The 110,660-nt window shown below is 64.4% G+C and carries 109 protein-coding genes, 2 tRNA genes and 1 riboswitch (2 of these 112 only partly in view); of the genes, 57 read left to right on the top strand and 54 right to left on the bottom strand.

The window, feature by feature from the left end; translation table 11 throughout:
* A protein-coding gene (locus tag ACSBOB_RS16635) for a low temperature requirement protein A (protein ID WP_442583487.1) crosses the window boundary here: on the bottom strand, window positions 1–16 show its start. The gene continues 1,151 nt to the left of window position 1, outside the view; 16 of the gene's 1,167 nt are visible here — the first part of the coding sequence; its start codon is at window positions 14–16; the stop codon falls past the left edge of the window.
* Between the two features lie 637 nt (window positions 17–653).
* Here ACSBOB_RS16635 and ACSBOB_RS16630 point away from each other — a divergent pair.
* Window positions 654–2,153: a calcium-binding protein gene (locus ACSBOB_RS16630; protein ID WP_442583486.1), complete on the top strand. Its 1,500-nt coding sequence runs from the start codon at window positions 654–656 to the stop codon at window positions 2,151–2,153.
* A gap of 124 nt (window positions 2,154–2,277) precedes the next feature.
* Here the strand turns inward: ACSBOB_RS16630 and ACSBOB_RS16625 are convergent, their stop codons facing one another.
* Genes ACSBOB_RS16625 through ACSBOB_RS16615 form a run of 3 tightly spaced genes read right to left on the bottom strand, consistent with a single transcriptional unit; the run spans window position 2,278 to window position 3,607 of the window.
* Window positions 2,278–2,886, bottom strand: a complete 609-nt coding sequence (locus ACSBOB_RS16625; protein ID WP_442583485.1) for an ATP-dependent Clp protease proteolytic subunit — start codon at window positions 2,884–2,886, stop codon at window positions 2,278–2,280.
* A 38-nt stretch (window positions 2,887–2,924) separates the two neighbouring features.
* Window positions 2,925–3,296, bottom strand: a complete 372-nt coding sequence (locus ACSBOB_RS16620) for an SRPBCC family protein (RefSeq protein WP_442583484.1) — start codon at window positions 3,294–3,296, stop codon at window positions 2,925–2,927.
* A complete protein-coding gene (locus ACSBOB_RS16615; RefSeq protein ID WP_442583483.1) occupies window positions 3,293–3,607 on the bottom strand; it encodes an ArsR/SmtB family transcription factor in 315 nt (104 codons plus the stop codon). Before ACSBOB_RS16615 ends, ACSBOB_RS16620 begins: the two co-directional genes overlap by 4 nt.
* Before the next feature lie 137 nt (window positions 3,608–3,744).
* Between ACSBOB_RS16615 and ACSBOB_RS16610 the strand changes: the two genes are divergently transcribed.
* On the top strand, window positions 3,745–4,962 hold the full coding sequence (locus tag ACSBOB_RS16610) for an MFS transporter (protein ID WP_442583482.1): 1,218 nt from the start codon (window positions 3,745–3,747) through the stop codon (window positions 4,960–4,962).
* A gap of 9 nt (window positions 4,963–4,971) precedes the next feature.
* Here the strand turns inward: ACSBOB_RS16610 and ACSBOB_RS16605 are convergent, their stop codons facing one another.
* The gene (locus ACSBOB_RS16605; RefSeq protein WP_442583481.1) at window positions 4,972–5,685 is read right to left on the bottom strand and encodes a DNA-3-methyladenine glycosylase I; all 714 of its coding nucleotides are present in this window, start codon (window positions 5,683–5,685) and stop codon (window positions 4,972–4,974) included.
* A gap of 91 nt (window positions 5,686–5,776) precedes the next feature.
* Here ACSBOB_RS16605 and ACSBOB_RS16600 point away from each other — a divergent pair, with 91 nt between their 5' ends.
* Complete coding sequence (locus ACSBOB_RS16600; RefSeq protein ID WP_442583480.1) at window positions 5,777–6,340, top strand: DUF1003 domain-containing protein; 564 nt, start codon at window positions 5,777–5,779, stop codon at window positions 6,338–6,340.
* Window positions 6,337–6,924 carry a DedA family protein gene (locus ACSBOB_RS16595; RefSeq protein WP_442583479.1) on the top strand — a complete coding sequence of 196 codons (588 nt, stop codon included), beginning with the start codon at window positions 6,337–6,339 and terminating at the stop codon, window positions 6,922–6,924. The genes ACSBOB_RS16600 and ACSBOB_RS16595 overlap by 4 nt, the downstream gene beginning before the upstream one ends.
* Before the next feature lie 69 nt (window positions 6,925–6,993).
* Here ACSBOB_RS16595 and ACSBOB_RS16590 read toward each other — a convergent pair whose 3' ends face one another.
* The 3 genes from ACSBOB_RS16590 to ACSBOB_RS16580 form a co-directional block, all read right to left on the bottom strand.
* The gene (locus ACSBOB_RS16590; protein WP_442583478.1) at window positions 6,994–7,353 is read right to left on the bottom strand and encodes a diacylglycerol kinase; all 360 of its coding nucleotides are present in this window, start codon (window positions 7,351–7,353) and stop codon (window positions 6,994–6,996) included.
* 57 nt (window positions 7,354–7,410) lie between these two features.
* Entirely contained in the window at window positions 7,411–8,208 is a 798-nt protein-coding gene (locus tag ACSBOB_RS16585) for a DODA-type extradiol aromatic ring-opening family dioxygenase (RefSeq protein WP_442583477.1), read from the bottom strand.
* Window positions 8,209–8,302: 94 nt separating this feature from the next.
* Entirely contained in the window at window positions 8,303–8,737 is a 435-nt protein-coding gene (locus ACSBOB_RS16580) for a GFA family protein (protein WP_442583751.1), read from the bottom strand.
* A gap of 345 nt (window positions 8,738–9,082) precedes the next feature.
* Between ACSBOB_RS16580 and ACSBOB_RS16575 the strand changes: the two genes are divergently transcribed.
* Window positions 9,083–10,150: a diguanylate cyclase domain-containing protein gene (locus ACSBOB_RS16575; RefSeq protein ID WP_442583476.1), complete on the top strand. Its 1,068-nt coding sequence runs from the start codon at window positions 9,083–9,085 to the stop codon at window positions 10,148–10,150.
* Window positions 10,151–10,449: 299 nt separating this feature from the next.
* On the opposite strand, the gene ACSBOB_RS16570 is transcribed toward ACSBOB_RS16575, so the two are convergent.
* From ACSBOB_RS16570 to ACSBOB_RS16560, 3 genes are all read right to left on the bottom strand, one after another.
* A complete protein-coding gene (locus ACSBOB_RS16570) occupies window positions 10,450–11,823 on the bottom strand; it encodes a class II 3-deoxy-7-phosphoheptulonate synthase (RefSeq protein ID WP_442583475.1) in 1,374 nt (457 codons plus the stop codon).
* Window positions 11,824–11,959: 136 nt separating this feature from the next.
* A complete protein-coding gene (locus ACSBOB_RS16565) occupies window positions 11,960–13,972 on the bottom strand; it encodes an acetyl-CoA carboxylase biotin carboxylase subunit (protein ID WP_442583474.1) in 2,013 nt (670 codons plus the stop codon).
* A 175-nt stretch (window positions 13,973–14,147) separates the two neighbouring features.
* Window positions 14,148–15,314: a porin gene (locus ACSBOB_RS16560; RefSeq protein WP_442583473.1), complete on the bottom strand. Its 1,167-nt coding sequence runs from the start codon at window positions 15,312–15,314 to the stop codon at window positions 14,148–14,150.
* A 354-nt stretch (window positions 15,315–15,668) separates the two neighbouring features.
* Here ACSBOB_RS16560 and ACSBOB_RS16555 point away from each other — a divergent pair, with 354 nt between their 5' ends.
* The 7 genes from ACSBOB_RS16555 (at window position 15,669) to ACSBOB_RS16525 (ending at window position 20,964) form a co-directional block, all read left to right on the top strand.
* Window positions 15,669–16,796 (top strand): S-(hydroxymethyl)glutathione dehydrogenase/class III alcohol dehydrogenase, encoded by a 1,128-nt coding sequence (locus tag ACSBOB_RS16555; protein ID WP_442583472.1) that lies wholly within the window; start codon window positions 15,669–15,671, stop codon window positions 16,794–16,796.
* 150 nt (window positions 16,797–16,946) lie between these two features.
* Window positions 16,947–17,687 (top strand): hypothetical protein, encoded by a 741-nt coding sequence (locus tag ACSBOB_RS16550; protein ID WP_442583471.1) that lies wholly within the window; start codon window positions 16,947–16,949, stop codon window positions 17,685–17,687.
* A 15-nt stretch (window positions 17,688–17,702) separates the two neighbouring features.
* On the top strand, window positions 17,703–18,173 hold the full coding sequence (locus tag ACSBOB_RS16545; RefSeq protein WP_442583470.1) for a YaiI/YqxD family protein: 471 nt from the start codon (window positions 17,703–17,705) through the stop codon (window positions 18,171–18,173).
* A complete protein-coding gene (locus ACSBOB_RS16540; RefSeq protein WP_442583469.1) occupies window positions 18,170–18,817 on the top strand; it encodes a DUF1345 domain-containing protein in 648 nt (215 codons plus the stop codon). Before ACSBOB_RS16545 ends, ACSBOB_RS16540 begins: the two co-directional genes overlap by 4 nt.
* Before the next feature lie 215 nt (window positions 18,818–19,032).
* Entirely contained in the window at window positions 19,033–19,920 is an 888-nt protein-coding gene (locus tag ACSBOB_RS16535) for a cytochrome b/b6 domain-containing protein (protein ID WP_442583468.1), read from the top strand.
* 2 nt (window positions 19,921–19,922) lie between these two features.
* Window positions 19,923–20,708: a molybdopterin-binding protein gene (locus ACSBOB_RS16530; protein WP_442583467.1), complete on the top strand. Its 786-nt coding sequence runs from the start codon at window positions 19,923–19,925 to the stop codon at window positions 20,706–20,708.
* 34 nt (window positions 20,709–20,742) lie between these two features.
* Window positions 20,743–20,964: a hypothetical protein gene (locus ACSBOB_RS16525; RefSeq protein WP_442583466.1), complete on the top strand. Its 222-nt coding sequence runs from the start codon at window positions 20,743–20,745 to the stop codon at window positions 20,962–20,964.
* 21 nt (window positions 20,965–20,985) lie between these two features.
* On the opposite strand, the gene ACSBOB_RS16520 is transcribed toward ACSBOB_RS16525, so the two are convergent.
* Window positions 20,986–21,987 (bottom strand): hypothetical protein, encoded by a 1,002-nt coding sequence (locus ACSBOB_RS16520; protein WP_442583465.1) that lies wholly within the window; start codon window positions 21,985–21,987, stop codon window positions 20,986–20,988.
* A 191-nt stretch (window positions 21,988–22,178) separates the two neighbouring features.
* Window positions 22,179–22,265: riboswitch (glycine riboswitch) on the top strand.
* A 150-nt stretch (window positions 22,266–22,415) separates the two neighbouring features.
* Between ACSBOB_RS16520 and gcvT the strand changes: the two genes are divergently transcribed.
* The 5 genes from gcvT to dhaL all read left to right on the top strand — a co-directional run bounded on the left by gcvT (window position 22,416) and on the right by dhaL (window position 28,691).
* A complete protein-coding gene (gene gcvT / locus ACSBOB_RS16515) occupies window positions 22,416–23,516 on the top strand; it encodes a glycine cleavage system aminomethyltransferase GcvT (protein ID WP_442583464.1) in 1,101 nt (366 codons plus the stop codon).
* A 5-nt stretch (window positions 23,517–23,521) separates the two neighbouring features.
* On the top strand, window positions 23,522–23,890 hold the full coding sequence (gene gcvH, locus ACSBOB_RS16510) for a glycine cleavage system protein GcvH (protein ID WP_442583463.1): 369 nt from the start codon (window positions 23,522–23,524) through the stop codon (window positions 23,888–23,890).
* A gap of 11 nt (window positions 23,891–23,901) precedes the next feature.
* Window positions 23,902–26,712 carry an aminomethyl-transferring glycine dehydrogenase gene (gene gcvP, locus ACSBOB_RS16505; RefSeq protein WP_442583462.1) on the top strand — a complete coding sequence of 937 codons (2,811 nt, stop codon included), beginning with the start codon at window positions 23,902–23,904 and terminating at the stop codon, window positions 26,710–26,712.
* A gap of 286 nt (window positions 26,713–26,998) precedes the next feature.
* Window positions 26,999–27,997 carry a dihydroxyacetone kinase subunit DhaK gene (locus ACSBOB_RS16500; protein ID WP_442583461.1) on the top strand — a complete coding sequence of 333 codons (999 nt, stop codon included), beginning with the start codon at window positions 26,999–27,001 and terminating at the stop codon, window positions 27,995–27,997.
* A 55-nt stretch (window positions 27,998–28,052) separates the two neighbouring features.
* The gene (dhaL, locus tag ACSBOB_RS16495; RefSeq protein WP_442583460.1) at window positions 28,053–28,691 is read left to right on the top strand and encodes a dihydroxyacetone kinase subunit DhaL; all 639 of its coding nucleotides are present in this window, start codon (window positions 28,053–28,055) and stop codon (window positions 28,689–28,691) included.
* A 176-nt stretch (window positions 28,692–28,867) separates the two neighbouring features.
* Here dhaL and ACSBOB_RS16490 read toward each other — a convergent pair whose 3' ends face one another.
* Entirely contained in the window at window positions 28,868–29,632 is a 765-nt protein-coding gene (locus ACSBOB_RS16490) for a triose-phosphate isomerase (protein ID WP_442583459.1), read from the bottom strand.
* Window positions 29,633–29,795: 163 nt separating this feature from the next.
* On the opposite strand from ACSBOB_RS16490, the gene fba reads away from it, so the two are divergent.
* Window positions 29,796–30,860: a class II fructose-bisphosphate aldolase gene (fba, locus tag ACSBOB_RS16485; protein WP_442583458.1), complete on the top strand. Its 1,065-nt coding sequence runs from the start codon at window positions 29,796–29,798 to the stop codon at window positions 30,858–30,860.
* 87 nt (window positions 30,861–30,947) lie between these two features.
* Here fba and ACSBOB_RS16480 read toward each other — a convergent pair whose 3' ends face one another.
* From ACSBOB_RS16480 to ACSBOB_RS16470, 3 genes are all read right to left on the bottom strand, one after another.
* Window positions 30,948–31,745: an FAD binding domain-containing protein gene (locus ACSBOB_RS16480; protein ID WP_442583457.1), complete on the bottom strand. Its 798-nt coding sequence runs from the start codon at window positions 31,743–31,745 to the stop codon at window positions 30,948–30,950.
* A 133-nt stretch (window positions 31,746–31,878) separates the two neighbouring features.
* Complete coding sequence (locus ACSBOB_RS16475; RefSeq protein ID WP_442583456.1) at window positions 31,879–34,230, bottom strand: xanthine dehydrogenase family protein molybdopterin-binding subunit; 2,352 nt, start codon at window positions 34,228–34,230, stop codon at window positions 31,879–31,881.
* Between the two features lie 123 nt (window positions 34,231–34,353).
* Window positions 34,354–34,851 (bottom strand): (2Fe-2S)-binding protein, encoded by a 498-nt coding sequence (locus ACSBOB_RS16470; RefSeq protein WP_442583455.1) that lies wholly within the window; start codon window positions 34,849–34,851, stop codon window positions 34,354–34,356.
* Between the two features lie 265 nt (window positions 34,852–35,116).
* Between ACSBOB_RS16470 and ACSBOB_RS16465 the strand changes: the two genes are divergently transcribed.
* Both ACSBOB_RS16465 and ACSBOB_RS16460 read left to right on the top strand, forming a co-directional pair.
* Window positions 35,117–36,292 (top strand): FIST N-terminal domain-containing protein, encoded by a 1,176-nt coding sequence (locus tag ACSBOB_RS16465; protein WP_442583454.1) that lies wholly within the window; start codon window positions 35,117–35,119, stop codon window positions 36,290–36,292.
* A gap of 13 nt (window positions 36,293–36,305) precedes the next feature.
* Window positions 36,306–37,646 carry an ATP-binding protein gene (locus tag ACSBOB_RS16460; protein WP_442583453.1) on the top strand — a complete coding sequence of 447 codons (1,341 nt, stop codon included), beginning with the start codon at window positions 36,306–36,308 and terminating at the stop codon, window positions 37,644–37,646.
* Window positions 37,647–37,783: 137 nt separating this feature from the next.
* Here ACSBOB_RS16460 and ACSBOB_RS16455 read toward each other — a convergent pair whose 3' ends face one another.
* From ACSBOB_RS16455 to ACSBOB_RS16440, 4 genes are all read right to left on the bottom strand, one after another.
* Window positions 37,784–38,464: a response regulator gene (locus tag ACSBOB_RS16455; RefSeq protein ID WP_442583452.1), complete on the bottom strand. Its 681-nt coding sequence runs from the start codon at window positions 38,462–38,464 to the stop codon at window positions 37,784–37,786.
* An 88-nt stretch (window positions 38,465–38,552) separates the two neighbouring features.
* Window positions 38,553–39,038, bottom strand: coding sequence for a MaoC family dehydratase (locus ACSBOB_RS16450; RefSeq protein ID WP_442583451.1), 486 nt, complete (start codon window positions 39,036–39,038; stop codon window positions 38,553–38,555).
* Window positions 39,039–39,160: 122 nt separating this feature from the next.
* Window positions 39,161–40,453, bottom strand: a complete 1,293-nt coding sequence (locus tag ACSBOB_RS16445; protein ID WP_442583450.1) for a DUF445 domain-containing protein — start codon at window positions 40,451–40,453, stop codon at window positions 39,161–39,163.
* Window positions 40,454–40,976: 523 nt separating this feature from the next.
* Complete coding sequence (locus tag ACSBOB_RS16440) at window positions 40,977–41,105, bottom strand: hypothetical protein (protein WP_442583449.1); 129 nt, start codon at window positions 41,103–41,105, stop codon at window positions 40,977–40,979.
* A 66-nt stretch (window positions 41,106–41,171) separates the two neighbouring features.
* On the opposite strand from ACSBOB_RS16440, the gene ACSBOB_RS16435 reads away from it, so the two are divergent.
* Genes ACSBOB_RS16435 through rirA form a run of 3 tightly spaced genes read left to right on the top strand, consistent with a single transcriptional unit; the run spans window position 41,172 to window position 42,743 of the window.
* Complete coding sequence (locus tag ACSBOB_RS16435) at window positions 41,172–42,038, top strand: hypothetical protein (protein WP_442583448.1); 867 nt, start codon at window positions 41,172–41,174, stop codon at window positions 42,036–42,038.
* Window positions 41,995–42,237, top strand: a complete 243-nt coding sequence (locus ACSBOB_RS16430) for a hypothetical protein (RefSeq protein WP_442583447.1) — start codon at window positions 41,995–41,997, stop codon at window positions 42,235–42,237. Before ACSBOB_RS16435 ends, ACSBOB_RS16430 begins: the two co-directional genes overlap by 44 nt.
* A gap of 41 nt (window positions 42,238–42,278) precedes the next feature.
* Complete coding sequence (gene rirA / locus ACSBOB_RS16425; protein WP_442583446.1) at window positions 42,279–42,743, top strand: iron-responsive transcriptional regulator RirA; 465 nt, start codon at window positions 42,279–42,281, stop codon at window positions 42,741–42,743.
* A 6-nt stretch (window positions 42,744–42,749) separates the two neighbouring features.
* On the opposite strand, the gene ACSBOB_RS16420 is transcribed toward rirA, so the two are convergent.
* From ACSBOB_RS16420 to hemP, 5 genes are read right to left on the bottom strand one after another with little or no spacing between them, the layout of a single operon-like run.
* Window positions 42,750–43,541: a heme ABC transporter ATP-binding protein gene (locus tag ACSBOB_RS16420; RefSeq protein ID WP_442583445.1), complete on the bottom strand. Its 792-nt coding sequence runs from the start codon at window positions 43,539–43,541 to the stop codon at window positions 42,750–42,752.
* Between the two features lie 11 nt (window positions 43,542–43,552).
* A complete protein-coding gene (locus ACSBOB_RS16415; RefSeq protein ID WP_442583444.1) occupies window positions 43,553–44,656 on the bottom strand; it encodes a FecCD family ABC transporter permease in 1,104 nt (367 codons plus the stop codon).
* 10 nt (window positions 44,657–44,666) lie between these two features.
* Window positions 44,667–45,575: a heme/hemin ABC transporter substrate-binding protein gene (locus tag ACSBOB_RS16410; RefSeq protein WP_442583443.1), complete on the bottom strand. Its 909-nt coding sequence runs from the start codon at window positions 45,573–45,575 to the stop codon at window positions 44,667–44,669.
* 10 nt (window positions 45,576–45,585) lie between these two features.
* Window positions 45,586–46,641 (bottom strand): hemin-degrading factor, encoded by a 1,056-nt coding sequence (locus tag ACSBOB_RS16405; protein ID WP_442583442.1) that lies wholly within the window; start codon window positions 46,639–46,641, stop codon window positions 45,586–45,588.
* Between the two features lie 7 nt (window positions 46,642–46,648).
* Window positions 46,649–46,858, bottom strand: a complete 210-nt coding sequence (hemP, locus tag ACSBOB_RS16400; RefSeq protein WP_442583441.1) for a hemin uptake protein HemP — start codon at window positions 46,856–46,858, stop codon at window positions 46,649–46,651.
* Window positions 46,859–47,125: 267 nt separating this feature from the next.
* On the opposite strand from hemP, the gene ACSBOB_RS16395 reads away from it, so the two are divergent.
* The 5 genes from ACSBOB_RS16395 (at window position 47,126) to ACSBOB_RS16375 (ending at window position 50,827) form a co-directional block, all read left to right on the top strand.
* Window positions 47,126–49,294 (top strand): TonB-dependent hemoglobin/transferrin/lactoferrin family receptor, encoded by a 2,169-nt coding sequence (locus ACSBOB_RS16395; RefSeq protein WP_442583440.1) that lies wholly within the window; start codon window positions 47,126–47,128, stop codon window positions 49,292–49,294.
* Between the two features lie 2 nt (window positions 49,295–49,296).
* Window positions 49,297–49,737 (top strand): hypothetical protein, encoded by a 441-nt coding sequence (locus ACSBOB_RS16390; protein WP_442583439.1) that lies wholly within the window; start codon window positions 49,297–49,299, stop codon window positions 49,735–49,737.
* Between the two features lie 121 nt (window positions 49,738–49,858).
* Window positions 49,859–50,119: a hypothetical protein gene (locus ACSBOB_RS16385; protein WP_442583438.1), complete on the top strand. Its 261-nt coding sequence runs from the start codon at window positions 49,859–49,861 to the stop codon at window positions 50,117–50,119.
* A gap of 22 nt (window positions 50,120–50,141) precedes the next feature.
* Window positions 50,142–50,456 (top strand): antibiotic biosynthesis monooxygenase family protein, encoded by a 315-nt coding sequence (locus tag ACSBOB_RS16380; RefSeq protein WP_442583437.1) that lies wholly within the window; start codon window positions 50,142–50,144, stop codon window positions 50,454–50,456.
* A 2-nt stretch (window positions 50,457–50,458) separates the two neighbouring features.
* Window positions 50,459–50,827: a bleomycin resistance protein gene (locus ACSBOB_RS16375; protein WP_442583436.1), complete on the top strand. Its 369-nt coding sequence runs from the start codon at window positions 50,459–50,461 to the stop codon at window positions 50,825–50,827.
* A 62-nt stretch (window positions 50,828–50,889) separates the two neighbouring features.
* Here the strand turns inward: ACSBOB_RS16375 and ACSBOB_RS16370 are convergent, their stop codons facing one another.
* The 4 genes from ACSBOB_RS16370 to putA all read right to left on the bottom strand — a co-directional run bounded on the left by ACSBOB_RS16370 (window position 50,890) and on the right by putA (window position 56,150).
* Window positions 50,890–51,258 carry a DUF5615 family PIN-like protein gene (locus ACSBOB_RS16370; protein ID WP_442583435.1) on the bottom strand — a complete coding sequence of 123 codons (369 nt, stop codon included), beginning with the start codon at window positions 51,256–51,258 and terminating at the stop codon, window positions 50,890–50,892.
* Complete coding sequence (locus ACSBOB_RS16365) at window positions 51,255–51,485, bottom strand: DUF433 domain-containing protein (protein WP_442583434.1); 231 nt, start codon at window positions 51,483–51,485, stop codon at window positions 51,255–51,257. Before ACSBOB_RS16365 ends, ACSBOB_RS16370 begins: the two co-directional genes overlap by 4 nt.
* 115 nt (window positions 51,486–51,600) lie before the next feature.
* A complete protein-coding gene (locus ACSBOB_RS16360; protein WP_442583433.1) occupies window positions 51,601–52,455 on the bottom strand; it encodes an alpha/beta fold hydrolase in 855 nt (284 codons plus the stop codon).
* 74 nt (window positions 52,456–52,529) lie between these two features.
* Window positions 52,530–56,150: a bifunctional proline dehydrogenase/L-glutamate gamma-semialdehyde dehydrogenase PutA gene (gene putA / locus ACSBOB_RS16355; protein WP_442583432.1), complete on the bottom strand. Its 3,621-nt coding sequence runs from the start codon at window positions 56,148–56,150 to the stop codon at window positions 52,530–52,532.
* Between the two features lie 155 nt (window positions 56,151–56,305).
* Here putA and ACSBOB_RS16350 point away from each other — a divergent pair, with 155 nt between their 5' ends.
* Window positions 56,306–56,752, top strand: a complete 447-nt coding sequence (locus ACSBOB_RS16350) for an Lrp/AsnC family transcriptional regulator (protein WP_442583431.1) — start codon at window positions 56,306–56,308, stop codon at window positions 56,750–56,752.
* Between the two features lie 55 nt (window positions 56,753–56,807).
* On the opposite strand, the gene ACSBOB_RS16345 is transcribed toward ACSBOB_RS16350, so the two are convergent.
* Complete coding sequence (locus tag ACSBOB_RS16345) at window positions 56,808–58,007, bottom strand: cytochrome-c peroxidase (protein ID WP_442583430.1); 1,200 nt, start codon at window positions 58,005–58,007, stop codon at window positions 56,808–56,810.
* A gap of 13 nt (window positions 58,008–58,020) precedes the next feature.
* Window positions 58,021–58,464: a FixH family protein gene (locus tag ACSBOB_RS16340; RefSeq protein WP_442583429.1), complete on the bottom strand. Its 444-nt coding sequence runs from the start codon at window positions 58,462–58,464 to the stop codon at window positions 58,021–58,023.
* A gap of 137 nt (window positions 58,465–58,601) precedes the next feature.
* On the opposite strand from ACSBOB_RS16340, the gene ACSBOB_RS16335 reads away from it, so the two are divergent.
* Both ACSBOB_RS16335 and ACSBOB_RS16330 read left to right on the top strand, forming a co-directional pair.
* Window positions 58,602–59,525 carry a sugar kinase gene (locus ACSBOB_RS16335; protein WP_442583428.1) on the top strand — a complete coding sequence of 308 codons (924 nt, stop codon included), beginning with the start codon at window positions 58,602–58,604 and terminating at the stop codon, window positions 59,523–59,525.
* Window positions 59,526–59,913: 388 nt separating this feature from the next.
* Window positions 59,914–60,201 (top strand): hypothetical protein, encoded by a 288-nt coding sequence (locus ACSBOB_RS16330; RefSeq protein ID WP_442583427.1) that lies wholly within the window; start codon window positions 59,914–59,916, stop codon window positions 60,199–60,201.
* Between the two features lie 30 nt (window positions 60,202–60,231).
* Here ACSBOB_RS16330 and ACSBOB_RS16325 read toward each other — a convergent pair whose 3' ends face one another.
* A complete protein-coding gene (locus ACSBOB_RS16325) occupies window positions 60,232–61,251 on the bottom strand; it encodes an aldose epimerase family protein (RefSeq protein WP_442583426.1) in 1,020 nt (339 codons plus the stop codon).
* Between the two features lie 41 nt (window positions 61,252–61,292).
* Window positions 61,293–62,750, bottom strand: a complete 1,458-nt coding sequence (locus ACSBOB_RS16320) for an NAD-dependent succinate-semialdehyde dehydrogenase (protein ID WP_442583425.1) — start codon at window positions 62,748–62,750, stop codon at window positions 61,293–61,295.
* Between the two features lie 294 nt (window positions 62,751–63,044).
* Here ACSBOB_RS16320 and ACSBOB_RS16315 point away from each other — a divergent pair, with 294 nt between their 5' ends.
* Complete coding sequence (locus ACSBOB_RS16315) at window positions 63,045–63,320, top strand: hypothetical protein (RefSeq protein ID WP_442583424.1); 276 nt, start codon at window positions 63,045–63,047, stop codon at window positions 63,318–63,320.
* Between the two features lie 161 nt (window positions 63,321–63,481).
* On the opposite strand, the gene ACSBOB_RS16310 is transcribed toward ACSBOB_RS16315, so the two are convergent.
* Entirely contained in the window at window positions 63,482–64,237 is a 756-nt protein-coding gene (locus tag ACSBOB_RS16310; RefSeq protein WP_442583423.1) for a helix-turn-helix domain-containing protein, read from the bottom strand.
* Window positions 64,238–64,430: 193 nt separating this feature from the next.
* On the opposite strand from ACSBOB_RS16310, the gene ACSBOB_RS16305 reads away from it, so the two are divergent.
* Window positions 64,431–66,581: a marine proteobacterial sortase target protein gene (locus ACSBOB_RS16305; RefSeq protein ID WP_442583422.1), complete on the top strand. Its 2,151-nt coding sequence runs from the start codon at window positions 64,431–64,433 to the stop codon at window positions 66,579–66,581.
* Window positions 66,578–67,195: a class GN sortase gene (locus tag ACSBOB_RS16300; protein WP_442583421.1), complete on the top strand. Its 618-nt coding sequence runs from the start codon at window positions 66,578–66,580 to the stop codon at window positions 67,193–67,195. The genes ACSBOB_RS16305 and ACSBOB_RS16300 overlap by 4 nt, the downstream gene beginning before the upstream one ends.
* Before the next feature lie 19 nt (window positions 67,196–67,214).
* Here ACSBOB_RS16300 and ACSBOB_RS16295 read toward each other — a convergent pair whose 3' ends face one another.
* Both ACSBOB_RS16295 and ACSBOB_RS16290 read right to left on the bottom strand, forming a co-directional pair.
* On the bottom strand, window positions 67,215–67,541 hold the full coding sequence (locus tag ACSBOB_RS16295; RefSeq protein ID WP_442583420.1) for a hypothetical protein: 327 nt from the start codon (window positions 67,539–67,541) through the stop codon (window positions 67,215–67,217).
* Between the two features lie 267 nt (window positions 67,542–67,808).
* Window positions 67,809–68,759, bottom strand: a complete 951-nt coding sequence (locus ACSBOB_RS16290; protein ID WP_442583419.1) for an AEC family transporter — start codon at window positions 68,757–68,759, stop codon at window positions 67,809–67,811.
* Window positions 68,760–68,930: 171 nt separating this feature from the next.
* Between ACSBOB_RS16290 and ACSBOB_RS16285 the strand changes: the two genes are divergently transcribed.
* The 5 genes from ACSBOB_RS16285 to ACSBOB_RS16265 all read left to right on the top strand — a co-directional run bounded on the left by ACSBOB_RS16285 (window position 68,931) and on the right by ACSBOB_RS16265 (window position 74,517).
* Window positions 68,931–71,996, top strand: a complete 3,066-nt coding sequence (locus ACSBOB_RS16285) for a caspase family protein (protein WP_442583418.1) — start codon at window positions 68,931–68,933, stop codon at window positions 71,994–71,996.
* Between the two features lie 98 nt (window positions 71,997–72,094).
* Window positions 72,095–72,649 carry a histidine phosphatase family protein gene (locus tag ACSBOB_RS16280; protein ID WP_442583417.1) on the top strand — a complete coding sequence of 185 codons (555 nt, stop codon included), beginning with the start codon at window positions 72,095–72,097 and terminating at the stop codon, window positions 72,647–72,649.
* A 221-nt stretch (window positions 72,650–72,870) separates the two neighbouring features.
* A tRNA-OTHER gene (locus tag ACSBOB_RS16275) sits at window positions 72,871–72,944 on the top strand.
* Window positions 72,942–73,015 (top strand) — tRNA-Ile (locus ACSBOB_RS16270). Before ACSBOB_RS16275 ends, ACSBOB_RS16270 begins: the two co-directional genes overlap by 3 nt.
* Window positions 73,016–73,377: 362 nt before the next feature.
* Window positions 73,378–74,517, top strand: coding sequence for a slipin family protein (locus tag ACSBOB_RS16265; protein WP_442583750.1), 1,140 nt, complete (start codon window positions 73,378–73,380; stop codon window positions 74,515–74,517).
* Window positions 74,518–74,565: 48 nt separating this feature from the next.
* On the opposite strand, the gene ACSBOB_RS16260 is transcribed toward ACSBOB_RS16265, so the two are convergent.
* Window positions 74,566–75,552 (bottom strand): glycine-rich domain-containing protein, encoded by a 987-nt coding sequence (locus ACSBOB_RS16260; RefSeq protein ID WP_442583416.1) that lies wholly within the window; start codon window positions 75,550–75,552, stop codon window positions 74,566–74,568.
* 19 nt (window positions 75,553–75,571) lie between these two features.
* On the opposite strand from ACSBOB_RS16260, the gene ACSBOB_RS16255 reads away from it, so the two are divergent.
* The 6 genes from ACSBOB_RS16255 to ACSBOB_RS16230 all read left to right on the top strand — a co-directional run bounded on the left by ACSBOB_RS16255 (window position 75,572) and on the right by ACSBOB_RS16230 (window position 80,752).
* A complete protein-coding gene (locus tag ACSBOB_RS16255; protein ID WP_396650658.1) occupies window positions 75,572–75,856 on the top strand; it encodes an acyl carrier protein in 285 nt (94 codons plus the stop codon).
* Window positions 75,857–75,893: 37 nt separating this feature from the next.
* The gene (locus tag ACSBOB_RS16250) at window positions 75,894–77,078 is read left to right on the top strand and encodes a beta-ketoacyl-ACP synthase (RefSeq protein ID WP_442583415.1); all 1,185 of its coding nucleotides are present in this window, start codon (window positions 75,894–75,896) and stop codon (window positions 77,076–77,078) included.
* Window positions 77,079–77,092: 14 nt separating this feature from the next.
* Window positions 77,093–78,364, top strand: a complete 1,272-nt coding sequence (locus tag ACSBOB_RS16245; protein WP_442583414.1) for a beta-ketoacyl-ACP synthase — start codon at window positions 77,093–77,095, stop codon at window positions 78,362–78,364.
* 81 nt (window positions 78,365–78,445) lie between these two features.
* Window positions 78,446–79,474: a zinc-binding dehydrogenase gene (locus ACSBOB_RS16240; protein WP_442583413.1), complete on the top strand. Its 1,029-nt coding sequence runs from the start codon at window positions 78,446–78,448 to the stop codon at window positions 79,472–79,474.
* Window positions 79,471–80,448, top strand: coding sequence for a lipid A biosynthesis lauroyl acyltransferase (locus ACSBOB_RS16235; RefSeq protein WP_442583412.1), 978 nt, complete (start codon window positions 79,471–79,473; stop codon window positions 80,446–80,448). Before ACSBOB_RS16240 ends, ACSBOB_RS16235 begins: the two co-directional genes overlap by 4 nt.
* Before the next feature lie 115 nt (window positions 80,449–80,563).
* Window positions 80,564–80,752, top strand: a complete 189-nt coding sequence (locus ACSBOB_RS16230) for a hypothetical protein (RefSeq protein WP_442583411.1) — start codon at window positions 80,564–80,566, stop codon at window positions 80,750–80,752.
* Between the two features lie 3 nt (window positions 80,753–80,755).
* On the opposite strand, the gene ACSBOB_RS16225 is transcribed toward ACSBOB_RS16230, so the two are convergent.
* The 4 genes from ACSBOB_RS16225 to ACSBOB_RS16210 form a co-directional block, all read right to left on the bottom strand.
* Window positions 80,756–81,679 carry a dimethyl sulfoxide reductase anchor subunit family protein gene (locus ACSBOB_RS16225; RefSeq protein ID WP_442583410.1) on the bottom strand — a complete coding sequence of 308 codons (924 nt, stop codon included), beginning with the start codon at window positions 81,677–81,679 and terminating at the stop codon, window positions 80,756–80,758.
* Between the two features lie 107 nt (window positions 81,680–81,786).
* Window positions 81,787–82,551: a 4Fe-4S dicluster domain-containing protein gene (locus tag ACSBOB_RS16220; RefSeq protein WP_442583409.1), complete on the bottom strand. Its 765-nt coding sequence runs from the start codon at window positions 82,549–82,551 to the stop codon at window positions 81,787–81,789.
* Window positions 82,552–82,714: 163 nt separating this feature from the next.
* Window positions 82,715–85,564, bottom strand: a complete 2,850-nt coding sequence (locus ACSBOB_RS16215) for a molybdopterin oxidoreductase family protein (RefSeq protein WP_442583408.1) — start codon at window positions 85,562–85,564, stop codon at window positions 82,715–82,717.
* Between the two features lie 205 nt (window positions 85,565–85,769).
* On the bottom strand, window positions 85,770–86,201 hold the full coding sequence (locus ACSBOB_RS16210) for a L,D-transpeptidase (RefSeq protein WP_442583407.1): 432 nt from the start codon (window positions 86,199–86,201) through the stop codon (window positions 85,770–85,772).
* Between the two features lie 199 nt (window positions 86,202–86,400).
* On the opposite strand from ACSBOB_RS16210, the gene ACSBOB_RS16205 reads away from it, so the two are divergent.
* On the top strand, window positions 86,401–87,678 hold the full coding sequence (locus ACSBOB_RS16205; RefSeq protein WP_442583406.1) for an acetylornithine deacetylase/succinyl-diaminopimelate desuccinylase family protein: 1,278 nt from the start codon (window positions 86,401–86,403) through the stop codon (window positions 87,676–87,678).
* Here the strand turns inward: ACSBOB_RS16205 and ACSBOB_RS16200 are convergent.
* The gene (locus tag ACSBOB_RS16200) at window positions 87,675–88,184 is read right to left on the bottom strand and encodes an OsmC family protein (protein WP_442583405.1); all 510 of its coding nucleotides are present in this window, start codon (window positions 88,182–88,184) and stop codon (window positions 87,675–87,677) included. The genes ACSBOB_RS16205 and ACSBOB_RS16200 overlap by 4 nt on opposite strands.
* A gap of 213 nt (window positions 88,185–88,397) precedes the next feature.
* Here ACSBOB_RS16200 and ACSBOB_RS16195 point away from each other — a divergent pair, with 213 nt between their 5' ends.
* The 4 genes from ACSBOB_RS16195 to ACSBOB_RS16180 all read left to right on the top strand — a co-directional run bounded on the left by ACSBOB_RS16195 (window position 88,398) and on the right by ACSBOB_RS16180 (window position 93,912).
* Complete coding sequence (locus ACSBOB_RS16195) at window positions 88,398–89,879, top strand: ABC transporter substrate-binding protein (RefSeq protein WP_442583404.1); 1,482 nt, start codon at window positions 88,398–88,400, stop codon at window positions 89,877–89,879.
* A 175-nt stretch (window positions 89,880–90,054) separates the two neighbouring features.
* Window positions 90,055–90,999, top strand: a complete 945-nt coding sequence (locus tag ACSBOB_RS16190; RefSeq protein ID WP_442583403.1) for an ABC transporter permease — start codon at window positions 90,055–90,057, stop codon at window positions 90,997–90,999.
* Between the two features lie 250 nt (window positions 91,000–91,249).
* Entirely contained in the window at window positions 91,250–92,122 is an 873-nt protein-coding gene (locus ACSBOB_RS16185) for an ABC transporter permease (RefSeq protein WP_442583402.1), read from the top strand.
* The gene (locus ACSBOB_RS16180; protein WP_442583401.1) at window positions 92,119–93,912 is read left to right on the top strand and encodes an ABC transporter ATP-binding protein; all 1,794 of its coding nucleotides are present in this window, start codon (window positions 92,119–92,121) and stop codon (window positions 93,910–93,912) included. Before ACSBOB_RS16185 ends, ACSBOB_RS16180 begins: the two co-directional genes overlap by 4 nt.
* A gap of 16 nt (window positions 93,913–93,928) precedes the next feature.
* On the opposite strand, the gene ACSBOB_RS16175 is transcribed toward ACSBOB_RS16180, so the two are convergent.
* Both ACSBOB_RS16175 and ACSBOB_RS16170 read right to left on the bottom strand, forming a co-directional pair.
* The gene (locus ACSBOB_RS16175; protein ID WP_442583400.1) at window positions 93,929–94,408 is read right to left on the bottom strand and encodes an NUDIX domain-containing protein; all 480 of its coding nucleotides are present in this window, start codon (window positions 94,406–94,408) and stop codon (window positions 93,929–93,931) included.
* Between the two features lie 45 nt (window positions 94,409–94,453).
* On the bottom strand, window positions 94,454–94,885 hold the full coding sequence (locus ACSBOB_RS16170) for a TerB family tellurite resistance protein (protein ID WP_442583399.1): 432 nt from the start codon (window positions 94,883–94,885) through the stop codon (window positions 94,454–94,456).
* A 121-nt stretch (window positions 94,886–95,006) separates the two neighbouring features.
* Between ACSBOB_RS16170 and ACSBOB_RS16165 the strand changes: the two genes are divergently transcribed.
* Window positions 95,007–95,828 carry a TSUP family transporter gene (locus ACSBOB_RS16165; RefSeq protein ID WP_442583398.1) on the top strand — a complete coding sequence of 274 codons (822 nt, stop codon included), beginning with the start codon at window positions 95,007–95,009 and terminating at the stop codon, window positions 95,826–95,828.
* Window positions 95,829–95,916: 88 nt separating this feature from the next.
* Here ACSBOB_RS16165 and ACSBOB_RS16160 read toward each other — a convergent pair whose 3' ends face one another.
* Together ACSBOB_RS16160 and ACSBOB_RS16155 are read right to left on the bottom strand one after the other, a co-directional pair.
* Window positions 95,917–96,390: a VOC family protein gene (locus tag ACSBOB_RS16160; RefSeq protein WP_442583749.1), complete on the bottom strand. Its 474-nt coding sequence runs from the start codon at window positions 96,388–96,390 to the stop codon at window positions 95,917–95,919.
* A 127-nt stretch (window positions 96,391–96,517) separates the two neighbouring features.
* A complete protein-coding gene (locus ACSBOB_RS16155) occupies window positions 96,518–97,174 on the bottom strand; it encodes a glutathione S-transferase family protein (RefSeq protein ID WP_442583748.1) in 657 nt (218 codons plus the stop codon).
* A 272-nt stretch (window positions 97,175–97,446) separates the two neighbouring features.
* Here ACSBOB_RS16155 and ACSBOB_RS16150 point away from each other — a divergent pair, with 272 nt between their 5' ends.
* The 3 genes from ACSBOB_RS16150 to ACSBOB_RS16140 all read left to right on the top strand — a co-directional run bounded on the left by ACSBOB_RS16150 (window position 97,447) and on the right by ACSBOB_RS16140 (window position 99,197).
* Window positions 97,447–98,280: a helix-turn-helix domain-containing protein gene (locus tag ACSBOB_RS16150; protein WP_442583397.1), complete on the top strand. Its 834-nt coding sequence runs from the start codon at window positions 97,447–97,449 to the stop codon at window positions 98,278–98,280.
* A gap of 78 nt (window positions 98,281–98,358) precedes the next feature.
* Window positions 98,359–98,781, top strand: a complete 423-nt coding sequence (locus tag ACSBOB_RS16145) for a VOC family protein (protein ID WP_442583396.1) — start codon at window positions 98,359–98,361, stop codon at window positions 98,779–98,781.
* A 5-nt stretch (window positions 98,782–98,786) separates the two neighbouring features.
* The gene (locus ACSBOB_RS16140; RefSeq protein ID WP_442583395.1) at window positions 98,787–99,197 is read left to right on the top strand and encodes a cupin domain-containing protein; all 411 of its coding nucleotides are present in this window, start codon (window positions 98,787–98,789) and stop codon (window positions 99,195–99,197) included.
* 46 nt (window positions 99,198–99,243) lie between these two features.
* Here the strand turns inward: ACSBOB_RS16140 and ACSBOB_RS16135 are convergent, their stop codons facing one another.
* Together ACSBOB_RS16135 and ACSBOB_RS16130 are read right to left on the bottom strand one after the other, a co-directional pair.
* Window positions 99,244–100,713: a cobyric acid synthase gene (locus tag ACSBOB_RS16135; RefSeq protein WP_442583394.1), complete on the bottom strand. Its 1,470-nt coding sequence runs from the start codon at window positions 100,711–100,713 to the stop codon at window positions 99,244–99,246.
* Window positions 100,714–100,715: 2 nt separating this feature from the next.
* Complete coding sequence (locus ACSBOB_RS16130; protein WP_442583393.1) at window positions 100,716–101,315, bottom strand: dimethylsulfonioproprionate lyase family protein; 600 nt, start codon at window positions 101,313–101,315, stop codon at window positions 100,716–100,718.
* A gap of 114 nt (window positions 101,316–101,429) precedes the next feature.
* On the opposite strand from ACSBOB_RS16130, the gene ACSBOB_RS16125 reads away from it, so the two are divergent.
* The 3 genes from ACSBOB_RS16125 to ACSBOB_RS16115 all read left to right on the top strand — a co-directional run bounded on the left by ACSBOB_RS16125 (window position 101,430) and on the right by ACSBOB_RS16115 (window position 104,330).
* Entirely contained in the window at window positions 101,430–102,596 is a 1,167-nt protein-coding gene (locus ACSBOB_RS16125; RefSeq protein ID WP_442583392.1) for an isobutyryl-CoA dehydrogenase, read from the top strand.
* Window positions 102,597–102,770: 174 nt separating this feature from the next.
* On the top strand, window positions 102,771–103,655 hold the full coding sequence (gene mmsB, locus ACSBOB_RS16120; RefSeq protein WP_442583391.1) for a 3-hydroxyisobutyrate dehydrogenase: 885 nt from the start codon (window positions 102,771–102,773) through the stop codon (window positions 103,653–103,655).
* 378 nt (window positions 103,656–104,033) lie between these two features.
* Complete coding sequence (locus ACSBOB_RS16115) at window positions 104,034–104,330, top strand: HdeA/HdeB family chaperone (RefSeq protein WP_442583390.1); 297 nt, start codon at window positions 104,034–104,036, stop codon at window positions 104,328–104,330.
* A 48-nt stretch (window positions 104,331–104,378) separates the two neighbouring features.
* Here ACSBOB_RS16115 and ACSBOB_RS16110 read toward each other — a convergent pair whose 3' ends face one another.
* The 6 genes from ACSBOB_RS16110 to solA all read right to left on the bottom strand — a co-directional run.
* The gene (locus ACSBOB_RS16110; protein ID WP_442583389.1) at window positions 104,379–104,747 is read right to left on the bottom strand and encodes a hypothetical protein; all 369 of its coding nucleotides are present in this window, start codon (window positions 104,745–104,747) and stop codon (window positions 104,379–104,381) included.
* A gap of 75 nt (window positions 104,748–104,822) precedes the next feature.
* Window positions 104,823–105,233, bottom strand: coding sequence for a carboxymuconolactone decarboxylase family protein (locus ACSBOB_RS16105; RefSeq protein ID WP_442583388.1), 411 nt, complete (start codon window positions 105,231–105,233; stop codon window positions 104,823–104,825).
* Between the two features lie 76 nt (window positions 105,234–105,309).
* Window positions 105,310–106,692, bottom strand: a complete 1,383-nt coding sequence (locus ACSBOB_RS16100) for an aspartate aminotransferase family protein (protein ID WP_442583387.1) — start codon at window positions 106,690–106,692, stop codon at window positions 105,310–105,312.
* Between the two features lie 204 nt (window positions 106,693–106,896).
* A complete protein-coding gene (locus ACSBOB_RS16095) occupies window positions 106,897–108,075 on the bottom strand; it encodes an MFS transporter (RefSeq protein WP_442583386.1) in 1,179 nt (392 codons plus the stop codon).
* A complete protein-coding gene (locus tag ACSBOB_RS16090; RefSeq protein WP_442583385.1) occupies window positions 108,072–109,253 on the bottom strand; it encodes an MFS transporter in 1,182 nt (393 codons plus the stop codon). The genes ACSBOB_RS16095 and ACSBOB_RS16090 overlap by 4 nt, the downstream gene beginning before the upstream one ends.
* A gap of 385 nt (window positions 109,254–109,638) precedes the next feature.
* Window positions 109,639–110,660, bottom strand: the 3' portion of a protein-coding gene (gene solA / locus ACSBOB_RS16085) for an N-methyl-L-tryptophan oxidase (protein ID WP_442583384.1). Its footprint extends 124 nt past the window's final position; 1,022 of the gene's 1,146 nt are visible here — the last part of the coding sequence; its start codon lies off the right edge, out of view; its stop codon occupies window positions 109,639–109,641.

Genomic DNA, 110,660 nt, shown 5'->3' with positions numbered 1-110,660 from the left:
TATGCCCTGCCGTCATCGCGCCCTTCTCCGACCTGCCCAGTTAGTCGGATTGGTAGCGTCAAGGATGCGAGGCGGCAATGCGTCCAGCAAATCATCCCACCAGGCACGATGCCGAAGCTCGCAAATGGCATCAGGCGCACAAAGGCAGCAGTTCTGAAAATTGCGGAAACCGTCCCGACCCGACCTGCAATCCTAACTGACGCAGATCAAAGATTAAATCGTTACCGCCATCGGTCGCTTGGCAATCCTGCCCGGTAGGGTCAATTTATTCGTCCTTATCTTCCAACTACAAAAATATATAATAGACGCCTAAGATTTTTTATTTCCCAAAAGATCAATTCGACCTTATTGGTATTCCGCGCCTAAGAGACATTAAGTTGATAATATCCTGAAGGTTAATCCGATTTGATTTCTCCATTGACAGCTTTTATGGTAATGTCTCCGTAGGCAAGCGATTTTCAGGCTTGCGTGAGGGCACGCGTTTCTCGCGCATATCCCCTCTGATGTTGACCTCGTTTGGTCCCAAGAACCGGCAGTAGTCCGGTCGTGATACTCAAATGCACAGCGGCCACAGCGGGCCTGAAATTCCGCCGCGGCAACGATTCCGTTCGGCTGAGCCTCGCTGATGACTGCGTCAGCTCAAGGAGGTATTTATGGCTATTATCAATGGCGACAATCTCGCCAACGTTCTGTTCGGCACCAATTTGGCCGACACCATTAGTGGCCTGGGGGGCGACGACATCATCGTCGCGCTCAACGGCAATGACACCCTCGATGGTGGGCTCGGCGCCGACACCATGATCGGCGGCCTCGGCAACGATCTCTACGTCGTCGACAATGTCGGCGATAGAATCGCGGAGAATGTCAACGAGGGTATCGACACCATCCTGAGCTCGATCAGCATCAGCCTTAGCGTGGCAGGCAGATTCGATGTCGAAAACCTGACGCTGACCGGAACTGCGATCACCGGCATCGGCAACGCCCTTAACAATATCATCAGTGGCAACGCGTCGAACAATTCGCTGAGCGGTCTCGCTGGAAACGACAGCCTCTTCGGCCAGGCCGGCAACGACAATTTGTTCGGCGGCGACGGCAATGACTTCCTCAATGGTGGGCTCGGCGCCGACAAGATGACCGGCGGCACCGGAAACGACACCTATGTATTCGACAATGTCGGCGACGAACTCTCTGAACTGGCCGCCGGGGGTACTGATACCGTTCAGAGTTCCATAAGCCTGAGCCTGAGCGATCCGGATCGGCTGCAGGTCGAGAACCTTACCTTGACCGGCACCGCGATCACCGGCATCGGCAATGCCCTGAACAACATCATCAACGGCAACGCGTCGAACAACACGCTGAGCGGGCTCGCCGGAATCGACAGGCTGTTCGGCCAAGGCGGCAACGACAACCTGTTCGGCGGTGACGGCAACGATTTGCTCAACGGCGGAACTGGCACTGACACGATGACCGGCGGCGCTGGAAACGACACCTATGTCGTCGACAATGCCGGCGACGTCGTTACCGAAGCGGCAGCCGCCGGAACAGACACGATCCAAAGTTCGATCACCTTGAGCCTGAACGTCGCCGGACGTTTCGACGTTGAGAATCTTACATTGACCGGAGCGGCCGCCATCAGCGGCTTCGGAAATGCGCTCAATAATGTCATAATTGGCAACGCCGCCAACAACACGCTGAGCGGCGCGGATGGCAACGACAGCCTCTTCGGCCAGGGCGGCAACGACAGCCTTTTCGGCGGCGTCGGTAACGACCTACTCAGCGGCGGCACCGAAAACGACTTCCACAGCGGGAGTACTGGCAACGACACCATTGCGACCGGGACCGGCATCGACACGGTTCTCTTCGATACCGCGCTGGGGGCCGGTAACGTCGACACTATAACTGACTTCGCCCCGCTCACCGACACAATCCAGTTGGAGAACGCGGTCTTCACGGCCCTGCCCGCAGGCGTGCTCGCGGCCGCCGCCTTCCGGATTGGTGCGGCAGCCTTGGACGCCACGGACCGAGTGATCTACAACGCGGCAACCGGCGCGCTCTTCTACGATGCGGACGGCACCGGCGCGGCTGCGCAGGCGCAATTCGCGACGGTCGGTGTCGGTCTTGCGATGACCAATGCGGATTTCGTCGTCGTCTGACCGCAAAGCGATTTCGACAGAGCGCGAATGCTTTCGACGAGAGCATGCAGGGAGCCCCGAAACGGGCTCCCTTTGCATCTGGCAGCCCGGCCGGAACCTGGAGCGTCGAAGGCTTATGCCTGGATTAACCCTCCGCGGCCGGCCTGCTCCCCCTCACCTCGTCGACGATCCCCCACGCCTTCGCCTCTTCCGCCGTCATGAAGAAATCGCGATCGAGCGTGCGCTCCACTTCCTCGACGGTACGGCCGCAGTGTTTTGCGTAAAGGCTGGTCATGTGGCGCTTCACTTTCATGATGTCAGCCGCATGGCGCTCGATGTCGGAGGCCTGGCCCTGGAAGCCGCCTAGCGGCTGATGCACCAGGACGCTGGCGTTGGGCAGCGCGACGCGGCGGCCGGGCTCTCCGGCCATCAGCAGGAACGAGCCCATGGAGCGCGCGGTGCCCATGCACAGCGTCGCCACCGGGCATTTGATGAACTGCATCGTATCGTAGATGGCGAAGCCGCTGGTCACCACGCCGCCCGGCGAGTTGATGTAGAAGGAAATTTCCTTCTTCGGGTCCTCGGCCTCCAGGAACAGCATCTGCGCGCAGATCAGCGCCGACGAATTGTCGTCGACCACGCCGTTGAGAAAGATGATCCGCTCGCGCAGCAGCCGCGAAAAAATGTCGAACGACCGCTCGCCGCGCGGCGACTGTTCGACGACCATGGGGACGAGTTGCATCGTGGCGCTCATGGCGCGATCCTCCGTTGGGTATGGTTGGATGTCTGCTGCTAGGCGGCGAGCGCCATCGGCCTGTTGCCGTTGGCGGCGGCGGGCCGCATGGCCGGCGGGCGATGCGTCAGCCGGAACCAGGTGTTTTGCGGGCCGCGCGGCGCGATCTCGACGGTGACGAAACTGTCACCCGGCGAATCCGGCGAGCCGCCGCGCCAGCGATAGGTCAGCCGCGAAAAGGGTGTTGCGTCGACGATCTCGAAGCTGGTGGCCGAGTCATCTTCACTATTCCTGCTGCCGGCAGGCATGGCGCCCAGCCAGTCGGCGGCAAGTTCCGGGACGGACAGCGCCCGCCAGACCCGTTCGGCGGGCGCGTCGAGGCCGCATTCGACGACAATCTCGCCATCCTTGCCGACACTGCTTTCGCTCATTGGTCCATCTCCTTGAGCAGGTCCTTCAGCCGGTCGACGCGCGCCGGCCAGAAGGCGCGGTGGCGTTCGATCCAGCCCAGCAGCGGCTCCAGCCCCTGCGGCTCGACGCTGTAGTTCACATGCCGTCCTTCGCGCCGTTCGCGGATCAACCCGGCGCCGCGCAGCACGGCCAGATGCTGCGAGATCGCAGGTTGCGACACGCCAAAGCCTTCGCGCAGTTCGGTCGCGTTCTTCTCGCCCGCCGCCAGCCGCTCGAACACGGCGCGGCGGGTCGGATCGGAAAGCGCGCGAAACACATCCGTCTCGTTCATGGCGAACAGATAAGCAGATACTTATCTCAATGACAAGAGGCTGCCTGCGGGACTGTCGATTGGTCCAGACGAAATCGCTTCTATGATCCCGCGGGCGGGCAGCCTATCAGGGCAAGAGACCCTTCTCCGGCAAACTCATGGTTTTCCTCGCCTTCCTCCGCGACAATGCGCGCTGGCTTGCCGGCGGGTTCTTGCTCACCTTCTTCTCGACCGTAGGGCAGACCACCTTCATCTCGCTGTCGTCCGGCAACATCCGCGCCGAGTATGGCCTGTCGCATGGCGAGTTCGGCACGATCTACATGGTGGCGACGCTGGCCAGCGCGCTGACGCTCCCGCGGCTGGGGACCATCGTCGACCGCTACAGCGTAAGGCAGGTGACGCTGTTCGTCGTGCCGATGCTGGCGCTGGCGGCGGTCATGATGGCGTTTTCTCACCATGTGGCGGTGCTGCTAGCCGCCATCTACCTGCTGCGCCTGTTCGGCCAGGGCATGATGGTCCACAACGCCTATACGGCGATCGCCCGCTGGTTCGCCGCTCAGCGCGGCCGAGCGCTGTCCATCATCATCATCGGCCACAATGCCGGTGACGCTGGATTTCCCATGGCCTTCGTGGCGCTTGCCGCGGCGATCGGCTGGCGCAACGGCTGGCTGGTGGCCGCGGCACTGCTGCTGATCGTGGCGCTGCCGGCGGCGGTGACTCTGGTCTCTGTCAACCGGACGCCACGCAGCACCGACCCCGCGCCGCGCATCGTCGAAGCACGCGACTGGACGCGCGCTGAAGTGATCCGCGACCCGGTGTTCTACATGGCGCTGCTTGGCGTCGCCGCGCCGAGTTTCATCGTCACCACGGTGTTCTTCCACCAGGTCTATCTGGTCGAGCTGCGCGGCTGGTCGCTTGGCGTCTTCGCCTCGGCCTTCGTGCTGATGGCGGCCATCAACACCGGCTTCACGCTGGTTTCCGGCCAGTTGATCGACCGCTATTCCGGCGTAAGGCTGCTGCCCTTCGTACTCTTGCCGCTGGGTCTCGCCTGCTTCGTGCTCGGCGGCGTCGAGGCGCAATGGAGCGCCTTCGCCTTCATGGCGCTGATCGGCATGTCCAACGGCCTGTCGACCACCCTGTTCGGCGCGGTATGGCCGGAGATCTACGGTTTGAAACATCTAGGCTCGATCCGCTCGCTGATCGTCTCGGCCTCGGTGCTGGCTTCCGCCGCCGGACCGGGCTTGAGCGGCGCCCTGATCGACGCCGGCGTCAGCTATCCCGCGCAGATCGTGGCGATGGGCGTCTATTGCCTGGCGACGTCGCTGGTGCTGTGGCGGGCCTCGACAATCGCGCGCGGTCGAGCCTGCGCCGGCTGAGCGGTCCGGTCATTCGCCCGCATATTCGCCGAGTTGCTCCGGCGAGCGGTTTTCGCCGATCGACATGGCGAGAATGCGTGAAATGTGTTTTCGCGGCAGGCCGGTCTCGGAAACCCAGGCATTGACCTGGTCCTGAATCCTCTGGAGGTCCTTCTTCGATGTTGGGGTTTCGGCAATCTCGAGCCCAGCGTCGCGCAGCGCCGCCGTCATGTCCGAAGAGATGACGAAGGCGTCCCAGCCGATCCAGCGCAGGAGATATTGCCCGGTGTTGCCGCCCAGCCGGCTGCCATGCTTGCCGAAGAACGCCATCAGTCCGACCTGGTCGTCGGCCGGCCATTCCGCCACGAATTTTCCGAAGCCGCCATGCTCGCGCGACACGCGCTCGACGAAGGCCGCGTTCTCCTTGACCGAGCGGATCTTCTGCGGGTTGCGCACGATGCGGCTGTCTGAGGCCAGTTCGTGCCAGAAATCGTCCGGCTGGAAAAGCAACCGCTTCGGCTCGAAATGCAGGAAGGCCTCCTCGAACCCCGGCCATTTCTGCTCGATGACGCGCCAGACGAAACCGGCCGCGAAGACGCGCTCGGCGATCGCCGACAGGATGCGGTCGTCCGGCACCTTCGCCACGTCGCGATTGTCGGGTACGGCGCCCAAGAGCTTTTCGAGAACCGCCGCCCCGCCCTTGCGTTTTTCAGCCCTTGCGCGAATTGCCGCGAAATCCGCCATTCTGCTAATCCTCCATGACGACGCCGCGTCACAACCTATATACAAGCCCGCTTGTCCAGCCGAATACAGCCGCCGTCCGACGGAGTGTGCCATGCAGAAATCCCTCGCCGAGATCGCCAGGCGCTGGCTGACGCGCAAACCAGAAAGCCTGAGCGAGACGGAGAAGGGCGTGCTGCAGAGCGCCATCGACCGCCGCACGATATCGCGCGACATCAACGCCGTCCACGAGCACGGCATGTCGACCGGCGACAGGATCGCCGACTCGATCGCCCGCGTCGGCGGCTCGTGGAGCTTCATCATCACCTTCCTCGTTTTCCTGGCCATATGGACGATCGGCAACACCGTCCTGCTGTCGGTCGAGGCGTTTGATCCCTACCCTTTCATCTTCCTCAATCTGGTGCTGTCGATGATCGCGGCGCTGCAGGCACCGGTGATCATGATGTCGCAGAACCGGCAGAGCGAACGCGACCGCATCGACGCCGCGCATGACTATGAGGTGAATTTGAAGGCCGAAATCGAGATCATGGCGCTGCACGAAAAATTCGACGACATCAGGCACCAGGACATTCTGGTCATGCGCGAGGAGATGGCCACGCTGCGCGCCGTACTGGAACGGATCGAGAGCCGCCTCCCCGAGACTGGCCGCCCGGCATGAGCGACACGATCCACCTCCTCATCGAGCGTTACGGCCTGATCGCCGTTTTTGCCGGTTGCCTGTTCGAGGGCGAGACCGCCGCGATCCTCGCCGGCTTCTTCGCCCACCAGTCAGTGTTCGTGCCTTGGCAAGCCTATCTGGCGACGTTCCTCGGCGCCTTCGGCGGCGACACGTTCTTCTTCCTGATGGGCCGGCGGTTCGCCGGCCACGCAATCGTGCGCCAGCTGATCGCCAAGCCGGGCTTCAGCCATGCCCACGATTTCCTTCGGAACCATCCCAATCTGTTCATCTTCGTCAACCGCTACATCTACGGCATGCGGCTGTTCGGCGGGGTCGCGGCAGGACTTTCGGAGATCCCCTTCGGCCGCTTCGTCGCCATCAACATGCTGTCGTCGCTGCTGTGGGCGGCGATCTTCGGCGGCATGGGTTATTTCTTCGGGCTCGGCGCGGAAGCCCTGCTGGGCGAGACGATCCGGAAACACCATCGGCTGCTGATTGCGCTGGCGATCGGTATCGCGGTGCTGGTGTTCGGGCATTTCGCCGCACGCTGGGTGCTGCGAAGGCAGGAAAGACGAAACGCCTAGGAATGTCGCCGCGGTAGACCGGCGCGGCTTTCCAGCCCTTTGGCGGGATCGCTCACCGGCATCGGCCGATCAAACCGGCATTCCTGTGATGCGCTCGGCGAGCGTAAAACCCCAGACGCCGACGGCGAGCATGATGGCGATCAGCACGGCCAGCGAGCCGCAATCCTTGGCAAGCTGGATCTCGACATTGAACTCGCGCGAAAAGGCGTCGCAGGCGGCCTCGATGCCGGTGTTGAGCACCTCGACCATGATCAGCACGAGGATAGCGCCGATCAGCATGGCGTAACTCGTCCATGTCGTCGCAACGAACCAGCCGACCGGGATCGACACGACCAGCAGGCCAAGCTCCTGCTGGAATGCCTTCTCGGTGAGCGTCAGCCTGCGCAGCGCCCGCATCGAATTCCAGAAAGCGCTGATGATACGTTCCATAACCGAAAGACCTGCCCTGCCGATTGTTTCGACGAGGCTCTTAGCGAAAAGCGGCGCTTACTGGAACAGGTAGGAATCGTTGGCGAAGAAGCCGTGATCAGCGGAATCGTGGACCCGCCGGCCGCGAGCCCCGTCGCCCCCCGCGCCATAGGCGAAGAAGATCGGCATCAGGTGTTCGTCGGTCGGGTGGTTGTCCGCCGGAAACGGGGCGCGCTGTTTCCAGTCGAGCAGCGCTTCGGTATTGCCTTTCGACAGTTCATCCGCGAACCAGTCGGTAAACGCCTTGACCTTGCCGGGCAGCGCGGGGTCGGGCTCAGCGCCTTGGCGCATCACCGAAAAGAAGGCCCGCAGATTATGGGTGATGTGGCCCGAGCCGATCACCAGGATATCCTCGCCGCGCAGCGGCGCCAGTGCCCGGCCGACCGCATGATGCCAGGCGGCGTCGCGCGTCGGGTCGATAGAGACCTGCACGATGGGAATATCCGCATCGGGATAGGCGAGCTTAAGCGGCGTCCAGGTGCCATGGTCGTAGCCGCGCTTCTGGGCGCGGCTGGGCGACAATCCGGCCTCGCCGAGAAGACCGAACACGCGTTCAGCCAGCGTGGTATCGCCCGGCGCCGGATACACCATCTGGTAAAGCTCGGGCGCGAAGCCGCGGAAATCATAGATCATCTCGGGCGCGGCATCGGTGACGACCGCAACGCCGTCGGTCTCGAAATGCGCCGACGAAATGACGATCGCCTTCGGCCGTGGCAGCAGCGAAGACAGCCCTTCGAGATAATGGCGCGCCGGTGTGTCGGACAAGACGATGTTCGGCCCGCCATGCGAGATGAAAAGTGACGGCAAAGTGGTCATGAGCACGGCCTCCTGATTCTGTTCTAGACCGGATAGGCCGCGGTCGCGAGCCGCCAATGCCGCGACGCTGCGTTCAGCAATCGTGGACGGGCGATCATCCCTGTGCGGGTTCGTCTGCTGCCCCCGGTTCGTCCGGCCACCATTGCGCATGGACGGGAAGACCATCGTCGATGGCGTAATAGTCGCCCTTGTCGGCCGCGAAGATGTGCATCAACCCGTCGAGCCCGGTCGGCTTGTCGAAGGCCCCGGCGAGGATGGAGACCGTGTCGCCGCCTTCCTGCCTCCAGAACAGCGCCGCGCCGCAGATGCGGCAGAAGCCGCGCAGTGCCTGCGGCGATCCGGCATACCAGGTGATGGCGTCCTCGCCGTCGATCTCAAGCCTCGACGCCTCGACGCTGGTCGCGGCGAAGAAATGGCCCGACTGCTTGCGGCACTGCGAGCAGTGGCAATAGACGATGCCGCGCAAGATGCCGGCGGTGCGGAAACGCACCGCGCCGCAATTGCACGAGCCGGTGTGGGTGTCGGTCATGACGGCCTCTTCGACGGTTCGTTTGCCCATCCGCGCAGCCTCGCATCGTTCGGCCAGTTCTCGCCGGCTTGAATGCGACATTGCTCGCGCCGACCTGCCACAAAGGCGACACCAGTATTCGGCGGACGAGGCAAGACCTTGAAAGATTTTGCAAAGTCGCCGCCGACCTCACCGTAATTAAGGAAACATTAGAAGGAACTCTGCAATCTTAGACATATCGGGATGCGAGTATGACGCTCGCGTCCCCGCTTCTGCCGGGCAGCCGCCTGCCCCGGACCGACATGAATGCCGGTCCAGAAAAACAGGCCGGGCCAGCCGGCACCGCGCGCGTTGGAGTAGTCGTATATGCAGCCGGCGGTAGCTCCCGCGGAGAAGTCGAACGACATCGCCATGAGCGTCGTCACGACGATGCGGCAGATGGGCGTGATGGGTCTGCCGCGCAACTACGAGATATTCTACGAGGCGCTGACCGGTTCCAATCATGAACTGACGCTGGAGGTTGTGTCGCTGAGCCACCGGCCGTCGCAGGAAGAGCTGGACCGCATCGGCCGAAAATTCTTCGCGCAGAACCACGAGCATTCGATCGTCGAGACGGCGCGCGAGACGCTCGCCAAGGAACTGGAAGACGTCGCCCGCCTGCTGCGCAGCGAGCGCTCCCATATCGAGAAATATGGCGAGGTGCTGACCGAGACATCCGAGGGATTGACCAGCCGGCACACGATGAGCCGCGAGTTGCTGCAGAGGATTGTCGGCGTGATGAGCGTCGCGACCACCTCCACCATCGACCATGGCAGGCAGGTGGCAAGCACCCTGAGCGAAAAGTCGGCGGAACTCGAGACCGTCAAGTCGGCGCTGGAGAAATACAAGATCCTCGCCGACACCGACCCGCTGACGCACATCTGGAACCGGCGCGCTTTCGACCGGCGTATCGCCGAGGTCTACAACGATCGCAGGGGCGTGATGTTCGGCGCGCTGGTGCTGGCCGACATCGACCGTTTCAAGGAGATCAACGACCGCTTCGGCCATCCGGTGGGCGACAAGATCATCCAGCTGGTCGCCGAGATCCTGCGCGGCAACCTGCATATCGACATGTTCGTGGCGCGCACCGGCGGCGAGGAGTTTGCGCTGATCCTGGAAGGCGCCGGCGAGCAGGCCACATTCGACCTGGCCGACGGACTGCGCACGCTGGTCGAGCAGACGCTGTTCTCGTCGCCGACCGGCATCAATTACGGCCCGGTGACGATATCGATGGGCATCTGCATGGCGTCGGAGGCCGACGGTCCCGACGATCTGTATTCGAAGGCCGACCGGGCGCTCTACCGCTCGAAGATCACCGGCCGCAACCGCGTGACCAAATTCTCGACGGTGCAGGACCGCCCGCTGAAGAGCTGGCTGCTTTACAAGAAGGATTGAACGCCGCCGCTTGTCGGGTGGGGTGAGGTTGTGGTGCGTCCTTCGAGGCTCGCCCGCAGACGTTTCATCTAAACTTTCAACACGTTGCGGGCTCGCACCTCACGATGAGGACCGCTGATGACTACACACCAGTTCTGAAACCTGAGCATTAACCCGCAGATTGGCGGCCTACACCCAGCGGTCCTCATCCTGAGGTGCGAGCTCGCACGGCATTGAAATTCTAGCCGAAATAGCTGCGGCGAGCCTCGAAGGACGCACCACAAAACGGGCTGCCCGGCCGCCAAGGCCGGGCAGTAGCATCATCCGTTGACGACCTTGCGCTGGGTCACGCCAGTGCCCTTCTTGAGAAGCTCCGAGACGAGGAACGCCAGTTCGATCGCCTGGTCGGCGTTGAGGCGCGGGTCGCAATGGGTGTGGTAGCGATCCTGCAGCTCGTCGTCGCGGATGGCGCGGGCGCCGCCCGTGCATTCGGTGACGTTCTTGCCGGTCATCTCGATATGGATGCCGCCCGGATGCGTGCCCTCGGCGCGGTGTACCTCGAAGAAGGTCTGCACCTCCTTGAGGATGCGGTCGAAGGGCCGCGTCTTGTAACCGGCCGCGGTGATCGTGTTGCCATGCATCGGGTCCGACGACCACACGACGTTGCGGCCTTCCTTCTTCACGGCGCGAACCAGCTTCGGCAGATGGTCGGCGACCTTGTCCGAGCCGAAGCGGGCGATCAGCGTCAGCCGGCCGGGCTCGTTCTCCGGGTTCAGCATGTCGATGAGTTGCAGCAGTCCGTCGGCTGTCAGCGACGGGCCGCATTTCAGGCCGAGCGGGTTCTTGATGCCGCGGCAATATTCGACATGCGCGTGGTCAGGTTGGCGCGTGCGATCGCCGATCCAGATCATGTGGCCGGAGGTCGCGTACCAGTCGCCGGAGGTCGAATCGACGCGGGTCAGCGCCTCCTCGTAACCGAGCAGCAGCGCCTCGTGGCTGGTGTAGAAATCGGTCTCGCGCAGCGAATAATTGCTCTCCGAGGTGATGCCGATGGCCTGCATGAAGTCCATCGTCTCGGTGATGCGGTTGGCAAGCGATTCGTAGCGCTCGGCCTGCGGGCTATCCGCGACGAAGCCAAGCATCCAGCGATGCACGTTCTCAAGGCTGGCGTAGCCGCCCTGGGCGAAGGCGCGCAGCAGGTTGAGCGTCGCCGCCGACTGCCGGTAGGCCATCTCCTGGCGCACCGGATCGGGAATACGCGACTTCTCGTCGAAGTCGATTCCATTGATGATGTCGCCGCGATAGCTGGGCAGCGTCACGCCGGCTTTCGTTTCATTGTCGGACGAGCGCGGCTTGGCGAACTGACCGGCGACGCGGCCGATCTTCACCACCGGCTGCGCGCCGGCGAAGGTCAGCACCACCGACATCTGCAGGAAGACGCGGAAGAAGTCGCGGATGTTGTCCGCGCCATGCTCGGCGAAGCTTTCGGCGCAGTCGCCGCCCTGGAGAAGGAATGCGTCACCGGCAGCGACGGTCGCAAGCTGCTTCTTCAGCTTGCGTGCCTCACCTGCAAAAACCAGCGGCGGAAACGTGGCGAGACGGCCTTCGACCTCGGCCAGCGCTGCCTGGTCCGGATAGGCCGGAACCTGCATGATCGGCTTGGCTCTCCAGGAATTCGGGGACCATTTCGTCATCGTCGCACCCAATCGTCGCTCGCAAGGGCGGAATGCCCTGCCTTCCCGTCCTTCGGGAAGGCGGCTCTATACAAGAATGATGGCAGCTATTCCAGACCGGAGTTCATCGGGTAGCGAGGCAACTCGCAATCGGCGGTCACGCGAACTCCATGATCACCGCATCGACCGCCAGACTGTCGCCCGGCTTGGCGTTGATCTTCGAGACCGTGAGGTCGCGCTCGGCGCGCAGCACGTTTTCCATCTTCATCGCCTCGACCACGGCGAGGATGTCGCCGGTCTTGACGTCCTGCCCCGCGGCCACGGCGATCGACATCACCAGCCCCGGCATCGGGCAAAGCAGCATCTTCGACGTATCCGGCGGCACCTTTACCGGCATCAGCCTGTCGAGTTCCGCCGTGCGCGGCAACATGGCGCGGGCCGTCACCGACATGCCTTTCCAGTCGATGCGCACGCCGTTTTCCAGGGGACGAAGCTGCGCCACCACCTTGCGGTCGCCGACCGTGCCGCGCCAGACCGGCTCGCCCGGCCGCCAGTCGGAGACAACCGTCAGCGGCTTGCCGCCGGCTACCATCATGTCGATCTCCATCGGCACCGACACCAGCCCCTCGCCGAGACGCACGGCAACGTAGTCGGTGCCGATCTTCACCTCCCAGTCTTGTTTCAGCGCGCCGGAATGCGGGGCAAGCCGGCCGCCAAGCCGGTCGAGCCGGTCGCGGCGCAGCAGTTCCACGGCGCAAGCCACCGCCGCGATCACCACCTTCTCTCCGTCGTTGGGGACGATGGGCGCAAAACCGTCGGGATACTCCTCGGCGATGAAGCCGGTGGAAAGCCTGCCCTCCCGCCAGCGCGGGTGACGCATCAAGGCGGAGAGGAACGGGAGGTTGTGCTGGATGCCGTCGACGACGAATTCGTCGAGCGCATCCGACATGGCGTCGATCGCCGTCAGCCGGTCCGGCGCCCAGGTGCAGAGTTTGGCGATCATCGGATCGTAGAACATCGAGATTTCCGAGCCTTCGGTGACGCCGGTGTCGTTGCGCACAACGACGTCGCCGCTCCGGCCTTCCGCCGGCGGGCGGTAGCGCGTCAGGCGGCCGATCGACGGCAGGAAGTTGCGGTAGGGATCCTCCGCATAGAGCCGGCTCTCCACCGCCCAGCCGTTCAGCTTCACATCCTGCTGGCGAATTGAGAGCTCTTCGCCAGCGGCCACGCGAATCATCTGCTCGACGAGGTCGACGCCGGTAACGAGTTCCGTCACCGGGTGTTCGACCTGCAGGCGCGTATTCATCTCGAGGAAATAGAAGTTCTTTTTTGCATCGACGATGAACTCGACCGTACCGGCGCTCTGGTAGTCGACGGCCTTCGCCAGCGCGACTGCCTGCTCGCCCATGGCCTTTCGCGTCTGCTCGTCGAGGAAAGGCGACGGCGCCTCCTCCACGACCTTCTGGTTGCGCCTCTGGATCGAGCATTCGCGCTCGCCGAGATAGATGGCGTTACCGTGGCCGTCGGCCAGTACCTGGATTTCGATGTGGCGCGGCTCGACCACGAATTTCTCGATGAAGACGCGGTCGTCGCCGAATGAATTCTTGGCCTCGGAACGGGCGCGGACAAAACCGTCGCGCACCTCGTCCTTCGACCAGGCGATGCGCATACCCTTGCCGCCACCGCCGGCCGAGGCCTTGATCATCACCGGATAGCCGATCTCGCCGGCGATTCTTTCCGCGTGGTCGCCATCCTCGATGATGCCGAGATGGCCGGGGACCGTGCTGACCTTCGCGGCGTTGGCGAACTTCTTCGATTCGATCTTGTCGCCCATCGCCTCGATGGCTTTCGGCTTGGGGCCGATGAAGATGATGCCCTGCGCTTCGAGCGCGGCGCAGAAGGAGGCGCGCTCCGACAGGAAGCCATAGCCCGGATGCACGGCCTGCGCTCCCGTGGCCTTGCATGCCTCGATGATCTTTTCGGCGACCAGATAGCTCTGGGCGGCCGGCGCGGGGCCGATATGCACCGCCTCGTCGGCCATCTCGACATGGACGGCGTCGCGATCGGCGTCGGAATAGACCGCGACCGTCGCGATGCCCATCCTCCGCGCCGTCTTGATGACGCGGCAGGCGATCTCGCCGCGATTGGCGACCAGTATCTTGCTGAACATTAAGACGGCTTCTCCCCACGGAACGCCGCCCCTTCTTATGGGGATGGCGCTGCCGGCTCAAGCGGCGTGTTGGGCAAGATGCGCAGCTATGGCGGATATCGTGCATGTGCGGCCAGCAACGAAAAAACCCGGCGGTTGCCCGCCGGGTTCTGTCTAGGCCGATCGGTGAAGCCGATCAGAACGTGCGCTGGAAGCGCAGGTTGAAGCCCCAGGCGTTATCGTAGGCGTTCACGATATCGTCGCTGAAATTGTCGGCATAGACGATTTCCGGCGTGATGGCGAAGCCGGGAACCAGTTCGTAGCGGATGTTGGCGGCAACCGAGAAGTCCTCGAAGTCGTCATAACCGACTTCGGCGTTGAAGGTGGCCTTCTCGTTCAGCTTGATCGCGGTGCCGCCCCAGATGGCCCAGTCGCCACCCCATCCAGCGTAGTAGTTGCTGCCGTTGTCGACGACTACCGTGCCAGCGGCATTGGTTTCGATCCTATCGCCACCGGAATCCCAGCCGGCCATCACGAACACCGAAGCGGTGTCGGTGATGTTGATGTCCAGGCGACCCTTGACCGCGACTTCTTCCTGCCAGCTGTCGTAACCGGCGACGACGCCGATCTTGCCCCAGCCCTGCTTCAGCGACAGGCCGCCGACGACATAAGGGCCATAGTTCCCGGTGATGCCAGCGCGGGTCTCAGGCGTAATGGGAAGAGGAACGCCGGCGGCATCGTAGAGCGTGTAGTTCTTGCCATCGTTGTTGTCGCCCTGCTCGATCGCGATGCCGGCCGAGAAGCCGTTCTCGCCGGTGTAGGTGTAGGCGATCTGCAGCGTGCCGAACGGACCGTAGGGAACGATACCGTCGTTCATGACGCCCGACGAATAGTCGGTGAAGGTCGAGAAGTAGGAGTCCGTCTTACCGATGCGGAAGCCGCCGAGCTCGATATAGGCATGCTCAATGCCGACACCGTCGTTCATGTCGTAGGCGGGCGTGCCGCTGCCGGACACCTGATAGTTGAAATTGATGGCGGCATACGAACGCAGAGTGCCGAGTTCGGTCTCGCTGCGGGCGTCGGCGCGTAGCTGGAAGCGGACACGGTTGTTGTAGGTGTCGTCGCCTGCGGCGCTCGTCACGCCGTAGAAATCGCCGCCGCGGATGTCGACGCGGACATAGCCGCCGATCTTCAGGCAGGTTTCCGTGCCGGGCAGGTAGAAGAAGCCCGAACCATAGACGTCGCAGACGCGGACGTATTCGACGGGTTCCGGCTCGGCAACCACGACCGCATCGGCCGCACGAGCGCCGGTGACTGCGACCAGTGCCGCAGCGGAGCCGAGAAGAAGGCTCTTAATGTTCACTTTCTGACCTCCAGAAAACTGGTTTAACAAAACGGGCATTCAAAAACACTCACGTGGAACGGTGCCCCTCACGGCCCACGTTGGAAAAGGCTTACGACTAACCGGAACCCCCATTTCCATTAGTTCCGCTTAATACATATGCCATCAGGTTTCTACGAAGGATGTGCGCCGCAGCCTGCGCTTTGTGCAAAACGGGCGGAAATGTGGCAGCAAAGATACACTCGCTTGGCCGAGGCCGGCCCCGCGGCAGGCGATTGCCGCGAAAAGCCGTGCGGCCTCTGCTTTGGTAGGGTTGCCCGGCGCCATGATTCCTGAAAGGTTGCCGCCCGAATTCACATCCGGAGAAACCGTCCCATGAAAACACGCGCCGCCGTGGCCGTCGCCGCTGGAAAGCCGCTGGAGATCATGGAGGTCGACCTCGAGGGGCCGCGCGAGGGTGAAGTTCTGGTGGAGGTGAAGGCCACAGGCATTTGCCACACCGACGAATTCACCCTGTCGGGCGCAGATCCGGAAGGCCTCTTCCCGGCGATCCTCGGCCATGAGGGCGCCGGCGTGGTCGTCGACATCGGCAAGGGCGTGACCAGCCTGAAGAAGGGCGACCACGTCATCCCGCTCTACACGCCGGAATGCCGGCAGTGCCCCTCCTGCCTGTCGCGCAAGACCAATTTGTGCACGGCGATCCGCGCCACGCAGGGCCAGGGCCTGATGCCGGACGGCTCCAGCCGGTTCTCGATCGGCAAGGACAAGATCTTCCATTATATGGGCTGCTCGACCTTCTCGAACTTCACCGTGCTGCCGGAGATCGCGCTGGCCAAGGTCAATCCGGCCGCGCCCTTCGATAAGATTTGCTACATAGGCTGCGGCGTCACCACCGGCATCGGCGCGGTGATCAACACGGCCAATGTCGAGGCCGGCGCGACGGCAGCGGTGTTCGGTTTGGGCGGCATCGGCCTCAACGTCATCCAGGGGCTGCGTCTGGCCGGCGCCGACATGATCATCGGCGTCGACCTGAACAACGACAAGAAGGCGTGGGGCGAACGATTCGGCATGACGCATTTCGTCAACCCGAAGGAGATCGACGGCGACATCGTGCCGTATCTCGTCAATCTCACCAAGCGTGGCGCGGACCAGATCGGCGGCTGCGACTACACTTTCGACTGCACCGGGAATACAAAAGTCATGCGGCAGGCGCTGGAAGCCTCGCATCGCGGCTGGGGCCAGTCGGTCGTCATCGGCGTCGCCGGCGCCGGGCAGGAGATATCGACCCGGCCCTTCCAGCTGGTCACCGGCCGCACCTGGAAAGGCACGGCCTTCGGCGGCGCGCGCGGCCGCACCGACGTGCCGAAGATCGTCGACTGGTACATGGACGGCAAGATCGAGATCGACCCGATGATCACCCACACGCTGTCGCTCGACGAGATCAACAAGGGTTTTGACCTGATGCATGCCGGCGAGAGCATTCGCAGCGTGGTGGTTTATTAGGGCTTCCTTTGTTGACCCTCTCCTGCGTGCCAACAACCGAGCTATAGTCAGGCGAGAAAGGCGGGAATACGCGAGGCAGGTATTTTGTATAGCACAGCGCGCGGTATTGGATGATAGACTGCATGGCGCAGTAGGTTTGTCGGGTGCGCCATGGAAGCAATTCTTGCAGGTGCGGTTGTTCTGGCCGTCGGCGTGTTGTTGGCATTCTGCATCAAGAGGTTCTCGCTCGGCGACAGCGTGACCTTCCTTGCGCTGATGCTTCTACCTCTCATTGCCTACGGCGTCGTGTCGGGAAAAGTGCAGGAATTTACTGCGCCGGGAGGATGGGGGGCGAAGTTCCACGAGGTTGCCGCGAAGCCGGTGGACCCGGTCCCGCTGAGCAAGTCGATCGTCGATGGCGAGTTCATTGCCAAGGGCGACTATGTAATGCTCGAACAGGCCGCCAGGACGATCGAGCCCGGCGAGCCGATCGCGCTGACGCTTCAACTCGGACGCGGCTCCTTCTATGTGGAAAGCGTGATACGCGAATACATCCACGTATTGTCCGCCAGCGACCCCGAAATGTCGGTGGTCATCATCGACGCTGATGGCAAATATGTTGCCTCGAGCAAAGGCATCGTCGTGGCCGGCCTGCTCGACGCTTCCGATCAGGGACAACAGTTCATGGCGGCGCTGAGAAGCGCCACGCCGGCAGATATATTGAATGTCCCGGGGTTCACCGACAAATCCGTCTCCGACGAGGCGAGCAATGTCGAGGCACTGGAGAAGATGGAGCGGGAAAACACCAGCCGCCTGGTGGCCGTCACAGCGAATCGCGTCCCCCGGGGAATCGTGCTACGGGACATGATCGTCGCCCGTCTGCTCGTCGGGTTGGCTTCCGACAAGAAATGAGACATACCGGCGCAAATGCCCTATCCGACAATCCTGGTCGATGCCGACGCCTGCCCCGTGAAGGACGAGGTGGTGAAGGTCGCCGAGCGGCTTGGCCTCGTCGTTACCTTCGTCTCCAATGGCGGGCTCAGACCATCGCGCGACCCGATGATCCGCAACGTCGTCGTGCCGAAATCGGCGGATGCGGCCGACGACTGGATCGTCGACAACGCCTGTGCCAATGATATCGTGGTGACGGCCGACATTCCGCTGGCGGCGCGGGCTGTAGCCGGGGGCGCGCATGTGCTCGGCCCAACGGGAAAACCGTTCACGCCCGAAAATATCGGTATGGCGGTGGCGATGCGCGACTTGAAGCAGCATCTGCGCGAGACCGGCGAGAGCAAGGGTTTTAACGCCGGCTTTACGCGCGAGGACCGGTCGCGCTTCCTCGGCGCGCTCGACCAGATGGCGCGCCGCGCCATGGAGGCGGCCAAAGGCGCGGCATGACCTGGCACAATCGCCGCGCCTCCTTCTATTACGCGCTCGCAGCCGGTGCCGCGGTGCTGGTCGTCCTCCTGATCGTCGCGCCGGCCTATGCCGTCGCCACGGCGGCGAACGCTTTTTTCGCCGTCTACCTCGTGCTCAGCGCCATCAAGCTGCGCTATCTCAGCGCCGGCTACCTGCACAAGCACGCGGCACGTGTCGACGTGCCCGAATGGACGATCTTCGTCGTGACGCTGTTTGCGGTTGCCGTGACTGTGGTGTCCCTGTTCAGGCTGATCAATGTCGTCAACCATCCCACCGTGCCGCAACTCGCTCTGGCGCTGGCGTCTGTAGCGCTCGGCTGGGTCACTGTCCACACGATGGCCGCCTTCCACTACGCCCACATCTACTGGTCGCCGCCGCACATCCGCTCCGACGGCTCGGCTCCACGGCAGGGCGGACTGGAATTTCCGCAGACGCCCGAGCCCGGCGGCTACGAGTTCGTGTATTTCGCCTTCGTCATCGGCATGACGGCCCAGACCTCGGACGTGGCGATCACCAGCACCGAGATGCGCAAGCTGAGCATCGTGCATGGCGTGGTTTCGTTCTTCTTCAACACGGTGCTGGTCGCCGCCGCGGTCAACCTCGCCGTCAGTTTTGCAGGTTAGGCAGGCCGTACGGCCCCGCAGGCGTTCACATTCGCGTGCCCTCGGCGCTTTGCACGCACTCCGGCCGGCCCGGGGATGAAACAAACCACCAAAAATTCCGTATTCACTTGCAAGGCTGGCCGCGGTCCGGACGGACATCGGCCGCCCGCGATCGCAAGCCGACGTTCATGCCCGCCGGGCCGTGGGCCTGGGCGTGGAAGGACGAGGAGACAGAGATGGACCCCACCGATACGCCATCAGAACGGGCGGCGGTCGACATCGGACAACCCGGCGCCGTCAAAGGACAGCTCATCTACCGGCAACATCTCTGGACGCGGCTGACGCACTGGATCTGGGCGATCAGCCTGTTCTTCCTGCTGCTGTCGGGATTGCAGATCTTCAACGCGCATCCGACGCTTTATGTCGGCGACCAGTCGGGCTTCGGCTTCGACAATTCCATCGTGTCGATCGGCGCAGAGAACACCGCGAGCGGCCCGGCGGGCTATGCCACCGTCTTCGGCAAGCGCTTCGACACGTCGGGCCTGCTCGGCCTGTCCTGGGAGGACGGACAGGCGGTCGGACGCGGCTTTCCGGCCTGGGCGACGATCCCGTCCTATCAGGACCTCGCGACCGGCCGCGTCGTGCATTTCTTCTTCGCCTGGCTGCTTTCGGCGACACTCCTCCTCTGGCTGCTGGGCAGCCTGATCAACGGCCATCTCCGCCGCGATCTCGCGCCGCGCCTGTCCGATCTGCGCGCCCTGCCCCGCGACATCGCAAACCACGCCCGGCTGCGCTTCCATCACGTCAGAGACTACAACACCTTGCAGAAGCTGGCCTATGGCGGCGTGCTGTTCGTGCTGTTTCCGCTGATGATCGCCACCGGCCTTGCGATGTCGCCGACCATGAACGCCGCGCTCCCGTGGCTGCCGGAGATGTTCGGCGGACGGGAGACGGCGCGCAGCATCCACTTCCTGGTGATGCTGCTTCTCGTCGCCTTCTTCGTCATCCACATGCTGATGATCGCCGCCGCGGGGCCGATCAACGAACTGCGCTCGATCATAACCGGCTGGTATCGGACCGACCCGCCGGCGCGAGCCCAACCGCAATCGGAAGTGAGGTCGTGACCATGGCCGGTTTTCACATCAACCGACGAAAGTTCCTTTCGGCATCGGGCGTTGCCGCTTCCGGAATGCTTCTTTCGGGGTGCGATATCTTCGATGGATTGCCTGCGGATGGCAGCGTCCGCAACGTGCTGGAGAGTGCAAACGACCTGACCTATAGCGTGCAGCGGCTGCTCGCCGGCGACGCACTGGCACAGGAATTCACCGAGGCCGACATCCGGCAACCGCAGCGGCCGAACGGCATCACCGCGCCGGACGATTCGGTCTATAAGGATCTGCTTTCCAGGGATTTTGCCGACTGGCGGCTGGAAGTCACCGGCCTTGTCGAGAAGCCTCTTTCCTTGTCGCGCGACGAGCTTCAGAAAATGCCGTCGCGCACCCAGATTACCCGCCACGACTGCGTCGAAGGCTGGAGCTGCATCGCCAAATGGACCGGCGTGCCGCTGGCGCTGGTGCTGGACGAGGCGAAGGTCAAGCCGCAGGCGCGTTTTGTCGTCTTTGAATGCCTCGACACGATCGAGCGAAGCCTTTCGGGCGACGTCAAATATTACGGCTCCATCGATCTCGCCGACGCGCGCCATCCGCAGACGATCCTGGCCTACGGGCTGAACGGCAAGCCGCTGCCCGTCGAGAACGGCGCCCCGCTGCGCGTCCGGGTCGAACGGCAACTCGGCTACAAGATGCCGAAATACATCCATCGCATCGAACTGGTCGACAGTTTCGCCGCCATGGGTTTCGGCAAGGGCGGCTACTGGGAAGACCGCGGCTACGACTGGTTCGGCGGGATGTGATATTGCTCGCCGATCAATCCCGAAGGGATTTCCGGTGAGCAAGGCGCACCTCGTCCGCACCGCCGTTTTCCTGGCCTTCGCGGCCGGAGGCCTCGCCCTGTTGTTCATGGCCGACAAATGGTGGGTCGGCTCCGCGCAATTCGTCGGGGCGGGTATTGTCGGCGGGTTGATCTCGGAATGGCTGTTCAGGCGCCTCGCCACGCCGGACGAAAAACGGCTTGATCTTGAGGACCGTGTCCGCAACTCGGATTTTTAGGCCAGACGCTCTCTTCGGCGATCAGGCGACCTTGTCGAGTAGAGGTTGCAACGCCGGAGCGACCGAAGGAGCCGAATCGCGGAGCGAAATGAGCAGCGTGCGTTCGTTTTCACGCAGGTTGCCGCTCTTGCAGAGGTGTTCCGCAAGCCAGCGGGCTTCGTTTTCATCGACCGTCTCGGCTGCCCGCACGGCCACGTCCCGCGCGGCATTGCGGTCGCGCCAGGCGTCATCGGTGTCTTGCGGCATGTCGTCCCTGCGCAGGATCGCCGAAAGCCCGCCGGACACCATGCGGGAGAAGAAGCCGCCGACACCTACATTGGGGCTGTCCAGGAACACTTCGTGGCGTAGCGCTTCCTCGCGGCTCGGCGTCTGGTAACCGGAAACGAACATGACGAAATTCATCATCGCCTTGACGAACAGGTCGTTCCAGGCCGGATCGTTTTCGGCCTCTATGCTGGCGTCATTGATCCTGAGCAGGATTTCCGCCTCGGCACGGGTCACCGCGACATTGCCGTCGCCGGCAAAGGCGTAGAGCACGCGGCGGATCAGCTCGACCTCGTCCTGGTCCACGACGTTTGGCCGCCGGCCCTCCACCCGCGCCAGCGCCCCTGCCCCGCCGATCACCGCCGACGCCACCTGCTCCAGAGCGAAAGCCACGAGCTTTTCCGGTGAGGATTTCGCCTTTTCCAGCACGGTCACCAGCAACTCGACCTCGGTCAGCGTCTCGACGACGCCGTCCTGCGAGATCATTTTGATCAGCCAGCCGGCATTCTCGTCGGAGACGTAACCTTCCGGCCGTTCCTGATGCACCAGATGATCGGTGGCCGCCTCGACGAAGAAATCACGCCATTCCGGGCAGACGGATTTCGCTGCCGCATTCAGCCGGAACAGCTTTTCGACCTCCGCCCGCGACACTACCCCATCCGGATAGACCAGCGCGCGCATCGCTCTGACGTCGGCGGCGGAGATCATCTCCTTCGCCGCATCCATCTCGCCTGCAAAGCCTGACGTCATCTCGTCCATCGCTGCACCCCGCAACGGGCGCGTCGCGCCGGCCCCCCGCCCGCTCAACCGCCTCTTTGCTCTGAAATAACAGGCCGGTCTTGAAATTGCGCAAAGGAGGGTGGTTAGCGATCTGTTTCAGCCGAGGCCGCTGGTGACAAAGGCCAGCCCGTGGGCTACATACGACTCGTCGGAGGTTCCGCAAGGGACTTCGCCGGTTCGCGGGAGAGAGCAGCAATTGCTGCCGCCGAAGGGGAAATCGCCCGAAATCTCTCAGGCAAAAGAACCGCAGCCGGTCAAGACACTCTGGAAAGTCGGGGCCTAAAAACCCCGCGCCGAAGGTGTAAGCGCCGCCGACAGAGTTCCGGTTGCGCGAGTCTCTCAGGCTTCAGACAGAGGGGCACGGAATGGCCGTTTCAGCGGCCGGATACGTGCGCTCTGGAGAAGCAATGACCGACCTCGGCTCGAAGAAACTTCCGCTCGAAGATATGCACCAGGCCGCCGGAGCGCGCTTCGGCCCGTTCGCCGGCTGGTCGATGCCGCTGCAATACCCGGCAGGCGTGATGAAGGAGCACCTTCACACCCGCGAACACGCTGGCCTGTTCGACATCTCGCACATGAAGCTGTTTACGGTTTCCGGGCCGGGTGCATTGGCACTGTTGTCGAAAGCCTGCCCGCTTGACGCCGAAGCGCTGGCCGAACAGCAATCGAAATACACCTTCTTCCTCACCGAGACGGCGGGCATCATCGACGACCTGATCGTCACCCGGCTCGGCGCGACTCGCTTCATGGTGGTCGCCAATGCCGGCAACGCCGCCGAGGACGAGGCGCATCTGAAGGCGCTGGCGGAAAGTTTCGACTGCACGGTGACGCCGCTCGACCGCGTCTTCCTCGCGATCCAGGGACCGGTGGCCGAAGCCGTACTGACGGCCGCCGGCGTCGACGGCTCGCCCCTCGCCTTCATGACCGGCTTCGAGCCGCGCGAAAACTGGTTCATGAGCCGGTCGGGCTATACCGGTGAGGACGGCTTCGAGATCGGCCTGCCGGAAGCCGACGCGCGGGAACTCGTCGCAAAACTGCTGGCCGACCAACGCCTGATCTGGATCGGCCTCGCCGCCCGCGACAGCCTGCGGCTGGAGGCCGGGCTCTGCCTGCATGGGCAAGACATTGGCAAGGACACCGATCCGGTCGCCGCCGGCCTGCTCTGGGCGATCCCCAAGACGCTGCGCACCGAGGGAACGTTCGTGGGCGCCGAACCGCTGCACAAAAAAATCGCGCTTGGCACCGGCGAAAAACGCGTCGGCCTGAAGCCGGATGGCCGCCAGCCGGTGCGCGCCAGCGCGTCGCTGTTCGACGAGACGGGCGCCGCGATCGGCCGTGTGACCTCGGGCGGCTTCGGCCCCTCGGCCGGCCACCCTGTCGCCATGGGTTACGTCTCAGCCCAACTCGCCAAACCCGGCACCCGCGTTTTCGCCGACGTTCGCGGCACAAAAGTGCCCGTCGACGTCCACACCCTGCCCTTCACCCCACACCGCTATCGCAAAGGATGAACCCCATGCCGCAGATTTTCTACACCGAAGACCACGAATGGATCAGCGTCGAGGGCGACACGGCGACGGTCGGCATCACCGACTACGCGCAGGAGCAGCTTGGCGACCTCGTCTTCGTCGAACTGCCGGAAGCCGGCAAGACGGTAAAGAAGGGTGATGTCGCGGTCGTTGTCGAATCGGTCAAGGCCGCGTCGGACGTCTACGCCCCGGTCGACGGCCAGATCGTCGACGCCAACGGCGCGCTGTCCTCCGAGCCGGCGCTGGTCAACTCGTCGGCCACCGGCGACGGCTGGCTGTGGAAGATGAGACTCGCCGACAAGGGCCAGTTGGAAGGCCTGATGGACGAGGCCGCCTACAAGAAGCATATCGGCTGAGGCAAGGAATCATGACCGAGAAATCCGAATTCGCCGGCCGGCATATCGGCCCGAGCATCGCCGAGACGCGCGCCATGCTGGCCTCGCTCGGCATACCGTCGCTGGAGACGCTGATCTCGCAGACCGTGCCGCGGTCGATCCGGCTCGGCCGACCGCTCGACCTGCCAGCTCCGGCCACGGAAGCCGAGGCGCTGGCCGAACTGGCGGAAAAAATGTCGGCCAATGTCGTGCTGAAAAGTTTTGTCGGCTTGGGATATCACGGCACGCATGTGCCGCCGGTCATCCTGCGCAACCTGTTCGAGAACCCGGCCTGGTACACGGCCTACACGCCCTATCAGGCCGAGATCAGCCAGGGCCGGCTGGAACTGCTGTTCAACTATCAGACGCTGGCGACCGAACTCACCGGCCTGCCCGTGGCCTCCGCCTCGCTGCTTGACGAGGCGACCGCGCTGGCCGAGGCGGTGGGCATGGCGGTGCGCCATCACAAGGACAAGCGCACGAAGATCGCCTTCGCCAACCAGCCGCATCCGCAGACCCGCGACGTGGTCGAAACCCGTGCGGAGCCGCTGGGCTGGGAGATCGACGGCGACACGATCGACGACAACACGGCGGCCCTCGTCGTCGCATGGCCGGACACTTACGGCGTGTTCGGCGACCATTCCGAAAAAATCGCCGAGGCAAAGGCCGCCGGCGCGATCGTCATCTTCGTCGCCGACCCGCTGGCGCTGACCATCATGCAGACCCCGGCCAGCCTCGGCGCAGACATCGCGGTCGGCTCGATGCAGCGTTTCGGCGTGCCGATCGGTTTTGGCGGCCCGCACGCCGCCTATTGCGCGGTGTCGGACAAGCTCACCCGCCTGATGCCGGGCCGCCTCGTCGGACAATCGGTCGATTCGAAAGGACGTCCCGGTTTTCGACTCGCCTTGCAGACGCGCGAACAGCACATCCGCCGCGACAAGGCGACTTCCAACATCTGCACCGCGCAGGCGCTGTTGGCCAACATGGCCACGGCCTATGCCATCTGGCACGGACCGGAAGGCCTTCAGGCCATCGCAAACCGCGTGCATGGGCTGGCGGCGCGACTGGCCGCCGCGCTGAAGGCGGCAGGCCATACCGTGTTGGGCGAGCATCGCTTCGACGCCGTGACGGTCGAGGTAAAGGGCCAAGCCAAGGAGCTCGCCAAAACAGCGCAGAAGGACGGCCGCCTGCTGCGGATGGTCAATGCCGACCTTGTCGGCATCAGTTTTGACGAGACTTCCACCGAAGCCGACCTCCAGGCCATCGCAGCGCTATTGGATGCGAAGGTCCAAGCGACCGCCGAACGCGCTCTGCCCGGCGCGCCGCGCCCGCTGAAAGGTTTCCTCACCCAGCCGTTCTTCCACGAGAACCGCTCGGAAACCGAGATGATGCGTTTCCTGCGAAGGTTGGCCGACAAGGATCTGGCGCTCGACCGCACTATGATCCCGCTCGGCTCCTGCACCATGAAGCTCAACGCCGCCGCCGAGATGATCCCGGTGTCGTGGCCGAATGTCGCCAATCTGCATCCCTTCGCGCCGAAGGCGCATTCGAAGGGCTACAAATCGATGACCGACGATCTGGAGCGCTGGCTGGCCGAAATCACCGGCTTCCACGCCGTGTCGCTGCAGCCGAACGCCGGCAGCCAGGGCGAATATGCCGGCCTGCTGGCGATCCGCCGCTATCACGAATCGCGTGGCGAGACGAACCGCACCATCTGCCTGATACCCTCCTCCGCTCACGGCACCAATCCGGCCAGTGCGGCGATGGCCGGCATGGACGTCGTGGTGGTGAAATGCACCGACAGCGGCGACATCGACATGGACGACATGCGCGCCAAGGTGGAGCAGCACAAGGCCGATCTGGCGGCGCTGATGATCACCTACCCCTCGACGCACGGCGTGTTCGAGGAGGGTGTCAAGGACCTGACCAAACTGATCCATGACAATGGCGGGCAGGTCTATCTCGACGGCGCCAATCTCAACGCGCTGGTTGGCCTGGCGCGGCCGGGCGACATCGGCGGCGACGTCTGCCACATGAACCTGCACAAGACTTTTTGCATCCCGCATGGCGGAGGCGGACCCGGCGTCGGGCCGATCGGCGTGGCGAAACACCTGGCGCCGTTCCTGCCCGGCCATATCGACCATGGCTCGACCCATCCGGTCTCGGCGGCGCCGTTCGGCAGCGCCTCGATCCTGCCGATCACCTGGATGTATATCCGCATGATGGGCGGCATCGGGCTGAAGAACGCCACCGAAATGGCGATCCTCAACGCAAACTACGTCGCCAACCGCCTCAGCGAGCACTTTCCGGTCCTCTACGCCGGCCGCAACGGCCGCGTGGCGCATGAGTGCATTTTGGACACCCGCGTGCTGAAGGACAGCGCGGGCATCGGCGTCGAGGATGTCGCCAAGCGGCTTATCGACTATGGTTTCCATGCGCCGACCATGTCGTGGCCGGTGGCCGGCACGCTGATGGTCGAGCCGACCGAATCCGAGCCGAAGGTCGAACTCGACCGGTTCTGCGAGGCGATGATTTCCATCGCCAGGGAAGCGGCCAAGGTGGCCTCGGGGGAATGGCCGAAGACGGACAATCCGCTGGTCAACGCCCCGCACACGGCGGCGGAAGCGCTGGCCAGCGAGTGGAGCCATCCCTATTCGCGGCTCGAAGCGGCCTACCCCGCCGCCGACCCGAACGTTGCGGCCAAATACTGGCCGCCGGTGTCGCGCATCGACAATGTCGCGGGCGACCGCAACCTCGTCTGTTCCTGCCCGCCGCTGGCGGACTATCTCGGCGCGGCGGAGTAGCCATACGGCCCGAAAAACATCCCCGCGAGGTCAATGCTCGAAAGGGAACCACAGGGGACAGTTTACTTAATTCCGCAGAAAGGCGCGGCGCTTCAAGGCTGATGCCGGCGGAATTAAGTAAACTGTCCCCGGCATTTGCGCCGGCTCGGCTGCGAACGTCCGACCGATTTTGGCTTATCGAGCGCTGAAGCCGTCCCCAGGCGTGTCTCGGCTTGCGGCCCACTCCAAAGGCTGGCATTCCGCGTCGCGCCGCGTAGTATCGCGCAACGCATACCGGGAGGACGCCTTGCAGACCAAGAAGATCATCAACGACGGCAACAGGGCCGTCGACGAAATGCTGGAAGGCGTGCTCGCCGCCCATCCCAACCACCTTTTCGCCGTCCCCGGCAGCCCACGCTCGATCGTGGCAAAGAACGGCCCGCGCCCCGGAAAAGTCGGCATCGTCATCGGTGGCGGCTCCGGCCACGAGCCGACCTTCCTGGGTTATGTCGGCAAGGGCCTCGCCGACGCTTGCGCAGTCGGCAACGTCTTCGCCTCGCCGCCGCCCGATCCGATCGTCGAATGCGCCAAGGCGGTCAGCGGCGGCGCCGGCGTGCTCTTCCAGTACGGCAACTATGCCGGCGACGTGATGAATTTCGACATGGCCGCAGAGATGGCGGCGATGGACGACATCGAGGTGCGCACGGTGCTGACCACCGACGACGTCGCCACTTCGACCAAAGCCAAGCGTCGCGGCGTGGCCGGCAATTTTTTTGTCTTCAAGGCCGGCGGCGCCGCGGCCGACAAGATGTTTTCCCTCGACGAGGTCGAGCGCATCGCGCGGAAAGCCAACGACCAGACCTTCACCATGGGCGTCGCGCTCTCACCCTGCTCGCTGCCGCAGACGCGGAAGCCGAATTTCGAGATCGGCGACGACGAGATGGAGATCGGCATGGGCATCCATGGCGAACCGGGCGTCCAGCGCGGCAAGCTGAAGACCGCCGACGAGATCGTCGACGAGATGCTCGACCGCATCTTCTCCGAGATGGCGCCGTCGAAGGGCGACAAGGTCGCCGTGCTCGTCAATTCGCTTGGCTCCACGCCGCCCATGGAACTTTACATCATGAACCGCCGCGTCCGGCAGCGCCTGGCCGACATCGGCGTCGGCGTGCATGCGACCTGGGTCGGGCCGTATTGCACCTCCCTCGAAATGGCCGGCGCCTCGGTGACCTTGCACCGGCTCGACGGCGAGTTGCAGGAGATGCTGGAACATCCCTGCGACTGCGCCATGTTCCGCGCCGGCTGATTTTTTTGCTCCTCGGCAATCTCCAAAGCGCGCTCCAGAAATCCGGGATCATTGCATGACAGACATCACCTCCGCCCGCCTGATCGCCATGTTCGGAAAGATCGCCGAGGCAATCGAAGCCGAAAAGGACAGGCTCTGCGCGCTGGACGGCGTGATCGGCGACGCCGACCACGGCATCGCGATGTCCTTGGGCTTTTCTGCTGCGCGTGACGCGGTATCGGCTCTCGACTCCGCCGCCGATCCGACCACGGTGTTCAACACCGCTGCAAAATCGTTCCTCAACGCCGTCGGCGCTTCCTCAGGCCCGCTCTACGCCACTGCCTTCATGCGCGCCGGCGCGGCCATCAAAGGTAAGCCGTCGCTGACGGAGGCAGATTTCATCGCTGCCTTCCAGGCCATGGCCAAAGGCATCCAGGACAGAGGCAAGGCCGAACGCGGTGAAAAGACAATGATCGACGCCTGGCTGCCCGCCGCTGACGCTGCCGGCGAGCGTTTTGCTACCGGTGGCGACCTCGCCGCGTCGCTCGCCGCCGCCGTCGACGCTGCCAAGGCCGGAGCCGAAGCGACAAAAAACATGGTCGCCGCAAAAGGCCGCGCCGAGCGCCTCGGCGAGCGCTCGCTCGGGCATATGGATCCAGGGGCGGCCTCGGCGGTGGTGGTGATCGAGGCGATACGGGAGGCAGTGGCCAACTGAATCTCTCCCCTTGAGGAAGCGGCTTCGAGAGAGCTTTGTGAAACAAGGCGATCGAGACGGGGAAGGGTTGCTTCAGGATGGAGCGCCTCATCACCGACCCCACCCCGCGTCGAAACCTCGCGTGCCGCTCGGTTTTCTCCGCGACCCTCCCCTCAAGGGAGAGGGTAAAGGCGGCGCTACCCGATCGCCGCCGCCGCCCGCCTGAGAATGTCGATATACCCCTCCGCTGCCCAAGCGGAGCGGCCGATGAAGAGCCCGTCGATATGCGGCTGCATGATCAGTTCGGCCGTGTTGCCGGGATTGACGCTGCCGCCGTAAAGCACCGGCGGTGCGGCGGGCAGGATCGCGCCGGCGACCCGCTTGATCAGCGCCTGCTGCTTGTCCGCATAGTCCGCGCTGGCGGGAATACCTTTTTCGCCGATCGCCCAGACCGGCTCGTAGGCGAACAGGATCTGCGTGGATTTGCCTGCGTCGTCAAGGAATTCCAACGCGCCTCTCACCTGCTCCGCCAGCACCGCGTCCGCCCTGCCCGCCTCCCGTTCGGCAAGCGTCTCGCCGACGCAGACCAGCGGCACGAGGCCATGCCGCACCGCCGCTGCCGTCTTCAGGCCGACCGTGCGATCGGTCTCCGCAAAAAACGCGCGCCGCTCGCTGTGGCCGAGTTCGACCCAGTCGAGCCCGCAATCCCGGAGCATCAGCGGTGAAATCTCGCCGGTCCAGGCACCGGCATCCTCCCAATGCATGTTCTGCGCCCCGACCTTGATCCGGCTACCGGACAACGCCGCCTTGACCTGCCGTCCCACCGTGAAGGGCGGAACGACGAAAGGCTGGATGCGTTCGTCGAATCCCGGCAGGAACGCCTTCAGTTTCCCTGCGAAATCCAGCGCTTCGGCCAGTGTCTTGTTCATCTTCCAACTGGTGCCGACAAAATAGGAAGTCACGGCAAGTCCCTTTCAATCGGTTCAGGTTGAGCAATGCCGCATCGAGCCACGAATAGGAACCGGATACTTTGCAAAAAGCCGGAAAGCGTCTGTTTTCCCGAGACATTTTCCATTATGGCGTCGGGCGCATCCAGATTTGCCCCAGTGTGAGGAGATAGACTGCATGGCCCGGATCACCCTTCGCCAGTTGCTCGACCATGCCGCCGAGCACAGCTACGGCGTGCCTGCCTTCAACATCAACAATATGGAGCAGGCGCTGGCGATCATGGAGGCGGCGGACGCCGTCGATGCCCCGGTGATCCTGCAGGCCTCGCGCGGCGCCCGCGCCTACGCCAACGACATCATGCTCAAGCACATGATGGACGCGTTGACCGAGATCTACCCGAACATCCCGGTCTGCGTGCATCTCGACCATGGCAACGAGCCGGGAACCTGTATGACGGCGATCCAGTCCGGTTTCACCTCGGTGATGATGGACGGTTCGCTGAAGGCCGACGGCAAGACGCCCGGCGACTGGGACTACAATGTCGGCGTGACGAAGACGGTGACCGACATGGCGCATCTCGGCGGCATTTCGGTCGAGGGCGAACTCGGCGTGCTCGGCTCGCTGGAGACCGGCATGGGCGACAAGGAGGACGGCCACGGCGCCGAGGGAAAACTCTCCCACGACCAGTTGCTGACCAACCCCGACGAAGCGGTGAAATTCGTCGCCGAAACCAAGGTCGACGCGCTGGCGATCGCCATGGGCACCTCGCACGGCGCATACAAGTTTTCGCGCAAACCCGATGGGGGCGTGCTCGCCATGCATGTCATCGAGGAAATCCATAAAAAACTGCCGAACACGCATCTGGTCATGCACGGCTCGTCCTCGGTGCCGGAGGACCTTCAGGAGATCATCAACCGCTACGGCGGCAAGATGAAGCCGACCTGGGGCGTGCCGGTCGAGGAAATCCAGCGCGGCATCAAGAACGGCGTGCGCAAGATCAACATCGACACCGACAACCGCATGGCGCTGACCGGCCAGATCCGAAAAGTGCTTTCGGAAGACCCGAGCGAGTTCGACCCGCGCAAATATTTGAAACCGGCGATGGCGGCGATGACGAAACTCTGCAAGCAGCGGCTGGAAGAATTCGGCACGGCCGGCAATGCGCAAAAAATCAGGCCGCTGCCGGTGTCAGAGATGGCGAAGCGCTACAAGAGCGGCAGCCTCGACCCGAAATTCGGTTGACGAGCCCGCTCCAACCCTCGCGACCTGCCGCCAGATGACAAACGGGGCCTTTCGGCCCCGTTGCTTATTTCGAAGTCAGTCGGCGTTTCAGCCGTTCGCCGCCGCAACCGCCCGCTTCGCCATGACCACCACGAGGTTGGCGCGATACTCGGCCGAGGCGTGCAGGTCGCTCATCAGCCCTGCGCTCGGCACGGACAGGCCTTCCAGCGCGGCGGCCTCGAACTTTTTCGCCAGCGCAGCCTCGATCGGCTTCGAGCGGAACACGCCGTCCTCGCCGGCCCCGGTCACCGCGACGCGCACCCCGTCCTTGCCCTTCACCGCGAACACGCCGGTCATGGCGTAGCGCGAGGCAGGGTTCGGGAACTTTGAATAACCAGCCTTGGCCGGCGCCGTGAAGGTCACACCGGTGACGATCTCGCCCTCCTTCAGCGCCGTCTCGAACAGGCCGGTGAAGAATTTTTCCGCCGAAATCTCGCGCTTGTTGGTGACGATGGTGGCGCCGAGCGCCAGCATCGCCGCCGGATAATCCGCCGCCGGATCGTTGTTGGCGATCGAGCCGCCGATCGTGCCGCGATGGCGCACATGCGGGTCGCCGATATGCGCGGCCAGATGACAGATCGCCGGGCAGACAGCCTTCAGCTTGGCGTTGGTTGCGACCTCGGCGTGGGTTGTCCCGCCGCCGATCGTCACGGTCTTGCCGGAGACGGTGATGCCCTTGAGTTCGGCGATATGCGCCAGGTCGACAAGGTCCGACGGCGCGGCCAGCCGCGTCTTCATCGCCGGGATCAGCGTCATGCCGCCCGACAGGAATTTCGCGTCGCCCTTCTTGGACAGTTTCGCCGCATCGGCGACGGATGAAGCGCGGTGGTAATTAACGGAATACATGTGGTTTCTCCCTCCGGGAGAAGAGCGAATAGGGAGTAGCGAATAGCGAATAGGGAGTGCTTCCCGACTGCTCTGCGCTTCTCTTCCCTATTCGCTACTCCCTATTCGCTATTCGCTTCTTTTCGCTTCAGTCTCAGTGCTTCGCCACCGTCCGCGCCGCCGCCCAGACCCTCTGCGGCGTCGCCGGCATGGCGAGTTCGTTAGTGCCCAGCGCATCCGTGATGGCATTGATCACCGCCGGCGGCGAGCCGATGGCACCGGCCTCGCCGCAGCCCTTGATGCCGAGCGGGTTGCCTGGGCAAGGCGTGTTGGAGGTCGAGACCTTGAACGACGGCAGATCGTCGGCGCGCGGCATGGTGTAATCCATGTAGCTCGCCGTGATCAGCTGTCCGCCGGCATCGTAGAATGCGCCTTCGAGCAGCGCCTGGCCGACGCCCTGGGCGATGCCGCCATGCACCTGTCCCTCGACGATCATCGGGTTGATGACGTTGCCGAAATCGTCCGCCGCCACGAACTGGATGATCTTCGTCACCCCCGTCTCGGGATCGACCTCGACCTCGCAGATGTAGCAGCCGGCCGGGAAGGTGAAGTTCGACGGATCGTAGAAAGCACCTTCCTTCAAACCGGGTTCCATGCCCGAAGGGAGGTTGTGCGCGGTGTAGGCGGCGAGCGCCATCTGGAACCAGGGCACGTTCTTGTCGGTGCCGGCCACCTTCAGCGCGCCGTTCTCGATGACGATGTCGGCCTCGTCGGCCTCCATCAGATGCGCTGCGATCTTCTTGGCCTTGGCCTCGACCTTGTCGAGCGCCTTGACGATCGCCGACATGCCGACCGCGCCGGAGCGCGAGCCGTAGGTGCCCATGCCCATCTGCACCTTGTCGGTGTCGCCATGCACGATCGACACGCTGTCGATCGGCACGCCGAAGCGGTCCGCGACAAGCTGGGCAAATGTGGTCTCGTGGCCCTGGCCGTGGCTATGCGAGCCAGTCAACACTTCCACCGTGCCGACCGCGTTGACGCGCACTTCGGCGCTCTCCCACAGGCCGACGCCGGCGCCGAGCGAACCGACAGCCGCCGACGGCGCGATGCCGCAGGCCTCGATGTAGCAGCTCATACCGATGCCGCGCAGCATGCCGTTCTTGGCGGCGGCAGCCTTGCGGGCCGGAAAACCGGCATAGTCGGCAGCTTGCATCGCCGCGTCGAGCGAGGCAGCATAGTCGCCCGCGTCATAGCACATGATCACCGGCGTCTGATGCGGGAACTGCGTGACGAAGTTTTTCCGCCTCAACTCCGCCGGGCTTACGCCGAGCTCGCGCGCCGCCGTCTCCATAGTGCGCTCGACCAGATAGGTGGCTTCCGGCCGCCCTGCCCCGCGATACGCATCCACCGGCGCGGTGTTGGTGTAGACCGTGCGCACATTGGCGTGGATCGCCGGGATGTTGTACTGCCCCGACAGCAGCGTCGCATAGAGATAGGTCGGCACCGACGACGAGAACAGCGACATGTAGGCGCCCAGGTTGGCGACCGTGTCGACCTTGAAGCCGATGATTCGGTTGTCCTTGTCGAAGGCCATCTGGACCTCCGAATAATGGTCGCGGCCATGCGCGTCGGTCAAAAAGCTCTCGGTACGGTCGGCGACCCATTTGACCGGAACGCCGGTCTTCTTCGAGGCCCACAGGCAGACGAGCTCTTCCGGATAGATGAAGATCTTCGACCCGAAACCGCCACCGACGTCCGGCGCGATGACGCGCAGCTTGTTTTCCGGCGCGACGTTGTAGAAGGCGCTCATGACCAGGCGCGCCACATGCGGGTTTTGCGAGGTGGTCCAGCAGGTATAGTGGTCCTCGCCCTTGTCGTAGTGGCCGAGGGCGGCGCGCGGCTCCATGGCGTTGGGCACCAGCCGGTTGTTGACGATGCGCATCTTCGTCACATGCGCCGCGGCGGCGATCGCCGCGTCCGTCGCCTTGGCGTCGCCGATCTCCCAGTCGAAGATCAGGTTGTTTTCGGCTTCCGGGTGAAGCTGCGGCGCGCCCTTCTTCAGCGCGTCCATGGCGTTCGCCACCGCCTTCTTCTCCTTGTAGGTGACCTCGACGGCTTCCGCCGCGTCCCGCGCCTGGCCCTTGGTGTCGGCCACGACGATCACCACAGCGTCGCCGACATAGCGCACCCGGTCGAATGCCAGAGGCGACCACGCGCCCATCTTCATCGGCGTGCCGTCCTTGGAGTGGATCATCCAGCCGCAGATCAGATTGCCGATGCCGTCGGCCTTGAGTTCCTTGCCGGTGAGCACGCCAATGACGCCCGGCATGGCCTTGGCCTTGGAAACGTCGATCTTCTTGATGTCGGCATGCGCGTGCGGACTGCGCACGAATGCGGCATGTTTCATGCCGGGCACGACCATGTCGTCGACATAGCGCCCGTTGCCTGTGATGAACCGTTTGTCTTCCTTGCGCGCGACCCGTGCGCCGATGCCTTCGATGCCCATGATTGGTTTCCTCCCGGAACTTCAGTAGCGAATAGCGAATAGGGAGTAGCGAGTAGGGGAAGTGCAGCAGCGATGGCGGGAAAATCCCTATTCGCTATTCGCTACTCCCTATTCGCTCCCCTCTCACGCCGCCTTCTTCGCCTTGCCCTTGCCCTTCGACATCGCCTCGGACGCCGCAAGGATCGCCTTGACGATGTTGTGGTAGCCCGTGCAGCGGCAGATGTTGCCTTCCAGCTCTGCGCGCACCGTCGCTTCGTCGAGGCCGTCGGGATGGCGGTTGATCATGTCGGTGGCCGACATGATCATGCCGGGCGTGCAGAAGCCGCATTGCAGCCCGTGATGCTCCTTGAAGGCTGCCTGCACAGGGTGCAGGTCGGCGCCGTCGGCGAGCCCCTCGATGGTCACCACCGTGGAACCGGACGCCTGGGCCGTGAGGATCGTGCAGGATTTGACCGCCTTGCCGTCGACGTGAACGACGCAGGCCCCGCATTGCGACGTGTCGCAACCGACATGGGTGCCCGTAAGCCCCAGATTTTCCCGCAGGAAATGGACCAGGAGGGTCCGGTCCTCGACCGACGCCCCCACCTTTCGTCCATTCACGGTTAGTGAAACGTCCGACATATTGCCTGCCTCCCTCGGTAGGTATTCAGCGCGGTCGGCTCTCCGGCGTCCCGCGGATCGAACTATGACGAACGAAGCGCAAACACCACGATCCTGATCGCCGGTATCGAGAATGCAGCCGCCCCGCGCGGACCGTATATTGTACTTAAGACGATAAGGCCCGCAGCCACAGCATTGCAAAACTTCGGCGCTCGGACAAGAATGCATTCGGCACCTGCGCGCACGACGCGCAAAATGATGAGGGCCGGAGGAAAGGCTGGAGGAGTTGGCGCGAGTCTGCTCGGAGACAAGCTACGGCTGCGGGCTGACGGTGGTCAGCACCGACAAGCCGGACCCGCAGGCGTTCGCCCGCGAGGTGGCGCGCGCCGCGGCAGCCGGCGGCGCGGGTTTTGCGCTGTTTTTCTTCTCGCAAACCCTTGTGCGCGCTGAAGACCTTTCGGCGGCGATCTCGCAGCATGCGCCGGCCCTGCATCACGCCGGCTGCTCGACCGCGGGCGAGATCACGCCGGCCGGGCTGGAGGAAGGCCATATGCTGGCCATCCTGTTCCCCGCAGCGAGCTTCACCATCGCCAGCGCGATGATTCCCAACCTGTCCGGCTCCGGCATGGAATCGATCGCTGCGCAGGTCGGCGCGCTGCGGCGCTCGCTGGCGGCGCATACCGGCCGGCTGTCGTCGGGCAACGCCTTCGCGCTCTGCCTCATCGACGGGCTGTCCTTCGCCGAGGAATCGGTCACGTCGGCGATCCATTGGGGGCTGGACGACATCCCGCTGGTCGGCGGCTCGGCCGGCGACGATTTGCGCTTCCAAGCGACCACGCTGATTTCCAACGGCGTCGTCGCCACCGATTGCGCCATCGTCATCCTGATGGCGACCGACGTGCCCTTCCATGTCTTCAAGACCGAGAACTTCGTACCGACCGACGAGAAGCTGGTGGTGACCGCCGCCGATCCCAACCGGCGCATCGTCCAGGAGTTCAACGCAACCTCGGCATCGGAGGAATTCGCCCATGCGGTCGGCGTCCTGCCCGATGCGCTGACGCCGCTGAGTTTCGCCTCGCACCCGGTGGTGGTCCGCGTCGGCGGCGAATATTATTGCCGCTCGATCCAGAAGCTCAACCCGGACGGCTCGCTCTCCTTCTTCTGCGCCATCGACGACGGCATCGTGCTGTCCATCGCCGAGCCGACCGACATGGTCGAATCGACCCGCGCCGCGCTGCGGGACGTCGGCGAGAAGGTCGGCGGCATCGACGTCATCCTCGGCTTCGACTGCGTGCTGCGGCGGCTCGACGCCCGCAACCGCCAGGTGCTGAGGGATATCTCCGACCTCTACCAGACCAGCAATCTCATCGGCTTCGGCACCTATGGCGAGCAGTACCGCACCATGCACTTGAACCAGACGCTGACCGGCATCGCCTTCGGCCACCGTCAGGCCGCCGAGTAGGAGCCTGCGTCCTATGCTGATGGACGAGATCACCGACATCCAGCGGCTGCGCAAGATCAACGCGGCGCTGATCTCGCGCGTCGAGCGCGCCATGGACCAGCAGGGCAACGCCTTCTCGCTGTTCCAGACGGCGATCAACCTCGAGAGCCGCGTGCGCAACCGCACCGAGGAACTGCGCTCCACGCTGCGACGGCTGGAGGAATCCAACATCGACCTGTTCGCGGCCAAGGAAGCCGCCGAACTCGCCAACCTGTCGAAGACGCGGTTCCTCGCCGCCGCCAGCCATGACGTCTTGCAGCCGCTCAACGCCGCGAATCTTTCCGTTTCGGCGCTATCGGACCTGCAGACCACGGAAGAGGGCCACAGGCTGGTCGGCCAGGTCGAACGTTCGCTGACCACCATCGGCAACCTCCTCCAGACGCTGCTCGACATCTCGAAGCTCGACGCTGGCGTGGTCATGCCGGAGGTCGCGGAGATCCCGCTGGACCAGCTCTTCTCCTCGATCAAGTCGGACTTTCAGCCGATCGCCGAGCAGAAGGGGCTGAAGTTCCGCTTCCGCGCCAGCAATTCGGTGGTGCGTTCCGACCAGACCATGCTGCGCAGGCTGCTGCAGAACATCGTCTCCAACGCCGTGCGCTACACCCGCTCGGGCGGCGTGCTGGTCGGCGCGCGGCGGCGCGCGGGTATCATCCGTATCGAGGTCGCCGACACCGGTTGCGGCATCCCGCACGAGCATCGTGATGCGGTGTTCGAGGAATTCCATCGCGGGCCGGGCGCGGTCGAAAGCGACGTTTCAGGCGCCGGCCTCGGCCTCGGCCTGTCGATCGTGCGCAGGATGGCCGAAGCGCTCGGCCACCGCATCGGCTTCTCGTCGGTGGTTGGCCGCGGCACGGTGTTCTGGCTGGAGGTGCCTGCCGCCGCGACGCGCCCGCCGGCGGTCATCGAGGCGACCGGCGAGAGCAAGCGCCCGCGCGGCTACGGCCTGTTCGGCACGAAAGTGCTGCTGATCGAGAACGACCTCGGCGTGCTGGAGGCCATGATGGCGCTGCTGGCCCGCTGGCAATGCGTGGTGCGCCCGGCCACCTCGTCCGACGCCGCGCTCCAGACGCTGGGCGACACCGACTGGGTGCCCGACGTCATCATCGCCGACCAGCACCTTGAAGGCGGCGACCTCGGCACCCAGACGATCGCCTATGCCCGCAACTACCTCGCCCGCAACGTGCCTGCGCTGGTCATCACCGGCGACAGCTCTCCAGCACTTGCCCAGATAACCCGCGCCTCCGGCATCGAACTGATGCGCAAGCCGGTCAAGCCCGCGCAATTAAGGGCGCTGCTGGCGCATTTGCTGGCGTAGCGAATAGCGAATAGCGAATAGCGAATAGCGAATAGCGAATAGCGAATAGCGAATAGCGAATAGAAGCAGATACCTGAATCTCCCTATTCGCTACTCCCTATTCGCTATTCGCTCTCTTCACTTCGCTATTCGCTCTCCTAAAATCCCTGCTCCCGAAACAGATCCGCATTGTCGAGCTTCGAAACCTCGATCACGGCCTGGGTACGGCTGTAGACGTTGAGCTTGCGCAATATCTCCGAGACATGCGCCTTCACGGTGGTCTCGCCGACCTGCAGCTCGAAGGCGATCTGCTTGTTGAGCAGGCCCTGCCGCAGCATCTGCAGCACGCGCAGCTGCTGCGGCGTCAGCTTGCCCAGCCGGCGCACCATGTCGGCGCGGTCGGCGCTTTCCGGCTCGGGCGGCCGGTCGCCGTAATTCTGCGGGACGTAGACCGCGCCCTCCATGACGGAGCGGATCGCCGAGGCAAGATCGTCCTTGCGCGCCGATTTCGGGATGAAGCCGGCTGCACCGTAGGACAGCGCCTCCGACACGATCTTCGGCTCCTCATGCCCCGACACGATCACCACCGGCAGCCGCGGATGGCGGGTGCGCAGTTGCAGCAACCCGTCGAAGCCATGCACGTCGGGCATGCTGAGATCGAGCAGCGCCAGGTCGAAGGGCAGCGAGCCGGACAGGATCTCCAGTGCTTCGGAGATCGACTTCGCCTCGACCGTGTCGACCTCTGGGTAGGCCATGCGGACAGCGCTGTGCAGCGCCTCGCGGAACAGCGGATGGTCGTCGATGATGAGGAAGCGCGTGGCGTCGCTTGTGTGGTTCATTTCAATTCCAGCCGTCCGGCTCCTCGTCGCGAATGGCGTCCGCCTGCCCTTTCCGACTTTATCCCGCCCGCAGCCCCTAGCAAGCGCGCTAAGCCTCCCGCTTCCTGCGTCTTTCGTACAGCATGACCATGGTCTCGGCGACCAGCGCCGAGTTCTCCTCGCCCTCGATCTCCATCGTGTTGGTGGCGGTCATCAGATATTGGCCCGGCCCCTTGTCCTCCATCGCCAGCAAGGTCGTGCGCAGCCTGACGCGCGCCCCGGCCTTGACCGGCGCCAGGAACCGCACATGATTGATGCCATAGTTGAAGGCACCCTGCGTGTTGTCAGGCAGGATGCGCATATCCTGGATGAAGAAGCCGATCAGCGACAGCGAGAGATAGCCATGCGCGATCGTGGTGCGCAGCGGGCTCTTGCGGCGCGCCTGCTCGGCGTCGACATGGATCCACTGGTGATCGCCGGTGCATTGGGCAAACTGGTTGATTCGCTCCTGGCTGACGGTCACCCAGTCCGAGACCCCCAGTTCCTGACCGATCAATCCCCGCAATTCCTCGAATGTCGGCGCCGATTCCCGCATAGCCTTCCCTTGTCCGGTCTAACGCGCGCTTTATTAGCCGGTTGCGCGGCAATCGCAAGATTAGGAAGCAGTGCACAGGATTTCGGCGAGGCGGTGTTTGTTCGACCGTCAGCGGTAATCCGTCAATTTCCCAGCAACAGCCATTCCGCGCCGTAGAGCACGAGACCGGCCAGCCCGCCGATCAGCATGCCGTTGAAGCGGATATATTGAAGGTCGCGGCCGATGTTGAGTTCGATCAACCGGGTAAGCTGGGCAAGGTCCCATCGCTTCACCTGCTCGGCGATGAAACCCGATACGCCGCTCTTCTGGCTTTCGACGAAGGCCGCCAGCGACACCACGAACCCCTTGTTCATGTCGGCGCGGATATCGGGATCGCTGGCGAGGTGCCGCCCGACGCTGACGAACATGCCGGCCAGATGGGTGCGAATCGCCGAGCGCGGCGCCGCCAGATCCTTCTCGATCATCGCCCGCACCCCGCTCCACAATTCGCCGGCGAGCGACCGCAGTTCCGGCCGGGCGAGCAAATCGCGCTTCAGCGCCTCGGCGCGCTCGGCATAATCCCGCGAATCGCGCAGCCGCGCGACAAAACCCTCGACGAACCGGTCGAACTCGCGCCGCAGCGGATGGTCGGGATCGCCCTTGACGTCATCGAGGAAAGTCGCAGCCGAAGCGACGATCTTCTTCAAGAGATAGGCGTCGGCACGGAACAGGTTGAACAGCGACGGCAGTTCTGCGCGGATCTTTTCGCGCAGAGACTCGAGCGTCTTCTCGTCGCTGAAGGTTTTTGCCAGCGCGCCGGTAAGCTCGTCCAGCAGTTTTTGGTGCCGCCCTTCCGCCGTCACCGCCTGCAACAGCCCGGCGGCAAGCGGCGCGACCGGCACCTTGTCCACCTGCTCGGCAAGACGGCGCGCCGCGAAATCCTTCAGGCCGGATTGTTCGATCGCCGTCAGCGTCTGCGGCGCAAGCCGCGCCACGAAACTGGCAAGGTCCGCGGCGCGCTGTCGGTCCGACAGCCAGTCGGCCACGAGTGCCGCAAAATCCACCTCCTCCAGCTTTGCCCTGACCGGGCCGGGCGCAAGGAAATTCACTTCGATGAAGCGCCCGAGATTGTCGGCGATGCGCGCCTGGTTCTCCGGGATGATCGCGGTGTGCGGGATCGGCAGCCCGAGCGGCCGCCTGAACAGCGCCACCACCGCGTACCAGTCGGCAATGCCGCCGATGGTCGCCGCCTCGGCGAAGGCGGCGACGAAACCCAGCCACGGCCAGCGCGCCTGCAACAGCCGCGCCGCCACCAGAACCGCCAGGCACACGCACAGCGCCGACGTGGCATAAATCTTCGTCCGCCGCAGCACCGCCAGCTTTTCCGCCTCGCGCGATTCATCCGCCGGTATCTGCATTTCGGTATTCGCGGACATGCCAGCCTCAACCGTTATCAAGACAACGCGCCGGCCAAACCACGGCCCTGCGAATTCCATATAGGGACGTCGGGCAAAAACCCGGCTTTCCCGACATACATATTGGACCTGCTTCGCCAAAGGATGGCCCAGCCGATGCCATAGATCTCATGTGCAGGGTATCCAAAGGTCATTTACTTCGACCGTCGACGCCGCCCCCCTGTCGTCATGACCGACATCTCTCTCCACCAACCCCTGCCTACGGCGCTCTGCGAACCAAATGCAGCAGGGCATCGCACTCGACCCACGTCGCACTCCGTCCAACACCCCTCATCCGACCTCGCTTCGCGAGGCCACCTTCTCCCACAAGGGGAGAAGGTGGAGCGCTGCCGCACCGTCTCTGCCAATCTCCAAAGTTAGCGATTGGAAGAGGCGGCAAACCCAGGCTCCGACCTTCTCCCCTTGTGGGAGAAGGTGGCCTCGCGAAGCGAGGTCGGATGAGGGGTGTTGGACGGCGTGCGGCGTGCCCGGCCGACCATAAACATCAAAAGCGGGGATGAAAAACGCTTCCGTCAGAAAATTTCTCCGTAAACTTCTTTTTGGCGGCCTCTAAACTCTTGAAACAATTGACCAGACCGTCCGTGTTGCTGGCATCGTTCATTAAATCTGCCATCGTTCCATCCCCACCCCTCCAAACCCGCGCGATAATCCCCATGGCCTGTGCTGGAAGGAAGCAGCGATGGACTGGAATGCGGCAGTCGACAAGAACCGGGAAGCGCTGAAGCGTGTGCTCACCATGCTCGTCGCCATGGCCGGGCTAGGCGCCGGGGGACAGTTTCCTTTCTTTCGGCAGGAAGGCCGAAGCAGTCCAGAAGTCGCGCGGGCCGAAAAACGTAAACTGTCCCCGGCACTTACCCTGCCCCGACACCTGCATCGCGCCATCGCAAAACTGCTGCGGCCGGCCGAGGCGGCGGTGCGGCGGCTGATCATCGTGGCCGCGCGTAGGCTCGTGATAACCTTGCCGCCAGCGCGTCCGCGAAAACCGAAGCCGAAACCCATGGAGCCGCTGCTGCGCGGCTTCGGCATCGCCGTCACCGTGTCGCGGGACGAACTCAGGCGCATCGCGGCTGCCCGGCGGGCCGCCGAGATCCGCGCCGCCCGCCCGAAAAAACCAAGCCTGCCGCTGTTCGATCCACTGCGGCCCTGGAGCGTCCGCCCGTGGCCAGTGGCAGCCGATGGCGCATCATCAGGTACCGGCATGCCGTTCCGCCGCCTGCCTGCCGACGATCCGGTCGACGCGACGCGGATTTCCCTGCGCCTGCAAGCGCTGGCCGCCGCCCTCGACGACCTGCCGGGGCAGGCAAAACGGTTTGCCCGCTGGCGGGCGCGCAAAGAGGCGGCGGCCGCGAAGGAAAAGCTGCGCCAGGAGGCGGGGATCGCGCCGTTCAGGCGAACCGGCAAGGCGGTGCGGGCTCGCCGCGTATGGCCGCTGAAACCCGGCCGCCCGCCCGGCTGGCGACCAAAATCCACCCATGAGGTGCAGGACGTGCTGGAGGTCGTCCATGGGCTGGCGCAATGGGCGATGGAGAAACCGGACACGTCCTGACGGCGGCGCTATTCCGGATGAGACACCGGCCAGGGGCGCGCGACGCGAGCAGATTTTCCGCGGCATGGCGGCGATCCGTGCTGCCCACACGGCGGCTGCGATGCGTCTGGCCAAGCCTGCCAAACCCGCTCTCAACCAAAAACATGACAAAAAAATTCAAGTAATTAACTGTCTTGTCTGGAATTATTCCAAACTATAGGCCATATTGAGCCAACGAATGCGTGTGCCGAAGGAGCCATCATGCGACTGACACGCCAGACCAACTACGCCATGCGCATCCTGATGTATTGCGCGGCCAATGACGGGCGGCTGAGCCGGATTCCGGAGATCGCGGAGGCGTATACCGTTTCCGAGCTCTTCCTGTTCAAGATCCTGCAGCCGCTGGTCGAGAACGGCCTTGTCGAGACGGTGCGCGGCCGCAACGGCGGCGTACGGCTCGGACGCGCCGCCGACAAGATCAATCTCTTCGACGTCGTGCGCGTCACCGAGGAGAGTTTTGCGATGGCGGAGTGTTTCGAGAACGATGCCGCGGAATGCCCGCTCATCGACAGCTGCGCGTTGAATGCGGCGCTGCGCGAGGCGCTGAACGCTTTCTTCGCGGTGCTGGAAAGCTACACGATCGCCGACCTCGTCAAGTCGCGCGGCAACGTGCGCTCGCTGCTGGGCATCGAAGCGCTGGCGCCGGTCCGCGCTCCGGCGGCCTGAAAACCGTCACAGCGCCACCGACTGCGGCAAGACGAAGGGGATGTTGCCCACGGGCAGCGCCCCTACCCTCAGCCGGCAGTCGAACACGCTCTCGATCAGTTCGTCGCTGAGCACGTCGCCCGGCCCACCCGAGGCGGCGACACGGCCGCGATGCATGACGAAGATACGGTCGGCATACATGGCCGTCAGATTGAGGTCGTGCAGGATCGCCACCACGCCGCCGCCACGGCGGGCGTAGTCGCGGGCGATGTCCATGATAACCAGCTGGTGCTTGATGTCGAGGCTGGAGACCGGCTCGTCGAGGAAGAGGTAGCGCGGCCGCCCTTCGAGAACCGGCACCCAGACTTGGCAGAGCACGCGGGCAAGCTGCACACGCTGCTGCTCGCCGCCGGAAAGCTCCTGGTAGAAACGCCCGCCGAATCCGGCGAGGTCGACCTTGGCCAGCGCCCGGTCCGGCAGGCGCTCCGCCTCACCGGCCAGCGCTCCCGAGCGGCCTCCCATCAGGCCAAGCCGCACGATCTCGCGCACCGTGAACGGAAAAGCGAGCTGCGTCGACTGCGGCAGCACCGCGCGCAGTCCGGCGGCTTCGCGCGGCGTCATGCGGGCGATCTCGTGCCCCTCCAGCGTGATGCTGCCGCGATACGGCAGATCGCCGGTCAAGGCCTTGAGGAAGGTCGTCTTGCCGGAGCCGTTCGGCCCGACGATCGCGGTGATTTGCCCGGGCGCGGCGGAGAAGGTGACGCCCTCGACGATGCGCGTGGAGCCGATCGAGACGCTGACATCGCTGGCTTCGATCATCGTCGGCTCCGTCAGAGGTCCAGGATTCCGCGCTTGCGCAGCAGGATCCAGAGGAAGAAGGGACCGCCTGCCGCCGCCGTGATGATGCCGATCGGCAGTTCCGCCGGCGCCACGATGGTGCGGCTGAGCGCATCGGCGAGCAGCAGCAGGCAGGCGCCGAGCAGCGCCGAGCACGGCAGCAGGAAGCGGTTGTCCGGGCCGATCAGCAGGCGCAGCAGGTGCGGCACGATGATGCCGACGAAGGCGATGCCGCCGCTGACCGCGACCGAAGCGCCGGTCGCCGCCGACACGACGAGGATTGCCGCGTGCTTCAGCCGCTGCACCGGCACGCCGAGATAGGTGGCGCTGGATTCACCCAGCGCCAGGGCATTCAGCCCGCGCGCGAAAAATGGCGTGACGGCGAGCGCCGTGACCACGATCGAACCGGCGGCAAAGACTTTCGTCCACGTCGCGCCGGCGAGCGAGCCGAGCGCCCAGAAGGTCAGGTCGCGCAACTGCCGGTCGTCGGCGGTGAAGACCAGCAGGCCGGTCAGCGCGGTCGCCATGGCGCCGAGCGCGATGCCGGCGAGCAGCATGGTGGCGATCGAGGTCTGGCCGCGCCGCGTCGCCACCTTGTAGAGCACCAGCGTCACCGCGAGGCTGCCGAAGAACGCCGCCAGCGGCAAGGCGTAGATGCCTAACAGCGCGGTCACCGGCGCCAGCGCCGTGGTGCCGAGCACGATGATCGACACGGCGCCGAGACCGGCGCCGGCCGAAACCCCGACGATGCCCGGATCGGCGAGCGGGTTTCGGAACAGCCCCTGCATCACCGCGCCCGAGACGGCGAGGCCGGCGCCGACCATGATGCCCATGGCGACGCGCGGCAGCCGGATGTCGTAGATGATGATGCGGTCGCGCTCGGTGAGCACGTCGCCGCCGGTCCCCCGCAGCAGCCAGTCCTTCAGCACGGCAAAGGCAGATGCGTCGGACGCGCCGGAAGAGACGCCGAACCCCGCCGTCAGCACCAGCGCAATGCAAAGCAGGATCAGGACGAGCTGCGCGCGCTGCGAACGGTCGCCCGCCGCTCCCGCGGAACCGCTCATCGCCGCCGCCGCGGCGGCCGTACCGGACGACATTCCCGCACGCCTATTGCTTGATCGCGTCGCCATAGAGCGCGACGGCAAGGTCGCGCACGGCATCGGCGGTCCGCGGCCCGAAGCCGAGCAGATAGGCGCCGCCCATGCGCACGAACCGCCGCTGCTCGCCGGCCGGCGTCGACTGGATCGCCGGAAGCGAGAACAGTTGCGCCTCGGTCGCCGCATGATCCTCGCTGCCGCCCCTGTTCATCATCAGGATGAGGTCGGGTTTTGCGGTGATGATCGATTCGTCCGAAAGCTGTCGATAACCCTCGAACCCCTCGATGGCGTTCACGCCGCCGGCAAGCCGGATGATTCCGTCCGCGGCCGTGTTGCTGCCGGAGCCGAGGATCTTGCCGTCCTGCACGCTCAGCACGAACAGGATGCGCTTGCGTTCCGGAATGCCGGCGGTCAGCGCTTCCGCCGCCTTCAGGTCGGCATCCACCTTGGCGGCGAGTTCGGCCGCCTTCGCATCGGCGCCGATCGCCTTGCCGACCACGGAGATCTTGTCGAGGATGCCCTGATGCCCAAATTCGTCGGGCACCTCGATATAGGGAACGCTCGCCTTCTTTAGCACGTCGACCGCTTCCTTGGGACCGCTGCCCTGCAGCGCCAGGATGGCGTTCGGCTTCACCGACAGCACGCCTTCCGGCGACAGCGCCCGCATGTAGCCGACATCGGGCAGGCTGAAGGCCGCCTCGGGATAGACGCTGGTCGAATCACGGGCGACCAGCCGCTTCTCCTCGCCGAGTGCATAGACGATCTCGGTGATCGATCCGCCGACGGCGACGATGCGGTTCGGATCCGGGAAAACGCTTATGCCTTCGGTTGCCTGCGCGGACACGCACCCCGCCGCCGAAAACAGCACGGCGGCGAACAGGCGGCGCAGCGGCAAACCGCCAAGTCGGAACGATGTCATGTCAAAACTTTCACGCGGCGGTGGAACAGGGAATGCGGGGGAGGTTTTCGGCCAGGAACCGCCAGTCCTCGCGCTCCCCCTCGCCTTCATGGCGCTTGCCGAAGAACTGGATGATCAGCCGCCCTTCGTCATCATAAGCCTCGACCGAGGTCACGTGCCCGTCCTTGGTCGGCTTGCGCACCGCCCAGGTCTCGCGGATATGGTCGAGGCGCAGATGCAGGTGAAAGGTCTCGTCGAGGACGTTGATCCACGGCCCCATCGGCTTGACCGAGGCGATCGGCCCGGAATGGATCTGGATGCAGCCGCGGCTGCCGACGAAACACATGATCGGTATCGCGTCCTGGGTGGCGAGGTTCATCAATGCCGCCACTGCGTCGCCATCGAGCCGCCACGCCAGATTCGGTCCCGCCAGATGCATCGCCCGCCGTCGGCTGATCTTCAGCGCGCGCAGCATGCCGAAGAACTGGTGCGTGTCGGTCAGCTTGTGCCAGCGCTCGCGCAACGCGTCCGGCGACACGGTCTCGTCGTCCGGCTCCGCCTTCGCCTCATCGACTTCGATATCGATGGACGTCGACTGGTCCGCCGATCCCAGCGAGGCGACCAGCTTCTGGTAGGCATAGAGGTTGGAACCGGGACGCAGATGCACCTTGTGTACCGCCTCGCCGGCCGCATCGAAGAATTGCAGGCTGCGCCTGATGTCGCCGCCATCGCGTTTCTCGACGGCAAAGCCGTGCGCCCAGACTTTGGGGAAGATGCGCAGGTCGATGTCGGCGCCCAGCACGATGGCGCTGTGCTCGCCCGGAAAGACCTTGTCGTAGACGCCGATCTTCTCGTGCACCGCGCTGTCGTTGCGGGTCAGCGCCATGACCTCGCCCACCGATTCCAGGCCGGTGAGCAGGTCATTGACGCGCGGCTCGACGCGCATGACGCCGAGGCCGCAATGCGCCGCCACCAGTTCAGCCTCCGAAATGCCGAGCTGGATCGCGAGGTCTCGCTCGCGCATCTTCGAATTGTCGTCCCGCGCTCGCCGGATTTCCTCCGGCGACGGCTTCACCCGCTGATCCATGTCTGTCCTACTTGTTGAGAATGAGCTTGCCCTGCCGGGTGATCTTCAGCCGATACAATGAGCCGGCATGGTCGATGCCAATCTCGAATTCGCCCTGGAAGAGCGACTGGCTGGTCAGCGTGCGCACCGCGGCGGGGCGCCGGAATTCCGGACGCTGCACCGATTCGGTGGGATACGGACGTGCGCGGAAGAAACCGTTTGGATTGTGCGTGTTCATCTCGATCGACCCTCTCTGTCGCCGGGGTTCCGCCACGGCCGGTCTGTCGGAAATCATCACCCGTTATCTTGACTTAAAATATCATGTTTTATAGGGAGTGCAATACCGGACAAAATAAGTCAACATATTTGACGGGCAACATCGAAATGCCAGCCAGCCTCCCAGCCAGCCCGCATTCCACACATGCATGCAGGAGTTTGGACCATGGGGGCTGTCGGCTTGGGGCACGACAATCGGGACAAGGGGCGTCGGGCTGACGCTTTCCAGATGAAAAGAAGAATCGCGCTGCTGGCCGGCGTGGCGTCGCTGACGCTGATCGGCGCGCCTGCCTGGGCGCAGCAACAACCGCTGCCGGCCCAGGAACAGCCTGCCGCCACCCAGACGACGCCGGAAGAAGCGAAGACAAACGCCGAAGGCAACACCGTGCTCGACCAGATCACGGTCGTCAGCAGGACCGGCGAGACGGCGATCGACACGCTGGCCTCCGTCAGCCATGTCGACCAGGAACAGCTCGACCGCCGCATGGCGGTGACGGCCAGCGACGTCTTCTTCGGCATGCCGGGCGTCACCGCCCAGACCGACGCCAAGCGCGGCGCCACCAGCATCAACATCCGCGGCCTGCAGGATTTCGGCCGCGTCGCCGTCATCGTCGACGGCGCCCGACAGGATTTCCAGCGCTCCGGCCACGGAACCCAGTCCACCTTCTTCATCGATCCCGAGCTGCTGCAGGAGGTCGACGTGATTCGCGGCCCGGTCGCCAACACCTACGGCTCCGGCGCCATCGGCGGCGTGGTGGTCTTCGAAACCAAGGACGCGGAGGATTTCCTGCGTCCCGGCGAGACCTGGGCCGCCTCGACGACCGGCCGCTTCGACACGAATGGTGAGGGTTTGACCACCAGCGCGACGGCCGCCTACAAATTCAACGATGCCGTCGACGTGCTCGGCAACATCGTCTACCGCAATTTCAACGACTACAAGGACGGCAACGGCGACGATGTCTCCGGTACCGGCTTCGACGTGCTGAGCGGCCTGATGAAGAGCACCATCCGCCCCAGCGACAACAGCGAGCTCAAGCTCGGCTGGATCGGCAACAATGAAAACTGGTCGGAAGGCTCCGGCGCCTACGACGTCGACGTGGGCCAGAATACCTTTACCGGCCGCTACAACATCACCGACGACGACAAGAGCTGGCTCGACCTGCATGTCAACCTGTCGGCCAACCTGGCCAAAATGGACCAGACCTATAATAGGGACGTGCAGCGCTACAGCTCCGTAACCGGCCAGCCGATCCTGGTCCCGAAAGGCGCACGGACCAGCTACGATCTCGACACCTACGGCATCGACCTGTGGAACACCTCGCGCTTCGAGACCGGTCCCATCTCGCACGAACTGACCTATGGTGGCGACTGGGTAACCGACGACGTCGTGACGACCAGCCCCGAGGGCGGCGGCGACACCTACACGCCATCGGGCAAGCGTCGCGTGTCCGGCGCCTATATCCAGGAGAAGCTCACCTACGAGTGGCTGGAGATCATCGGTGCGCTCCGCTACGACAGCTACAAGCTGCACGATGATGACAATGAGGTCTCCGGCGACCGGCTGTCGCCGCGCATCACCGTCGGCGTCTCGCCCTTCCAGAGCATGGGACTGGAGGGCCTGCAGCTCTACGGCACCTACGCGGAAGGCTACCGCTCGCCGTCGATCACGGAGACGCTGATGACCGGCCTGCACCCGAACGGCGTGGTTTTCCCGTTCCTGCCCAATCCGAGCCTCAAGCCCGAGACCGCGCACACCGTGGAATTCGGCGTCAACTATGCGCAGGACGGGCTGATCCAGGCGGATGACCGGCTGCGCATCAAGACGGCCTATTTCAACAACGACATCGACGACTACATCGGCGGTAACGACTCGATCCCGGCGGGTTCGCCGGGCTGCCCGTTCCTTCCGCTTCCGCCCGTCTGGGTGGGCGGGCCCTACGTGCCGATCTGTTTCCAGTACCAGAACTATGCCAACGCCAAGATCGAGGGCTTCGAGTTCGAGAGCGTTTATGACGCAAGCTGGGGTTTTGCCGGCCTCACGGCCTCGATCATAAACGGTCATACCGTTTCATACTCAGGCGTGCGCGAGGACCTGAGCACGATCCCCTCCTCGCAGGTCACCGGCCAGCTCGGCTTCCGCTTCTTCGAGGACAAGCTGACCGTCGGTGGAGAGGTCCAGTACAACGGCAAGCCGAAGGGCAACCCGACCGCCGAGGACTATACGCTGGTGAACCTGTTCGCCAGCTACCAGCCTAACGAGGACTTCCGCATGGACTTCCGCGTCGACAATTTGTTCAACGAGAACTACGTCAACCCGCTGAACGCCTCGACCACCACGCCGGTCTACGAGCCGGGCATCTCGTTGAAGCTCGCCGCCACGATGCGTTTCGGGGGCTGAGGTTGCAACGCTCGGCCCCAACAAAAACCCTGTTCCTGGCGGCGGCGCTTGCCGCCGCCAGCGGGATCGCAACGGCGCAGGAACAGGCCGCAAAACCTGCCCTGGCGCTCGAACTCAACGCCGCGCAGCCCTCCCAGAAAGGCTGCCGGCTGACCTTCGTCGTCGCCAACGGCCTCGGCGCCGAGCTTTCGAAGGCGGCCTTCGAGATCGCCCTGTTCAACGAGGTCGGCGTTGTCGATACGCTGACCGTTCTCGACTTCAAGGAACTGCCGGCTGGCAAAACCAAGGTGACGCGGTTCGACCTGCCGGGGCTGGACTGCGCCAAGATCAGCCGCGTGCTGGTCAACCGGGCCACGGACTGCGCCGGAGAAGGCATCGACCCGACCGCCTGCATGCGCCAGCTCGTGCCGAGCACCAAGTCGCAGATCACCTTTGGCGTTTGATCGCCTGTCCCGTGCACGGGGCAAGCGGCGAAACATGCCCTGCCCCGACCGCCGGGCGCTCATGGCAACGGACCTCCCGTCGCCATGGGCGCCCGTCTCTCGCTTCACAAGGAACCAGACCTTGAACCTTCTGCCTTTGCACAGGCTGGCCGCCCACCGCGGCGACGGCCTCGACCCAAAAATGCTCGACCTGCTCGCGCGGCGCGAACAGCTTGCCGCCGCCGGCCCGAACGTCGAAGAGCTTGCGCGCCATCGTGCCGCCACGCATATGCAGGCTGGCCCCAATCCGGCCGCGCCTGCATCTGCCGATCTGCCGGAAGGCGCCATCCGCTTTCCGGCCAGGCCGGCCCCAAGAAACGCCGCCCGCGGCGTCATATCCTGACAGGCAACAAAGGAACAAAGCCATGTACATAGCCATGAACCGCTTCAAGGTGCAGCAAGGGTCCGAGGAGGCGTTCGAGGACGTCTGGAAGGGCCGCGATTCGAAGCTCAACGAGATGAAGGGATTTCGCGAGTTCCACCTGCTGCGCGGCCCGGTGAACGAGGCGGAAGGCTACACGCTGTTCGCCTCGCACACCGTGTGGGAAAGCCATGACGATTTCGTCGCCTGGACGCAGTCGGAAAACTTCCGCGCCGCCCACCGCAACGCCGGCCAGAACAAGCCGCTCTATATCGGCCACCCTCAATTCGAGGGCTTCTCGGTCGTCGAGGGAGCCTGACGATGCAGCCCGGCTCCGATCCGGCGCGCTCGATTCCCATCCTGCCGTCGCCGGATATTTCGGAGACCCGGGCCTTCTATCGCGACCGTCTCGGCTTCGAGACGGTCGCGCCGGGCATGGGCGCCTACCTTATCGTCCGGCGCGGCGAGATCGAAATCCATTTCTGGCTGACGCCGGACCGCGACCTGCCAAAAGTCTCGTCGTGCTATATCCGCGGTGGCAAGGTTCCCCTATTGCACGCCGAGTTCTCGGAACGCGGCGTGCCGGGCCTGACGCCGTTCACCGTGCGACCGTGGAACATGAAGGAATTCTATATCCACGACCCGCACGGCAATCTGCTGCGCTTCGGCTGCAGTCCCGAGGAAGCCTGACCCGACCCGGTGTTCGGCAAAGGCTTGTGGGGAAACCATGCTCGTCGCCCTGGATCGCTATCCTATCTCCGAAGCGGCAACAGCCGCAGTCTCACGCGTCCGGGATCGACAGTGATCAGGGCACCCTCGGTAAGCTCTGCTTCCATTTGTCGGATGGCTCGAAACACAGGCGATCCGATCGCTTTTGGGCTGACGTCATCGGAACGAACCTGGACGACGCTTGGCCACCCACCTTGGGTAGCGGCCAGAATCGAACTGAAGTCCAAATCGTGTGTCAGCACGACATAGCCTTCGGAGCTTGCATAGGCCATGATTTCCCTGTCGGAAGCATTTGGCGGGCCTAGCGTCGACCAATGCGCAGCCTCCAATCCGGCCTCTTTCAAATAATCGGCCCAACGCGGCGACAGATTCATGTCGACGAGAATCTTCATGCACTGGCCAGCACGACTTCCCGTTCTTCGGCCCGCCAGGCCGCGTAGCGCAGCGCCTGCATGACGTCTTCGCGCTCCAGATACGGGAAATCCGCGAGAACCTCCTCGATGCTGTGGCCGGCGCTGATCTGCCCTACCACCATTCCCACCGTCACACGCATGCCGCGAATGCAGGCCTTGCCACCCATGGTGCCGGGGTGCTGGGTGATGCGGTCAAGCGGTTCCATGAAAATATCCTGTCCGGAGCGACTTCTTCAGTGGCGGAACTGATTATGCACTGTCTGCGCGCATGATCCAAATTTCGCTCGGCGACAAACGAGTCCACCCGAAGCGCGCCGCGCTTCAGTGACCAAGGAATTCCACCAGCTTGGGGATGACCTGCTCCGGCGCCTCGTCGATCAGCCAATGGCCGGAGCCTTTGACCACGACGCCCTCGACATTGTCGGCGACCAGCCTGCCCTGGACGATCAGGAAATCGCCCGAGGCTTTTTCCCCGGTCAGCACCAGCATCGGCATCGCCAGTTTCGTCCTGGCAAAGTCGGCGAAATCCTTGCCGTCCTGCTCGAAGGCGCGAAACACCTCGAAGCCGGCGCGCATCGCGCCCGGCTGCGCGTAGGACGCCGCATAGAACTGCCGGTCGCTTTCAGACACGGAACGCTGCGGGTCGGCGGCGAAATCGTTCCAGAAGTGCTCGAAATAGATGCGCTCGCGGCCCTCGACCAGCGCCAGCGGCGTCTTGCCATAGAAGTGGAAATGCCAGAGGTCGCGCAGCAGCCAGACATTGTGCCAGTCGCCGACGCCCGGCAGGAACGCATCCATCAGTGCGATCCGCTCGATCTCGGCCGGGTATTGTGCTGCGTAGGCATAGGCGACCATCAGCCCGATATCGTGGCCGGCAAGCCGCACCTTGCCGAGCCCGAGCACTTCAACGAGGGCGTGGATGTCCGCGGCCATCGTCTTCTTGTCATAACCACTTTCCGGCCTCGCCGACTGGCCGAAACCGCGCAGGTCGGGAGCAATGACGAGATTGGTCTTGGCCAGTTCGGCGATCAGCGGCCGCCACATATGGCTGTTCTGCGCATAGCCGTGCAACAGGACGACCGGGTCGCCCTTTCCGGCGGTGAGATAGTGCAAGCGCACGCCTGCAGCGTCGACGAAACGGCTTTCGATTTCGGTTGTCTGCGAGGGACTGGACATGAGGTCTCCTGAGGTGCGGGTCGCAACTCCTTACACCCGAACAGCCCCGCGTCGCATGAATTCGACGACGGTTTTCATCCCGCCCCCGCCAACAGGCTGGCATTGCCGCCGGCGGCCGTGGTGTCGACGCAGACGGAGCGTTCGTGCGCATAGGCGGCCGGGTTCAGCACCTCGCTGATCAGCGGCACGATCGGGCCGGGATGGTCGGCCAGCACTTTGCGAACGATACGCATCGCCTCCAGCGTCCCGGAAAAAGCGACGGCGTCGACACCGAGCGCCCGCGATTCGACCGGATCCGGCCGGCCGTCAATGACCGCCAACGGGAACCCCTTGCCGGTGAGCGGCTGCAAGGCGGCCGGCGCGCCGGGCGCCACGGCCAGCACCGCATTGCCGGCGGCCAGCGCCTGCACGGCCTGCGCCAGCAGCGTCTCGCCGTCCGGGCCGAGACACAGCACTTTTCCGCGGGGATGCAAGGTCAGCGTATTGGCCTCGCCGGTCGGGCCGGGCAAATCCACCGGCCCGAACTCGGTCGCGGCGGCGGCCGAGATCGCTTCCGCCGCCTTGCCGCGCAACACCTTGCGAAGCGCCGGCACGCGGTCGGTGCGCGTCGACCAGCCGCCGTCAGTGGGATCGGGCAGCGCGTCCGCGAGCTCCGTTGCTGTCACCTTGCGCCCCTCACCAAGCTCCATACCGGCTTCCGCCGATTTCCGGAACCGCCTGAGATAGTGCGGCCCGCCGGCCTTTGGCCCGGTGCCGGAAAGCCCCTCGCCGCCAAAAGGCTGCGAGCCGACGACAGCGCCGATCTGGTTGCGGTTGACGTAGATGTTGCCGGCATGCACGCCATCGACGATGTGCTGCACCCGCGCCTCGATGCGCGTGTGCAGGCCGAAGGTCAGGCCATAACCCTTGCGGTTGATCGATGAGATCACATAATCAATGTCGTCGGCCCCGAAGGTGGCGACATGCAGCACCGGGCCGAAGACCTCCTTCTTCATTTCGTCGATGCCCGAAACGCGAAAGATGTGCGGAGCGACGAAGCGGCCCTCGGCCGGCGCATCGAGTTTCGCGATGAGCTTGCCCCTGCCCTCCATCTCCTTGCAGTAGGAGAGGATCGACTGCCGCGCCTCGTCGTCGATAACCGGCCCGACATCGGTCGAGATCGCCCACGGATCGCCGAGCTTCAGCGCCTTCAGCGCGCCCTCAAGCATCTCCAGCATTTTTTTCTCCACGTCCTTCTGGACATAGAGCACACGCAGGGCCGAGCAACGCTGGCCAGCGCTCTGGAACGACGACGCAAGGATGTCGCGTACCGCCTGTTCCGGCAGCGCGGTGGAATCCACGATCATGGCGTTCAACCCGCCGGTCTCGGCGATCAGCATGGCGTCGGGCGCCGCCGTCTCGGCAAGCTGCTTCTCGATCAGCTTCGCGACCTCGGTCGAACCGGTGAAGCAGACGCCGGCGATGCGCGGGTCGGCGGTCAGCGGCGCACCGACCGAGGGGCCATCGCCCGGCAGAAGGTGCAGGATGTCCGCTGGCACGCCCGCCTGGTGCAGCAATTCGACGGCCCGCGCAGCGATCAGCGGCGTCTGTTCGGCCGGCTTGGCGATGACGGCGTTGCCGGTGACCAGCGCGGCGGCGACCTGACCGGTAAAAATCGCCAAAGGGAAATTCCACGGCGAGATACAGGCGATGACGCCCCTCGCCTCGGTGCCGGCTTCGACCCTCGCCGCCTCGGCGGCGTAATAGCGCAGGAAATCGATCCCCTCGCGCACTTCAGCCACACCATCGGCCAGCGTCTTGCCCGCCTCGCGGGTGCAGAGCGCAAAGAACTCGGCTGCGTTCGCCTCATAGAGGTCGGCGGCGCGTTCCAGCGCCGCCGCACGCTCGTCGACGGGCCGCTTCGCCCAGGCCGGCTGCGCGCTCACCGCAGCCTTCACCGCTGCCACGACCTGCTTGGCGCTGGCCTCGGTGACCGAACCGACGACATCCGACGGTTTTGCCGGGTTCGTCACGGCACGTTTCGAACCATAGCCCGCCGCCTTCGGCGCCGGTCCGGCGGCCCAGCGTTCCGGACCGGCGAAAGCAGCTCTCGCCTTGTCGATCTCGCCGAGAGTGATGGGATCGGTCACGTCCCAACCCCGCGCATTGCGCCTGCCCGCGCCGAAAATCGCCGCTGGTTTTGCAATCGCCGGATTGGCGGCCGGACCTTGCTTCTCCACCACCGCGAACGGGTCGCGCGCAATCTCCTCCGGCGGCACGTCCTCGTCGGTCACCTGGTGTACAAAGGAGGAGTTGGCACCGTTCTCCAGCAAACGCCGCACCAGATAGGCAAGCAGGTCGGAATGCGCGCCGACCGGCGCATAGATGCGGCAGCGCGTGCCCTCGGCCTTGCGAACCGTCTCGTGCAGCGCCTCGCCCATGCCGTGCAGCCGCTGGAACTCGAATTTTTCGCGGTCGGGCGCCATGCGAAGGATGGCGGCGACCGTATGCGCGTTGTGCGTGGCGAACTGCGGATAGATGCGGTCGGTCATCGACAGCAGCTTTTTCGCGCAGGCGATGTAGGAAACGTCGGTGTTCACCTTCCGCGTGAACACCGGATAGCCGGAAAGGCCCAGCACCTGCGCCCGCTTGATCTCGGTGTCCCAATAGGCGCCCTTCACCAGCCGCACCATGATGGTGCGGTCGAGCTTTTGCGCCAGTGCGTAGAGCCAGTCGATGACGTTGGCCGCGCGCGGTCCGTAGGCCTGCACCACCACGCCGAACCCTTCCCATTCCGCCAGCCGCGGATCGGCCAGCACCCGCTCGATCACGTCGAGCGACAGGTCAAGCCGGTCGGCCTCCTCGGCGTCGATGTTCAGCCCCATGCGGGCATGGGCGGCGGCCAGCGCCAGCGACAGCAGCCGCTCGCTCATCACCGGCAGCATCGTCTCGCGCTGCGCCTGCTCGTAGCGCGGATGGATGGCCGAGAGTTTTACCGAAATGCCGGGATTGGTGCGGATATCGGGACCGTCGGTGCCGCTGTTCAGCGACGATATGGCGTCGGCATAAGCTTTGAGATAGCGCAAGGCATCCGCTTCGGTCCGCGCGGCCTCGCCTAGCATGTCGTAGGAATAGAGATAACCCTTCTCCAGCATGTCGCCACCGCGCCGCACCGCCTCGTCGATTGTGCGGCCGAGCACGAACTGCTCGCCCATCTCGCGCATCGCGGCCGAAACCGCGCGGCGGATGACCGGCTCACCAAGCCGTCGCACCATCGAGCGCAGCGTGCCGACGATGCCGTCGTCGGCATCGTCGAGCACCCGGCCGGTCAGCATCAGCGCCCAGGTCGAAGCATTGACGAAGATCGAGCTGGATTCGCCGGAATGCGCGGACCAGTCGTGCGGCGCGATCTTGTCCTGGATCAGATCGTCCATAGTCTGCGTGTCGGGCACGCGCAACAGCGCCTCGGCGAGGCACATCAGCGCCACGCCCTCCTTGGTCGACAGGCCGTAGGCGGAGAGAAATACCTCCATCAGCCGTGGATCGGAGGAGGCGCGCACCGCCCGCACCAGTTCGGCGGCGCGCGCGGAAATCGCCTTGCGCTGCTCGGGCGACAGATCGGCCAGCTTGACCAAGCGGGCCAAGGCCTCGTCCTCGTCGGGGAGGTAGTTTTCGCAAATATGGCCGCGAAGCTTGTCGGACGAAGGCACGGTCATGGCGATCCCATGGGTGGCGGGCGGTGAAAGTGGAGACAGGCGACACAGCTATCATGACGCAGATTCCACTGCGGACCAAATTGCTGGCAAGATCAGGTCAATCGATCTATCCTTCTGCGCATCCATAAATCATATGATCTGCATCGATGGCTTTCATGGACCAACTGGACCGCATAGACAGAAATATCCTGGCCGCGCTGTCGCGCGACGGGCGTCTGTCGGCCAGCGAACTGGCGGCGGCGGTCGGGCTCTCCAAGACCCCGGTGCAGGCGCGGGTACGGCGGCTGGAAAAGGACGGTTTTATCCGCGGCTACACGGCGGTGATCGACCGCGAGCGCATGGGCGAAGGCCATGTCGCCTTCGTGCAGGTGAAACTCTCCGACACCCGCTCGCTGGCGCTGGCCGAATTCAATCGTGCGGTCCGAGCCGCGCCGGAAATCGAGGAGTGCCACATGATGGCGGCAAGCTTCGACTATCTGCTGAAGGTCCGCACCCGCGACATCGCCGCCTACCGCCGCGTTCTCGGCGAGCGAATCTCCGCCCTGCCGCATGTGGCGCAGACCTCGACATTTGTGGCCATGGAGACAGTGAAGGACCGGTAGGGGCGGCATCGTGTGCGGCCTGCTTCTGAACAGCCGTGGAACTGGTGGCTGCAAATCACTCCGACAGCGTCCGCAAAAACGCTACCAAAGCAGCCTTTTCGCGACCCGATAGCCGCCGCGACTGCAGTTCAGAGGTGCCCACGACCGGCCGCGGGGCCGCTGCATAGTGATCCACGACGTCCTCCAGCGTCTCGAACTGCCCGGCATGCATGTAGGGCGGCCTGCCGGCGACACCGCGCAAGGACGGCGTCTTGTAGGCGCGCCGCAATTCCGGTCCTTCGCGCATATGGCGAAGCTCGCCACAGGCTTCGTCGCTGCCGTCGCGAAAGCGGCCAAGACAGTTGAACGGGTCGGCCAAGACTTCGACGACGGCGGTCTCCCGGCCGAGATCCGGAGGTTTGCTCTCGACCGGCGGTACGCCGGTATTGTGGAAACTATCGTCAGTGAAACGCGGGCCGTTGTGGCAGGTGGAGCATCGCGCCTTGCCGACGAACAGTTTCAGCCCGAGAATCTCCTCGTCCGAAAACCCCGCGTCGCCCTCCGGCTTTCGCCCTGCGGCGAGTGCATCGGCAAAACGGTCGAAGCGTGTCGGCTTGTGCACGATCGTGCGCTCGAAGGCGGCTATCGCCTTGCCGATATTGGTGAAAATGGTGTCGATGTCGTTGCGCTGATCCTCGGTCATCGCGGTCCACGCAGCCCGCTCCGCCGCGGTCCCGCGCGGCCCAGCCGAAGCCGGCAGCGCGGAAAAATCCGGCAGCGGCCCGAAAATACGCTCGTAACGGGTCTTGAATTCGCGCGCCATCAGATGGGCATAGGCGGTGCGCGTGCCGGCGTGTTCGTTCTGGTCCTCGAGCGGCACCAGCGCCTGCGACCACAAACTGTCTCGGCGGCCGTCCCAGAAGAACCAGGGGCCGTATGCGACATCGGCCAGCGGCATGGTGCGCCGGTTCGATTCGCCGACGCCGACGCCGAAGGGGCGGTCGTCCTGGAACTGCCGGTCGATCATGTGGCAGGTCGAGCACGAAACCGTGCCGTCACGGGACAGCCGCTGCTCGAAGAACAGCGTCGCGCCAAAGGCGGCCGGACCCGATTGGTCGGCATATTTGTTGGTCGGGTCCGGCGGCAGAGGTTTTAGGGTGGAAAGCGACAGCGAAGCGATCGTCGCCGTCTCAGCTTCGGAAAAATCCGCGCCACCGCATCCGGCAAGAACCAGCACCGCTCCCAGAAAAGACAGTCGGAACAGGCGCTTGAGCATCTTTGCGACGCCGCTAGAGAACGACGTTGAATGTCGCCTCGTCCGATCCGTAGTCGGGCGTCGAAATCTCGAACTTCAGCATCCAGACGCCGGGCATGGTGAATTTCAACCCGTCCACGCGATAATGGCCTTCGCCGAGATCGGCGGTTACGGTGGGTTTGGTCGGCAGTCCGTGATTGTGATCGGGCATGCCGCCATCGAGCGAAATCAAGGCGTTGCGCACAGGATGTCCGTTCGGCAGCCGCAGCGTCAGCACCCACGAACTCAGCGGGCCGACCTTCGGTTCGCCGCCTTCGGGAGCAAGAGAAGCGACGAACAGCTTGTTTTCGCTTCGTTTTGCGCGGGCGACATCCGGGCCGTCGTGGCGCGGCGCGGACAGATAGATCTGGGCGAAGCAGAACACCGCTATGAGGGCGAAGACGGGGATGATGATCATCCCCCAGGGAATTTTGCGCATGGGACCCTTCCGAGGCCGTTTCGGCGGCGAATCTAGGACTTTGCGGGCAAAACGGGAAGCCACCGCGTGTGCCGGGTTGCCGGAGGCCGCAAGCAATGGCAAAAGTCTAGCAATTCCGGCAACTTGGGAGGCGAGACATGGCTCGGGGAATAGCATCTGTCGGCGAATGCATGCTGGAGCTTTCCGGCCAGGGGGGCGATGCATGGCGCATGGGATATGCCGGCGATACGTTCAACACGCTGTGGGCGCTGCGGGCATTGACCGATGCCGACCGGGCCGCCGACTACGTCTCGGCCTTCGGCGACGATCCCTTTTCAATCAAGCAGATAGAGTTCTTTCGCGACAACGGGATCGGCATCGCGGCGAGCCCGGTCATCCCCGGGGCGCGGCCGGGACTTTATGCGATCACGCTTGCCGGCGCCGAACGCTCCTTCACCTACTGGCGCTCGGAAGCGGCGGCGAAACAGCTGGCGGGCGATCAGGTCGCACTGGCGAAAAGCCTTGAAAATCGGTCGCTTGTGTACTTTTCCGGGATCACTTTGGCAATTCTGTCGGACGAAGCGCGAGCGGTGCTTTTCCAGGCGATCGCCGTGGCAAGAGCGAAGGGAGCGCGCATCGCCTTCGATCCGAACTACCGTCCCCGCCTGTGGCCGGATGCCGACGCTGCCAGGCAGGCGTTCGGCAAGGCGCTCGCAACGACCGACATCGCCCTGCCGACCTTCCCTGACGAGCAGGCACTGTTCGGCGACGCGACGCCGCTGGATACCGTCAAACGACTGAAAATGCTTGGTGTTTCCGAGATCGTCGTGAAGAATGGCGAGGCCGAGGCGCTGATCGCCCATGGCGACTCGGAGCATGCGTCGCCGGCGACCGCGGTGGCAAGACCGGTCGATACGACCGGGGCCGGCGACAGTTTCAACGGGGGATATCTGGCGGCACGACTGGCGGGAGATGCGCCCGCCGAAGCCGCGATGCGGGCGCATCGGGTCGCCGGGGCCGTCATCCAGGTGCGCGGCGCGCTGGCGCCGTTCGAGAAGCTGAGGACCGGATTCAACGGATAGAAACAAGCTTTTGTTTCTTATGGAGAATTGTGTCCAGGCAAGAGAGTCCCGCACGTCCTTCGCGGACGTTTGCGAAATCGCGTGAAGTCCGGAAGATCGCGTGATTTCAACAATTTAAGCGGCCTGCTCCGGAAAACCATGCTGAATCGCTTCACGAAACCTGGCTTTTTGCGCCTCCGAGCATGCCATCTGGCGTCCCGGCGTTCACGGAATGCCCGTTTGCACTTGTGTCGTGTTTTCAACCCCGCCGGAACTGGAACCCGTGACGAGCCGATAACCCCTCGGGCAAAGGCAGGTCCCACACGAAACACGAACGGATGGCATCCGAGGACCAGGCTTCCTACATTTTGGCTTGGTGTAATCTTTTGGCTTGCTTACGATGCGATGGTTGAACACGCTTTTGGCAGGAGCCCTGCTCCTGGGTGGCGTTTCATTGCTGGTGTACGCCATGGACCGGCGCCACAATCACGGCGCAGCGGTGAGGACAACTTATCCGACAGGTGAAATCGTCTCCGCGCTGTCCGGGCGGTTTATCGTCAAGCTGAATGATGCCGCCGAGACGATAATGGTCTACGACTCGATGCTGATGCCGCTTCCGGCCGGCACGAAGGTACCGCTGGAACGTGTGGAGTTCGCTGACGGCGCGGCTAAGTACCGAATCATGCAAAAATGGTGATCGCGGTGACACCAGCAAACGATCGTCGGGTCATCCCCGCCGGAACCGGAACTCTGTGACGTGCCGGTAGCGTTCGCCGGGCCGAAGCACTGCCTGCGGAAAATACGGGCGGTTGGGTGAATCCGGCCAGGTCTGCGCTTCCAGGCAGAAACTGGAGAACGGGCGATAGCGTCGGCCGCCGAGGCCGATGGCGTCGAGGTCGACATAATGGCCGGCGTAGAGTTGCACGCCGGGTTCCGTCGTCCAGACTTCCATTTCGATGCCGGACTTTCCGCCCTGTGCCCGGGCGGCCAGGCTCAGGTCACGCCGCGCCGCAGAGAGACAAAAATTGTTGTCGTAGCGGATGAGGTCCGCATCGGGCATCGGCCGGATTTTTCGCATCTCGCGAAAATCGAACTCGGTGCCAGCAACAGGCCGCACCTCGCCGGTCGGGATCAATTGTTCGTCTACAGGCAGGTAGGCATCGGCGAAAATCGCCAGTTGGTGGTTGCCGGTGTCGGTCTCGCCGCCGTCGTCGAGATTGAAATAGGCATGGCTGGTGAGATTGCAGAGCGTCGGCTGGTCGGCGGTCGCGGTCAGCGTCAGCGACAGCACGCCGTCGCCGCCCAGCCGGTAGGTGCAGGTGGCGTCGAGGTTTCCGGGAAAACCCATCGTGCCGTCGGGGTCGGCGAGCGACAGCGTGACGTAATCGGCACCGGCCTCGACAATCATCCAGTTGCAGCGCGCATAGCCGGCCGGCCCGCCATGCAGGCCGTGCTTTTCAGGGTGCTCGGGATCGATGGCGTGGTTCTTGCCGTCGAGGCTGAAGCGGCCGTCGCGGATGCGATTGGCATGCCGACCGATTATCGCGCCAAAATAGTTGGGAAATTTCAGATAGTCGTCGAAACGGTCGAAGCCGAGGGTGAGCGGCGCGTCATGCCCTTCCAGCCGCAGGTCCTGCAGGATGGCGCCCCAGGAAAGGATGTTGGCCGTCACCCCGCCGCCCTTGATCGTCACGCGGCGGACGGGTTCGCCCGTCGCGGTCGCGCCGAAAACCTCGCCAAAATCCATCGCGCCGCCGCCTCCCCTGCCAGCCTCGCCCTCGTCGGAAATCAGAGTCCCAAACCGCCGATGCAGACATATTTGGTGTCGAGATAATCCTCGATGCCCTGGTGGCCGCCCTCGCGGCCGATGCCGGATTCCTTCACGCCGCCGAACGGCGCCTCGACGGTGGTGATCAGGCCCTCGTTGACGCCGACCATGCCGTATTTCAGTCCCTCCATGACCCGGAAGGCGCGGCCGAGGCTGCCGGTATAGAAATAGGAGGCGAGGCCGAATTCGGTGTCGTTGGCGAGCTTTATGCCCTCTTCCTCGGTCTCGAACCTGAACACCGGAGCGACCGGCCCAAAGATCTCTTCCTTCATGAACATCATTTCGGGCGTGGCGTCGGCGATCACGGTGGGCTCGAAGAACGAGCCGCCCAGCGCGTGGCGCTTGCCGCCGGTAACGACCTTGCCGCCCTTGGCTTTCGCGTCCGCCACGAATTCCTCGACCTTCTCGACCGCCTTCTCGTCGATCAGCGGTCCCTGCTGCGTGCCCTCTTCCAAACCGGCGCCGACCTTCAGCCTGGCGGACGCTTCCGAAAACTTCTCGACGAAAGCGTCGTATACGCCGGCCTGTACGAAGAAGCGGTTGGTGCACACGCAGGTCTGGCCGGAATTGCGGTACTTCGCCACCATCGCGCCCTCTACGGCGCGCGAGATGTCGGCATCGTCAAACACCAGGAACGGCGCATTGCCGCCGAGTTCCATCGACACCTTCTTCACCGTCGCCGCGGCCTTGGCCATCAGCATCTTGCCGACCTCGGTCGAGCCGGTGAAGGTTATTTTCTTCACCAGCGGGTTGGCGCAGATCTCCTCGCCGATCTCGCCAGCCGAGCCGGTGACGATGTTGACGACACCCTTGGGGAAACCCGCCTCTTCGCACAGCGCGCCCCAGGCGAGGCCAGAATAGGGCGTCTGCGACGCCGGCTTGATGACCGCGGTGCAGCCGGCAGCAAGCGCCGGCGCAATCTTTCGCGACAGCATGGAGGACGGGAAATTCCACGGGGTGATCGCGGCGATGACGCCGGTCGGCTCCTTGGTGACGAGGATGCGGCGGTCGCCCCATGGCGACGGCACCACGTCGCCATAGACGCGGCGACCTTCCTCGGCGAACCACAGCACATAGGCGGCCGAAATCCCGATCTCTCCCTTGGCCTCGGCCAGCGACTTGCCCTGCTCCATGGTCAGCAGCTCGGCCAGCGGCTGCTGGTTGTCCATGATCGCGTCATGCAGTTTTCGCAGCAGCTTGTGGCGCTCCAGCACGGAGGTCTTCTTCCACGACTGGAAGGCGGCGTCCGCCGCCTCGATCGCACGCCGAGTCTCGGCCTTGCCGGATTTCGGCACGGTGCCGATGACGAGCCCGGTCGCCGGATTGTTGACGTCGACGGTCGCGCCGGAATCCGCCTGCACCCACTCGCCGCCGATGAAATTCGCCTGCCGCATGAAATGGCTGGTCTTCTGGAGCATCTTTTTCTCCCTGGGCGTTCGGGGAACGCACGGCTGTGGATTGAAGCGACGTCGCGTTAGCGCCGGCGGATGATGGCCGTCGTCTTAGCGTTCCATGGGCGGCGGATCAATTGGCGCAGGGGATCGGAAATGGGTGTCAGGCAAGGGAAAATGCCGGGGACAGTTTACTTTTATCCCCTTGCGCAAACCATTCCACCGTTCCCCTTCAGGGAGGATAAAAGTAAACGGTCCCATAGCGTGAGCCTTCGTCACAATCTATCGTAAGGCCAGGTCTCTCGACAAACAGGTGCGGGAATGGCTCTTCTGCTCTGTGCCCTTGGCGTCGCCATCATCTATCTTGCCGTCTACCGATTTTCAAAGCTGTTCGGCGTGTCGAACAATACGACCGTGCTGGTCGACACAGTTTATGAATCTATCAAGGAAAGGCGCTTCAAGGTTCCCGTGCGGGATCTCGCGGTCAGCAGCTTCAGAAATGTCCTCTACGGATGGGCGGTCGTAGCTATACTGATGGGCTGCGTTCTGCTTGCGCTTCTGATCCTTTTCATCTTGCAGCAAGCGGGAATTGCATGACCGGGTTCCGGTCACGACCGTCATGGTGATCGCCGCCACTGTGGAGGCGGTTGGTCGTATGGTTCAATGCCAGCGCCTCGCCGGCGCCGAACCTCTCGCTGATCAGGCAGCGTTGACACAAGACGGCAGCGCCGCGACCAACCGCACAGGCCGAGAGCGCCTTACCGCTCGATCAGCTTGGCAAAACCGTCGTCGATCGCCCGGCTCAGTTCCGCGCGATAGGATTCGTATCGTGCATGGCCTGCCTCGATGTGGCCGAAGCTGATGTTTCCGGGAAGACGGCGGAGCGGCACAAGCACGATCGGCGTCGCGACCGGCAGCAGGCTCGTGCCTTTTCCGACCTGCAACGTCGTCAGCAGGCCCACCATGTCGCCCTCGATGGTCGGGCGGGAGACGACGATGAGTCGATGTTGGCCAAGTTCGTTGGTGACGAGATAGACGTGGCCCGATTGGTGCGGAATCGAGACCCGGCCGGACTGGGTGAAGGCCGCGTCTATGCGTTCGGATTCCACGAAGTCGAGGTGCGACGCCTCTTCGTTCCACGAAATCGTCGTGAGGTAAGCATAGACGGTATCGGCGCGCGAGAACGAGGTGCGCAGCGTCAGGTATTGTCCCTCGATCCAAGACACCGCCTGGCGCGCATAAGAGCCGAGTTCGACCGGCGCGACGCCGGCCACGCGGTCATGATCGGCGGGCCGGGGCGGTTTACGCAGGCTGATGCCCAGCGCGGCCTCCAGCCGCACGATGCTGGCCAGCGTGAAAGCCCGCTGGCCGGAGAGCGCCTTTTCCAGCGTCGACAGGCTGATCCTGGCTTCGTCGGCCAGGAACTGGCGGGTGACGCGGCGGCGCGCCAGCGATTCACGCACGAGCGCCGACGCCGCCTCGTTTTCCGCCTGAGAAAGGGTTTGCTCCGTCACCGGTCTCTTCGCCAAGCGTACATTTCCGCACATTTCCACATAGGCTTGCCGCCAACAAGCGTGCGCTGCTGAAAACCTGCTGAACTCGCCCGAAGAAGGCCGAAGATTACGCGCGCGCTCAACACGAAGTCCACCCATGCTCGCTCCAGTCCGCATTCATCGATCGAACGCCTGGCGGTAACGGAGTGGAACCATGAAACGATTATTGATCAGTCTCGTCGCCGTACTAGCGACCGCCGCCACCGCCATGGCGTCCAGCCTGGTGCGGCCGAACGACATGGGGACCGGGTCCCTGCTGTTCGAAAGCAATACGCCCGGCCTGTATGTCGAGGCGCCACGCGTCGACAGCGATTTCGACATCACGGTGAGCGGCCAGATCGCCCGCACCCGCATCACCCAGCGCTTCGAGAACCCCGCCAATGGCTGGGTCGAAGGCGTCTATGTGTTTCCGCTGCCGGAGAACGCCGCCGTCGACACGCTGAAGATGGTGATCGGCGACCGCATCGTGGTCGGCGACATCAAGGAAAAGCAGGAAGCAAAGCAGATCTACGAGAAGGCCAAGGCCGCAGGCCTGAAGGCGGCGCTGCTCGAACAGGAGCGGCCGAACATCTTCACCAACCAGATCGCCAACATCGGCCCCCGGGAGAGCATTGTCATCCAGATCGAGTACCAGCAGCCGGTGCGCCTGAGCAGCGGCGTCTTCAGTCTGCGCGTGCCGATGGTGGTGGCGCCGCGCTACAGTCCGCTGCCGGCGCTTGCCCTGTCGGCGTCGGCGGAAGGCCAGGAGATGTACATCGTCTCCGATCCGGTGCCGGACCGTGCGAACATCGAGCCGCCGGTGCTCGACCCGCGAAAGAATCCGCCGGTCAATCCGATCGCCGTCGCCGTGCACCTCAAGCCGGGTTTCGACATCGGCGAGGTCAAGAGCTCGTATCATGACGTCGTGGCGGCCGGCGAGGCGCAGGCCAGGGACATTACGCTGAAGAACCCCGAATTTGCCGACCGGGATTTCGAATTGACCTGGACGGCCAAGCCGAGCCAGGCGCCGGCGGTGTCGGTGTTCGCCGAAAAACTGGCCGACGATCAGTATGCGCTGGTGCAGATCACACCGCCTTCGAGCGAGCCGCAGCAGAAGCGGCTGCCGCGCGAGGCGATCTTCGTGATCGACAATTCCGGCTCGATGGCCGGTCCGTCGATGGCGCAGGCCAAGGCGAGCCTGGTTTATGCACTCGACCGGCTGGACGCGGGCGACAGGTTCAACGTCATCCGCTTCGACAACACGATGGAACGGGTGTTTCCGCGCGCGGTGGAGGCAAGCCGGCAGAATATCGACTATGCACGAAACTTCGTGGCGGCCCTCGATGCCGATGGCGGCACCGAGATGCTCGAGCCGCTGCGCGCCGCGCTGGACGACCAAAACCCCGGCGACGCCTCGTACCTGCGCCAGGTGGTGTTCCTGACCGACGGCGCGATCGGCAACGAGCAGCAGATGTTCGACCTGCTCGGCACGCAACGCGGCCGTTCGCGCGTCTTCATGGTCGGCATCGGCTCGGCGCCCAACGGCTTCCTGATGACGCGCATGGCCGAAATCGGACGCGGCAGTTTTACCCAGATCGGCGAAGGCGGCCAGGTTGAGGAGCGCATGCGCGAACTGTTCGCCAAGCTGGAGAACCCGGCGGTCACCAACCTGAAAGTCACGGCAAGCAGCGCTTCGATCGAGCCTACCCCCTCCGACCTGCCGGACCTCTATCGCGGCGAGCCGCTGACCCTGCTGGTCAAGGCGCTTGAACTCGAGGGAACGCTCGGCATCTCCGGCACGATCGGCGACCGGACGTGGAGCGAGACGATCGCCCTCGACAAATCCGTCCCCGGCTCCGGCATCGGCAAACTGTGGGCGCGCCGCATGATCGACGACGCTGAGGTGGCGCGGAGCCTCGGCCGGATCGAGCAGACCGCCGCCGACGCCCGCATCCTCTCGCTGGCGCTGGAGCACCATCTGGTCAGCCGCGTCACCAGCCTGGTGGCGGTCGACAAGACGCCGTCGCGCCAGCAGGGCGAGCCGCTGGCGCGCGCCGACGTGCCGTTGAACCTGCCGGCCGGCTGGGACTTCGACAAGGTTTTCGGCGAGCAAGAGCCGAAGCCCGAACGCGAGGCCATGCTCGATGCGACGATGGTGGCTTCGGTCAAGGCCGCGCCCGCACCCGCGCAAGCCGCTGCCCAGCCGAAGCAGATCGACCTGCCGCAGACGGCGACGCCATCGCAGATGCTGATGATCGCCGGCGCCATGCTGATCGCACTGGCGCTGGCGCTGCAGGCCGCCGCCCGCCGCCGGGGCGTCGCATGACCGCCCGGCGCAACCTCAACTGGAGCGCGGCGGCAATCGCCGCGCTCGGCCTCGCCCTGCTCGGCCTCGCCCTGCTCGGCAACGGCGTCTGGATCCAGGCGAAGGCGATGCTGGCGCAGGTGCTGCTGGAGCGCGCCTTCGCCGCGAGCATCGCCTCGGGCCAGCCGGTGAAGGCGTGGGAATGGGCGGACACCTGGCCGGTGGCGCGCGTATCTGTCCCGCGTCTAGGCCGCTCGGCCATCGTGCTGGAAGGCGCGAGCGGCGAGGCGCTGGCCTTCGGCCCCGGCCACCTGCCGCAATCGGCCGAGCCCGGCGAGGCCGGCACCACCGTCTACGCGGCGCATCGCGACACGCATTTCGCCTTCCTCGGCGCCGTGGAAGCCGGCGACGAGGTCGAGGTGACACGCGCCGACGGCAGGCGGTTCACCTATACGGTCACCGGCAGCGAGGTCGTGGCCTGGAACCAGTCCGGCATTTCGGCCGAGCATGACGGCGCACAACTCGCGCTCGTCACCTGCTGGCCGCTCGACGCCAAGACGCGCGGACCGCTACGGTATGTGGTCCATGCCGCATTGGTCGGAGCGGTCACGGACAAGCGGATGCCCGGCGCCTGAAGCCCCGGGAAACGCCGCCTCAGATCTGGTTCACACCCTGGAACGCACCGTTGGGTCCAAAGCGGCAAAGGAAAGTTCCCGCCGTGTCATCGTCGTTCGGCAAGGTCCAAGAGCCGCGGATCGTCGTTCCGCTGGCCGCGACGACGGGATTGTCCGTCGAGATTTCCCCGAGAGTCACTCCCGTTTGATTGGCGAACTGCGACCGGCAGAAGTCGGGCATCTGGCCGGCCGAGACGATCTGCCCCGTGGCTGCCGAAGCCTTCGTGCCGGGAGAGCCCTGGCAACCGGCCAGCGCGAGCAAGGCAAGAACACCAGTCGAGAGGTACATTTTATGGATTATTGCCACTGGACTTTCTCCTCAGATGCCGGAACGACGTCTTTGTTGTCTCTGAAACCAGGAGTGTGACCGCGGTACAAAAGCCTCGCCCCGCTTCCCGGTGCCTTACAGGCCCGCAGTCGGAGCCAGCCCGTACCAAAAACCGTTGGCTCTAGAGATTGCACTACATTAGCGACAATGTCGGGGACCGCCAGCGGAGGTGTGTAATTTACGTGGCCCTACCCGCCCAGCGCAGCGCCGTGATCGCCGGCGCGATGCACTTCGCCAGGGCGGCGCCTACCCGAACACCATCTGCACCACCGCCATCCACGCCGTCATGGTGACGGCGGCGAGCGCGGTGGCGATCGTCATCTGGTTCGACGCCAGCGCTTGGCCGGTGCCGAACTGCACGGCGATCAGGTAGGAGTTGACGCCCGACGGCAGGGCCGCGGCGGCCACCGCGATCTTGGCGGTCAGCGGCGGCAGGCCGAACAGCCACGCCAGCGCGAGGGCCGCCGCCGGCATCAGCAAGAGTTTCACCATGGACAGCACGATCGCCGGCCGCACGTTTCCGGAAATGCCGAATTTCTTCAGGCCGAGCCCCATGGCGAACAGCGCCAGCGGCGCGGCGATGCCGGCCAGCGCGTCGACGAAGCGCATCGCCAGCGCCGGCATCTCGATGCCGGCCAGCCGCCACAGCAGGCCGAGAAAGATCCCCAGGATCAGCGGGTTGGTGAAGAACCTGCGCAGGAAGTCGCGCACGATGATCAGCGGATGCATGGGCTCGCCGTCCCGCCGGCTGACGAACTGGAAAAGGATGATGGAAGCCATGAGCATCGTCGGCAGGTGCACGGAGATGAGCAGCGACAGTTGCTCGAACCCCTGCTGCCCGAACACGCCCAGCATGAACGGGATGCCGAGCAGCACGATGTTGGAGAAAGCCGAGGAAACGCCGCCGACCACGCCGGCCTTGGAATCGCGGCCGAACACCCGCGTCGTCAGAAGGTGGCCGGTCGTCCAGGCGACGATGACTGCGGAGAAATAGACGCCCCACATCGCCCAGGGCGCGGCGCCGTGGAAATCGGCGGTCACCATCGTGCGGAACAAAAGCAGCGGCAGCGCCACGCCGACCGCGAACTCGGACAGCGCGTCGCCGGTCTGGACCTTCAGGTAGCCCGTCGCTCCGGCGACGTAGCCGAGCGCCACGAGGCCGAAGATGAACAGCACGGTTTCGACGAGCGGGGACATTTTTCGGCGGATCGGCCCGAGCATTGGGGGCGACGGGCCGGAGTCCGCGCCGGAAAAGGCTGCGGCCTTGATAGGCGAGGTTTGGCCGGGCCGCAACGCCTGCCACAATTTCTCCGGGAAGGGCCGCGATGTCGCTGGTCAGGTTTTGGCGCAAGGGACATGATTGCCGGGATGACCAGCATTGACTTCCCCTCAGGCTCGCCCTCCGGGCCCGCCGCCTCGCGCGTCGCGACAGGAGCGGCGACCCTCCGGTCCCCGACCGGCATTTTTCTGGCGATCGCTCTCCTCGCTTTAACCGTTATCGCCGCCCTGCCCGCCCGCGCCGAGGAAAGCCTGAACGGCGTGGCGCTGGTGATCGGCCAGTCGGATTACCGGCATATTCCGGCGCTGCCCAACCCTGCCAACGATGCGCGCGAGATGGTCAAGCTGCTGACCGATCTCGGCTTCGACGCCCGCAGCGTCAGCGACCGCGATGCGAAGAAGCTGGCGCGCGACCTGGAGCGTTTCGTCGAGGACGCGGAGGGCGCGGACGTCGCCTTCCTCTATTATTCCGGCCACGGCATCGAGGCGGCCGGGGAGAATTTCCTGGTGCCGGTGGACGCCGACCTTTCGGCGCTGGACGACGCCGGCGAGCGGCTGGTAGCGGTCTCCGGCATCATCGACCGATTGAAGCAGACGGTTCCCGTCTCCATCGTGCTGCTGGATGCCTGCCGGACCAACCCCTTTCCGGCCGGCGCGAAGCTGCGGCGGACGCCGACCGGCTCGGCCGAGCCGGTCGGGGCTGGGGGGCTGACGCTGGTGCGCGGCGCCAAAGCCTTGCCGGACGCCGACAAGGCCGCGGAAAACCTCGGAATGCTGGTCGGTTTCGCGGCCGAGCCCGGCCGGCCGGCGCTGGACGGCCCGGCGGGAGAGAACAGCCCCTATGCCGCCGCGCTGCTGCGGCATCTGTCGGCGATGAAGGGCGAGGAATTCGGCGCGGTCATGCGCATGGTGACCGAGGAGGTGTATCTGGACACCAGAGCGCGGCAGCGGCCGTGGACCAACGAGAGCCTGCGCCGCTTCCTCTATTTCGGCGTCTCGCCGGACGAGCCCGCCGGCGACGACGCGCTGATCACCGGTGAGCGGCGGAAACTGTTGCTCACAATCTCCACCCTGCCCGACGTCAACCGCGTGCAGGTCGAGACGGCGGCGTCGAAAGACGGCGTGCCGCTCGACGCGCTCTACGGCGTCCTGAAGGCACTGGGCACGGAGAACATTCCGGAGGACCCGACGCAGCTCGGGAAGGTGCTGGACGCACAGGCCGGCCGGCTGAAGGACCTGATCGAGCAGAACGAAGCATTGCGCACCGACGATCCGGAGATCGCGCGGCTTTCCGCTTCCGCCGACAAGGCGATCCGCGAGGGCGCCATCGCCACGGCGCGAAAATTCCTGGACGATGCGGTGGCGCGGGTGGAGGCCAACACCGGCACGGTCGACCAGGCCGAGACCGCGCTGAAACAACGCAGGCTGGCCGACGCCGCCGTCTATGAAAAGCGAGGCGACGCTGCCGCGCTCGGTTTCGATTTCCTGGCGGCTGCGGCCGACTACGGAAAGGCGGCTGACCTTGCCGAGCGCTGGGACGGAAAAACGTTCCGCACGCTTCTCAGCGCGCAGGCGACAGCGCTCTACGATCACGGCAACAAGACCGGGGCGCGCGAGGCGCTGAGAAGGGCGCTCGACCTCTACCAGCGCGTCCTGGAGTCCGGCGACCAGGCCATCCAGACCGCGAATCGCGGCCTCGCCCTCAACAATTACGGCGTGGCGCTGCAAAGCCTCGGTGAAATGGACACCGATTCCACCACGCTCAAGGACGCTCTGGACACCTATCGCGAAGCGCTCCGCTGGCTGGACGACGGCAAGCAGGACACCGAATGGGCCTACGCGCAGAGCAACATGGGCACCGTGCTCTTGAAACTCGGCGAGCGCGAGGGCGACAACCAACGCATCCGCGACGCCATCGAGGCTTTCGGCAAGGCGCTGGAGAAGCAGGACCGGGCGAGACTGCCGCGCGACTGGGCCAACACCCAGAACAATATCGGGCTGGCCTCCTACGCCCTTGCCGAGCGCGAGACCGGCGCCGGGCACCTTGTCGCCGCCGAAGCGGCCTACCGGCTGGCGCTGGAAGAGTTTTCGCTCGAAAAATATCCCGTCGAATGGGCGCTGGTGCAGAACAATCTCGGCAACACGCTGAACGCGCTTGGCACCTACCGCAACGATCCGGCGAAGTACCAGGAAGCGGCGGCGGCGTTCCGCGCGGCGCTGGAGGTGCGCAAGCGCGAATCCTTCCCGCGCTCCTGGGCGACCAGCCGGCTGAACCTCGCCAACGCGCTGAGCAATTCGACGAAGTTCGACCTCGGGACCGATGTGCTGGAGGAGGCGGCGACGGCGCTGCGCGACGCGCAGGCCGTGTTCACCCGCAAGGATTTTCCGGTCGACTGGGCGTCCGCCCAGAACAATCTCGGCGCCATCCTGCAGACGCTGGGCCAGCGCCGCATGGACCAGGAGACGATGAAGGAATCGGCCTCGACCTTCCGGGCCGCGCTGCGCGTCTACAAGCGCCGGGATTTCCCGCTCGACTGGGCGATGACCAACTACAATATCGGCAACACCTTGCAGCTGCTGGGAGGCATGTCGAACGAGCCGGCGCGCTATCACGAGGCGGTCGCCGCCTATCGCGATTCGCTGGCCGAATATTCGCGCGAGGCGACGCCGCGTTCCTGGGCGCTGTCGAAGGCCGCGCTCGGCTCGACGCTTCACTGGCTGAGCAACAATGAGGACGGCACGCAAAGCCTGAAGGACGCCATCGCAGCACGGCGCGAGGCGCTGGAGGTGCTGACGCAGGACAACGCGCCGGTCGACTGGGCCAACACCCAGAACGGCCTCGGCATGAGCCTGATCAACCTCGGCAACCGCGAGACGACCGCCAGATACCTGAATGAGGCGGAGGCCGCGTTCTCGGCCTCGCTAAAGGTGTTCACGCGGAAGGCTCAGCCGCTGCAATGGGCGTTCGAGCAGAACAATCTCGGCGACGTGCATTGGAACCTCGCCTCGTTCGGGGGTGGCGGCAAACCGGAATACGAACGCGCGAAGCAGTATTTCGAACTCGCCAAGCAGGGTTTTACCGAGGCCGGCTATCTCATGCCGATCCCGCTCACCGACAAGAAGATCGCGCTGATCGACCAGCAATTGGCGAAATAGCGGGCCGCGCACGGCGATCACGTATTCGGCAGGACGGGTTGCCTTGTCTTTCACGGCGCTTTGCCATCCCTATATCCGGAGAAAGACTGGGAGGATGGATGCTTCGGATCGTTTTCGCGCTGCTGTTGGCGATCGCCGCGGCGCCTGCCGCGCAGGCCACGGAAGCCGGTTGGGCGCTGCTCCGCGAAGGCGGGCATGTCGTGCTGCTGCGCCACGCCATGAGCGGCGGCGGCGCCGAGCCCGCCAATTTCGACATCGAGAAATGCGCCACGCAGCGCAACCTTTCGGAACGCGGAAAACAGCAGGCGCGAAAAATTGGCGCGCTGTTCGCGGCGCGCGCAGCCCCCATCGAGCGCGTGCTGTCCAGCCGCTGGTGCCGTTGCCTCGATACCGCGCGCCTCGCCTTCGAGGCCGATCCCGAACCGTTCGAGCCGCTTGACCCGGTTAAGGCGGACGAGGTGGAAAAGGCCGGGCAACTGAAGGCCATCATGGAGGCTGTGGCCGGCTTCGCCGGCTCCGACAATCTGGTGATGGTGACCCATGCGGATGTGGTGCAGGCGCTGACGGGCGTGACGCCGCGCGAGGGCGAGGCGGTGATCGTGCAGGCGGACGGCGATCGCCTGCGGGTGCTGGGGCGGATCGTGTTCAATTGATTCGGTATGCGCGACACAGACAGATGTTGCCGAAATACAACCACCCAAAGAAGCCGCGAAATTGCCATGACAATGCCGCTTGCGACAACCCGTCGCAGGGGCTATAGGCGCGCTCCCGGTCACGAAAGCCGGAGCGAGCACAACGGCTGGAGTTTTTTGCTCCGCCCGCGCAGGTGGTTCTGCCTCCCTGTGTACGGCGCCGCTTCGGAGGTCGGAAACCAGCGGATGTAGCTCAGTGGTAGAGCGCCGGGTTTGGACCCGGAGGTCGGGGGTTCGATTCCCTTTGTCTGCTCCATGGATAGCTCAGTTGGGTAGAGCATCAGACTTATAATCTGATTGTCGAAGGTTCGAATCCTTCTCCTTGTTGGCCTGAAAAACCAGCAGCACCCTGTCACGGTGTCTATCTGAACGACGGTCCGGGAACTGGAATGCCAAGGATGGGAGGGACGGTTCAAGCCCACGGGCAAGAGCCTGCCTGATGATCCGAGGCCGTCTTGCTGCGGCCGATCCGCGGTGACGGCGAAGACGCGCTCCGACCGGCAAGGGAAGCTTTGGCTGCCCGCGCCCGCCAAAGCGCCTCGACGCCCTCTCCCGACGATCCGCCGCGCGGGACGCCACCAGTCCCCGGATCTTTTTTGCCCGGGAACGTAGGACTGAACCGAGACGCGAAACGAAGAAAGGACTTTCGACGCATGACCTAGCCATGCCCGACAGGAGTGACGAACATGATGACCATTCTCGAAAAGATGCTTGGACGCCAGCGCGTCCTCGTGAAGGAAAACGAACGCGCCATCGCCCTCTACAAGGGCGAGATCCAGACGATCCTCGAGCCGGGCGAGCACTCGCTGGCGAACCGGGGCAACCGTCTCGAGATCGCGCGCCACGACCTGAAGAACCCGGAATTCACCTCGCCTTACGAGAAGGCCTTGTTCGAAAAGCTCCCGGACGTGGCGGCGCGCCACCTCACCGTGTTCCGCACCGGACGCACGGAAGTGGCTGTCGTCGAGCGCGACGGCCAGCTTCACGCCGTGCTCGGCCCGGACCGCAAGCTCGTGGTCTGGACCGTGACCGGACCGTGGACGGGCACGACCGTTCCGGTCGGCGAAGACCTTGCGGTCGAGCCGGCGCTGATGCGGCGTCTCGGCCAGGCGCGCAAGACCGAGCTGATGACCGTGCATCCGGTGGTGGACGGCCAGGCGGGCCTGCTCTTCGTCGACGGCGCCTTCGTGAAGGTGCTCGCCGCCGGCGTGCACGCCTTCTGGAACGTCGGCCGCATGGTACAAATGAAGGTCGTCGACCTAAAGCGGCAGTCGCTCGACGTGGCCGGCCAGGAGATGCTGACCAGGGATCGCGTGACGATCCGCGTCAACATCGCGGCCGAATACCGCGTCGTCGACCCGGTCAAGGCGGTGACGGCGGTGAAGGATTTTTCCGAAGCCTTCTACCGCGCGCTGCAGTATACGTTCCGCAAGGCGCTGGGCGCGATGACGCTCGACCAGATCCTCGAACAGAAGGTGACGGTCGACGCCGAGGCGGCGGCCAAGGTGCGGGCCGACATGGCCGAGATCGGCATCGAGGTGTCGGACATCACGCTCAAGGATGTGATCCTGCCGGGCGAGATGCGCGACATCCTCAACCAGGTGGTCGCGGCCGAGAAGCAGGCCGAGGCCAACGTCATCCGCCGCCGCGAGGAGACGAACGCGACCCGTTCGCTGCTGAACACGGCGAAGGTGATGGCCGAGAACCCGGTCATGCTGCGGCTGAAGGAGCTTGAGGCGCTGGAGACCATCGCCGGCAAGGTCGAGCGGCTGACCGTGCATAACGGCACGGGCGGGCTGCTCAACGATCTTGTGAAGCTTCGCGATTGACCAAGGCGGGCCGCCTCGAAAGGGGCGGCCTGTTTTGTTTGACAGCCGTCAGTCGCCGCCGCCACAACCTCCGCCGCCACAACCGCTGGCTCCGCAGCCGCCACTGCCGCCACAGCCGGAAGCGCCCGCCGAGCCACCCTTCGTTATCTTATTCGGCGCATAGGCGTTGAAGAAGGTGATGATCGTGAAGACAAGCGAGACGAAAAACAAAAGCGGGTAGAGCTCGAACCAATACAGGCCACCCAGGTTGCAGCCGGCCAGGAATAGAGCCACGCAGACCACCGTCAGGAAACTGTAATATCGCCTCGGGACCAAAAAATACCGGTCCTTGCTGATCTTTGCCGGATTGGAGGTCTCGGAGAACCGTTCCTCTGCGCTGGGCCAGATTGGGAACAGCGGCCTGACCCCAAACTCCGCCTCGTAGGCCCGCAAAGTGTCGTTGTAGAGCCCATAAAACTTGTCCGCTTCATCAGGCCCGCCCTCGGTCGGCGTATGGTGTAGGTCGCGATTCAGCGTGTCGCGACAGAACCGCTCCCAATAGTCGCGCGAATAGGTCAGGTGCAGGTGCCAGACCTCGTCGACGTCGCGCGATGGCGTGAGGCTGCCCTCGGAGACACACATGAGGTAGACGAACTTCTTGTATTCGACGATGACCTCGGCTGCGTAGCCGTCCGACCAATCGTTTTCCCGGGCAAGGCGCCCGGCAAAACTCAATTCGGCGTCGGCGGGTCCGATCGTGTAGGCATCGATGCGGGCAAAAAGCTCAGGGTTGGAAAGCCCGGCGGGCGGGCCAGCGGCTCGCTTGTCGCCATGCGAGAGGTCGATCTCGGTGCTGAATTCGACGTCCATCAGCGGCCCACCCTCGTGGACCATATACTTATCGCAATCCCGACGCAGTTTCCAGCCATGCACCATCGGGTGCAAGCCCTTCGCCGACCGCATGGGTTGCACTGCAAAACGCCCTTCCCCAAAACGCCAAAACCGATTAGACAGCGGCAAAACTTGCGCGTGGTGGGCAGCCGCGCGACTCTGCACTCTTTTCAAGGATTAGCCCTTGTCCACGACATTCGACAAAGTCGCCAACATCATCGCCGAGACGAGCGAGATCGACCGCGACAAGATCACGCCTGAGAGCCACACGATCGACGACCTCGGCATCGACAGCCTGGATTTCCTCGACATCGTCTTTGCGATCGACAAGGAATTCGGCATCAAGGTGCCGCTTGAGAAGTGGACGCAGGAAGTCAACGACGGCAAGGCTTCGACCGACGACTATTTCGTCATGAAGAACCTGTGCGCCAAGATCGACGGCCTGGTCGCCGCCAAGGCAGCGGCCTGAGCCGCGTCCGGCCAGACCCTTCGATCGACAGGCTGACATGAGAGCACGCGACGTCGTCATCACCGGCATCGGACTGGTTTCCTGCCTCGGCGAAGGTTCTGACGCGCATTGGGCGGCGCTGAACGACGAGTCGGCCGGGCCTATCGTCGATGCGGAGCGTTTTCCGCCCTACAGCGTACACCCGCTGCCGGCCGTCGACTGGAATCAGCAGATCCCGAAACGCGGTGACCAGCGGCAGATGGAGACCTGGCAGCGGCTGGGCGTCTATGCGGCGGGGCTGGCGCTCGACGATGCCGGGCTGAAAAACGACGAGGCCCTGTGCGCCTCGATGGACATGGTGGTGGCGGCCGCCGGCGGCGAACGCGACGAGGCGGTGGACGCGCAGATCCTGGAAGCCTCGGCGACGCGCAACGACCGCGAGGTCCTGCTCAACGAAAAACTGACCACGGATCTGCGCCCTACCCTTTTCCTGGCGCAGCTTTCCAACCTGCTGGCCGGCAACATCTCCATCGTCCACAAGGTGACGGGCTCGTCGCGCACCTTCATGGGCGAGGAAGGGGCCGGCATCGCGGCGGTCGAGACGGCGGTGGCGCGCATCCGCTCCGGCCAGTCGAACCACATGCTGGTCGGCGGCGACTTCAATGCCGAGAACGCCGACATGCTGCTGGGCTACGAACTCGGCGGCTATCTGCACCGCGCGCCGTGGCAGCCGGTGTGGCAGCGCGCCCGCTCGGAAGGCGGCGGCGTGGTCTCCGGCTCGGGCGGTGCGTTCCTCGTGCTGGAATCGCGCGAGCATGCCGAGGGCCGGGGCAAGGAACCCTATGCGAAGATCGAAAGCGTGGTCTCGGCGCGTATCCGTCGTTCGCGGGATGATCTCGTCGCTGGCATCTCCGACCTTTTGGGACGGCTCAATATTCCGGCCGGCGAAATGCTGGCGCTGTCGGGCGCGTCCGGCGCGCACGCTGCAACCACAGCCGAACGGGCCGCGTTCGACACTCTGCCCAATGTCGCGCTGCGTGGCTTCGGCACGCGAACCGGTCATATGAAGGAAGCGCAGTTTCCGTTCGCGGTGGCGCTCGCGGCGCTCGCCATGCACAAGGGGGCCGCCTACCCGGCTTTCGACCGCGAGGTTGAAAAGCCTGCCGGTGCGCCGGGACGGGCGCTCGCGACCACCATCGGCTATCATGCCTTCGAGGGCGCGGCACTGATCGCGCGGGCTTGAGCAGGAAACTGGCCATGACGAAAACCACGGATCATCTCGGCAGGCCGCTGGTCGCCGTCACCGGCATCGGCGTCGTCACCTCGCTCGGCGTCGGCAAGACGGACAACTGGCAAACGCTGACCGCCGGCCGCTCCGGCATCCACACCATCACCCGCTTTCCCGTCGACCATCTGAAGACGCAGATCGCCGGCACCATCGATTTCCTGAAGTCGAGCGACAAGGGCGCCAGCCCGCTGACCTTCGAACTGGCCGACACCGCCGCCACGGAGGCGGTCGCCCAGTCCGGGCTGAGTTTGGACGATTTCGGCGGCCCGCTGTTTTTGGCCTCGCCGCCGGTCGAGCTCGACTGGAAGGACCGCATGGCGCTCTACCACGACGGCAAGGGCGCGACGGCCTCCGAGCGCATCGCCGACGCGGCGCGGGCGCTGCGGTCGCTGGATATCTTCGAGACCACGCAGTTCGGCTCGATCGCCGACCGGCTGTCGGACAAATTCGGGGCGCGCGGCCTGCCGATCACGCTGTCGACCGCCTGCGCCTCGGGCGCCACCTCGATCCAACTCGGCGTCGAGGCGATCCGGCGCGGCGAGAGCGACCGCGCGCTGTCGATCGGCGCCGACGGCTCGGCCACGGCCGAGGCGCTGATCCGCTTCTCGCTGCTGTCGGCGCTGTCCACCCAGAACGAGGTGCCGGAAAAGGCGTCGAAACCGTTTTCGAAAGACCGCGACGGTTTCGTGCTGGCCGAGGGTTCGGCGGCTCTCGTGCTGGAATCGCTGGAAAGCGCGCTGGCGCGCGGCGCCAGGGTGCTGGGCATCCTGGCCGGCTGCGGCGAGCGCGCCGACGATTTCCACCGCACGCGCTCCAAGCCGGACGGCTCGCCGGCAATCGCGGCTGTGCGCGCCGCCCTCGCCGATTCCGGGCTCAGCGAGGACGGCATCGACTACGTCAACGCCCACGGCACCTCGACGCCCGAGAACGACAAGATGGAGCATCTGTCGCTGTCGACGGTGTTCGGCGAGCGGGTGAAGACGATTCCGATCTCGTCGAACAAGTCGATGATCGGCCACACGCTGTCGGCCGCCGGCGCCATCGAGGCGGCGTTCTCGCTGATGACCATGCTGGAAGGCGTCATTCCGCCGACGATCAACCACGACCATCCGGACCCGGCAATCGACCTCGACGTGGTGCCGAACGTCAAGCGTTCGGCTGACGTTTCGACCGTGATCTCCAACTCCTTCGGCTTCGGCGGCCAGAACACCTGCCTTGTCATGGCACGGGAACCCGTTTAGGCGGAGCGCTCACCTTTTTTGAGCGGTTACTGTTTGCGCCCCTTCAAGCGGACCGAATCCTACCCACAGGACCATCCAATAATGCGCGCGCTGCAACTGATCGAAGACCGCAGGCTGGAAGAGGTCGATATCGCGGAGCCGCCGCCGCCGGCCATCGGCGAGGTAACGCTGCACATCAAGGCGGTGGCGCTGAACCATATCGATGTGTGGGGCTGGCGCGGCATGGCTTTTGCCAAGCGAAAACTGCCGCTCACCATCGGCGCCGAAGCGTCCGGCGTGGTCGCAGCGATCGGCGCGGGCGTCGCCGGCCTGGTGCCCGGGCAACTGGTCTCGATCTACGGCGCGCGCACCTGCGGCCTGTGCAGGGCCTGCAAAACCGGCCGCGACAATCTCTGTGAGCACGTCGGCGGCGTCCACGGTTTCCACCTCGACGGTTTTGCGCAAGAGAAAATAAACCTGCTGGCGCGCCTGCTGGTCCCTGCCCCGCCCGGCGTCGACGCGGTCGGCGCGGCCGTCGCGCCCGTCACCTTCGGCACGGTCGAGCACATGCTGTTCGACAATGCGAAACTGGAGCCCGGCGAGACGATCCTCGTCCATGCCGGCGGCTCCGGCATCGGTTCGGCGGCGATCCAGCTTGCAAAACGCATGGGCTGCACGGTGATCACCACGGTGGGCTCGAACGACAAGATCGAGAAGGCCCGAGCGCTGGGCGCTGACCACGTCATCAACTATCGCGACGACCGCTTCGAGGGCGTGGTGCGCAAACTGACGAAGAAGAAGGGCGTCGACGTGGTGTTCGAGCATGTCGGCGCCGACACCTGGGCGGGCTCGATGCTTTGCCTGAAGCGCGGCGGCCGCATCGTCACCTGCGGCTCCACCTCGGGTGTCTCCACGCAGATGAATTTGATGCAGCTCTTCCAGCAGCAGATCAAGATTTTCGGCTCGTTCGGTTGCCGCATGCAGAACATGGCCGACGCCATGCATAAGATGGCGGCCGGCATCGTAAAGCCGGTGATCGACACCGAGGTCGACTTCGGCTCGATCGGCGACGCGCTGAAGCGCATGGAAACCCGCGACGTGTTCGGGAAAATCATCCTGCGGGTCGGATGAAGTCGCGCGACCGCCTCTATCACCTGTCGCGGTTCCTGACGCAGGCCGGCTACTGGCTGACGGCGCAGGTGGCGCTGACGACCATGCGCGTGCTGCGGCTGCTGCCGGCGGACAACGCGATCAATTTCGCCGACCGCACGGCGCGGCGGCTCGGACCGCTGGTCGGCCGGCATCAGGTGGCGCTGGAGAATTTGCGAAAAGCCTATCCGGACAAGAGCGAAGACGAGATCAAGACCATCGCCGTCGACATGTGGGGCAACATGGCGCGGCTGGCCGCCGAATATGTTTTCCTCGACCAGTTGTTCGACTTCGACCTGCATGCTGAGAGTTCGGGCCGAATCGAGGTCGAAGGCATACCGCTGTTCAAGACAATCGCGGAAGAAGACCGGCCGCACATCCTGTTCACCGGCCATCTCGGCAATTTCGAACTGCTGCCGATCGCCGGCGCCGCCTATGGCATGAAGGTGACGTCGCTGTTCCGGCCGCCCAACAACCCCTATATCGCCGACTACATCAATTCGACGCGGCGCTCGACCATGGGCGACCTCATCGCCTCGCGCTCCGGCGTGTCGTTCGCGCTGGCGAGAATCCTCGACAACAACGGCACGATCGGCGTTCTGGTCGACCAGAAGTTCCGCCATGGCTTGCCAACGACCTTCTTCGGCCGCCCCTGCGAGACCAGCCCGCTGCTGCCGAAGCTGGTGCGCCAATATGATTGCGACGTCTATCCGGCGCGCTGCATGCGCCTGCCCGGCAACCGGTTTCGCCTTGTTATCGAACCGAAGCTCGACCTGCCGCGGCTGGAGAATGGGCGCATCGACGTCAATTCGACGGCGCAACTGCTCAACGACGTGGTCGAGCGCTGGGTGCGCGAGGATCCCGGCCAGTGGATGTGGTTCCACAAGCGCTGGAAGCTGACGAGCAAGAACCGCCGTGGCGGGCGCGGTGCCGGAGTTGTCACCAAAACGCCTTAGCCCGTCGCGGCCGTGTGATCGATCACGTCGGAACATCCCCCGACATAATCCGTTAAACCTGGGATGCGCTTGAGCCCGTTAAGCGCTTGGTAACCATAATCGGAGGATATTTCCGATGCGCATGGATCCCAAGGTGGAACCGATGAAGCGACTGAGAACCGAAAAGGTGGCGCCGCCGCCAGTCCTGTGGACCCCATGGGGACCCCAGAAGTTCACGGAACGCGACGCCCAGCTGGCTGCGATCCGCCGGCTGGTGCGAAAGGTCGAGAAGCTGCGACCGAGTAAGCTCGGCATCGTCGGATAGAAGTCAGCCGCCGTAATAGTTCATGACCGCATGGCGCGCTTCGGCAAAGAAAAGCCAGCGCTCCACGAAAATCCCGACAGCACAGGAAATGCATGCGCCCGCCGTTGCCACAATGGCGACCGCTGGCAGCGCAAGCGTTGCGATGGCCACGATCAACAGGAGGATGGTCATGGCGCAACCGGCAACGAATGACAGGCGAGCCAGTTTTGCCGCGTGTTTTCGCGCGACCTTGAAGCCCATTTCACGGGTCAGGTAATTCTCGTTCATATGCGGCCGTTCGAACAGGCTCACCCGGCCGATACCGCCCAGACCGGTGGCGGTTTCCGGCGTCGACAGCGGTTTCAGCGACAGCATGCGCCGGCGCCAGACGGTCTTCACGGCCCAGGCGGCTATGGTGGAGACAATGGCGGCCAGCAGCATTTCGAGCGCATGCGCGCCTGCCCAAACCGCGACAAGACTTCCGAAAACCAGCCCGCCCGACAGTGCGAACAGCAGGAAGCAGAGCGGCGTGAGCGGCGTGTGCCACGCCTGCACGGATTTCAGCGAGGCATAGATCATGCCGGTGCAATAGACCGTCACAGCGGCGCCGACCGCGCCGAGGACGCCCGCGGTCGGAGAGTGCCGGCTTTCGACCACGATGGCCCAGGCCAACCAGAGCAGGGGCAAGAACGTCAGAATAGCCATCACGCCCTCCCGCGACAGCCAACTCGAACGCCATTGCGAAAAGGCCCGCCAGGCCCGCTGCGGATTGCCGAGATGCAGGGTCGACGACATAAGGCCGACGCCGATCATCGTAAGCGCGGCGATTGTGGCGAGTTTGGTAGCTATGGCCGCGGGGTCAAGGAGGCCGAGGCCGAGCACGGCGGCAAGGCCGTAGCCGAGGCCGGACAGCGTGGTGAAGACGATGATGGAGAAAGCGGGGTGCATGGTTACGCCGCACGCCATCGAACGAAGCGCCGTCGTGGAAGGCGGATATGCAGGCGCTCTACGTTGCCCCTCTCACGCAACTGGTTCGCAAACAAATAAGCAACCATTCAAATCCGGTCCAGCATGCCGTCGAGCCAGGCGAAGAATCCGCTGGCGCCAGACGTGTTTTCGGCAAGCAGCGTGCCGGCGCTTGCCGCAAGCGGTTTTCGCTGGCGCGGCGGAAGGTATTTGTTGACGGGGCGCGTGCCCTGTTCCGGCATGAGGTCGATGCCGCCGCGTTCCGCCACCATGATCGACACATCCGAGGACGGATCGGCAAGGTCGCCGTAGTGGCGCGCGTTGGCGGGACAGGTGCGCACGCAGGACGGCACGCGGTCGATCTCCTTCAGCGTCTCGTTGTAGATGCGGTCGACGCAGAGCGTGCATTTCTTCATGACGCCGGCGGCCAGATCCATCTCGCGCGCGCCATAGGGGCAGGCCCAGGCGCACAAGCCGCAGCCGATGCACATGGATTCGTCGACCAGCACGATGCCGTCCTCGCCGCGCTTGTAGGAGGCGCCGGTCGGGCAGACGGTGACGCAGGGCGCGTCGTCGCAGTGCAGGCAGCTTTTGGGGAAATGTATGATCCGCGCCTCGCCCGCCTCGCCGATCACCTCGCCGCCCTCCGGCACCACCTCGAAGGAATGGATGCGGTTCAGGAAGGTGCCGGAAACGCCCGGGCCGTAAGGATTTTGGTCCGACAGCGCGTTGCCGTAGCCACCGGTGTTCCACTCCTTGCACGAGATCACGCAGGCATGGCAGCCGACGCAGACGTCGAGGTCGATGACAAGTCCGAGTTTTTTGCCGGAGCGTTCGGAGGGCAGGCTGGTCATGCGCGGCGACCCTTCCCTTCTCCCCGTTTACGGGGAGGTCCGTAGGACGGTCCGAAGGACCGGATGAGGGGCAGGCTCGCACTTCGGAGAGGACTGCACCGCCCCTCACCTGCCTGCCGGCATCCTCTCCCCGTAAACGGGGAGAAGAGAGCAAATCCCGCCATCACTTCGCCCACTCCTGCCCATAGCGCAATTCTATCGGAATATCCTCGCCGCGCCGTAGCCTTGCGAGAGAAGCAAAATGCGGCTGGCTTTCGACACCGGCCTCGGCCTTCTCGATGCGCACCCGCAGATCGTACCAGGCGGCTTGGCCGGTGATCGGATCGGAGTTCGACCAGCGCAGCCCGTCGCCTTTGGGCGGCAGCAATTCGTTGATGAGGTGGTTCATCAAAAAACCGCGCTCGGCCTCCGGCGATTTCGGGTCGAGCGACCATGCGCCGCCGCGCTTGCCGATGGCGTTCCAGGTCCAGATCGTCGAGGAGTTGACCGCTTCCATGCGCTGGACCTCGACCTTTATGCGACCATGGTTGGAGGTGAGCCACACCCAGTCGCCGTCGGCGAGACCATGTTCGTCGCAGATCGGTCCCGGCACGAACAGCGGGTTGTGCGTGTGGATCTGGCGCAGCCAGGCGTTCATCGAGCCCCAGGAATGATACATGGCCGCCGGCCGCTGGGTGATCGCGTGATAAGGAAATTCTTTTCGGTCGACTACTGCTTCCTCGAAGGGGAGATACCAGATCGGAAGGGGATCGAAGGTCTCGAGGATGCGGGCACGGTGTGTCTCAGGGGCCAACGGCTCGCGAACGCCTTCCGCCGAGAGCCGGAACTTTTGCAGCGATTCCTGGTAGAGTTGAAAAGTCACCGGCTGCGGCTGGTCGAAGAACCCCATGCGCACGGCGAAGTCCTGATAGGCCTTGTTGGCGTGCTTGAAGAACTGCGCCTCCAGTGGGATGTGGGCAGAGAAGAAAGAACCATTCTCGATGTAGCGTTTGAGCTGGTCTGGATTGCTGGCGCCGCGCCCCATGCGGTCCCCTTCCCGGCCCCGAAAACCCGCCAGCGGGCCGATGCCGGGCCGCCGCTCATGCCGCACGATATAGTCGGCATAGTCCGCATAGATCGGCTTGCCGCGATTGTCGACGAAGGCCGGCAGTTTCAGCCGCGCACCGAGGTCGAGCAGCACGCTTTGGAAACCGCGCACGTCGCGGTCGGGCTCGACCACCGGCCAGCGGATGGCGTCCTGCACGGCGTCCGGCTCGGAGATCGGCCGGTCGAGCATGGAGATGCAGTCGTGGCGCTCAAGATAGGTCGTGTCGGGCAGGACGAGATCGGCATAGGTGACCATCTCGGAGGCATAGGCGTCGGAATAGATGATTTTCGGGATGCGGTATTCGCCGGTGGCCGGATCCTTGTCCTCCAGCATCTTGATGACACCGCCCGTATTCATCGACGAGTTCCAGGCCATGTTGGCCATATAGAGGAACAGCAGGTCGACCGGATACGGATCGCCGGCATGGGCGTTGGCGATCACCATGTGCATCAGCCCGTGCGCGGAGAACGGCGCGTCCCAGGAGAACGCCTTGTCGATGCGGGCGGGCCTGCCGTCCTTGTCGATCAGCATGTCCTCCGGCCCGCGCGGAAAGCCGAGATGCGGACCGGAGAGAGGTTTGTTGGAGCCGAAATGCTCGGCCTTGCCGTGCGGCGTCGGGTGGGCCTCCACCGGCTTCGGATAAGGCGGCTCGAAGCGGAACCCGCCGGGACAGTCGATGGCGCCGATCAGCACCTGCAGGAGATGCAGCGCACGCGCCGTCTGGAAACCGTTGGAATGGGCGGAGATGCCGCGCATGGCATGGAACGAGACCGGACGGCCGACAAAACCGTCATGGCGGTTGCCATGCGTGTCGGTCCATGGCTGGTCGAGGAAGATTGCCTCGTCGAAGGCGACCCGCGCGATCTCGGCGGCCAGGCCGCGTATCACGTCGGCGGTGATCCCGGTCTCGGCGGCAACTGCTTCGGGCGCGTATTGCGGATCGAGGTATTTTTCGGCGAGCAGTTGGAACGCCGGCGTTGCGAAACGTCCGTCCGGCAGTTCGACGCGCCCTGAAAGGGCTGCGCGCGCGCCTTGCGTGCCCAGCGGCACCACGCGCTCGGTGACGCTCTCGAACACCAGCGGCTTGCCGTCACCATCACGCGCGAACAGCCCGTGGTCGGACGTGCCCGGCCGGTCGATCACCAGCCACGTCGCATTGGTGTAGCGCACGATGTAGTCGACGTCGATTTTTCGCGCTTTCAGCAGTTCGTGGATCACCGCCAGGATCAGCAGCCCGTCGGTGCCGGGGCGAATGCCGATCCAGTTGTCGGCGATCGCCGAATAGCCGGTGCGCACCGGATTGACCGAGACGAAGCGTGCGCCGTTCTTCTTGAGTTTCGACAGGCCGATCTTGATCGGGTTGGAATCGTGGTCTTCGGCCACGCCGAACAGCACGAAGAGCTTTGTCCGGTCCCAGTCCGGCGCGCCGAACTCCCAGAACGCGCCGCCGATGGTCATGATGCCGGCGGCGGCCATATTGACCGAGCAAAAGCCGCCATGCGCGGCATAGTTCGGCGTGCCGTACATCTGCGCCCAATAGCCGGTCAGCGACTGCGACTGGTCGCGGCCGGTGAAGAAGGCGAGCTTTTTCGGATCGCGCTCGCGCACCTCGCCGAGCCAGCGCGTCGCCGTTTCCAACGCCTCGTCCCAGGAGATTTCCTTGAATTCGCCGGAGCCCCGCGGGCCGACGCGCTTCAGCGGCGCCTTGAGGCGGGCCGGCGCGTAATGCTGCATGATGCCGGCCGAACCTTTTGCGCACAGCACGCCGCGATTGACCGGATGGTCGCGGTTGCCTTCGATGTAGCGGATCTTTCCGTCCTTGATATGCACGTCGATGCCGCATCGGCAGGCGCACATATAGCAGGTCGTCTTGCGGACCTCGTCCGAAACGGGTTCCGAAAGCGCAACCCGTGGCTTAGCCGGCATCTTTTGCGCCTCGTGCGGCCTGGCTCGTCATAGGAAATCTCCTGCCGGCAATCTCTATCGGTCGCGCAAGGGGAAGCAAATGCTCGAAAACGTCAATTCATAGCAAAATTTGTATGGGCAACAGCCCATGTCGCGCAAAGCGCGACATGGGCCTGGCCGATTCCTGGTCTGCAACGATCGCCGACGGCCGGCGTCCGCGCGCAGTTCAGTTGGTGACGATGATCCGGGTGTTTCCGGGGCCGATCTCTTTCACCAGCGAATAGAAGGTCGCCGCATTGGCGGTCTGCAGTCGCACGCAACCGTGCGACGCGGGCCGGCCGAGCGATTTCACCGCTCCGGTGCCATGGACTGCGTATCCGCCATAGTAGAAGACCGAATAGGGCATGGGCGAATTATCGTATTTGCGCGAATACCACATCTTGTGAAGACGTGTCGGACGCCAGCTGCCGCGCGGCGTAACATAGCCCTTGCGGGCCGTGGATACCTTCCAGACGTGGATGACCTGGCCGTATCTCGAGACCGTCATCGTCTGGCTCGCGACATCGACGCGAGCAACGAGGCTTGCCGCCAGACTTTGACTTACGCCCCCCAAAAGCATTCCGCACAACGCAGCGGCAACCAATACCCAGTTTTTCATACAACCCACCCTGATACCCTCAGCGCGACTGCGCTTTTCATTGCCCGATCACACCTAGCACGAAGAGTTTGAGCAATTTGCCAATGTCAATTCACACATTTGATCAATTCCGCGCGAGCAACCGCGCTTTGGCCTGGCCCATCCAGAGTTGCAGCCGACCCGCTTGCCAAACCGCCCATTCGCCTGCTGAAATCGGATCATGATGGACAGACTGCTCAAGGCGGTGGCCGCGCGCCGCGACGATCTCACAGGCCTCACCATAGACCTGATCCGTTTTCCGACGGTAAACCCGCCCGGCGAAGCCTATACGCCATGCGCCGAATATCTGGGCGAGCGGCTGCGAAAGCGCGGCTTCGCGGTCGACTATGTGCGTGGGCATGGCACGCCGGGCGACAACGACCGCTATCCGCGCACCAACGTCGTCGCCCGCTACGAGGGCAGGTCGCCCGGCCCCTGCGTCCATTTCAACGGCCATATCGACGTGGTCGAACCGGGGCATGACTGGACGGTCGACCCGTTCGAGGGCGTCGTGCGCGGCGGTCGCGTCTACGGGCGCGGCGCCTGCGACATGAAGGGCGGCCTGGCGGCGGCGATCGTCGCGGTGGAAGCCTATATCGCCGAACATCCGGATTTTCCCGGCGCCATCGAGATTTCCGGCACGGTCGACGAAGAATCGGGCGGGTTCGGCGGCGTCGCCTACCTGGCGTCGAAGGGCTATTTCTCAAAACCGCGCGTCGACCACGTCATCATCCCGGAGCCACTCAACAAGGACCGCATCTGCCTCGGCCATCGCGGCGTGTGGTGGGCGGAAATCGAGACCAGGGGCGAGATCGCCCACGGCTCGATGCCGTTCCTCGGCGACTGCGCGGTGCGCCACATGGGCGCCGTGCTCGACGCCTTCGAGGCCGAGTTGTTCCCGCTGCTCGACAGCAAGCGCACGAAGATGCCGGTGGTTCCAGAGGGCGCGCGGCGGTCGACGCTCAACCTGAACTCGGTCCACGGCGGCCAGACAGACGACTTCAAGCCCGGCCTGCCCTCCCCCAACGTACCCGACTCCTGCAAGCTCACCATCGACCGCCGCTTCCTGCTGGAAGAGGATCTTCATGACGTGAAGCACGAGGTGGTGTCGATCCTGGAGCGGCTCAAACGCGACCGGCCGAAATTCGACTATGCGATCCAGGACATCATGGAAGTGCTGCCGATCATGACGAACCACGACGCACCGGTGCCGGCCGCTCTGGCGCAAGGCATCCGCGCCATCTTCGACCGCGAGCCCGACTATGTGATCTCGCCCGGCACCTACGACCAGAAGCACATCGCCCGCCTCGGCCACATTTTCGACTGTGTCGCCTATGGCCCCGGCATCCTCGACCTGGCGCACCGGCCGGACGAGTGGGTCGGCATCGACGACATGGTCCAGTCGGCGCAGGTCATGGCGATCGGGCTCGACCTGTTGCTGCGAGGTAAAGCTGGCTAGCCGCGCCTAGCCGTCATGGACAGTTCCGGCCGCTGGTTGATCGTCTGGAACACCACGCAATAGCGCTCGGTGAGCTTGAGCAGCGAATCGATGCGCTCCTGCGGCTCGTCAGTGTCGAGGTCGAAGGCGAGCCGGATTGCCCGGAAACCCACCGGCGCGTCCTTGGCGACGCCCAGCGTGCCACGGAAATCGAGGTCGCCCTCGGCAGTCACGGTCGCGCCGGAAAGCCTGAATTCCAGTGCCGTCGCCACGGCTTTCAAGGTAACGCCGGCGCAGGCGACGAGCGCCTCAAGCAGCATGTCGCCGGAGCAAAGCTCCAGCCCGCTGCCGCCGGTTGCCGGATGCAGGCCGGCGACAGCGATGGCGCGCCCGGTCTCGACCTTGCAGGCGATCGACTGGTCATCGATGGAGCCTTTGGCGCGCAACGTGATCAGCGCTGCCTCCGGCGTCTCGCGATAGGCGTTCTTCAGCGGCGCCTGCTGCGCCTTGAGCGTTGCGGCATCCATGGGCGGCTCCTTCGTGACATTCTTCCCGCCGCACCTATAGATCATCGAAATCGCCGCCGCATGATCTTGTCATGGCGCAATCGGATAACTGCCTGGACCTGCAAATTGGAATCCCGTTCCGCCCGTGGCGGCCCCCGCAAATCGAATGCCGATTTACTCCGGCCTGAAATCAGGCTTCTATCCGCCACATCATCCGACAAAGGGAGCTTGCCGATGAAACCGTGGAAGACATTTGCCGCCGCCGCGACGCTGGCGGTTCTGAGCGCAAGTGCTGCTTTCGCGGCCCGCACCGATCTCGTGCTCGGCATGCCGCTGGAGCCGCCGCATCTCGACCCGACCGCGGGCGCCGCGGCGGCGATCGACGAGGTGCTCTACGCCAACGTTTTCGAGGGCCTGACCCGCATCGGCGCTTCCGGCGAGGTGCTGCCGGCGCTGGCCGAAAGCTGGACGGTGTCGGAAGACGGCAAGACCTATACCTTCAAGCTGCACACCGGCGTGAAATTCCATGACGGCTCCGACTTCGGCGCCGAGGACGTCAAATTCTCGCTCGACCGCGCCCGCGCCGCCGATTCGACCAATGCGCAAAAGGGCCTGTTCGCGGCGATCGAGGCGGTCGAAATCGTCGATCCGGCGACGGTGAACGTGACGCTCAAGACGCCGCAGGGCGCGTTCCTCTACAATATGGGCTGGGGCGACGCGGTGATCGTCGCGCCGGAGAGTGCGGCCACCAACAAGGAAAAGCCGGTCGGCACCGGGCCGTTCAAGTTCGACAACTGGGCAAAAGGTTCGGCAATCACCATCGTCAAGAACCCCGACTATTGGGGAACGCCGGCCCTGCTCGAACGCGCCGAGTTCCGCATCGTGCCGGATGCCGCCGCCGCCATCCCCGCGCTGCTTTCCGGCGACGTGCAGGCCTTCCCGAACATGAATGTCGGTGACGCGCTTCCTCAGGTGCAGGCTGATCCCCGCTTCAAGGTGGTGATCGGCGCGACCGAGGGCGAGACCATCCTCGCCACCAACAACAAGAAGCCGCCCTTCGACCAGTTGAAGGTGCGCCAGGCCATCGCTCACGCCATCGACCGCAAGGCGATCATCGATGGCGCCTCGTCGGGCCTCGGCACGCCGATCGGCTCGCATTTCTCGCCTGCAAACGAGGCTTACATCGACCTGACCGGCACCTATCCGCACGACATCGCCAAGGCGAAGGCGTTGCTGAAGGAAGCGGGTCTGGAGAACGGCTTTTCCGCCACGCTGAAGCTGCCGCCGGTGACCTATGCCCGCGACGGCGGCCAGATCATCGCTTCGCAATTGCGGGAAATCGGGATCAATCTGGAGATCATCCCGGTCGAATGGGCCGACTGGCTGAGCCAGGTGTTCACCGACAAGAACTACGACCTGTCGATCGTTTCTCACACCGAGCCCAACGACATCGATATCTACGCACGCAAGGACTATTACTTCAACTACGACAACCCGGCTTTCGACAAGGTGATCGCGGAACTCAACCTCACCTCCGACGACGCCAAGCGCACCGCGCTCTACCAGCAGGCGCAGAAGATCCTGGCCGACGACGCGGTAAACGGCTTCCTGTTCGAATTGCCGAAGATCGGCATCTGGGATGCCAAGGTCGAGGGGCTGTGGGAGAACTCGCCGATCCAGGCCAACGACCTGACGAAGGTCAAGTGGGTGGATTGATGTCGCACCCTCCCCCTTGTGGGGAGGGTCGCGGAGCAGCCCGCTCGGCACGAGCGGGCTCGCGACGCGGGGTGGGGGTGCATTTGGAAAACCCTCCTGCTCGAGTTTTGAGCTCAATAACCCCCACCCCGGCGCTACGCGCCGACCCTCCCCACAAGGGGGAGGGTAAGACGCCATGACCGCCTACCTCACCCAGCGCATTCTCATCGCGCTTGCCACCCTGCTCGTCGCCTCGCTGGTCGTATTCGCCGTGCTGGAAGTGCTGCCCGGCGATCCGGCGCGGCTGATGCTCGGCATCAATGCGACACCCGATGCGGTCGAGGCGCTGCGCGACCAGATGGGGCTGAACCATTCGCTTCCCGTCCGCTATCTCAACTGGATCGGCGGCCTGGCAACGCTCGATCTCGGCCGCTCCTACACCTATTCCGTGCCCGTCATCGACCTCGTCGCCGAGCGGGTCGCGGTCTCGCTGCCGCTGGCGCTGATCTCGCTGTTCCTGTCGGTGGCCATCGCCATTCCGGTCGGCGCCTTCGCGGCCGAGCGGCGCGGCCGCGCCGGCGATGCACTGTCGATGGGCGTGGCGCAGGTGGGCGTGGCCATCCCGAACTTCTGGTTCGCGCTGCTTTTGATCTACATCTTCGCCGTCTGGTTGAGGCTGGTGCCGGCCGGCGGTTTTCCCGGCTGGAGCGCCGGCATCTGGCCGGCGCTGAAGGCGCTGTTCCTGCCGGCCATCGCGCTGGCGCTGCCGCAGGCGGCGATCCTTGCGCGCGTCACCCGGTCGGCACTGATCGAGGTGCTTGGGGAGGACTATATCCGCACCGCGCGGGCAAAAGGCCTGCCGTTCGGCGTGGTGCTGTGGCGGCATGCGCTGCGCAACGCGCTGATCCCGGTGCTGACCATCGTCGGCCTGCAGTTCTCCTTCCTGCTCGCCGGGACCATCATCATCGAGAACGTCTTTTATCTCCCCGGCCTCGGCCGGCTGGTGTTCCAGGCCATCACCCAGCGCGACCTGATCGTCGTCGAGGGCGTGGTGATGCTGCTGGTCGCCACTGTGATCGCGGTCAACCTGCTGGTCGACCTGTCCTATGCGCTGGTCGATCCACGGCTGAGGGCGCGGTGATGGGCGCGCGCAGCGGCAAGGTCGACGCAAGTCTAGACAGAGCGGTCTTCGTTCCTTCGCACCCCTCTCTGTCCTGCCGGACATCTCCCCCGCAAGCGAGGGGATTTGCTGGCCGCCTTGCACGGCGCTTATCTCGCAATGCTTACGATTGGCGAAAGCGATGGCAACAGCCAATCTCCCCCCTTGCGGGGGAGATGTCCGACAGGACAGAGGGGGGTGCGAAGGAGTGCCGAGCGGCGGAGAGCCGCTCATGACCGACCTCTCCACCACGACACCCCGAGACGGCATCTCCGCCTTCCTCACCCGCGCTTTCGCCAGCCGCTCCTTCGTCATCGGCTTCGTCATCAGTGCGCTTATCGCACTGATGGCGGTCGTCTCGTTTTTCTGGACGCCCTACGACGTAACCAAGCTGATCGTCGCCGACCGCATGCTGCCGCCTTCAGCCGTTCACTGGTTCGGCACCGACCAGTTCGGCCGCGACGTGCTGTCGATGATCATGCTCGGCTCGCGCAACTCCATCGCGGTCGCCCTGGTGGCGGTTGGCATCGGCATGGGCTTCGGCTTGCCGCTCGGCTGCCTCGCGGCGGCGCGCGGCGGCTGGCTCGACGAAGTAGTGATGCGCTTCAACGACCTCGTCTTCGCCTTCCCGGCACTGCTGTCGGCGGTGATGATCACGGCGGTGTTCGGGCCGGGCGCGGTCAATGCCATCATCGCCATCGGCATCTTCAACATCCCGGTTTTCGCACGCGTCGCCCGCGCAGGGTCGCTCGCCATCTGGCCGCGCGAATTCATTCTCGCGGCGCGCGCAGCGGGCAAGGGCAAGGCGCGCATCACGCTCGATCACATCTTGCCCAACATCGCGACGATGCTCTTGGTGCAGGGAACGATCCAGTTCGCGCTGGGCATTCTGGCCGAGGCCGGCCTGTCCTATGTCGGGCTCGGGGCGCAGCCGCCGATGCCGAGTTGGGGCCGCATGCTGTTCGACGCGCAGACCCGAATGATGGTAATGCCGTCGCTGGCGCTGTTCCCAGGCCTCGCCATCATCGTCACCGTGCTCGGACTGAACCTGCTCGGCGACGGCGTCAGCGATGCGCTCGATCCGAAACTGAGGCGGCGGCGATGAGCCTGCTGGCCATCGAGAACCTGTCGCTCGCGATCGGCGACACGGAAATCCTGAAGGACGTGGACCTTGGGATCGAGCCCGGCGAGGTTTTGGGTCTCGTTGGCGAGTCCGGCTCCGGCAAGTCGATGACGGCGCTTGCAATCATGCAGTTGCTGCCGCAAGGCGCGCGAGCGAAAGGCAGCATAAAGCTCAACAGAAATGATATCCTGGGCGCCGGCGAAGACGCCATGTGCCGCCTGCGCGGCAACGATATCGGCATGGTGTTCCAGGAACCGATGACGGCGCTCAATCCCGTCAAGACCATCGGCGAGCAGGTTGCGGAGGGCATCCGCTGGCATGCTGGTGTCGGCCGCGCCGAGGCGGAACAGCGCGCGGAAAAGATGCTCGACCGCGTCGGCCTGCCGCGCGAGAAATTTCCGCTGTCGCGTTATCCGCACCAGCTTTCGGGCGGCCAGCGGCAGCGTGTCGTCATCGCCATCGCCTGCGGGCTCAAGCCGAAGCTGCTGATCGCCGACGAACCGACGACGGCGCTCGACGTCGTATTGCAGGCGCAGATTCTCGAACTGCTGCGTGAACTGGTTGCCGAGAACGGTATGGGCCTGCTGCTCATCTCGCACGACCTCGCCGTTGTCACGGAGATGTCCGACCGCATCGCCATCATGCGCGGCGGCGAGATTCTGGAGACCGGCGAGACGGCGCGCACGCTATCGGCACAGCAGCATCCTTATACGCGGCAACTGGCGCTGGCCTCGATGCATGTGCCGGAGGGACGTTCACCCTCCCCCCTGGGGGGAGGGTCGGCGATGCGGCTGAGCGAAGCTAAGCCGGTGAGCCGGGGTGGGGGTATCCAATCGTCAGCACCCCAACCCCGGTTCGCGGCCTCCGCTTCGCTACGACCGCTCGCCGACATGCCAGGGCGAGCCACAGGTCTCGCCGGTCCGCCGGCCCCCCCCAAGGGGGAGGGTCTTGCCCCCCTCCTCGAAGTCACCTCGCTGACCCGCGACTACCCCGCCGGCCGCCCTTTCCTTTTCGCCAAGACTACGACTTTCCGCGCCGTCGACGACGTGTCGTTCAGCCTCGCGCCGAGCCGTTCGGTGGCTTTGGTCGGCCGCTCGGGCTGCGGAAAATCGACGCTGGCCCGGCTGGTGCTGGCGCTCGACAAGGCGACCTCCGGAACAATCCGCTTCATGGGCGAGGACATCACCAACCGCAGCGAGGCCGAGCTCAGGCCAGCGCGGCGCAACATGCAGGTGGTTTTCCAGGATCCCTACGGCTCGTTCGATCCGCGCCACAGGGTCGAGCGCCTCGTCGCCGAGCCGCTGTCGCTGCTGGAGCCGGCGCCGGACGCACTGAAGCGGCGGGAACTGGTGGCCCATGCGCTGCACCAGGTCGGGCTGAAGCCGCACGACATGCAGAAATATCCGCATGAATTCTCCGGTGGCCAGCGCCAGCGCTTGTCGATAGCCCGCGCCATCATCACGCGGCCAAAACTGGTGGTGGCCGACGAGGCCGTCTCGGCGCTTGACGTGTCGATCCGCGCCCAGATCCTGGACCTGTTCTCCGAACTCAACCGGACGCTCGGCATCGCCTATCTGTTCATCACCCACGATCTGACGGTGGCGCGCGCCATCACCGACGAGGTGCTGGTCATGCACGAGGGAAGGATCGTCGAGCGCGGCGCGACCGCCGACGTGCTCGACAACCCACAATCCGATGCGGCGAAAGCCCTGGTAGACGCCGCGCCCGACCTGCGCCGGGCGATCTCGCGAAAACTGCGCGAGCAAGGCTGAGCGACAAGCCCTCAGATCATCTGGAATTTTCCGGTCGTTTTGAACCGGAGAAAGCCTCGATGCTGCGCATCATGTTGGGCAGCATTTCGGGCAAGCCATCGACGGCGAACCAGCCAACGGCACTACTCTCATCGTCGGCGACGGCAGCCTCGCCGTCAAAGGAGCGCGTGTAGAAAATCAGCGCGACGAACTGCGCCTGGTCGCCATTCGGAAACACGAACGTTTCGTATTGCGGATCGCAACCGAAGCCGAACGGCTCGACGTTCCTGACGGTTAGCCCGGTTTCCTCGGCTACCTCCCGGATCACCACCGCCCCCAGGCCCTCGCCTTCCTCTGTATTGCCGCCTGGCAGACCCCACAGACCGAAATCGCTCCGTTTCTGCAGCAGGATGCGGCCATCCGCGCATTCGATGACGATGCGCGCGCCCGGCATCAGCACCAGCCGATCCCCGATCAATTCCCGCAATCGTCCCAGATAGCTGTCGGCAAAGCTCATTCAAAGGCCACTCAGCGCCCACGGATCGTCGTCGACGGCGCTGCCTCACCCCAGCGGGCGCACCACATCGACCGGGCTCAGGCCCAGTACCTCAAGTGTGCGGCGCAAGAGCCGCACTTCCTTTTCCGCCAGCCGCGAATCCGCCTTGGCGATGTCGGCCAGGTGGCGCGCCAGCAGCTTGCGGCGGTCGAGGTCGAGTTCCTGGAACAGCGACAGCGCCTGCGCGCCGCTGGTCTCGTAGCCGAAATCGTTGAGGAACTCGACGACGCCGTCGATGCTGTCCTCGCCGATGCCGAAAGCATCGCGGCAGATGTGGCGGAAGGTTTCCAGTTCGCTCTCGCTGACCACCCCGTCCGCCAGGATCATGCGGAACAGAAGCAGCAGTTCGGCCGACAGCACCGGGTCGTCCGCCACCTTGCGAACGCCGGGATCGCCCTCGAACATGGTCCTGAACCGTGACAGAAGTCCCTGCGGCATGCGAATTCCCCTGGCTGTGCTTGCAGCCGGCGATCGACCTTGCAAAAAGGACCGCGCCGCCCGCGACTGTCTCTCCAGCCTCTTCGTAGCGCGAAATCCGCCTTGCGCAAACTGCCGCCATATGGTCGAACGCCGCAACTCAAGGCCCTGCCCGCACGTGTTCGACCTTCCGACCGAAATCGTCCTGCTGCTTGCCTTTGCCGCCTTCGCGGCCGGCTTCATCGACTCGATCGCCGGCGGCGGCGGGCTGATCGCCGTTCCCGCCCTGCTGCTCGCCGGCTTCTCGCCGGTGGAAGCGCTCGGCACCAACAAGTTGCAGGGCCTGTTCGGCACCGGTGCCGCCACCTTGACCTACGCTTCGAAAGGTCAGGTGAACCTTCGCAAGCAGGCGCCGATGGCGCTGCTCGCATTCGCCGGGGGAGCGGCGGGGGCGCTGCTTGCCAGCGTGCTGCCGGGAGACCTGCTGCGCATCGTCATCCCCTTCGTGCTGGTCGCCATCGCGCTGTATTTCGCGCTGAAACCGAACATGGACGATGTCGATCGCGCCGAGCGGCTGCGCCCGTTCGTCTTCGGGCTGGCCGTCGTGCCGGCGATCGGCTTCTATGACGGCGTCTTCGGGCCGGGCGCCGGCTCGTTCTACATGCTGGCCTTCGTGACGCTCGCCGGCTACGGCGTGCTGAAGGCGACCGCCCACACGAAGCTGCTCAATTTCGGCTCGAATGTCGGCGGTTTCGCTGTGTTCGCCTCGGTCGGCGTGGTCGACTGGAAGATCGGGTTGATGATGGCCGTGATGCAGATATTCGGCGCCCGGCTCGGCGCCGGGCTCGCCATCCGCAACGGCGCGCGGCTGATCAAGCCGCTGCTGGTCGTCACCTGCGTGGCGCTGGCGGTCCGCCTGCTCGCCGACCCCACACATCCGCTTCGGACGATGCTCGGTTTTTGACCGACGCCCGAGTGCAAAGGCGCGGCCACCTTTGAAGCCGGCCGCGACACTGCCACTCGAAGTCGGGCCATACATTGACGTGGAAGCGTCAGCCGCGCCGCGCCGCCTCGATGGCCGCGACATCGATCTTGCGCATGTCCATCATCGCTGCGAACGCGCGCTTGGCTTCGCCGCCGCCGGCCACCATCGCCTCCGTCAGCACGCGTGGCGTGATCTGCCAGGAAATGCCCCATTTGTCCTTGCACCAGCCGCAGGCGCTTTCCTGGCCGCCATTGCCGACGATCGCGTTCCAGTAGCGGTCGGTCTCCTGCTGGTCGTCGGTGGCGATCTGGAAGGAGAAGGCTTCGGTGTGCTTGAACATGGGGCCGCCATTGAGGCCGAGGCAAGGGATGCCGGCGACGGTGAAATCGACCGTCAACACGTCGCCCTCCTTGCCGGACGGATAGTCGCCGGGGGCGCGGTGGACGGCGCTCACAAAACTGTCCGGAAAAACCTCTGCATAGAAGCGGGCCGCGGCCTCGGCGTCCTTGTCGTACCATACGCAGATCGTGTTCTTGGCGATTGCCATAACTTGTCCTTTCGCTTTTAAAACAGTTCCCGCCCGGTTTCACGTATTCGAGAATACTCTTCAGTCAGCCCGTGGAATGCGCGCATCCATCCGACGTTCCACGGCAACGCCTGCAAGATGATCATTCGGCGCCGGTCGACGCGGCGGTGAACACCGCCAACTGGGCGTCGAAAGCACGCCTGTATGCGGGTCGCGCCATGGCGCGGGCGACGTAGGCGGAAAGGTTCGGATATTCCTCCAACAGGCCCGATCCTTCCAACCTGCGCAGGACCGTTGCCATCAGGAGGTCACCGGCGCTGAATGCGCCCTCCAGCCAGTCGGCATTGCCGAGCCGGCTCGAAAGCTGGTCCAGCCGGAAGCGGACCCGATCCTCGAGCATCCGCATGCGCCCGCTGTGCCAAGGCTTGTCGCCGTCCAGATACGGAGCTTGCTCAAGCTCCAGGATCGGCGGCTCCAGCGTGTTGAGCGCAGCAAACATCCATGTGATGGCGCGGGACCAGGCGTTCGCATCGGCAGGCAGAAGGCCGGTATTGCGATCCGCTATATGCAATACGATTGCCCCGGTCTCGAACAGGGCGAGATCACCTTCCTCGTAGGTCGGGATCTGCCCGAAAGGCTGAAGCGCGAGGTGGGCGGCTTCCTTCATCGCTTTGAACGAAACAAGGCGGACGTCGTAGACTTGGCCGACTTCTTCGAGCGCCCAGCGAACGCGCATGTCGCGCGCCATGCCCTGACCGCGATCGGGCGACTGTTCAAACGCTGTGATGGTGGGAGTCATTCGAAGCTCCAGGCGTTTCATGCCGTCATCGTTCCAGACCTACGGGATCGAGACCGGTGTGCTCATCCCGTCATCTGCCTGTTCGAAGGTGGCAAGCGGAGGACGACCGACGAGCCCGAACTCCGACACCGGCCAAGAGAAATTTCTTGTGGCGGCCTTCGGGGACCATCGTGGTGCGCTTCGATCGAGACGGAGTTCTATTGGCGCGGCCTGACAAACTGCGTTTTGACGCTTGGCCGGTCCCTTGATAGGCTGCGTCCAGGGAGTTTTGGATGCCGCCGTCTCCTTTGCCCACACCGCCGCCCTCGCCGCCGGCCGGCGTAGAAGTCGTCGAGCTTCGCCCCGGCGGCCCGCTGGAAGGCGTCGTCACCCGCATCACCGGCTATCGCGAGACGGTGCGCCGGCATGTCCGCATGCGCGAGACGGCATCGCTGACCGTGCCGCTGATCATCAGCTTCGGCGAGCCGTTTTCCATCGGCCTCGGCCGCGATCCCACCGAAGCCGACCGTATCGCCAGCTTCGCCGCCGGCCTGTTCGCCGGACCGGTGCTGATCAAATCCTTCGGCGCCTCGCACTGCCTGCAGATCGATTTTTCACCGCTCGGGGCGCGGCGGTTCTTCAGGTTCCCGATGCATGAGCTCGCCGACCGCATGGTGCTGCTGGACGACGTGCTCGGCAACGAAGGCGCCGCGCTGCGCGAGCGTCTCGGCAACACGCCGGATTGGGACACCCGCTTCGCGCTTGCCGTCGATTTCGTCACCTCGCGCATCGGCGACGGCAAACCCCAACCGGCCGAAATCCGCGAAGCCTTCGCCCGGATCGACGCTTCGGGCGGACAGGTTTCCGTGTCACGGCTGGCGGCGCATGCCGGCTGGAGTCGAAAGCACCTCGCCGACCGCTTCCATGCCGAGATCGGCCTCGGGCCGAAATCGATCGCCCGCATCGTCCGTTTCAACCGGGCGCTCGCCGCGGCACGGATCGGCGGCGAGAATTGGGCCGGCATAGCCGCCGATTGCGGCTTTTCCGACCAGGCGCACCTTACCCGCGAATTCCAGGCGCTGGCCGGCATCTCGCCGGCAGCATGGCGGGCCGAAGCTTTCGCCTGACGTTACATTCCTTCAAGACCGGGCAACCGTTCCGCCACATTGTGGCTTACCAAAGCAGGTGAACCACAGGAGGAAGACATGGCCGACAAGGCAATCGAACCGCCGCGCATCTACCCGACCTTCCGCTACCGCGACGCGGCGAGGATGATCGACTGGCTGGAGAAAGCCTTCGGCTTCGCCGTCCACGCCAAATACATGGACGGCGATCACGTCGCCCACGCACAGATGGTCTTCGGGTCGTCGATGATCATGCTGGGCAGCGTGCGCGACGACCCATATGGCGCGATGGTCGGCGGACCCGGCCAGAACGGCGGCAAGAGCGTCTATGTTGCGGTAGAGGACACCGACGCCGTCTGCGAACGCGCCAGGGCGGCTGGGGCGAAAATATTGGAAGAGCCCACCGACCGCGACTATGGCAGCCGTGACTTCATATGCGCCGATCCTGAGGGCAATGTCTGGTCCTTCGGCACCTATTGGCCGAAGCCGACCGACAAGGCTTGAGCGCGATGACCGCTCCTCTCGCCCCGATCGTGCTCGGCCCAGACGAGGGCCGCGCCTACGCCATGCCGGCCATGCGTGCCGTCTTCAAGGCCGACGGCGCCGAGACCGGCAACCGCTATTCGATCTCCGAATGGTGGGTCGAGCCACACAGCGCCGGTCCGGGCGCCCACAGCCATGCGGCCAATGACGAGATCTTCTACGTCATCGAAGGCACCGCCGCGCTGCTGGTCGGCGACCGCTGGATCGACGCCCCGCGCGGTTCCTTTTTCTTAATCCCGGCCGGGTTGACGCACGATTTCGCCAACCGCACTGGAGAGCCGATGGGGCTTTTCAACGTGTTCGTGCCGGGAGGCTTCGAGACGAATATGCCGGCGGTTGTGAAGTGGTTCGAGGAGCAGGCAGCGACGAACGGATAGCCCAGGAGCCTCCCACTCCGCTGGAACACCTACGGATGCGCGTTCCTCATCGCGCCAGCGCAAAGATCGCGTCGCAGTCGAGATGCCGTTCCAATTCGGCAGCCACCTCGTCAAGCGCGCGCTCGACCTCGGCACGGTAATCAATGCCGCCGCCCTTTACGCCCAGGCTTTCGAGGAACCGTGCACGGAAAAGATCCGCCGAAAACAGGCCGTGCATGTAGGTGCCAAACACCTTTCCGTCCGCCGAGGTCGCCCCATCCTCCACGCCGTCGATCATCGTCGTCGGCCGCAGGCAATCCGGGCCAAAAGTGCGGCCAAGATGAATCTCGTAGCCGGCGAGCGGCGCGTCGAAGGCGAGCGAGCGGGCGGTCACGTTGCGCACGGTCTTTTCCGGCTCCATCACCGTCTCGATATCGAGCAGGCCGAGGCCCGGCGTCTCGCGCACAGAACCCTCGATGCCGTCGGGATCGCGCACGACGCGGCCGAGCATCTGGAAACCACCGCATATGCCGACGACATGGCCGCCGCACCGGCGGTGGGCAGCGAGGTCGTCGTCCCAGCCATTCCGGCGGAATTCGATCAGATCGGCAATGGTGGATTTCGAGCCAGGGATGACGACAAGCCCGGCATCCGCCGGCAGAGGCTCGCCAGGCGGCACAAACACGACCTCGACCTGCGGCTCGGCCTTCAGCGGGTCGAGATCGTCGAAATTGGCGATGCGCGCCAGCATCGGCACCGCGACCTTCAGCGCCCGCCGCTCGCCTGCTGCGAGCCTTTCCAGCACCACCGAATCCTCGGAGGGAAGCATGGCGGCGGACTTCAGCCACGGCACCACCCCGAAACAGCGCCAGCCGGTAAAGTTTTCGATGGCCTTGATGCCGTCGTCGAACAGCGAGGCATCGCCGCGGAACTTGTTGATGAGGTAGCCGGCGACCATGTTGCGGTCTTCGTCGGGCAGGATCAGATGCGTGCCGGCGACCGAGGCGATCACCCCGCCGCGGTCGATATCGCCGACCAGGATGACCGGCACATCGGCGCGCGTCGCGAAACCCATATTGGCGATGTCGCGCGGCCGAAGGTTGATCTCGGCGGGCGAACCCGCACCCTCGACGATGACGAGGTCGGCGCCCTCTCTAACCCTACGCCAGGAGTCCATAACGGCATCCATCAGTTTCGGCTTCAGCGCCTGGTAGTCGCGGGCCTTGGCCTGTCCGTACATCTTGCCCTGCACGATAATCTGCGAGCCGATGTCGCTCTGCGGCTTCAGCAGCACCGGGTTCATGTGGACAGAGGGTTCGACCCCGCAGGCGATCGCCTGCAGCCATTGCGCGCGGCCGATCTCGCCGCCGCCCTGCTCACCGGGAATGTCGGCCACCGCCGCGTTGTTCGACATGTTCTGCGGCTTGAACGGTTTTACCTTCAGCCCGCGCCTGAGCGCCGCCCGGCACAGCCCGGCGACCAATACGGTCTTGCCGACATCCGAGCCGGTTCCCTGCAGCATGACGGCGCGCGCCATGCTCAGTAGCCTCCGCCGATGACCGAGCGCTGCGCCAGCGGCCCGCCGCGCCAGAGATAGATGGCAAGCAGCGGCTCGTCGCCGGTGCGCATGGCGTGGCTGACATCAGACGGGTGGTGGATGATCTCACCCGCCTTTCGCCGCACAAAATCGCCGCCGGCCTTGCGCCACTCGGTGCCACACGTCAGCGGAATGTAGATCTCTTCCGCGAAGTGATGGTGATCGGGATAATGCACATACGGCCCGAGCAGCAGAAATCCCGCCGCGATTCCGTCATGGACGAAATGCCCGCGCGTGCCAAAAACTTCGAGCCAGCCGTAATTGTCGATGAAATCCTGGCCGAAATCCGCCGCGGTGTAGGTCTGCCCCCAATGCAGCCCATCGGCATCGCGCAAGAGCATGTCGGCCAACGGTTTTGCCGGCCCTGCCGCGATCTCGGCAATCCGGCGGAGATGGACAAGGCAGGCCAGCGGCTTCGGCATGAGTCGCCGTTCGTCCATCGAATCGCCTGTACCGGGAATAAAACGCGCCGGCACCGCGTCGGCCACGCCGGCCAGATGATCCCGGAACGTCTGGAGCAGAGTCGCGGCAGTCGTCGTCACGCAAACCTCGGTCATTAAATTTTGCACAACCGATACGCGGCGGGGTCGGTTGCGCGGCGGCATCATTGGTCTAGATTGCCGGCAAGGCATAGAAAAAACGTCAGGGAGGACGCCATGGACGCCGTCATCGATTCGGTCGCCAGTCAGTTCGATCTGAACGAGGACCAGCGCGCGATCAAGGAGACGGCCGAAGCCTTCGCCGCCGACCGCGTCGCACCCAACGCGCTCGACTGGGACAGAAACAAGCATTTTCCCGCCGACGTGATCCGCGAGACCGGGCCGCTCGGCTTCGGCGGCATCTATGTCCGCGACGATGTCGGCGGCTCGGGCCTGAAACGGCTCGACGCGGTGCTGGTGTTCGAGGCGCTGTCGCATGCCTGCCCTGGCTTCGCGTCATTCATCTCCATCCACAATATGGGCGCATGGATGGTCGACCGCTTCGGCAGCGAGGAACAGCGCCGGCGCTTCCTGCCGAAGCTGACTTCCTTGGAATGGCTCGCCAGCTATTGCCTGACTGAGCCCGGCTCGGGTTCCGACGCCGCCGCGCTGAAGACCCGAGCCGTGCGCGACGGCGATCACTATGTGCTCAACGGCACCAAACAGTTCATCTCCGGCGCGGGAGACAGCGACATCTATGTCGTCATGGTCCGCACCGGCGCAGACGGGCCGAAAGGCATCTCGACGCTGGTGGTCGAAAAGGGCGCGCCCGGCCTCTCTTTCGGTGCGGTCGAGAGCAAGATGGGCTGGCACATGCAGTCCACCCGCCAGGTCATCTTTTCCGACTGCCGTGTGCCGGTGGCGAACCGGCTTTCCGACGAAGGCGCCGGCTTCTCCATCGCCATGGCCGGCCTCGATGGCGGCCGTCTGAACATCGGCGCCTGCTCGCTGGGCGGAGCGCAGTCGGCGCTCGACAAGGCAGTCGCCTATGCCGGCGAGCGAAAGGCTTTCGGCAAGGCAATCCGCGAATTTCAGGCGCTGCAATTCAAGCTGGCCGACATGGAGACGGAACTCCAGGCGGCGCGTGTCTTCCTCTACGCCGCTGCCTCAAAACTCGATGCGAAAAGCCCGGAAGCCGGAAAATGGTCGGCGATGGCAAAACGTTTCGTCACCGATATCGGTTTCCAGGTCGCCAACGACGCACTCCAGGTGCATGGCGGCTACGGCTATCTGCACGATTACGGCGTCGAGAAGCTGGTGCGCGATCTACGCGTCCACCAGATCCTCGAAGGCACCAACGAGATCATGCGGATGATCGTGGCGCGGGCGTTGGTGGGAAAATAGGGCAGTAGGGAATAGGCAGTCGGCAGTAGGAATAGAATAAAGTCGATCCTCTTTCAGCCACCGGCTGCCGGCTCTCCAGTTTCCTCCCTCCCTCACCTGTTTCTTGTTTCCCTACTGCCTATTGCCCACTGCCTACTGCCACTTTAACCCCTCTGCCCACAGGAGCCCCCAAGCATGACAACCATCGCATTCATCGGCCTCGGCAACATGGGCAACCCGATGGCGGCCAATCTGGTGAAGGCCGGACACTCGGTGCAGGGTTTCGACCTCATGCCCGACAATCTCGCCACGGCGCGTGACAATGGCGTCACGGTGATGGCCAATGCCGGCGCGGCGGTCAGGGATGCCGAGGTCGTCATCACCATGCTGCCGGCCGGAAAACATGTCGTCTCGGTCTATGAGGACATCGTCCCGCAACTCGGCGACGGCACACTCTTGATCGACAGTTCGACCATCGACATCGAATCGGCGCGGAAGGCGCACGGCATCGCGGCGCGGCGCGGCCTGCTTTCGGTGGACGCGCCGGTCTCCGGCGGCACCGGCGGCGCCGTCGCCGGCACGCTGACCTTCATGGCCGGCGGCAGCGCCGAGGCCTTCGCCAAGGCCGAGCCCGTGCTGAAGCCGATGGCCGGGCGCATCGTCCATTGCGGCGACGCCGGCACCGGCCAGGCGGCAAAGATCTGCAACAACATGATCCTCGGCATCTCGATGATCGGCGTCGCCGAGGCCTTCGTGCTGGCCGAAAAAATCGGCCTGACGCACCAGGCGCTGTTCGACGTCGCCTCCACGTCTTCGGGGCAATGCTGGTCGTTGACCACATATTGCCCCGTCCCCGGCCCGGTGCCGACCTCGCCGGCCAATCGCGACTACAAGCCCGGCTTCGCAGCGGCGCTCATGCTGAAGGATCTGAAGCTGGCGCAGGAGGCCGCGCAATCGTCCGGCGTCGCCACGCCGCTCGGCGCGCAGGCCGCACAGCTCTACGCGCTGTTCTCGGGCCTGGGTCATGCCGGCGACGATTTTTCCGGCATCATCCGCATGCTGCGCGGTGACGTTGCGTAATCGCGAAATCGTTCCTGTTAAGGCCGAAAATCCCCATGTTTAGGTTTGCTTAAGCTCTCGCTAACCCTGCAGTAAGATTGTCCGGTTACAAACAACTCAGAACGGTCCTCGCAGCCGCTCTCACGCTCCGGATCAGGTATCGCGTACCGGAGCCGTCATCTTCGCAGTGTAATGCGTAGCGAAGGCCATGCGTAGCTTTGGCAAGACCGCGCCCTTTCGCCCATCGAAAGGCGCGGTTTTTCCAATTTGTGTGCCCGAAATCCGGAATTTCCGCCGACAATCCAACGCTTTTGTCATGCCGGCAACTTGCGGGGCATGTTCGCCGCGTTATGAAAAGAGCGACGCACATGACGCGTCGTTTTCTGTGGGGGACCTTTCATGAAATTTCTGCGCCTGGCGCCAATCACCATGCTGGCTGCCGCCCTGTCGGCTGCGCCTGCCTCGTCGGAACCCGTCGACATGTCGACCATCTCCTGCGCGCAACTGATGAGCATGAAGGCCGACGAGGTGTCCTTCATCCTGACCTGGGTCGCGGGCTACACCGCAGGCACCGAGGAAGAGCTTTCCATGGACCCCGACGTGCTCGGCAAGACAGTGGGCGATACCGTCACCTATTGCCAGGAAAACGCCGAAATGAGCGTGCTCAACGCCATCAAGGAAGTTTCGGGCACCTGATCCCGGTCCGGGCGTGAGCCGCCCGAAAAATCCTGCGGCGCGCGTCCGTCACGCGCCCTTGGATCGCGCGCTCAGCCGACGATAATTTGCCTTCACCGCCTTGCCGGCAGGCTTCAGCGCGGCGTGCAGCGCCTGTTCGGCCGCGACGCCGTTCAGCATGGACGGCGTCCTGCCGGACAGCAGTTCCGGCCAGAAGCGCATGGCCGCGCCCGCAACGGACACCTGGGCCGCGGCCATGCCTTGTGCCATCGCCATGCCCTTTTCGCTCACGGCCCGCATGGTCTCCATCCCGCCGGCGCCGGCGTTGGCCTCGCTGGCAAGCAGTGGCATCCGCATCCACATCACCATCGGCGCCAGCATCAGGTTGGACGCCACTTCGGCGGCATTGCGGAGATTTCCCGCGCGGTGTCTTGCCATGATGGAACATCCCTCGAAAAGGTTCGGAATCGATCGCTAAACATATGGACAGACAGCGGAAAATCGAACGTCCGCTCAATCGTGCGGCTGGAATTGCACATCGACCGGAGGACGCAACGCATTGGCCAGCCGATTGGTTTCATTGGCCATGCCAACCACCGAAAGCACTTCCATGAACTGCTCTTCCGTCATGCCCTTGGCGCGCGCGCCGGCCGTGTGCGAATAGGTGCAGTATTCGCACCCATTGGTGGCCGATACCGCGATGTAGATCAGTTCCTTGGTCAGCGGGTCGAGCGCGCCGGGCGCCATCACCTGCCTAATCGAGTCCCAGGTGCGCTTCAGCAGCGCCGGATCATGCGCCAGCACCTTCCAGAAATTGTTGATCCAGTCGGATTTTCGCGTTTCCATGATGTCGTCGTAGACGGCGCGCACCTCGGCGCCGGCCATCTCGTATTCCACCAACGTCACCAGCGCCTTGCCAGCCATTCGCATTTCTCCGTGTAGAGATCTTGCGGGGCGGAGCCGACGCTCCGCCCCGTGAGGTTTCAATCCTGTTTCGCGGTTACGCCGCTTTGCGCAAATCCGCCAGCGCCAGATCCAGCGCCTTGGCGATCCGGTCGCCTGCCATGTCGACTGTCTCGCGCGTCCACATGATCGGCGGCGACAGGATCATCGTGTCGCCGGTCGCTCGCATCATCATGCCTTGCGCGATGGCGTGGTCGCGAATGGTGACCGCGGCGCTGCCGGCTGGAAGAAAACGCTCGCAAGTCGCCTTGTCCTTGACGATCTCGATCGCGCCCATCAGGCCGACGCTGCGCACCTCGCCGACCAGCGGATTACCCGCCACTCGCTCCTTCAGCATCTTCGCGAAATACGGCCCGGTGTCGTCGCGCACCCGCTCGACCAGCCCTTCCCGCTCGATGATCTCGAGATTGGCGAGCCCGACCGCGCAGGCCACCGGGTGCCCGGAATAGGTATAGCCGTGGTGGAACTCGCCGCCCTTCTCCTCCAGCACACCGGCAATGCGGTCGCCGACCAGCAGCGCCGACAGCGGCTGGTAGCCGGAGGTCAGCGCCTTGGCGGTGGTGATGGTGTCCGGCTCGATGCCAAAAGTCTCGGCGGCGAACCAGTTGCCGGTGCGCCCGTAGCCGGTGATCACCTCGTCGAGCATCAGCAGCACGTCGTATTTGCGGCAGATGCGCTGCACCTCCGGCCAGTAGCTCGCCGGCGGTATCTTCACGCCGCCTGCGCCCATCACCGGCTCGCCGATAAAGGCCGCGACCTTGTCGGCGCCGGCTTCGAGGATGGCGTCCTCGACGGCCTTGGCCGCGCGCAGGCCGAAATCGTGATCGCTCTCGCCGGGCAGCGCCAGTTCGAAGGCGTAGGGCATCATGACATGCACGATGTTCGGCACCGCGCCGCCGAGTTGCCCGTGCATCAGATCCATGCCGCCCAGCGACGTGCCGGCGATGGTCGAACCGTGATAAGCGTTCTTGCGCGAGATGATGCGGTTTTTCTCGGGCTTGCCCTCCAGCGCCCAATAGTGGCGCACCAGCCTCAGCGCCGTGTCGTTGGACTCCGAGCCGGACGAGCCGAAGAACACCTGATTGACGCCCTTTGGCGCAAGTTCGGCGATCTTCTTCGCCAACAGGATCGGCGTCGGCGTCGAGCAGCGGAAGAAGGCGTTGTAGTAGGGTAGCTCCTTCATCTGCTTGTAGGCAGCTTCCGCCAGTTCGTCGCGGCCGTAGCCGACATTGACGCACCACAGGCCGGCCATGCCGTCCAAAATCTCGTTGCCTTCCGAATCGTAGATGAACGGCCCGTCAGCGCGCACGATCATGCGGCTGCCGGCGGCGCGCAGTTCCTTGTGGTCGGTGAACGGATGCAGATGGTGCGCGGCATCGATCTGCTGCAACTGCTTCAGCGAATAGTTCTGGTAAGTCATTGGTTTTAGCCTCATGTCTTGATTCTATCCGGCAAAAGTCGGGACGAATTCAGCGACGCGAGGCCGGCGGCGAATAGCCGATGCGGGCGCAGAGGCGGAGCAACTCGGCATGGATGGTCCGGCTCGACGGGGTCGAGATGTGACCATCGCTGCGATGCCGGTTGCGGAGCATGGCGGAACTTTAGTCGACCTTCCGGCAAACGTTCAAGCCCAGCGCCGATGCGTAGAGCGATAGAGCGCCAGCGCCACCAGAAGGCCGGTCAGGCCAGCAATGACGATCGGCAGGCCGGAGGGCCCGATCGCCTGCATTAGCGCGCCGGCGCTAGGCGGGCCGACGATGCCGCCGACGCCCCAAAGCAGCGCGAAGGCGGCGTTGCCGGCCACCAGGGCCGAGCCCCTGAAGCGGTTGCCGAGTTCTACCAGCGCCATCGTGTAGACGCCGTAACCGACACCGCCCATGACCACAAGAAGCGGCCAGATGAATGGCGTGAGGATCAACGGGCCGAGCAGCAACGCGCAGGTTCCGGTGGCCACCGCGCAGAAGATGATCATGAAGCGCGCGCCGACTTTCTCGGCTGCGAGGCCGAGTGGGATCTGCAGCACGATGTTGCCCATCGACAGGGCGGTAATCAACGCGGCCAGCGTCGCCGCCGCCAATCCGAACGAACTGCCGAACACCGGCATCAGCGAATAGGTGCTTTGCTGTACCGCGGCCGAGACGAGCACGGCCGTGAGCAGCGCCGGCGCGGTGCGCACGAAAAAGAAAAACCCGCCGGATACTTCTCCGTCCTTCTCGAAGCCTGTCAGCGACGAGGACACGAGGCCGAGGATCACCGCGCAGCAGGCGAAGCCTGCAATCCCGATCAGGAACGGCGGCCAGCCGTCGGTGCCGACGAAGGTCAGCGTCAGCGGCCCGACGGCGTAACCCGCACCCATGAGGGAATTGAAGACGCCCATGACGCGGCCGCGTTGCGCGGGCGGCGCCAGCGCCAGCGCCCAGACTTCGCCAAGCACATAGAGCGGATTGATGACGAAACCGATCAGGAAGCGGATCGCGAACCAGGCGAACCCGTTCTGCAGCGCGCCGATGGCGATGAAGCACAGCGCCCCGGCGATGGCGCAACCGACGGCAAGGTTTCGAGCGCCGAAGAGCCTGACCGCGCTCGGCACCAGCGATGCGGACAGGATCAACCCAAGCGGCATCATCGCGGCCGAGATCCCGATGAGCGCCGGCGACATTCCTTGCCGCTGCATCAGGATCGTGAACAGCGGATAGCTCAGCCCTTGCGCGGCGCCGAACACGGCGAGCGCCGCCGTGACGCCGGCAAGTGCCCCCCATCTTGGCGAAGCGCCCGCTTCGGCCTCAGCGACGGGCTCGTTCATCCGGCCATGCTCCGCCGCGACGACAGGCTAACAATCACCCCCACCGCCAGCGCGCCGCAGAGCAGTGCCAGCGCCAGCGGCAGCCCCTCCATGCCGATCAGGTCCATCACCGTGCCGGCAAACGGTGGCCCGGCTATGCCGCCGGTTCCCCAGGCGAGCGCAAAGGCAGCGTTGCCGGTCATCAGCATCGCGCCGGAGAATTTTTCGCCGAGTTGGATCAGGCCCATCGTGTAGATGCCGAAGGCGAAGGCGCCCCAGACGAAGGCCACCGGCCAGATCAGCAGCGTGGAGAGCAGCATTGGCAACAGCGCGCAACCGGCCGCCGCAGACAACGCGCAGAGCAACATGACACGCGGCGCGCCGAACCGCTCGGCCAGGGCGCCGAGCGGGATCTGCAAGGCGACGTTGCCGGCGATGAACACCGCGAGCAGCGCGGATATCCTTTGTTCAGAACTGCCGTATGCCTCGCCATAGACGGAAAACAGCGCCAGCAGCGCCTGCTCGAAGGCCGCCGCGGTGAACACCGCGAAAAGCAGCAGCGGCGCGACCAGTACGAAGCCGGCGACCGACGTCGGCTGCTTCTCGTCCTGCATTTCGGGCATGCGCGGCAGCACCGCAATCAGGATCGCACCACACAGCACGAAAGCCGCGATGCCGACGAGGAAAGGCGGCCAGCCCTCGGTGCCGACCAGCGCCAGCGTCAGAGGCCCGATGGCAAAACCCGCCGAGACGATCGAGGCATAGATGCCCATCAACCGGCCGCGCCTGGCGGGTGGCGCCATGGCAATCATCCAGGTCTCGCTGATCACGTAGAGCGGGTTGGCGGCGAAGCCGAGCAGGAAACGCAGCGGAAACCACGTCCACACGTCCTGCCAGGTAGCGATGGCGACCAGCAGCAAGGCAGCGAACGCCGCGCAAGCCAGCGCCAGCCGGGCCGCGCCGAACCGCCGCGACAGGGCGGGAATGAAGAAGGAGGAGACGATGAAGCCGAGCGGCGTCATCGCCGCGGACACGCCGATCATCGCCGGAGACAGGCCTTGCCGCTGCAGGATGAAGCTGAGCAGCGGATAGGAGAGCCCCTGGCTGATCGCGAACACCGCCACCGTCGCGATGATGCCGGCGATGGCGGCGACGGGCATCACGGAGGATTCGGTCGTCGGCGGATTTTCTGCCGTCATGGGTCGGGGTTAAGCTCCAGCGGCAAAGGAGCCGGCTGCTTGCCACGGCGAGCCGCAAAGCACACTGCGGCAGGCAGACGATTTCGACCTGCCAGGAGCCGGCGGAGGGGGAGTAGGGGAGTAGGGGAGTAGGGGAGTAGGGGAGTAGGGGAGTAGGGGAGTAGGGGAGTAGGGGAAGGTCGCGAACCTGCATTGAAGTCAACAGACCTAGCGGACGGCCCCGTTGCGCAAATCCGATGGCGCTCGCGGGCAGAACTCTGGGAGCGGCTATCCCTACTGCCCTACTGCCCTACTGCCCTACTGCCCTACTGCCCTACTGCCCTACTGCCCTACTGCCCTACTGCCCTACTCCCCTACTGCCCTACTGCCCTACTCCCCTACTGCCTTAATCCCACCTCCCCATCCTGAACCGTCCGATATCATGCCGCGTCTCGCCGACCGTCGCGAGGTCGGCGACGATCTCTCCGACCACGCTGGCGAATTTGAAGCCGTGGCCGGAACAGGGCGAGGCGACGACGATGCGCGGGTCGTCCGGCAGGCGGTCGATGACGAAATCCTCGTCAGGCGTCATCGTGTAGATGCAGGTCTTCATCGCCTTGAGGCGTCCCGCTCCATCCGGCAGGTAGCGTTCCAGGAACCGCCGCGTCCGCGCCTCGTCCTCAGGGCCGGCATCCTGGCGCGCCTCGTCGGCTGTCGTCAACCGGCCGCTGCCGAAATGCGAGGCGCATTTGAAGCCGAGGCCGGCGAAATCCGGAAAGCCGTAGACGAGGTCGTCCTCGCCCTCGACGGCGAACACGGAAAGCGCCCCGAGCGCGAACAGGTCCGGCCGCCTAGGCTCGTACCAGGTGAGCACCATGCGGTTCAGGAACAGCTTCGGCTTGAGTTCCGGCACGAGTTCCGCGATCCACGGTCCGGCCGCGATGACGACCGAACCCGCCTCGATGGCGCGGTCGGCGAGCACCACGCGCACGCCCTGCCCGTGCGGCTCGACCGCCATAACCCTGGTGTCCGCAAGGACCGTCGCGCCGGTCTCCTTCGCAAGACCGAGATGCAGGGCGTTGGCGAGGTCCGGCCGCACAAAACCGCCCTGCGGCTGGAACATGGCCGAGTAGTTTTCCGGCAGCCGGATGGCGGGAAAGCGGCGCGCGACTTCGGCTGGATCGAGCAGTTCGTAGTCGAGGCCGTGCAGCCGGCAGGCTTCGAGCGAACCCTGGACCAGCATGCCACCCGGCTTGCCCGCCTCCAGAATGCCGGTGACGGTCAGCACCATCTCGCCGGTCAGGTTTTCCAGTTCCCGCCAGTTCTCATAGGCGCGGCGCACCAGCGGCACATAGGATGGGTGCTCGAAATACCCCAACCGGATCGCCCGCGATTCGCCATGCGAAGAGCCGCGATCGTGGCCGGGCC

The organism is Mesorhizobium sp. KACC 23794 (assembly GCF_052180275.1).
In the GTDB taxonomy this organism is placed as follows: Bacteria; Pseudomonadota; Alphaproteobacteria; order Rhizobiales; family Rhizobiaceae; genus Kumtagia.
The sequence above is the reverse complement of the archived record's forward strand: the minus strand, read 5'-3'. Positions and strand labels throughout refer to the sequence as shown.

What these genes read in the sequence shown, in the direction of transcription:
- ACSBOB_RS16630 (WP_442583486.1), top strand. Translation starts at nt 654, where the DNA reads ATGGCTATTATCAATGGCGACAATCTCGCCAACGTTCTGTTCGGCACC.
- ACSBOB_RS16625 (WP_442583485.1), bottom strand. Translation starts at nt 2,886, where the DNA reads ATGAGCGCCACGATGCAACTCGTCCCCATGGTCGTCGAACAGTCGCCG.
- ACSBOB_RS16620 (WP_442583484.1), bottom strand. Translation starts at nt 3,296, where the DNA reads ATGAGCGAAAGCAGTGTCGGCAAGGATGGCGAGATTGTCGTCGAATGC.
- ACSBOB_RS16615 (WP_442583483.1), bottom strand. Translation starts at nt 3,607, where the DNA reads ATGAACGAGACGGATGTGTTTCGCGCGCTTTCCGATCCGACCCGCCGC.
- ACSBOB_RS16610 (WP_442583482.1), top strand. Translation starts at nt 3,745, where the DNA reads ATGGTTTTCCTCGCCTTCCTCCGCGACAATGCGCGCTGGCTTGCCGGC.
- ACSBOB_RS16605 (WP_442583481.1), bottom strand. Translation starts at nt 5,685, where the DNA reads ATGGCGGATTTCGCGGCAATTCGCGCAAGGGCTGAAAAACGCAAGGGC.
- ACSBOB_RS16600 (WP_442583480.1), top strand. Translation starts at nt 5,777, where the DNA reads ATGCAGAAATCCCTCGCCGAGATCGCCAGGCGCTGGCTGACGCGCAAA.
- ACSBOB_RS16595 (WP_442583479.1), top strand. Translation starts at nt 6,337, where the DNA reads ATGAGCGACACGATCCACCTCCTCATCGAGCGTTACGGCCTGATCGCC.
- ACSBOB_RS16590 (WP_442583478.1), bottom strand. Translation starts at nt 7,353, where the DNA reads ATGGAACGTATCATCAGCGCTTTCTGGAATTCGATGCGGGCGCTGCGC.
- ACSBOB_RS16585 (WP_442583477.1), bottom strand. Translation starts at nt 8,208, where the DNA reads ATGACCACTTTGCCGTCACTTTTCATCTCGCATGGCGGGCCGAACATC.
- ACSBOB_RS16580 (WP_442583751.1), bottom strand. Translation starts at nt 8,737, where the DNA reads ATGACCGACACCCACACCGGCTCGTGCAATTGCGGCGCGGTGCGTTTC.
- ACSBOB_RS16575 (WP_442583476.1), top strand. Translation starts at nt 9,083, where the DNA reads ATGCAGCCGGCGGTAGCTCCCGCGGAGAAGTCGAACGACATCGCCATG.
- ACSBOB_RS16570 (WP_442583475.1), bottom strand. Translation starts at nt 11,823, where the DNA reads ATGACGAAATGGTCCCCGAATTCCTGGAGAGCCAAGCCGATCATGCAG.
- ACSBOB_RS16565 (WP_442583474.1), bottom strand. Translation starts at nt 13,972, where the DNA reads ATGTTCAGCAAGATACTGGTCGCCAATCGCGGCGAGATCGCCTGCCGC.
- ACSBOB_RS16555 (WP_442583472.1), top strand. Translation starts at nt 15,669, where the DNA reads ATGAAAACACGCGCCGCCGTGGCCGTCGCCGCTGGAAAGCCGCTGGAG.
- ACSBOB_RS16550 (WP_442583471.1), top strand. Translation starts at nt 16,947, where the DNA reads ATGGAAGCAATTCTTGCAGGTGCGGTTGTTCTGGCCGTCGGCGTGTTG.
- ACSBOB_RS16545 (WP_442583470.1), top strand. Translation starts at nt 17,703, where the DNA reads ATGCCCTATCCGACAATCCTGGTCGATGCCGACGCCTGCCCCGTGAAG.
- ACSBOB_RS16540 (WP_442583469.1), top strand. Translation starts at nt 18,170, where the DNA reads ATGACCTGGCACAATCGCCGCGCCTCCTTCTATTACGCGCTCGCAGCC.
- ACSBOB_RS16535 (WP_442583468.1), top strand. Translation starts at nt 19,033, where the DNA reads ATGGACCCCACCGATACGCCATCAGAACGGGCGGCGGTCGACATCGGA.
- ACSBOB_RS16530 (WP_442583467.1), top strand. Translation starts at nt 19,923, where the DNA reads ATGGCCGGTTTTCACATCAACCGACGAAAGTTCCTTTCGGCATCGGGC.
- ACSBOB_RS16520 (WP_442583465.1), bottom strand. Translation starts at nt 21,987, where the DNA reads ATGGACGAGATGACGTCAGGCTTTGCAGGCGAGATGGATGCGGCGAAG.
- gcvT (WP_442583464.1), top strand. Translation starts at nt 22,416, where the DNA reads ATGACCGACCTCGGCTCGAAGAAACTTCCGCTCGAAGATATGCACCAG.
- gcvH (WP_442583463.1), top strand. Translation starts at nt 23,522, where the DNA reads ATGCCGCAGATTTTCTACACCGAAGACCACGAATGGATCAGCGTCGAG.
- gcvP (WP_442583462.1), top strand. Translation starts at nt 23,902, where the DNA reads ATGACCGAGAAATCCGAATTCGCCGGCCGGCATATCGGCCCGAGCATC.
- dhaL (WP_442583460.1), top strand. Translation starts at nt 28,053, where the DNA reads ATGACAGACATCACCTCCGCCCGCCTGATCGCCATGTTCGGAAAGATC.
- fba (WP_442583458.1), top strand. Translation starts at nt 29,796, where the DNA reads ATGGCCCGGATCACCCTTCGCCAGTTGCTCGACCATGCCGCCGAGCAC.
- ACSBOB_RS16480 (WP_442583457.1), bottom strand. Translation starts at nt 31,745, where the DNA reads ATGTATTCCGTTAATTACCACCGCGCTTCATCCGTCGCCGATGCGGCG.
- ACSBOB_RS16475 (WP_442583456.1), bottom strand. Translation starts at nt 34,230, where the DNA reads ATGGGCATCGAAGGCATCGGCGCACGGGTCGCGCGCAAGGAAGACAAA.
- ACSBOB_RS16470 (WP_442583455.1), bottom strand. Translation starts at nt 34,851, where the DNA reads ATGTCGGACGTTTCACTAACCGTGAATGGACGAAAGGTGGGGGCGTCG.
- ACSBOB_RS16460 (WP_442583453.1), top strand. Translation starts at nt 36,306, where the DNA reads ATGCTGATGGACGAGATCACCGACATCCAGCGGCTGCGCAAGATCAAC.
- ACSBOB_RS16455 (WP_442583452.1), bottom strand. Translation starts at nt 38,464, where the DNA reads ATGAACCACACAAGCGACGCCACGCGCTTCCTCATCATCGACGACCAT.
- ACSBOB_RS16450 (WP_442583451.1), bottom strand. Translation starts at nt 39,038, where the DNA reads ATGCGGGAATCGGCGCCGACATTCGAGGAATTGCGGGGATTGATCGGT.
- ACSBOB_RS16445 (WP_442583450.1), bottom strand. Translation starts at nt 40,453, where the DNA reads ATGTCCGCGAATACCGAAATGCAGATACCGGCGGATGAATCGCGCGAG.
- ACSBOB_RS16440 (WP_442583449.1), bottom strand. Translation starts at nt 41,105, where the DNA reads ATGGCAGATTTAATGAACGATGCCAGCAACACGGACGGTCTGGTCAAT.
- ACSBOB_RS16435 (WP_442583448.1), top strand. Translation starts at nt 41,172, where the DNA reads ATGGACTGGAATGCGGCAGTCGACAAGAACCGGGAAGCGCTGAAGCGT.
- ACSBOB_RS16430 (WP_442583447.1), top strand. Translation starts at nt 41,995, where the DNA reads ATGGGCTGGCGCAATGGGCGATGGAGAAACCGGACACGTCCTGACGGC.
- rirA (WP_442583446.1), top strand. Translation starts at nt 42,279, where the DNA reads ATGCGACTGACACGCCAGACCAACTACGCCATGCGCATCCTGATGTAT.
- ACSBOB_RS16420 (WP_442583445.1), bottom strand. Translation starts at nt 43,541, where the DNA reads ATGATCGAAGCCAGCGATGTCAGCGTCTCGATCGGCTCCACGCGCATC.
- ACSBOB_RS16415 (WP_442583444.1), bottom strand. Translation starts at nt 44,656, where the DNA reads ATGTCGTCCGGTACGGCCGCCGCGGCGGCGGCGATGAGCGGTTCCGCG.
- ACSBOB_RS16410 (WP_442583443.1), bottom strand. Translation starts at nt 45,575, where the DNA reads ATGACATCGTTCCGACTTGGCGGTTTGCCGCTGCGCCGCCTGTTCGCC.
- ACSBOB_RS16405 (WP_442583442.1), bottom strand. Translation starts at nt 46,641, where the DNA reads ATGGATCAGCGGGTGAAGCCGTCGCCGGAGGAAATCCGGCGAGCGCGG.
- hemP (WP_442583441.1), bottom strand. Translation starts at nt 46,858, where the DNA reads ATGAACACGCACAATCCAAACGGTTTCTTCCGCGCACGTCCGTATCCC.
- ACSBOB_RS16395 (WP_442583440.1), top strand. Translation starts at nt 47,126, where the DNA reads ATGAAAAGAAGAATCGCGCTGCTGGCCGGCGTGGCGTCGCTGACGCTG.
- ACSBOB_RS16380 (WP_442583437.1), top strand. Translation starts at nt 50,142, where the DNA reads ATGTACATAGCCATGAACCGCTTCAAGGTGCAGCAAGGGTCCGAGGAG.
- ACSBOB_RS16375 (WP_442583436.1), top strand. Translation starts at nt 50,459, where the DNA reads ATGCAGCCCGGCTCCGATCCGGCGCGCTCGATTCCCATCCTGCCGTCG.
- ACSBOB_RS16370 (WP_442583435.1), bottom strand. Translation starts at nt 51,258, where the DNA reads ATGAAGATTCTCGTCGACATGAATCTGTCGCCGCGTTGGGCCGATTAT.
- ACSBOB_RS16365 (WP_442583434.1), bottom strand. Translation starts at nt 51,485, where the DNA reads ATGGAACCGCTTGACCGCATCACCCAGCACCCCGGCACCATGGGTGGC.
- ACSBOB_RS16360 (WP_442583433.1), bottom strand. Translation starts at nt 52,455, where the DNA reads ATGTCCAGTCCCTCGCAGACAACCGAAATCGAAAGCCGTTTCGTCGAC.
- putA (WP_442583432.1), bottom strand. Translation starts at nt 56,150, where the DNA reads ATGACCGTGCCTTCGTCCGACAAGCTTCGCGGCCATATTTGCGAAAAC.
- ACSBOB_RS16350 (WP_442583431.1), top strand. Translation starts at nt 56,306, where the DNA reads ATGGACCAACTGGACCGCATAGACAGAAATATCCTGGCCGCGCTGTCG.
- ACSBOB_RS16345 (WP_442583430.1), bottom strand. Translation starts at nt 58,007, where the DNA reads ATGCTCAAGCGCCTGTTCCGACTGTCTTTTCTGGGAGCGGTGCTGGTT.
- ACSBOB_RS16340 (WP_442583429.1), bottom strand. Translation starts at nt 58,464, where the DNA reads ATGCGCAAAATTCCCTGGGGGATGATCATCATCCCCGTCTTCGCCCTC.
- ACSBOB_RS16335 (WP_442583428.1), top strand. Translation starts at nt 58,602, where the DNA reads ATGGCTCGGGGAATAGCATCTGTCGGCGAATGCATGCTGGAGCTTTCC.
- ACSBOB_RS16325 (WP_442583426.1), bottom strand. Translation starts at nt 61,251, where the DNA reads ATGGATTTTGGCGAGGTTTTCGGCGCGACCGCGACGGGCGAACCCGTC.
- ACSBOB_RS16320 (WP_442583425.1), bottom strand. Translation starts at nt 62,750, where the DNA reads ATGCTCCAGAAGACCAGCCATTTCATGCGGCAGGCGAATTTCATCGGC.
- ACSBOB_RS16315 (WP_442583424.1), top strand. Translation starts at nt 63,045, where the DNA reads ATGGCTCTTCTGCTCTGTGCCCTTGGCGTCGCCATCATCTATCTTGCC.
- ACSBOB_RS16305 (WP_442583422.1), top strand. Translation starts at nt 64,431, where the DNA reads ATGAAACGATTATTGATCAGTCTCGTCGCCGTACTAGCGACCGCCGCC.
- ACSBOB_RS16300 (WP_442583421.1), top strand. Translation starts at nt 66,578, where the DNA reads ATGACCGCCCGGCGCAACCTCAACTGGAGCGCGGCGGCAATCGCCGCG.
- ACSBOB_RS16290 (WP_442583419.1), bottom strand. Translation starts at nt 68,759, where the DNA reads ATGTCCCCGCTCGTCGAAACCGTGCTGTTCATCTTCGGCCTCGTGGCG.
- ACSBOB_RS16285 (WP_442583418.1), top strand. Translation starts at nt 68,931, where the DNA reads ATGACCAGCATTGACTTCCCCTCAGGCTCGCCCTCCGGGCCCGCCGCC.
- ACSBOB_RS16280 (WP_442583417.1), top strand. Translation starts at nt 72,095, where the DNA reads ATGCTTCGGATCGTTTTCGCGCTGCTGTTGGCGATCGCCGCGGCGCCT.
- ACSBOB_RS16265 (WP_442583750.1), top strand. Translation starts at nt 73,378, where the DNA reads ATGACCATTCTCGAAAAGATGCTTGGACGCCAGCGCGTCCTCGTGAAG.
- ACSBOB_RS16250 (WP_442583415.1), top strand. Translation starts at nt 75,894, where the DNA reads ATGAGAGCACGCGACGTCGTCATCACCGGCATCGGACTGGTTTCCTGC.
- ACSBOB_RS16245 (WP_442583414.1), top strand. Translation starts at nt 77,093, where the DNA reads ATGACGAAAACCACGGATCATCTCGGCAGGCCGCTGGTCGCCGTCACC.
- ACSBOB_RS16240 (WP_442583413.1), top strand. Translation starts at nt 78,446, where the DNA reads ATGCGCGCGCTGCAACTGATCGAAGACCGCAGGCTGGAAGAGGTCGAT.
- ACSBOB_RS16235 (WP_442583412.1), top strand. Translation starts at nt 79,471, where the DNA reads ATGAAGTCGCGCGACCGCCTCTATCACCTGTCGCGGTTCCTGACGCAG.
- ACSBOB_RS16230 (WP_442583411.1), top strand. Translation starts at nt 80,564, where the DNA reads ATGCGCATGGATCCCAAGGTGGAACCGATGAAGCGACTGAGAACCGAA.
- ACSBOB_RS16225 (WP_442583410.1), bottom strand. Translation starts at nt 81,679, where the DNA reads ATGCACCCCGCTTTCTCCATCATCGTCTTCACCACGCTGTCCGGCCTC.
- ACSBOB_RS16220 (WP_442583409.1), bottom strand. Translation starts at nt 82,551, where the DNA reads ATGACCAGCCTGCCCTCCGAACGCTCCGGCAAAAAACTCGGACTTGTC.
- ACSBOB_RS16215 (WP_442583408.1), bottom strand. Translation starts at nt 85,564, where the DNA reads ATGCCGGCTAAGCCACGGGTTGCGCTTTCGGAACCCGTTTCGGACGAG.
- ACSBOB_RS16210 (WP_442583407.1), bottom strand. Translation starts at nt 86,201, where the DNA reads ATGAAAAACTGGGTATTGGTTGCCGCTGCGTTGTGCGGAATGCTTTTG.
- ACSBOB_RS16205 (WP_442583406.1), top strand. Translation starts at nt 86,401, where the DNA reads ATGATGGACAGACTGCTCAAGGCGGTGGCCGCGCGCCGCGACGATCTC.
- ACSBOB_RS16200 (WP_442583405.1), bottom strand. Translation starts at nt 88,184, where the DNA reads ATGGATGCCGCAACGCTCAAGGCGCAGCAGGCGCCGCTGAAGAACGCC.
- ACSBOB_RS16195 (WP_442583404.1), top strand. Translation starts at nt 88,398, where the DNA reads ATGAAACCGTGGAAGACATTTGCCGCCGCCGCGACGCTGGCGGTTCTG.
- ACSBOB_RS16190 (WP_442583403.1), top strand. Translation starts at nt 90,055, where the DNA reads ATGACCGCCTACCTCACCCAGCGCATTCTCATCGCGCTTGCCACCCTG.
- ACSBOB_RS16185 (WP_442583402.1), top strand. Translation starts at nt 91,250, where the DNA reads ATGACCGACCTCTCCACCACGACACCCCGAGACGGCATCTCCGCCTTC.
- ACSBOB_RS16180 (WP_442583401.1), top strand. Translation starts at nt 92,119, where the DNA reads ATGAGCCTGCTGGCCATCGAGAACCTGTCGCTCGCGATCGGCGACACG.
- ACSBOB_RS16175 (WP_442583400.1), bottom strand. Translation starts at nt 94,408, where the DNA reads ATGAGCTTTGCCGACAGCTATCTGGGACGATTGCGGGAATTGATCGGG.
- ACSBOB_RS16170 (WP_442583399.1), bottom strand. Translation starts at nt 94,885, where the DNA reads ATGCCGCAGGGACTTCTGTCACGGTTCAGGACCATGTTCGAGGGCGAT.
- ACSBOB_RS16165 (WP_442583398.1), top strand. Translation starts at nt 95,007, where the DNA reads ATGGTCGAACGCCGCAACTCAAGGCCCTGCCCGCACGTGTTCGACCTT.
- ACSBOB_RS16155 (WP_442583748.1), bottom strand. Translation starts at nt 97,174, where the DNA reads ATGACTCCCACCATCACAGCGTTTGAACAGTCGCCCGATCGCGGTCAG.
- ACSBOB_RS16150 (WP_442583397.1), top strand. Translation starts at nt 97,447, where the DNA reads ATGCCGCCGTCTCCTTTGCCCACACCGCCGCCCTCGCCGCCGGCCGGC.
- ACSBOB_RS16145 (WP_442583396.1), top strand. Translation starts at nt 98,359, where the DNA reads ATGGCCGACAAGGCAATCGAACCGCCGCGCATCTACCCGACCTTCCGC.
- ACSBOB_RS16140 (WP_442583395.1), top strand. Translation starts at nt 98,787, where the DNA reads ATGACCGCTCCTCTCGCCCCGATCGTGCTCGGCCCAGACGAGGGCCGC.
- ACSBOB_RS16135 (WP_442583394.1), bottom strand. Translation starts at nt 100,713, where the DNA reads ATGGCGCGCGCCGTCATGCTGCAGGGAACCGGCTCGGATGTCGGCAAG.
- ACSBOB_RS16125 (WP_442583392.1), top strand. Translation starts at nt 101,430, where the DNA reads ATGGACGCCGTCATCGATTCGGTCGCCAGTCAGTTCGATCTGAACGAG.
- mmsB (WP_442583391.1), top strand. Translation starts at nt 102,771, where the DNA reads ATGACAACCATCGCATTCATCGGCCTCGGCAACATGGGCAACCCGATG.
- ACSBOB_RS16115 (WP_442583390.1), top strand. Translation starts at nt 104,034, where the DNA reads ATGAAATTTCTGCGCCTGGCGCCAATCACCATGCTGGCTGCCGCCCTG.
- ACSBOB_RS16110 (WP_442583389.1), bottom strand. Translation starts at nt 104,747, where the DNA reads ATGGCAAGACACCGCGCGGGAAATCTCCGCAATGCCGCCGAAGTGGCG.
- ACSBOB_RS16105 (WP_442583388.1), bottom strand. Translation starts at nt 105,233, where the DNA reads ATGGCTGGCAAGGCGCTGGTGACGTTGGTGGAATACGAGATGGCCGGC.
- ACSBOB_RS16100 (WP_442583387.1), bottom strand. Translation starts at nt 106,692, where the DNA reads ATGACTTACCAGAACTATTCGCTGAAGCAGTTGCAGCAGATCGATGCC.
- ACSBOB_RS16095 (WP_442583386.1), bottom strand. Translation starts at nt 108,075, where the DNA reads ATGAACGAGCCCGTCGCTGAGGCCGAAGCGGGCGCTTCGCCAAGATGG.
- ACSBOB_RS16090 (WP_442583385.1), bottom strand. Translation starts at nt 109,253, where the DNA reads ATGACGGCAGAAAATCCGCCGACGACCGAATCCTCCGTGATGCCCGTC.